The organism is Streptomyces aquilus (assembly GCF_003955715.1).
Classification (GTDB): Bacteria; Actinomycetota; Actinomycetes; order Streptomycetales; family Streptomycetaceae; genus Streptomyces; species Streptomyces aquilus.
This window is the reverse complement of the sequence record NZ_CP034463.1, coordinates 1,707,900-1,821,396: the sequence shown is the minus strand read 5'-3', so window position 1 is coordinate 1,821,396 and position 113,497 is coordinate 1,707,900. Positions and strand designations below refer to the sequence as shown.

General features: G+C 72.6%; 99 protein-coding genes and 1 pseudogene (2 of these 100 only partly in view). 45 read left to right on the top strand and 55 right to left on the bottom strand.

What is annotated here, in order from left to right:
- From EJC51_RS08355 to EJC51_RS08330, 6 genes are all read right to left on the bottom strand, one after another.
- Positions 1-882 carry the 5' portion of a fumarylacetoacetate hydrolase family protein gene (locus tag EJC51_RS08355; protein ID WP_126270475.1) on the bottom strand. Its footprint begins 90 nt before the window's first position, so 882 of the gene's 972 nt are visible here — the first part of the coding sequence; the start codon lies at positions 880-882; the stop codon falls past the left edge of the window.
- 42 nt (positions 883-924) lie between these two features.
- Positions 925-1,857: a VOC family protein gene (locus EJC51_RS08350; protein WP_126270474.1), complete on the bottom strand. Its 933-nt coding sequence runs from the start codon at positions 1,855-1,857 to the stop codon at positions 925-927.
- A gap of 4 nt (positions 1,858-1,861) precedes the next feature.
- A complete protein-coding gene (locus EJC51_RS08345; RefSeq protein WP_126270473.1) occupies positions 1,862-2,872 on the bottom strand; it encodes an amidohydrolase family protein in 1,011 nt (336 codons plus the stop codon).
- Positions 2,869-4,017, bottom strand: a complete 1,149-nt coding sequence (locus EJC51_RS08340) for an FAD-dependent oxidoreductase (protein ID WP_126270472.1) — start codon at positions 4,015-4,017, stop codon at positions 2,869-2,871. Before EJC51_RS08340 ends, EJC51_RS08345 begins: the two co-directional genes overlap by 4 nt.
- Positions 4,018-4,321: 304 nt before the next feature.
- Entirely contained in the window at positions 4,322-5,296 is a 975-nt protein-coding gene (locus tag EJC51_RS08335) for a cyclase family protein (protein WP_126270471.1), read from the bottom strand.
- Positions 5,275-6,255: a fumarylacetoacetate hydrolase family protein gene (locus EJC51_RS08330; protein ID WP_126270470.1), complete on the bottom strand. Its 981-nt coding sequence runs from the start codon at positions 6,253-6,255 to the stop codon at positions 5,275-5,277. Before EJC51_RS08330 ends, EJC51_RS08335 begins: the two co-directional genes overlap by 22 nt.
- Before the next feature lie 136 nt (positions 6,256-6,391).
- Between EJC51_RS08330 and EJC51_RS08325 the strand changes: the two genes are divergently transcribed.
- Positions 6,392-7,303, top strand: a complete 912-nt coding sequence (locus tag EJC51_RS08325) for a LysR family transcriptional regulator (RefSeq protein WP_126276878.1) — start codon at positions 6,392-6,394, stop codon at positions 7,301-7,303.
- Positions 7,304-7,432: 129 nt separating this feature from the next.
- On the opposite strand, the gene EJC51_RS08320 is transcribed toward EJC51_RS08325, so the two are convergent.
- The 3 genes and pseudogenes from EJC51_RS08320 to EJC51_RS48625 form a co-directional block, all read right to left on the bottom strand.
- On the bottom strand, positions 7,433-8,749 hold the full coding sequence (locus tag EJC51_RS08320) for an MFS transporter (protein ID WP_126270469.1): 1,317 nt from the start codon (positions 8,747-8,749) through the stop codon (positions 7,433-7,435).
- Between the two features lie 251 nt (positions 8,750-9,000).
- Positions 9,001-10,980 carry a sensor histidine kinase gene (locus tag EJC51_RS08315; RefSeq protein ID WP_126270468.1) on the bottom strand — a complete coding sequence of 660 codons (1,980 nt, stop codon included), beginning with the start codon at positions 10,978-10,980 and terminating at the stop codon, positions 9,001-9,003.
- A 244-nt stretch (positions 10,981-11,224) separates the two neighbouring features.
- A pseudogene (locus EJC51_RS48625) lies at positions 11,225-11,407 on the bottom strand (aldehyde dehydrogenase family protein); the annotation flags it as partial.
- Positions 11,408-11,493: 86 nt separating this feature from the next.
- Between EJC51_RS48625 and EJC51_RS08305 the strand changes: the two are divergent.
- The 3 genes from EJC51_RS08305 to EJC51_RS08295 all read left to right on the top strand — a co-directional run bounded on the left by EJC51_RS08305 (position 11,494) and on the right by EJC51_RS08295 (position 17,520).
- A complete protein-coding gene (locus tag EJC51_RS08305; RefSeq protein WP_126270467.1) occupies positions 11,494-12,483 on the top strand; it encodes a tetratricopeptide repeat protein in 990 nt (329 codons plus the stop codon).
- 262 nt (positions 12,484-12,745) lie between these two features.
- A complete protein-coding gene (locus EJC51_RS08300) occupies positions 12,746-14,584 on the top strand; it encodes an HSP90 family protein (protein WP_126270466.1) in 1,839 nt (612 codons plus the stop codon).
- A gap of 2 nt (positions 14,585-14,586) precedes the next feature.
- Entirely contained in the window at positions 14,587-17,520 is a 2,934-nt protein-coding gene (locus EJC51_RS08295; RefSeq protein WP_126270465.1) for a tetratricopeptide repeat protein, read from the top strand.
- A 46-nt stretch (positions 17,521-17,566) separates the two neighbouring features.
- On the opposite strand, the gene exaC is transcribed toward EJC51_RS08295, so the two are convergent.
- From exaC to xylB, 6 genes are all read right to left on the bottom strand, one after another.
- The gene (gene exaC, locus EJC51_RS08290) at positions 17,567-19,090 is read right to left on the bottom strand and encodes an acetaldehyde dehydrogenase ExaC (RefSeq protein WP_126270464.1); all 1,524 of its coding nucleotides are present in this window, start codon (positions 19,088-19,090) and stop codon (positions 17,567-17,569) included.
- A 77-nt stretch (positions 19,091-19,167) separates the two neighbouring features.
- Positions 19,168-20,430, bottom strand: a complete 1,263-nt coding sequence (locus EJC51_RS08285) for a GAF domain-containing protein (protein WP_126276877.1) — start codon at positions 20,428-20,430, stop codon at positions 19,168-19,170.
- Between the two features lie 92 nt (positions 20,431-20,522).
- Entirely contained in the window at positions 20,523-21,128 is a 606-nt protein-coding gene (locus EJC51_RS08280) for an N-acetylmuramoyl-L-alanine amidase (protein ID WP_126270463.1), read from the bottom strand.
- A 44-nt stretch (positions 21,129-21,172) separates the two neighbouring features.
- Positions 21,173-22,186, bottom strand: coding sequence for an acetamidase/formamidase family protein (locus EJC51_RS08275; RefSeq protein ID WP_126270462.1), 1,014 nt, complete (start codon positions 22,184-22,186; stop codon positions 21,173-21,175).
- Positions 22,187-22,603: 417 nt separating this feature from the next.
- Positions 22,604-23,812, bottom strand: coding sequence for an ROK family transcriptional regulator (locus EJC51_RS08270; RefSeq protein ID WP_126270461.1), 1,209 nt, complete (start codon positions 23,810-23,812; stop codon positions 22,604-22,606).
- Between the two features lie 58 nt (positions 23,813-23,870).
- The gene (xylB, locus tag EJC51_RS08265; protein ID WP_126270460.1) at positions 23,871-25,307 is read right to left on the bottom strand and encodes a xylulokinase; all 1,437 of its coding nucleotides are present in this window, start codon (positions 25,305-25,307) and stop codon (positions 23,871-23,873) included.
- A gap of 139 nt (positions 25,308-25,446) precedes the next feature.
- Between xylB and xylA the strand changes: the two genes are divergently transcribed.
- Positions 25,447-26,613, top strand: a complete 1,167-nt coding sequence (xylA, locus tag EJC51_RS08260; RefSeq protein WP_126270459.1) for a xylose isomerase — start codon at positions 25,447-25,449, stop codon at positions 26,611-26,613.
- Between the two features lie 472 nt (positions 26,614-27,085).
- Positions 27,086-27,685, top strand: a complete 600-nt coding sequence (locus EJC51_RS48620; RefSeq protein ID WP_244362564.1) for a hypothetical protein — start codon at positions 27,086-27,088, stop codon at positions 27,683-27,685.
- Here the strand turns inward: EJC51_RS48620 and EJC51_RS08250 are convergent, their stop codons facing one another.
- From EJC51_RS08250 to EJC51_RS08240, 3 genes are all read right to left on the bottom strand, one after another.
- Complete coding sequence (locus tag EJC51_RS08250) at positions 27,686-29,026, bottom strand: esterase-like activity of phytase family protein (protein ID WP_126270458.1); 1,341 nt, start codon at positions 29,024-29,026, stop codon at positions 27,686-27,688.
- A gap of 135 nt (positions 29,027-29,161) precedes the next feature.
- The gene (locus tag EJC51_RS08245; protein ID WP_126270457.1) at positions 29,162-30,439 is read right to left on the bottom strand and encodes an SWIM zinc finger family protein; all 1,278 of its coding nucleotides are present in this window, start codon (positions 30,437-30,439) and stop codon (positions 29,162-29,164) included.
- Entirely contained in the window at positions 30,436-33,309 is a 2,874-nt protein-coding gene (locus EJC51_RS08240) for a DEAD/DEAH box helicase (protein WP_126270456.1), read from the bottom strand. Before EJC51_RS08240 ends, EJC51_RS08245 begins: the two co-directional genes overlap by 4 nt.
- 306 nt (positions 33,310-33,615) lie before the next feature.
- Here EJC51_RS08240 and EJC51_RS08235 point away from each other — a divergent pair, with 306 nt between their 5' ends.
- Positions 33,616-33,798, top strand: a complete 183-nt coding sequence (locus EJC51_RS08235) for a hypothetical protein (RefSeq protein WP_059198412.1) — start codon at positions 33,616-33,618, stop codon at positions 33,796-33,798.
- A 10-nt stretch (positions 33,799-33,808) separates the two neighbouring features.
- On the opposite strand, the gene EJC51_RS08230 is transcribed toward EJC51_RS08235, so the two are convergent.
- The 3 genes from EJC51_RS08230 to EJC51_RS08220 all read right to left on the bottom strand — a co-directional run bounded on the left by EJC51_RS08230 (position 33,809) and on the right by EJC51_RS08220 (position 36,645).
- Positions 33,809-35,212: a tannase/feruloyl esterase family alpha/beta hydrolase gene (locus EJC51_RS08230; RefSeq protein ID WP_126270455.1), complete on the bottom strand. Its 1,404-nt coding sequence runs from the start codon at positions 35,210-35,212 to the stop codon at positions 33,809-33,811.
- 160 nt (positions 35,213-35,372) lie between these two features.
- Positions 35,373-36,215: a hypothetical protein gene (locus tag EJC51_RS08225; protein WP_126270454.1), complete on the bottom strand. Its 843-nt coding sequence runs from the start codon at positions 36,213-36,215 to the stop codon at positions 35,373-35,375.
- Between the two features lie 133 nt (positions 36,216-36,348).
- Complete coding sequence (locus EJC51_RS08220) at positions 36,349-36,645, bottom strand: hypothetical protein (protein WP_126270453.1); 297 nt, start codon at positions 36,643-36,645, stop codon at positions 36,349-36,351.
- Positions 36,646-36,748: 103 nt separating this feature from the next.
- Between EJC51_RS08220 and EJC51_RS08215 the strand changes: the two genes are divergently transcribed.
- Positions 36,749-37,645, top strand: a complete 897-nt coding sequence (locus EJC51_RS08215; protein ID WP_165951358.1) for an oxygenase MpaB family protein — start codon at positions 36,749-36,751, stop codon at positions 37,643-37,645.
- Here EJC51_RS08215 and EJC51_RS08210 read toward each other — a convergent pair.
- On the bottom strand, positions 37,631-38,155 hold the full coding sequence (locus EJC51_RS08210) for a PadR family transcriptional regulator (RefSeq protein WP_126270452.1): 525 nt from the start codon (positions 38,153-38,155) through the stop codon (positions 37,631-37,633). The two genes, EJC51_RS08215 and EJC51_RS08210, sit on opposite strands and share 15 nt — an antisense overlap.
- A 109-nt stretch (positions 38,156-38,264) precedes the next feature.
- On the opposite strand from EJC51_RS08210, the gene EJC51_RS08205 reads away from it, so the two are divergent.
- Positions 38,265-39,020 (top strand): alpha/beta fold hydrolase, encoded by a 756-nt coding sequence (locus tag EJC51_RS08205; protein WP_126270451.1) that lies wholly within the window; start codon positions 38,265-38,267, stop codon positions 39,018-39,020.
- A 6-nt stretch (positions 39,021-39,026) separates the two neighbouring features.
- Here EJC51_RS08205 and EJC51_RS08200 read toward each other — a convergent pair whose 3' ends face one another.
- Entirely contained in the window at positions 39,027-39,626 is a 600-nt protein-coding gene (locus EJC51_RS08200) for a class I SAM-dependent methyltransferase (protein ID WP_126270450.1), read from the bottom strand.
- A gap of 152 nt (positions 39,627-39,778) precedes the next feature.
- Here EJC51_RS08200 and EJC51_RS08195 point away from each other — a divergent pair, with 152 nt between their 5' ends.
- The 7 genes from EJC51_RS08195 (at position 39,779) to EJC51_RS08165 (ending at position 46,364) form a co-directional block, all read left to right on the top strand.
- Positions 39,779-40,555: an MHYT domain-containing protein gene (locus tag EJC51_RS08195; protein ID WP_126270449.1), complete on the top strand. Its 777-nt coding sequence runs from the start codon at positions 39,779-39,781 to the stop codon at positions 40,553-40,555.
- A gap of 43 nt (positions 40,556-40,598) precedes the next feature.
- On the top strand, positions 40,599-43,145 hold the full coding sequence (locus tag EJC51_RS08190) for a sensor histidine kinase (RefSeq protein ID WP_126270448.1): 2,547 nt from the start codon (positions 40,599-40,601) through the stop codon (positions 43,143-43,145).
- Complete coding sequence (locus tag EJC51_RS08185) at positions 43,142-43,576, top strand: roadblock/LC7 domain-containing protein (RefSeq protein ID WP_059198419.1); 435 nt, start codon at positions 43,142-43,144, stop codon at positions 43,574-43,576. Before EJC51_RS08190 ends, EJC51_RS08185 begins: the two co-directional genes overlap by 4 nt.
- Before the next feature lie 20 nt (positions 43,577-43,596).
- Positions 43,597-44,010, top strand: a complete 414-nt coding sequence (locus EJC51_RS08180) for a DUF742 domain-containing protein (protein ID WP_126270447.1) — start codon at positions 43,597-43,599, stop codon at positions 44,008-44,010.
- A gap of 147 nt (positions 44,011-44,157) precedes the next feature.
- Positions 44,158-44,763 carry a GTP-binding protein gene (locus tag EJC51_RS08175; RefSeq protein ID WP_059198421.1) on the top strand — a complete coding sequence of 202 codons (606 nt, stop codon included), beginning with the start codon at positions 44,158-44,160 and terminating at the stop codon, positions 44,761-44,763.
- A 173-nt stretch (positions 44,764-44,936) separates the two neighbouring features.
- The gene (locus EJC51_RS08170; RefSeq protein WP_126270446.1) at positions 44,937-45,350 is read left to right on the top strand and encodes a roadblock/LC7 domain-containing protein; all 414 of its coding nucleotides are present in this window, start codon (positions 44,937-44,939) and stop codon (positions 45,348-45,350) included.
- Between the two features lie 126 nt (positions 45,351-45,476).
- Positions 45,477-46,364, top strand: a complete 888-nt coding sequence (locus tag EJC51_RS08165; RefSeq protein ID WP_126270445.1) for a DUF6397 family protein — start codon at positions 45,477-45,479, stop codon at positions 46,362-46,364.
- Positions 46,365-46,404: 40 nt separating this feature from the next.
- On the opposite strand, the gene EJC51_RS08160 is transcribed toward EJC51_RS08165, so the two are convergent.
- Both EJC51_RS08160 and EJC51_RS08155 read right to left on the bottom strand, forming a co-directional pair.
- On the bottom strand, positions 46,405-47,274 hold the full coding sequence (locus EJC51_RS08160) for an acyl-CoA thioesterase (protein ID WP_126270444.1): 870 nt from the start codon (positions 47,272-47,274) through the stop codon (positions 46,405-46,407).
- A 19-nt stretch (positions 47,275-47,293) separates the two neighbouring features.
- A complete protein-coding gene (locus EJC51_RS08155) occupies positions 47,294-49,807 on the bottom strand; it encodes a DEAD/DEAH box helicase (protein WP_126270443.1) in 2,514 nt (837 codons plus the stop codon).
- A 145-nt stretch (positions 49,808-49,952) separates the two neighbouring features.
- Between EJC51_RS08155 and EJC51_RS08150 the strand changes: the two genes are divergently transcribed.
- Positions 49,953-50,747, top strand: coding sequence for a metal-dependent hydrolase (locus EJC51_RS08150; protein WP_126270442.1), 795 nt, complete (start codon positions 49,953-49,955; stop codon positions 50,745-50,747).
- Between the two features lie 35 nt (positions 50,748-50,782).
- Here the strand turns inward: EJC51_RS08150 and EJC51_RS08145 are convergent, their stop codons facing one another.
- From EJC51_RS08145 to EJC51_RS08130, 4 genes are all read right to left on the bottom strand, one after another.
- A complete protein-coding gene (locus EJC51_RS08145; protein WP_126270441.1) occupies positions 50,783-51,049 on the bottom strand; it encodes a type B 50S ribosomal protein L31 in 267 nt (88 codons plus the stop codon).
- Positions 51,050-51,063: 14 nt separating this feature from the next.
- The gene (locus EJC51_RS08140) at positions 51,064-51,534 is read right to left on the bottom strand and encodes a DUF5709 domain-containing protein (protein WP_126270440.1); all 471 of its coding nucleotides are present in this window, start codon (positions 51,532-51,534) and stop codon (positions 51,064-51,066) included.
- A gap of 108 nt (positions 51,535-51,642) precedes the next feature.
- Positions 51,643-52,323: a cupin domain-containing protein gene (locus tag EJC51_RS08135; RefSeq protein WP_126270439.1), complete on the bottom strand. Its 681-nt coding sequence runs from the start codon at positions 52,321-52,323 to the stop codon at positions 51,643-51,645.
- On the bottom strand, positions 52,313-52,912 hold the full coding sequence (locus tag EJC51_RS08130; RefSeq protein WP_126270438.1) for an RNA polymerase sigma factor: 600 nt from the start codon (positions 52,910-52,912) through the stop codon (positions 52,313-52,315). The genes EJC51_RS08135 and EJC51_RS08130 overlap by 11 nt, the downstream gene beginning before the upstream one ends.
- A 96-nt stretch (positions 52,913-53,008) precedes the next feature.
- Between EJC51_RS08130 and EJC51_RS08125 the strand changes: the two genes are divergently transcribed.
- On the top strand, positions 53,009-53,554 hold the full coding sequence (locus EJC51_RS08125) for a COG4315 family predicted lipoprotein (protein ID WP_244362562.1): 546 nt from the start codon (positions 53,009-53,011) through the stop codon (positions 53,552-53,554).
- A 57-nt stretch (positions 53,555-53,611) separates the two neighbouring features.
- Here the strand turns inward: EJC51_RS08125 and EJC51_RS08120 are convergent, their stop codons facing one another.
- Entirely contained in the window at positions 53,612-55,393 is a 1,782-nt protein-coding gene (locus EJC51_RS08120; RefSeq protein ID WP_126270437.1) for an ABC transporter ATP-binding protein, read from the bottom strand.
- On the bottom strand, positions 55,390-57,192 hold the full coding sequence (locus EJC51_RS08115; protein ID WP_126270436.1) for an ABC transporter transmembrane domain-containing protein: 1,803 nt from the start codon (positions 57,190-57,192) through the stop codon (positions 55,390-55,392). The genes EJC51_RS08120 and EJC51_RS08115 overlap by 4 nt, the downstream gene beginning before the upstream one ends.
- A gap of 170 nt (positions 57,193-57,362) precedes the next feature.
- Here EJC51_RS08115 and EJC51_RS08110 point away from each other — a divergent pair, with 170 nt between their 5' ends.
- The 3 genes from EJC51_RS08110 (at position 57,363) to EJC51_RS08100 (ending at position 61,283) form a co-directional block, all read left to right on the top strand.
- Positions 57,363-58,043: a L,D-transpeptidase family protein gene (locus EJC51_RS08110; RefSeq protein ID WP_126276874.1), complete on the top strand. Its 681-nt coding sequence runs from the start codon at positions 57,363-57,365 to the stop codon at positions 58,041-58,043.
- Positions 58,044-58,100: 57 nt separating this feature from the next.
- Positions 58,101-59,687 carry a peptide-N4-asparagine amidase gene (locus tag EJC51_RS08105; RefSeq protein ID WP_126270435.1) on the top strand — a complete coding sequence of 529 codons (1,587 nt, stop codon included), beginning with the start codon at positions 58,101-58,103 and terminating at the stop codon, positions 59,685-59,687.
- Positions 59,688-59,858: 171 nt separating this feature from the next.
- Complete coding sequence (locus EJC51_RS08100) at positions 59,859-61,283, top strand: cation:dicarboxylate symporter family transporter (protein ID WP_126270434.1); 1,425 nt, start codon at positions 59,859-59,861, stop codon at positions 61,281-61,283.
- Positions 61,284-61,336: 53 nt separating this feature from the next.
- Here EJC51_RS08100 and EJC51_RS08095 read toward each other — a convergent pair whose 3' ends face one another.
- Positions 61,337-61,795: a MarR family winged helix-turn-helix transcriptional regulator gene (locus EJC51_RS08095; protein ID WP_126276873.1), complete on the bottom strand. Its 459-nt coding sequence runs from the start codon at positions 61,793-61,795 to the stop codon at positions 61,337-61,339.
- Between the two features lie 158 nt (positions 61,796-61,953).
- Between EJC51_RS08095 and EJC51_RS08090 the strand changes: the two genes are divergently transcribed.
- Entirely contained in the window at positions 61,954-63,762 is a 1,809-nt protein-coding gene (locus EJC51_RS08090) for an ABC transporter ATP-binding protein (RefSeq protein ID WP_126276872.1), read from the top strand.
- Between the two features lie 43 nt (positions 63,763-63,805).
- A complete protein-coding gene (gene mltG, locus EJC51_RS08085) occupies positions 63,806-64,648 on the top strand; it encodes an endolytic transglycosylase MltG (protein ID WP_126270433.1) in 843 nt (280 codons plus the stop codon).
- 12 nt (positions 64,649-64,660) lie between these two features.
- Here mltG and EJC51_RS08080 read toward each other — a convergent pair whose 3' ends face one another.
- The 5 genes from EJC51_RS08080 to EJC51_RS49545 form a co-directional block, all read right to left on the bottom strand.
- Entirely contained in the window at positions 64,661-65,728 is a 1,068-nt protein-coding gene (locus tag EJC51_RS08080) for an NAD(P)-binding domain-containing protein (RefSeq protein ID WP_126270432.1), read from the bottom strand.
- 39 nt (positions 65,729-65,767) lie between these two features.
- A complete protein-coding gene (locus tag EJC51_RS08075) occupies positions 65,768-66,787 on the bottom strand; it encodes an ABC transporter substrate-binding protein (RefSeq protein WP_126270431.1) in 1,020 nt (339 codons plus the stop codon).
- 28 nt (positions 66,788-66,815) lie between these two features.
- The gene (locus tag EJC51_RS08070) at positions 66,816-67,556 is read right to left on the bottom strand and encodes an ABC transporter ATP-binding protein (RefSeq protein WP_126270430.1); all 741 of its coding nucleotides are present in this window, start codon (positions 67,554-67,556) and stop codon (positions 66,816-66,818) included.
- Entirely contained in the window at positions 67,529-68,404 is an 876-nt protein-coding gene (locus EJC51_RS08065) for an ABC transporter permease (RefSeq protein WP_126270429.1), read from the bottom strand. The genes EJC51_RS08070 and EJC51_RS08065 overlap by 28 nt, the downstream gene beginning before the upstream one ends.
- Before the next feature lie 145 nt (positions 68,405-68,549).
- Positions 68,550-68,633: a putative leader peptide gene (locus EJC51_RS49545; RefSeq protein ID WP_351373514.1), complete on the bottom strand. Its 84-nt coding sequence runs from the start codon at positions 68,631-68,633 to the stop codon at positions 68,550-68,552.
- Between the two features lie 122 nt (positions 68,634-68,755).
- Here EJC51_RS49545 and EJC51_RS08060 point away from each other — a divergent pair, with 122 nt between their 5' ends.
- The 3 genes from EJC51_RS08060 (at position 68,756) to EJC51_RS08050 (ending at position 70,863) form a co-directional block, all read left to right on the top strand.
- On the top strand, positions 68,756-69,184 hold the full coding sequence (locus EJC51_RS08060) for a YjbQ family protein (protein WP_126270428.1): 429 nt from the start codon (positions 68,756-68,758) through the stop codon (positions 69,182-69,184).
- A gap of 81 nt (positions 69,185-69,265) precedes the next feature.
- Entirely contained in the window at positions 69,266-69,871 is a 606-nt protein-coding gene (locus EJC51_RS08055) for a TetR/AcrR family transcriptional regulator (RefSeq protein ID WP_126270427.1), read from the top strand.
- A 26-nt stretch (positions 69,872-69,897) separates the two neighbouring features.
- On the top strand, positions 69,898-70,863 hold the full coding sequence (locus EJC51_RS08050; RefSeq protein ID WP_244362560.1) for a DMT family transporter: 966 nt from the start codon (positions 69,898-69,900) through the stop codon (positions 70,861-70,863).
- On the opposite strand, the gene EJC51_RS08045 is transcribed toward EJC51_RS08050, so the two are convergent.
- Complete coding sequence (locus EJC51_RS08045) at positions 70,857-71,741, bottom strand: S1 family peptidase (protein ID WP_126270426.1); 885 nt, start codon at positions 71,739-71,741, stop codon at positions 70,857-70,859. The genes EJC51_RS08050 and EJC51_RS08045 overlap by 7 nt on opposite strands.
- 202 nt (positions 71,742-71,943) lie before the next feature.
- Here EJC51_RS08045 and EJC51_RS08040 point away from each other — a divergent pair, with 202 nt between their 5' ends.
- Together EJC51_RS08040 and EJC51_RS08035 are read left to right on the top strand one after the other, a co-directional pair.
- A complete protein-coding gene (locus EJC51_RS08040; protein ID WP_126270425.1) occupies positions 71,944-73,668 on the top strand; it encodes a SulP family inorganic anion transporter in 1,725 nt (574 codons plus the stop codon).
- 135 nt (positions 73,669-73,803) lie between these two features.
- Positions 73,804-74,154, top strand: coding sequence for an ArsR/SmtB family transcription factor (locus EJC51_RS08035; RefSeq protein ID WP_126276870.1), 351 nt, complete (start codon positions 73,804-73,806; stop codon positions 74,152-74,154).
- Between the two features lie 23 nt (positions 74,155-74,177).
- On the opposite strand, the gene EJC51_RS08030 is transcribed toward EJC51_RS08035, so the two are convergent.
- Complete coding sequence (locus EJC51_RS08030; protein ID WP_425276838.1) at positions 74,178-74,924, bottom strand: DUF3152 domain-containing protein; 747 nt, start codon at positions 74,922-74,924, stop codon at positions 74,178-74,180.
- Between the two features lie 191 nt (positions 74,925-75,115).
- Between EJC51_RS08030 and EJC51_RS08025 the strand changes: the two genes are divergently transcribed.
- Genes EJC51_RS08025 through EJC51_RS08015 form a run of 3 tightly spaced genes read left to right on the top strand, consistent with a single transcriptional unit; the run spans position 75,116 to position 77,930 of the window.
- Positions 75,116-75,808: a response regulator transcription factor gene (locus tag EJC51_RS08025; protein ID WP_126270423.1), complete on the top strand. Its 693-nt coding sequence runs from the start codon at positions 75,116-75,118 to the stop codon at positions 75,806-75,808.
- Entirely contained in the window at positions 75,805-77,274 is a 1,470-nt protein-coding gene (locus EJC51_RS08020; protein WP_244362558.1) for an ATP-binding protein, read from the top strand. Before EJC51_RS08025 ends, EJC51_RS08020 begins: the two co-directional genes overlap by 4 nt.
- Entirely contained in the window at positions 77,271-77,930 is a 660-nt protein-coding gene (locus EJC51_RS08015; RefSeq protein WP_126270421.1) for a hypothetical protein, read from the top strand. Before EJC51_RS08020 ends, EJC51_RS08015 begins: the two co-directional genes overlap by 4 nt.
- 1 nt (position 77,931) lies before the next feature.
- On the opposite strand, the gene EJC51_RS08010 is transcribed toward EJC51_RS08015, so the two are convergent.
- The 3 genes from EJC51_RS08010 to EJC51_RS08000 form a co-directional block, all read right to left on the bottom strand.
- Positions 77,932-79,314 (bottom strand): alpha/beta hydrolase family protein, encoded by a 1,383-nt coding sequence (locus tag EJC51_RS08010; RefSeq protein WP_126270420.1) that lies wholly within the window; start codon positions 79,312-79,314, stop codon positions 77,932-77,934.
- Positions 79,311-80,663, bottom strand: a complete 1,353-nt coding sequence (locus tag EJC51_RS08005) for an MFS transporter (RefSeq protein ID WP_126270419.1) — start codon at positions 80,661-80,663, stop codon at positions 79,311-79,313. Before EJC51_RS08005 ends, EJC51_RS08010 begins: the two co-directional genes overlap by 4 nt.
- 178 nt (positions 80,664-80,841) lie before the next feature.
- Entirely contained in the window at positions 80,842-81,612 is a 771-nt protein-coding gene (locus EJC51_RS08000; protein ID WP_126270418.1) for an SDR family oxidoreductase, read from the bottom strand.
- 192 nt (positions 81,613-81,804) lie between these two features.
- Here EJC51_RS08000 and EJC51_RS07995 point away from each other — a divergent pair, with 192 nt between their 5' ends.
- Both EJC51_RS07995 and EJC51_RS07990 read left to right on the top strand, forming a co-directional pair.
- Positions 81,805-82,644 (top strand): helix-turn-helix transcriptional regulator, encoded by an 840-nt coding sequence (locus EJC51_RS07995; protein ID WP_126270417.1) that lies wholly within the window; start codon positions 81,805-81,807, stop codon positions 82,642-82,644.
- A gap of 63 nt (positions 82,645-82,707) precedes the next feature.
- Positions 82,708-83,157, top strand: coding sequence for a hypothetical protein (locus EJC51_RS07990; protein ID WP_244362556.1), 450 nt, complete (start codon positions 82,708-82,710; stop codon positions 83,155-83,157).
- On the opposite strand, the gene EJC51_RS07985 is transcribed toward EJC51_RS07990, so the two are convergent.
- Positions 83,154-83,600 (bottom strand): DUF6174 domain-containing protein, encoded by a 447-nt coding sequence (locus EJC51_RS07985; protein ID WP_126270416.1) that lies wholly within the window; start codon positions 83,598-83,600, stop codon positions 83,154-83,156. The two genes, EJC51_RS07990 and EJC51_RS07985, sit on opposite strands and share 4 nt — an antisense overlap.
- Before the next feature lie 156 nt (positions 83,601-83,756).
- Here EJC51_RS07985 and EJC51_RS07980 point away from each other — a divergent pair, with 156 nt between their 5' ends.
- The 5 genes from EJC51_RS07980 (at position 83,757) to EJC51_RS07960 (ending at position 91,979) form a co-directional block, all read left to right on the top strand.
- A complete protein-coding gene (locus tag EJC51_RS07980) occupies positions 83,757-84,962 on the top strand; it encodes a cysteine desulfurase-like protein (RefSeq protein WP_126270415.1) in 1,206 nt (401 codons plus the stop codon).
- Positions 84,963-84,966: 4 nt separating this feature from the next.
- Entirely contained in the window at positions 84,967-85,545 is a 579-nt protein-coding gene (locus EJC51_RS07975; protein ID WP_126270414.1) for a barstar family protein, read from the top strand.
- A gap of 37 nt (positions 85,546-85,582) precedes the next feature.
- On the top strand, positions 85,583-86,836 hold the full coding sequence (locus EJC51_RS07970) for a cytochrome P450 (protein ID WP_126270413.1): 1,254 nt from the start codon (positions 85,583-85,585) through the stop codon (positions 86,834-86,836).
- Positions 86,837-86,944: 108 nt separating this feature from the next.
- A complete protein-coding gene (locus EJC51_RS07965) occupies positions 86,945-90,319 on the top strand; it encodes a pyruvate carboxylase (RefSeq protein WP_126270412.1) in 3,375 nt (1,124 codons plus the stop codon).
- Positions 90,320-90,503: 184 nt separating this feature from the next.
- A complete protein-coding gene (locus tag EJC51_RS07960; RefSeq protein WP_126276868.1) occupies positions 90,504-91,979 on the top strand; it encodes an MFS transporter in 1,476 nt (491 codons plus the stop codon).
- Here EJC51_RS07960 and EJC51_RS07955 read toward each other — a convergent pair.
- The 4 genes from EJC51_RS07955 to EJC51_RS07940 all read right to left on the bottom strand — a co-directional run bounded on the left by EJC51_RS07955 (position 91,968) and on the right by EJC51_RS07940 (position 95,001).
- Positions 91,968-92,720 (bottom strand): helix-turn-helix transcriptional regulator, encoded by a 753-nt coding sequence (locus tag EJC51_RS07955; protein ID WP_126276867.1) that lies wholly within the window; start codon positions 92,718-92,720, stop codon positions 91,968-91,970. The genes EJC51_RS07960 and EJC51_RS07955 overlap by 12 nt on opposite strands.
- 204 nt (positions 92,721-92,924) lie before the next feature.
- Positions 92,925-93,677: an SDR family NAD(P)-dependent oxidoreductase gene (locus EJC51_RS07950; RefSeq protein WP_126270411.1), complete on the bottom strand. Its 753-nt coding sequence runs from the start codon at positions 93,675-93,677 to the stop codon at positions 92,925-92,927.
- 149 nt (positions 93,678-93,826) lie between these two features.
- Positions 93,827-94,477: a DUF4389 domain-containing protein gene (locus tag EJC51_RS07945; protein WP_126270410.1), complete on the bottom strand. Its 651-nt coding sequence runs from the start codon at positions 94,475-94,477 to the stop codon at positions 93,827-93,829.
- Positions 94,478-94,602: 125 nt separating this feature from the next.
- Positions 94,603-95,001, bottom strand: a complete 399-nt coding sequence (locus EJC51_RS07940; protein ID WP_126270409.1) for a DUF5997 family protein — start codon at positions 94,999-95,001, stop codon at positions 94,603-94,605.
- Between the two features lie 58 nt (positions 95,002-95,059).
- Between EJC51_RS07940 and EJC51_RS07935 the strand changes: the two genes are divergently transcribed.
- Complete coding sequence (locus tag EJC51_RS07935) at positions 95,060-95,836, top strand: LysR family substrate-binding domain-containing protein (RefSeq protein WP_399583432.1); 777 nt, start codon at positions 95,060-95,062, stop codon at positions 95,834-95,836.
- A 3-nt stretch (positions 95,837-95,839) separates the two neighbouring features.
- Here EJC51_RS07935 and EJC51_RS07930 read toward each other — a convergent pair whose 3' ends face one another.
- Positions 95,840-97,441 (bottom strand): outer membrane protein assembly factor BamB family protein, encoded by a 1,602-nt coding sequence (locus EJC51_RS07930; RefSeq protein WP_126270408.1) that lies wholly within the window; start codon positions 97,439-97,441, stop codon positions 95,840-95,842.
- A 54-nt stretch (positions 97,442-97,495) separates the two neighbouring features.
- Between EJC51_RS07930 and EJC51_RS07925 the strand changes: the two genes are divergently transcribed.
- The 3 genes from EJC51_RS07925 (at position 97,496) to EJC51_RS07915 (ending at position 102,539) form a co-directional block, all read left to right on the top strand.
- Positions 97,496-98,275 (top strand): SDR family NAD(P)-dependent oxidoreductase, encoded by a 780-nt coding sequence (locus tag EJC51_RS07925; RefSeq protein WP_126270407.1) that lies wholly within the window; start codon positions 97,496-97,498, stop codon positions 98,273-98,275.
- Positions 98,276-98,378: 103 nt separating this feature from the next.
- Positions 98,379-101,021, top strand: coding sequence for a helix-turn-helix transcriptional regulator (locus EJC51_RS07920; protein ID WP_126270406.1), 2,643 nt, complete (start codon positions 98,379-98,381; stop codon positions 101,019-101,021).
- 102 nt (positions 101,022-101,123) lie between these two features.
- Positions 101,124-102,539 carry an FAD-binding oxidoreductase gene (locus tag EJC51_RS07915; protein ID WP_126270405.1) on the top strand — a complete coding sequence of 472 codons (1,416 nt, stop codon included), beginning with the start codon at positions 101,124-101,126 and terminating at the stop codon, positions 102,537-102,539.
- A gap of 63 nt (positions 102,540-102,602) precedes the next feature.
- On the opposite strand, the gene EJC51_RS07910 is transcribed toward EJC51_RS07915, so the two are convergent.
- Positions 102,603-103,298, bottom strand: coding sequence for an HAD family hydrolase (locus EJC51_RS07910; protein ID WP_126270404.1), 696 nt, complete (start codon positions 103,296-103,298; stop codon positions 102,603-102,605).
- 46 nt (positions 103,299-103,344) lie between these two features.
- A complete protein-coding gene (locus EJC51_RS07905) occupies positions 103,345-103,821 on the bottom strand; it encodes an Lrp/AsnC family transcriptional regulator (protein WP_126270403.1) in 477 nt (158 codons plus the stop codon).
- Between the two features lie 207 nt (positions 103,822-104,028).
- Here EJC51_RS07905 and EJC51_RS07900 point away from each other — a divergent pair, with 207 nt between their 5' ends.
- Both EJC51_RS07900 and EJC51_RS07895 read left to right on the top strand, forming a co-directional pair.
- Positions 104,029-105,519, top strand: a complete 1,491-nt coding sequence (locus EJC51_RS07900) for an FUSC family protein (protein ID WP_126270402.1) — start codon at positions 104,029-104,031, stop codon at positions 105,517-105,519.
- A gap of 111 nt (positions 105,520-105,630) precedes the next feature.
- Positions 105,631-106,662, top strand: a complete 1,032-nt coding sequence (locus EJC51_RS07895; RefSeq protein WP_126270401.1) for a lactonase family protein — start codon at positions 105,631-105,633, stop codon at positions 106,660-106,662.
- A gap of 102 nt (positions 106,663-106,764) precedes the next feature.
- On the opposite strand, the gene EJC51_RS07890 is transcribed toward EJC51_RS07895, so the two are convergent.
- The 4 genes from EJC51_RS07890 to EJC51_RS07875 form a co-directional block, all read right to left on the bottom strand.
- The gene (locus tag EJC51_RS07890; protein ID WP_126270400.1) at positions 106,765-107,685 is read right to left on the bottom strand and encodes a sirohydrochlorin chelatase; all 921 of its coding nucleotides are present in this window, start codon (positions 107,683-107,685) and stop codon (positions 106,765-106,767) included.
- A 119-nt stretch (positions 107,686-107,804) separates the two neighbouring features.
- Positions 107,805-108,764 (bottom strand): N-acetylglucosamine kinase, encoded by a 960-nt coding sequence (locus EJC51_RS07885; RefSeq protein ID WP_126276865.1) that lies wholly within the window; start codon positions 108,762-108,764, stop codon positions 107,805-107,807.
- A 206-nt stretch (positions 108,765-108,970) separates the two neighbouring features.
- Positions 108,971-109,648 carry a uracil-DNA glycosylase gene (locus EJC51_RS07880; RefSeq protein ID WP_059198476.1) on the bottom strand — a complete coding sequence of 226 codons (678 nt, stop codon included), beginning with the start codon at positions 109,646-109,648 and terminating at the stop codon, positions 108,971-108,973.
- A 73-nt stretch (positions 109,649-109,721) separates the two neighbouring features.
- Positions 109,722-110,807: a WD40/YVTN/BNR-like repeat-containing protein gene (locus EJC51_RS07875; RefSeq protein WP_126270399.1), complete on the bottom strand. Its 1,086-nt coding sequence runs from the start codon at positions 110,805-110,807 to the stop codon at positions 109,722-109,724.
- A gap of 271 nt (positions 110,808-111,078) precedes the next feature.
- Here EJC51_RS07875 and EJC51_RS07870 point away from each other — a divergent pair, with 271 nt between their 5' ends.
- Positions 111,079-111,663 carry an Rv1733c family protein gene (locus tag EJC51_RS07870; RefSeq protein ID WP_126270398.1) on the top strand — a complete coding sequence of 195 codons (585 nt, stop codon included), beginning with the start codon at positions 111,079-111,081 and terminating at the stop codon, positions 111,661-111,663.
- 62 nt (positions 111,664-111,725) lie between these two features.
- Here the strand turns inward: EJC51_RS07870 and EJC51_RS07865 are convergent, their stop codons facing one another.
- A protein-coding gene (locus EJC51_RS07865) for a HEAT repeat domain-containing protein (RefSeq protein ID WP_126270397.1) crosses the window boundary here: on the bottom strand, positions 111,726-113,497 show its 3' portion. The gene runs 238 nt beyond the window's last position; only the last 1,772 of its 2,010 coding nucleotides appear in the window; its start codon lies off the right edge, out of view; the stop codon is at positions 111,726-111,728.

The following is a 113,497-nucleotide window of genomic DNA, read 5'->3' as shown; positions in this document are numbered from 1 at the left end:
CTCGACGGCGAGCGTGACCGTGTCACCCGGCCTCAGGGGTGGCGGGTCCTGGCGGCCGCGCACACCCCACAGCTCGGCCAGACAGCCGCCGTTGCCGCAGGTGCCCGAGCCGAGGACGTCACCTGGGCGCACCCAGGTGCCGCGCGACGCGTACGCCGTCATCTCCTCGAAGGTCCAACTCATGTTGGAGAGGAGGTCCTTGCCCACCACCTCGCCGTTCACCGAGGCGGTGAGGGCGAGACGCAGGAAGCCGTCCGGGGCGCGGTACCGCTCCATCTCGTCGGCCGTGACGAGGTACGGGCCGAGGGTGGTGGCGGTGTCCTTGCCCTTGCACGGACCGAGGTTGACCTTCATCTCGGCGGACTGAAGATCCCGGGCGGACCAGTCGTTGAAGACCGTGTAGCCGACGATGTGCTCACGGGCCTCCTCCGGGGTGAGGTCGCGCCCCTCCCGCCCGATCACGGCGGCGACCTCCAGCTCGAAGTCGAGGACGGCCGACCCGGGCGGCACCGGGATGTCGTCATAAGGGCCGTACACCGCGTACGGGTTGGCGAAGTAGAACGTCGGCGCCGCGTACCACTGCTCCGGCACGCCCGCGTTCCCGTCGACGGACCTGCGTACCCCTTCCACATGCTCCTCGAAGGTCACGAAGTCCCGCACGGTGGGCGGCTGGAGAGGCGGCAGCAGCCGTACCTCGGAGACCTGCGGGCCGGGCGGCACGTCGAGCGCGGTCGCGCCCGCGTCGAGCAGCCGGTCCAGGCCGCCCGTCTCGGCGAGCAGCCCGGTCAGGGAGCGCACGGCGGGCAGCGGGTACAGCGTGCCGTCCGCCTCGACGACGGCCACCTGCCGTCGGCCGCGGAACTCGTAGCTTGCGAAACGCATGGAAGGGGTCCTGTCGGGAGGGTCGGATCAGAACGGGTCGGCTCAGACCGGCGGGGCGACGAAGCAGCCGCGGTCGACGTCGTTGAACGACTCCTTGGCGACCAGTTCGTTCATCGGATTGGCCGTGCCCCACTGGTCGGTGACCTCGGGCTGCGAGAAGTCGTAGACGTGCGGGTGCCAGGTGTCCTCGTCGAGGTTCTCCAACTCGGTCGTGTACTCGACGGTGTTGCCGTGCGGGTCGAGGAAGTACGTGAACGTGTTGTCGCCCGCCATGTGCCGGCCCGGACCCCAGATCTTGCGGGCACCCGAGCGCATCACCCGGCCCGAGCCGCGCATGTACTCGTCGATGCCGCGCATTTCGAAGGAGACGTGGTGCAGCGCGGTGTGCGGGCCCTGCGCGATCGCCATCGAGTGGTGCTGGTTGCTGATCCGCATGAAGTGCATGACCTCGCCCATGTGGGGTGCGGAGAGGGTGTCGGAGAGCCGGAAGCCCAGATGGGTCTCGTACCACTCCCGAGTGCGGTTCAGATCGGGGGAGTTGAGCACGACGTGGGACAGCTTGACCGGGATCGACTCCTTCTCCTCGATCCTGCGGTGCTGGCGTACCTCCACGTCCGCCGAGACCTCGATGGTGCGGCCGTCGACGTCGAAGAAGCGGAAGCCGTAGCCGCCTCCGGGGGTGTCGACCTTGCCGGGCTGTGACAGCAACTGCACGCCTCCAGCCAGCAGTTGCTCGGCGAGCGTGTCCACGTCGGCGGCCGAGGCCGCCCCGTAGGACACCAGGTCGAGGCGCTTCTCCGCCGCCTTGCGCAGCCGGATCACATAGCGCTCGGGGCTGCCCTCGGCGGCCAGGAAGGAGATCCCGGAGTCCTCCTCGACCTTGGTCAGGCCCCAGACGCCGGCGTAGAAGTCGAGCTGCTTGTCGTAGTCGGGCACGGCGAGGTCGACATGCCGAAGGTGGGTGAGCAGACGCATGATGTCAGTCCTTCCGGAGGAGGGCGGCCGCGTTTCCGCCCCGTACGGCGTCGAAGTCGGTGTCGGGCAGGCCCGCCGCGCGCAGTGCGCCCAGCGGATCGTCCGTGCCCATGTCGAAGGGGAAGTCGGAGCCGAGCAGGACACGGTCGGCGCCGGCGGCGGCGACCAGCGCGCGCAGCACGGCCGGGTCGTGGACGAGGGAGTCGAAGTACAGCTGCCGCAGATAGCTGCTCGGCTCCCGTGCGCAGCGCCGGGCGTCGGGGCGGACCCGCCAGGCGTGGTCGGAGCGGCCGATGTGGGTGGGCAGGTAGCCGCCGCCGTGCGCCGCGATCAGCTTCAGGCCCGGATGGCGGTCCAGGACGCCGGAGAAGATCAGGTGCGACAGCGCGATCGCGTTCTCGGTGGGCTGGCCGACCGTGTTGGACAGGTACCACCGGTCCAGGCGTTCGTCGAGCGTGCACCCGAAGGGGTGCAGGAAGACGAGGGCGCCCGTCTCCTCCGCCCGGGACCAGAAGGGTTCGTACGCTTCGTCCGACAGTTCGCGACCGGGGGCGTGCGAGGAGATCTCGACGCCCCGGAGACCCAGGTCCAGCGCGTGGTCGAGCAACTCGACCGCGAGATCCGGGTGTTGGAGTGGGACGAGACCGAGGCCGAGGAGGCGGTCGGGGGCCTTGGCGCAGTGCTCGGCGGTGCCGGTGTTCGCCAACCTGCCCATCGTCGCGGCCAGTTCGAGGGGCGCCCAGTAGTGGTAGTGCGAGGGGGAGGGGCTGATCAGCTGGACGTCCACGCCCTGTTCGTCCATCGCCGCGAGGCGCACGGCGGCGTCCGTCAGCCTCGGTATGCGGGCGCCGACCATGGGGCCGCTGACCGCCAGGGCGGCGGGGCCGTTGCGGCGGGCGTCCAGGGCGCGGGCCTCGGCGAGCCCGGGATGACCGGCGGCCGCCTCGTCGACCTCCGGGAGCAGGAGGTGGGCGTGGACGTCGATCGTGGCGGGCCGGGGTGCGGTCGTGGTCACGGGAGTTCCTTGAGGACGGTCATGGTGCGGTGGATCAGGCCCGGCACGTCCGCGTCGCGCACCCCGTCCAGCAGCCACTGGCCGAGCTGGACCGAGGCGTCGACGACCAGACGGACGCGGGGCAGGCGCCGGGCGTGGTAGTCGGTCAGGATCCGGTCGAGGGGTGCCGAGGCCCAGTCGTCGAGGCCGGTCAGCAGGTCGGCGAGGACGAGCGCGTCCTCCAGGGACATCGCGGCGCCCTGGGCGAGGGTCGGAGGGCAGCAGTGCGCTGCGTCGCCGACCAGCACGACCCGGCCGCGGTGCCAGGGCCCCTCCACCAAGTGCCGGTCGAACCAGGTGTAGTTGACGACCGCCGGATCGGTGAGAGCCGGGCGGATCTCGTCCCAGGCCCCGCCGTAGCCCTCACTGAGCGCCCGCATCTCGTCGGCGTAGGCCGACGGGTCGATCGCGGCCCGGTCGCGGGCGGGCTCGACGAGGTACGCGTAGACCGTGTCCTCGCTGGTCGGGCAGTACCCGGCGATGAAACACCGGCCGCCGTAGACCATCTCGGTGCGGCGGACGGCGGCCGGCCGGGGCGCGGGGGCGCGCCAGATGCCCATGCCGGTGGGGCGGGGTTCCTCGGTGACGCCGATCATCCGGCGGGTGGCGGAGCCGAGGCCGTCGGCGCCGACCACCAGGTCGTAGCGGCGGCTCGTGCCGTCCGTGAAGGTGACGTCCACGCCCTCGCCGTCCTGGTCGAAGGCGGTGGCCCTGGTGCCGAGGCGGACGTCGGCGCCCGAGGCGAGGACCTCGTCGATCAGGAGCTGCTGGAGCCGGGGGCGCTGCATGCCGATGTGGGAGGGCAGGTCGTCGCCGCCGGTGCGGAACTCCTCGTGGGCGGCCAGCACGGTGCCGTCCGGGGCGAGGATGGCGACGCCCTCCGCCTTGTAGCCCTCCTTCTGGATCGCGTCGAGGACACCGACCTCGCGCAGCACGCGCAGGGCGTTGCCCTGAAGGGTGATGCCCGAGCCGGCGGCGGCCTTCCAGTCGGCACTCGCCTCGACGAGGTCGACGGCGATCCCGGCCCGGCGCAGCAGCGCGGTCAGGGCGTTTCCGGAGGTGCCTCCGCCGATGATGAGGACGGAAGGGGTGCGGCTGTCAGCCATGTCGGGGATACCTCCCGGGGTGGGGCCGCGCGACGTCGGGCGGCGGGGGTGCGGCTCGCCCGCGGGGCGCGGGCCAAGGCGGTGGGGCTGTGGGGGCGGCTGTCGTGTGCGGCTGTCGTGTGCGGCTGTCGTACGGAGCTGTCGTGTGCGGCCGTCGTACGGGGCTGTCGTGCGTGGCTGTCGTATGGGGCTCTCGTGTGCGGCCGAAGGGTGATGCGGCCCGGGGGAGCGGCTTCTCGATGGGCCCGGGGGTCGGCTGCTTGACGGGCTCAGGCCCCGGCTGCTCGGCGGGCTCAGGACCCGGCTACTTGACGGCGATCGGGTTGACCGGAGAGCCGACGGCGCCGGTGATGGGCAGCGGTGCCGCGGTGAGCCAGAACTCGTACACACCGTCGTCGGCACAGTCCGCCGCGAGCGCGTCGAGGTCCCACATCTCGCCGATCAGCAGGCCCATGTTGGGGATGACGACCTGGTGCAGCGGCTGGAAGGCGTTCTCGAACTCGTTGGGCCGGACCTCGAACCCCCAGGTGTCGGTGGCGACCGCGGCGATCTCCGTGCGGTGCAGCCAGCCGGCGCTGGTGAACGACAGCCCGGGCGCGGGTCCGCCCGCGTAGTCGCCCCAGCCGTCGCGCCGCACCCGGGCGAGCTGTCCGGTCCGTACGAGGACGATGTCGCCGCGTCCCACGGTCACCCCGTGGGCCTCGGCGGTCGCGCTGAGATGCTCCTCCGTGATGGCGAAGGCGTCCGGCAACTCGCCCCCGTCACCGCAGACTCGGCCCACGTCCAGCAGGACGCCGCGTCCGGCGACGTACGGCGCCATGTGCTCGATGCCGGTGACGAGGTCGCCGTCGGAGGTGACGACCTGCTCGGCCGCCCGTCCGTTCCAGGCCTTGCCGTGGTCGAAGATGTGCCCGAGCCCGTCCCACTGGGTCGAGCACTGCAACGGCATCGCGATCACGTCGTCGGCGCCGCCGATGCCGTGCGGGAAGCCCTGGTTGCCGAGGGCGGCGTCGGTGCCCGTGTCGAGCATGGTGTGGACGGGGTTGGTCCGCCGACGCCAGCCCTTCTGCGGGCCGTTCATGTCGAAGCGCTGCGAGAGCGAGAAGCTGACACCCCGGCGGACGAGGGCGGCGCCCTCACGCCGCTTGGCCTCGTCGAGGAAGTTGAGGGTGCCGAGGACGTCGTCCGCGCCCCAACGCCCCCAGTTCGAGAACTCTTTGGCGGCCTCGGCGATCGCGCCCTCGGGGTCGTGCCGGTTCACGCGCTCTCCCCGACACATCGCGTGCGCTGCACGCCGAGGCCGGTGATCGACCCCTCCATGACGTCGCCGTCCCGCAGCAACCGCCCCCAGTGCAGGCCGTTCCCGGCCGGGCTGCCGGTCAACACCAGGTCACCGGGCAGGAGTCGGGAGGTGTGCGAGATGTACGACACCAGCCGGGCGACGCCGAAGAGCATGTCCTTGGTGGACTCGTCCTGCATGGTGTCGCCGTTGAGCTTGAGGGTCACCCGCAGATCACCCGGGTCGGCGATCGACCCCGCCGGTACCAGCCAGGGGCCCAGCGGCGTGAACCCGGGCGCGTTCTTGCAGCGCAGCCAGTCGGTGCCGATGGCCTTCATGTCCCGGCGGAACACGGTCGCCCGGTCGGTGAGATCGTTGGCGATCGTATACCCGGCGACGTGGTCCAGTGCTTCCTCGACTGACACCCGATAGGTCGGCCTGGCGATCACGGCCGCCAACTCCAGCTCCCAGTCCGGCTGTTCGGCCCAGGCCGGGAGGACGACATCGTCGTACGGCCCCGCGATCGTGCTCGGCAGGCCGATGAAGACGTACGGCAGGTCCTCGGCGGCCCGGCGGTCCATGATCGCGGCGGTCTCCGCGCGGGCCTCCTCGACCGTGCGCGGGTCGTCGGGGGAGCGGTGGGCGACCTCCAGATCGATCACGTGCTGCCGGTAGTTCGCTCCGGACTGGAAGATCTGCCGGGGCTCCAGCGGGGCGTGCACGCGCAGCCCCTCCAGTGGCAGCCGGTCGAGGGCGTCGTCGGCCGCGAGGCCGTGCAGCAGGGGCAGCGCCTCGTCCCACCGCTCCACCACGGCCCGCACGTCGGACGGCGCCCACGGCAGGGTCCGGCTCAGGTCGAGCACCCGCTCCCGGGCCAGGAGGCCGGGGAAGGGAGCCCCGCCGGGGGTGGAGAACGTGCCGAGCGCGAAGGGGCCGGCAGGTTGCGCGAGTGTTGACATGAGATTTCCTCCTGCTGGGATGCGGTCTACTCTGACCGTGATCGGCGAATCACGGAAATAGATCCTGCGGATGAGCCACATCCACGCCATGGATAGTCCTTCCATGGACCGCCCAGAACGTCCCTGGTGGTGCCCGGTGAACCTGTCCCGACTCGACCTCAACCTCGTCGTCGCCCTGCGCGCCCTGCTGGAGGAGCGCAACGTCACCCGGGCCGGCGAGCGGGTCGGGCTCAGCCAGCCCGCGATGAGCGCCGCGCTGTCGCGGCTGCGCCGGCACTTCGGTGACGAACTGCTGGCGCGCACGGGAAACGCGTACGAGCTCACCCCGCTCGGCGTCGCCCTGCGCGACCGCAGCGCCAGCGCCTGTGACCTGCTCGAACGCCTCTTCTCCAGCCAGGCGGACTTCGACCCGGCGGCCGAGACCCGCGAGTTCACGCTGCTCGCCTCGGACTACGGCGCCGCCGTCTTCGGCGCCGCCCTGGCCCGCGCGATGCACGACGAGGCTCCCGGCGTCCGGCTCACCTTCCAGCATCCGGCGCCGTCGGTCGTCGAGAACACCGCGACCGTGCTCAGCACCGTCGACGGACTGCTGATGCCGCACGGCGTCATCGACGGCTTCCCCGCGGTCGACCTCTACCAGGACCGCTGGCTGTGCCTGCTGGCCGACGACCACCCGGACGTCGGCCACGCACTCACCCTCGACGACCTCGCGCGGCTGCCCTGGGCCGTCTACCAGCGCCCTTACGACGCTCCCGTCGCCCGGCAGCTCAGCATGCTCGGCATCAGCCCGCGAGTGGAGGTCTCCGTGCAGACCTTCCAGCTGCTCCCGCACATGGTCGAGGGCACCCGCCGGATCGCGATGATCCAGGAACGCCTGGCCCGCCGGGCGGTCCGGTCCGCGGCGGTACGGGTCCTGCCGTGCCCCTTCGAGGCCGTCCCGGTGGGCCAGGCGATGTGGTGGCACCCAGTGCACACGCAGGACGCGGCGCACATCTGGCTGCGCCGGAAGGCGGAGGAGGTGGGGGCGTCCCTGGCGCGAACGCCCTGAAGGGGCGCGGGGAACTGCGCGACCAGCCACGACGGAGCCGCAGCGGCGAGTGACACCGTCGGTGCGGGCGCCGAGTGCGGCTTGTCGTGGTGGATCGTGCCGCTCCCCGCGCCCCCAGGGCGTCCGCGGTCAGGTCCGCAGCCCGCGGGCTGCCGCCACCAACGCCGTCGCCAGGCCCAGCACCCCCACCGCGCCCGCGAGCGTGCCCGTCGCCGCCTCCAACGCCAGCAGCACCAGCGGGCAGACGAACTCGCCGCCGAAGAACGCGGCCGTCCACAGCCCCGTCCCCCGCCCGCGATCCTCGAAGGCCAACCGGGACATCGCGCTCGTCAGCAGGGCCGGCAGCAGCATCCCCGTACCCACGCAGTTGACCACCGCGCCGACCACCAGCCACGCCGGATTCCCGGCCACGGCCATCACCCCGAAGCCGACCGCGCACACCGCCAGCACCCAGGGCAGCAGAGGCCCGGGCGCGCGCTTCAGCCGCGCGAAGGTGACCGCCCCGCCCACGGTCGCCGCACTGGCGACGGCGGTGGCCAGCCCGATCACACCGGTGCTCGCCACACCGAGGTCGTCGAGGAGGTACGACATCTCGACCGGCACGGTGTAGAAGACCATCGCGCCGAAGAAGGTGAGCGCACAGATGCCGCCCAACTGCCGCCAGGGGAAGCCGCGTCGGGATTCGACACCCGCCGCCGTGACGCTGGCCGCCGTGCCGTCGACCGCTGTGCTGCCGACCGCCGTGCCGTCGACCGCTGTGCTGCCGACCGCCGTGCCGTCGACCGCTGTGCCGCCCACCCCCGTGCCGTCCGTCGTGGGTGCCGGCAACGCGGAGGCCATCAGCGGCGCCAGCACCAGGCTCACGGCGTAGACCCAGAACGGCACCCGCCAGCCCGCCGCTCCGACGGCCCCGCCGAGCACGAAGAAGACGGTGGCGGACGCGGAGGCGCACATGGTTTGCAGGGCGAGGTACTTCACGCGCTGCCGCCCGCTGTAGTAGTCGCCGATCAGCGTGGTGCAGCATGTCATGATCGCGGCCTCGGCGACCCCGACCAGCGCCCGGCTCGCGATGATCGCGCCGAGGGACTCCAGCCACAGCGGGGCCGTACCGAACACGGCGTACAGCAGGGTCGCCCCGATCAGCAGCCGTCTGCGCCCCAGCCGGTCCACGATCACCCCGGCGAACGGCGCGAGCAGCGCGAGCGCCAGCGCCGGGACGGTCAGGGCCAGCGGCACGAGCGCCTTGGCGCCGGGCACGGCCGCGAAGTGGTCCTGCATCTTCGGCAGGACCGGGGCGATGAGCACCGCCCCCAGGATCGGCAGACAGCTGCCCGCCATGAGGAGGGAGACGCGCAGCAAGTGGGCAGGGCCCGCGACGGCGACGGGGGACGCAGGCGTCTCGTCGTCGTCCGTCAGGGTGGGGGACTGGGGCACGGAAGCGGGCATGGCGACTCCAGGGACAGGTGCGGGAGGGGGCATGCCGGTCGGGGCGCCGACGGCGCACGGCATGCGAGGGACGTCCACCGGTGGCAGCTCCCGCCGGAGCGGACAGCGGGACGCGGTGGGGACGGCCAGGTGGGGACGACTATGAGCGGCCGGGCCCGGCCACCGCCATCCCTCCCACGATCCGAATCCCGTATCCGGCCCATCGACCCGGTGAATGGGCCGTCCTGCGCCGCGCCGACTGCGCCGTCGTGTCAGAGGGTGCCGTACGCGGCGGGCGCGCCCTCGTCCGCGAGCGTGGTGTACGGCAGCATGACCAGCGCGATGGCCCCCGACTCCGCCCGGGCGGGCCGCAACTGCACCCGGATGCCGTGCCGTTCGGCCAGCCTGCCGACCACGAAGAGCCCCATGCGCCGGGAGATCGCGGCGTCCACGGTCGGCGGGTCGGCGAGTTTGCGGTTGAGCTCGGCGAAGTCCTGGGGGGTCAGGCCGACTCCCTCGTCGTGGATCTCCACCATGGCGCGCCCGTCCGGGAGTTGGGCCGCGGTGACCCGTACCGGGCTGCGCGGCGAGGAGAACGTGGTCGCGTTCTCCAGGAGTTCGGCCAGCAGATGCACGAGGTCGGTCGCGGCGCGGCCGTGGACGAGCGTGTCGGGGATGCCGGAGATCTGGACCCGCTCGTACTGCTCGACCTCGGACGCGGCGGCCCGCACGGTGTCGATGAGCGGCATCGGCTGGTCCCAGCGGTGCCGGGGTTCCTCCCCGGCGAGGACGAGCAGGTTCTCGCCGTTGCGGCGCATCCGCGTCGCCAGGTGGTCCAGGCGGAAGAGGTTCTCCAGCTGGTCGGGGTCGGCCTCGTTCTTCTCCAGGTCGGTGAGCAGATGCAGCTGTCCCTCGACGAGCGCCTCCGAGCGGCGCGAGAGGCTGGTGAAGATGGCGCTGACGTTGCCGCGCAACAGGGCCTGTTCGGCGGCGAGTTGAACGGCCTCGCGGTGGACCTGGTCGAAGGCCCTGGCGACCTCGCCGATCTCGTCCCTGGTGTCGATGGGGATGGGGGCGACGCGGGTGTCCACCGGATGCGGGCGCGGCTGGGACAACTTGTCGACCAGTGCGGGCAGTTGTGTCTGGGCGATGTCCAGGGCGGCTCCGCGCAGCCGGCGCATGCTGCCGGTCATCGAGCGCGCGACCCACATGGCCAGCAGGAAGGCCAGTACGACCGCGGCCACGACGACCGCGGAGTTGACGATCGCGTCCCTCCGGGCGCCGTCGGAGATCTCCTCGGCCTTGGCGAGCGCCGTGTCCGAGAGCTGCACCTCGACACGACGGTAGGCGTCGAAGGCGAGCGTCGAGGCGGTGAAGAACGACTCCGGGGTGATGCCCTCGGCCGCCAGCTTCTTCGCCGTGGCGCCGGACGCGATCCGCTCGATCATCTTCTCCAGCGGCGGCGGGGCGACGAACGGCGTCCCGGCGTCCTCGGCCTCCTGCGCCGCCTCGGCCGCCAGCGACTCGCCCTTCTTCTGGGCGGTGTCCATGGCCCGGCCGAGGCGGTCCATGTCCGCGCCGGTGCCGGCGCCGGCGAACTCCTGGAGCGCGACCTGCTGAAGGTAGGCGTAGGAGCGGAACGTGGCGAGCTGGACGGCCAGTTCACCGTCCGCCAGGTCGTCGCGGTTCTGGACGAGGACGCGCTGGCCGATGGCTCGGGTCAGCGACTCGGCGGCCTGGGTGAGGGAGAGGGCGTAGAGGGTGCGGCCGAAGCTCGCCTGGTTGCTGCTGCCGAAGCCCAGTTCGTTGGAGAGCTCCATGAGGGGGTGCTGGATCAGGTGGTAGTTCTCCTCGGTCTGGACGCCGGGGAGTTTGGCCGTGAAGGCGTCCGCGCGCAGTTCCGTCAGCGCCTTCTCGCCGGTGCGGACCGCCGCGACGCGCTTGAGGAGGCGCGTCGAGCGCGGCATGTTCGCCACCGCCCTGTCGAAGTCCTCGCGGTCCTGGTCGGTGATCGCGCGGGCTTTGGTGATCGCGCTGTCCGACCGCTTCCCCGTCAGAAGCGGGACGACCGAGACGTCCCGCTCGTTGATGACGTCACTGGCGTATTTGTTGGCCGTCTGCACCAGTTGGGCGACCCGCACGGCGTCCTCGGCGTCCCGCACCGTGTCGATCGAGCGTTTCACCCGGAAGGCGCCCAGGGACAGCGCGACGAGCACGGGGATGAGCAGGACGACGTACAGGCGCTTGGCCATGCGCCAGTTCCGCATGGCCAAGGGGGCCCGGCTTGCTGTTCTCACGTGCTGACGGCCTTTCTCGGTCAGGTCGGGCGAACCGGCGCGGCAGCCGGTCCTTGCCGCGGTGAAGGGCGAAGAGGCCGGCCGCAGGGTGTCCGGCAGCCGCGGCTTGTCGAGTACGGCCTTGACGTGGCTGAACGTGTCGAGGGAGTACGTCCCGTGGCACCGGCCCAGCCCGCCCTCCCCGCCCCGCCGAACGGCGGTGCCGGGCCGCGGCGGCCATGACGATGCGCCCCACCGTGCCGTTGCCGGTGCAGAAAACATGGTCGAACTGCTGTTCCAGCAGGGCTGTCGTCTCTGCCACTCCCCCTTCTACGACGGGGACGGCCTCGGGGTTCAGTACCCGGGGCAGCCATTCGGCCAGGGCGGCCGACGTCGCGGGCGGCGGGTGTGAAAACCCTGTGGAACCGGTGTCGGTGGTGCCGTTTATGCTGCACCGAACGATCAGGCGGGGCCAGGGGAGGGCACGGCATGTTGGGGAAGCTGTTCGGGAGAAGCGCGGGCTCGGCGGAGCATCCGCACGCGCTTCCCGCCCCGCGCAGGCAGCGGGGCGGCGTGTACAAGCTGGAGGCGCTCGGGGACGCGCGGGTGCTCGCGCTGGTCGAGGCGGCCCGCGCGCGTGACTGGGCGGCGGTCAAGACGGCTCTGGCCCCCTTCGACCTCGGCCGCGAGCAGGCGGTCCTGGGGCAACTGTCCGTGGTGGACGGCGTGGAGGAGTGGATCCTCAAGGCCGCCGACGAGGACAAGGGCGACGACGAACTCCGGGCCACCGCCCTGCTGATATCGGGCGCGCGCCACATCTCCTGGGGCTGGGACGCCCGCACCTCCGCCCGTGCCGTCGACGTCAGCCGCGAGCAGTGGCAGACCTTCTACGAGCGGCTGAACATCGCCGAGGAGCACCTGCTGGAGGCCGCCGAGCTGCGGCCCGACTGGGTCACGCCCTGGCGCCAACTGCTCACGTCGGGACGCGGCATGTCCCTCGACGACCATGTCCAGGACGCCCGGCTCGCGGCCGGTCTGCGCCGTGACCCGCTGAACCTGGACATCCACCTGGAGTGGGTGTCGCACCTCCAGCCCCGCTGGGGCGGCAAGCCGGGCGAGGCCCTGGAGTTCGCCCAGAAGGCCTTCGCCGCGGCCCCCGACGGGCACCGGCTCGGCTGTGTCGTCGCCATGGCCCGTATCGAGGAGTGGGTGGAGTCCGACCACCGCGACTGCCTCCAGGACCCGCGGATCCGCACCGAGTTGCGAGAGGCCGCGGAGCGCAGCATCCTGCACCACGCCTACGAGCGCAGCCTGGGCTGGCAGGGCGACTACAACATCTTCGCCATGGCCCTCGCGCTGGCGGGCAGCAGCACGGCCTCCAATGTCTTCCGCGAGCTGGAGGGCGTGTACACCGAGTGGCCGTGGGTCTTCATGTCGGATCCGCAGAAGGCGTACAGCCGTCTGCGCAAGGCCTTCTGAGCCACCGGCCACGCAGGAGCCGTGCAGCCGTCTGCGCAAGGCCTTCTGGATCACCGGCCACGCAGGAGCCGTACAAGCCGCCTGCGTGAGGCCCTCTGAGCCACCGGCCACGCAGGATACGTACACCCGTCTGCGCAAGGCCTCGCAGCCACCGGCCACCCGGCCGTGCCGAAAGCGTGCACGCACCTCCGTCAGTGCCTTCCGAGCCACCGGCCACCCGGCCACCGACCACCTCCGCCGTTCCTTCACCCCGGACTGCCCCATGCCCCTGCGTCACAACGCCGCCGACCCCGCCGCCACCGACCGCACCTTCCAGGTCGACCTCCGCGGCCTGGTCGACCTCCTCTCCCACCACCTCTACTCCAGCCCCCGCGTCTACCTGCGCGAACTGATGCAGAACGCGGTCGACGCCCTCACCGCGCGGCACGCCATCGAGCCCGCCGGCTCCTTCGGCATCCGCCTGTACGCGGACGGCGTGACGGTACGCGTCGAGGACGACGGCGTCGGTCTCACCGAGGCCGACGTGCACACCTTCCTCGCCACGATCGGCCGCAGCAGCAAGCGCGCCGACCAGGTCGCCGAGCAACGCGCTGACTTCATCGGCCAGTTCGGCATCGGCCTGCTCTCCTGCTTCCTGGTCGCCGACGAGATCCACGTCGTCAGCCGCTCCGCCCGCACCCCCGACGCGCCCGCCGTGGAGTGGCGCGGCCGCGGCGACGGCAGCTACACCGTCCGCACCCTGCCCGCCTCCGCCCGCCCCCGGCCCGGTACGACCGTCACCCTGACGCCGCGCGCCGACGCGGACGAGTGGACCCGCCCGACCCAAGTCCACGCGTTGGCCCGCCACTTCGGCTCCCTGCTGCGCCACCCGGTGACCTTCCACGACGGCTCGGGCGGCCCGGCCGTACCGGTGAACCCCGAGCCCGCGCCCTGGTCGAGCACGTACCCCACGCCGGGAGCCCGCTCCCGCGCGCTGGCCGCGTACGGCGAAGAGGTCTTCGGATTCACGCCGTTGGACACCATCGAGCTGGACCTTCCGGCCGTGGGCCTCAAGGGCATCGCCTGTGTACTGCCCGAGGCGGTGCCCGCCGGGCGGCGCCACGGCCACCGCGTGCACGTCAAGGGCATGCTCCTGTCCGAACAGGCCGAGGAGATCCTGCCCGAGTGGGCGTTCTTCGTCCGCTGTGTCGTCGACGCCGAGAGCCTGCGCCCGACCGCGTCCCGCGAGGCGCTCTACGAGGACGACACCCTCGCCGCCGTCCGCGACGCGCTCGCCGAACGGCTGCGCGAGTGGATCGCCCGCGCCGCCGCCAGCGACCCCGAACTCCTGGGCCGCTTCCTCCAGGCCCACCACCTGGCCGTGAAGTCCCTCGCCGTGCACGACGACGAGATCCTGCGGATGCTGCTGCCCTGGCTGCCGTTCGAGACCACCGCCGGGCACTGCACCCTCGACGAGTTCGCCCGCACCCACCGCACCGTCCTCGTGACGTCCAGCGTCGAGGAGTTCCGGCAGGTCGCGGCCATCGCCTCGGCCGCCGGACTCGGTGTCGTCAACGGCGGTTACACCTACGACCGTCAACTGGTCCACCGGCTGCCCGAGATCAGGCCCGAGGTCACCGTCGCCGACCTCGACCCGGCCACCCTCACCGCCCACCTCGACCCCGTCGACCGGGAGACGGAACTGGCCGCCGCGGCCTACCTGGCCCAGGCCCGCGACGCCCTCGCCGTCTTCGACTGCGACGTCGCCCTGCGCACCTTCCAGCCCGCGTCCGCCCCCGCGCTGCTCGTCGACAGCCGCGAGGCCCGGCACGAACGCACCCGCTCCCAGCTCGCCCGCGAGCAGGAGGGCGGCCTGTGGGGCGACATCCTCGGCGCCCTGCGCCAGGAGGCGCCGCGCGCCCAGCTGATCCTCAACCAGCTGAACCCGCTGGTCCGCACCGCCGTCACCATCGACGAACCCGAACTGGCCCGCACCAGCGCCGAAGCCCTCTACGGCCAGGCCGCGATGCTGTCCCGGCGCCCGCTCAGGCCCGCCGAGTCGAGCCTCATCAACCGCTCCTTCCTCGACCTCCTCGCCCACGCCCTCCGCAAGGACAGCTGACGATGACGACCGCACCCCAGACCACCGATGAGCTGTACCAGGCGCTCCAGGAGAACGACCGGCGCCCCTACGGCCGCACCCGTACCGTCACCGCCGAGGAACTCGTCGACGCCGCCGAGCAGTTCGGCGAGCCCGGCCCGCTCATCGACGCGCTCCTCGAACTCCAGGAGGCGTACACCTACGGCTCCGAACCCCGTAAGTCGCCCGTCGTCTTCGCGCGCCTGCTCACCCTCTTCGACGAGCAGCCCGACGCCTTCGACGAGCGCCTGCGCCACCAGCTGTTCTGGCGGTTCAAGTGGGTGGCCCACGCCCTGCGCCAGCTGCCCGAGATACCGCTGGCCAGCCTGAACCAGTGGCTCACGGAGATGCGCGAGCGGTACGAGAAGGCCGACCTCGGCCTCCAGCCGTACTACGGACAGGCCTACCAACTCGCTGCGCACGTGGGCGAGGACACCGCCCTCGCCTACGACCTCTGGGCGGCCCGCACCCGCACCCGGCTCAGCGACTGCGAGGCCTGCGAGACCTGCCAGCGCGCCCGGTACCTGCTCCGGGCGGGCGACGACGAAGGGGCCCTGCGCGCCTTCGAGCCGGTCCTCGCCGGGAAGGAGTCCTGCAAGGAGGAGCCCGCCCGCTCCGCCTCGTACGCGCTGCTGCCACTGCTGCGCACCGGCGACACCGACCGGGCCCGCGAACTGCACCTCACCGGCTACCGCGCCTGCCGCCGCAACCCCTCGATGTCCGAAGAGGTCGGCCGGCACCTGGAGTTCTGCGCGCTCACCGGCAACGAGGCCCGCGGCCTGGAACTGCTCGCCGAGAACCGGAACCTGTTCGACGAGGTCGACTCGCCGCTGGACCAGCTCGGCTTCCTCACCGGCGTGGAGGTCCTCCTCCAGCGCGTCGAAGCCCTCGGCCACGGCGAACTGCCCGCCGCCGGATACCCCGGCCGCACCTGGACGGTGGCCGGCCTGCGCGCCGAGGTGCGCGGCCGCGCCGACGACCTCGCCGCCCGCTTCGACGCCCGCAACGGGACCACCACCCACGCCGACCGCCGCAGGACCCGCCTCGACCGGGCCCCGCTGCTGGAGCGACTCGAACTGACCCTGCGCACGCGGGAGCTGGACGAAGTGGCCCAGGCCGCCCCGGCAGCGGCGCCCACCACCCCCGCGGCGCCCGCCGTCCCCGAGTCCCTGACCGAACTCATCCTCCGGGCCCGGGAGTTGGACGAGGTGGGGCACCCGGAGGCGCAGGTCTGCTGGGCACGCCTGCGCACACTCGTCGCCGACCCCGGCTACAGCCACCCCGACGACCCGGCCGTGGGCCCGCTCGTCCGCCTGCGCGCGGACCTGCTGGCCGAAGAAGCCCACCGGGCGGGCGCCAAGGAGGAGTACGCCGACTCCGCCGCCCTCCACGAGGAGGCCGCGGCCCTGTACGACGACGCCGGCGAACCGGCCGACGCCGCCGTCTGCCGTGCCTGCGCGCTGCTCGCCACCGCCGAGATCCCCCCGCGGGGCGAGGACGCCGCCGAGGTGCGGATCGCCGGGCTGACCGACGCCCACGCCGCCATGGTCCGGCTGCACGAGGAGACGCCCGACCTCGCCCCGTACCAGGAGGCCCGGCTGCTGCGGCTGCGGGCCACCACGCTCGCCGTACGCCTGCAGACGTCCGGGAACGAGGAGCACATCGCGCCGGTCCACGCCGAGATCGAGCTGCTGCACACGTTCGCCACCCGGCACGAGCTCGCCGGGCAGGTCTCCGGAGCCCTGCTGCTGCGAGCCAGCACCTACGCCGTCTCCGGCGACCTGCCCACCGCGGTCACCGAGATCGACGCCCTCCTCGCCCGGCTGAGGGAGCACGGCCCCGCCTGGCACCTGCCGCGGACCCTCGGGCTGCGCGGACGGCTCCAGCTCGGCCTCCGGGACGCCGAGGCCGCGTACACGGACCTGAGCGAGGCCCTGCGGCTGGCCGCCGACTGGCCGGCCGACACCGTCGACACCACCCGCCTCCACGGCGACCTGGCCGAGACCTGCATGCGCCTGGGCCGCCCCGAGGAGGCCCTGCGGCACCTGACGCGCTCGGCCGAGGCGGACCTGCGCCGCGGCAGCCGGACCGACGCGTTCTGCTCCTACAGCAACGCGGCCCAACTCAGCCTCGACCTGGGCCGTGTGGAGGACTGCATCGCGCTGCTCGACTCCCTGCTGATCGAACCGGACGTGGTCTCGGGCGAGTTGGACGACCGGCTCGTCGCCCAGCTGCGGCTGACCCGCGCCCGCGCGCTGCGCACGGGCGAGGACCTCAAGGCCGCCACGGCCGAGTTCGTCGCCCTCGCGGCCGAGTCGGCGGGCTGGGACGACGACCCGGGCAGCCACGCCATGATCGCCGCGGAGACGGCCGTACTCCTCGGCGAGTCCGGCGAGTTCGAGCGGGCCCGCGCGGCCGTGGACCAGGCACTCGCCGCCCACACCAAGGAGCCGCGCTACGAGATGCTCAGCAACTGCCTGCGCGAACTGGCCCGCCTCCAGGCCCAGCAGCAGGGTCCCGACGGTCTCGCCGACGCCCGCGCCTTCCTCACCGACGCGGGCCGGATAGCCGACGAGGCCCGAGCCGCCGCGTACGAGGCCCACGGCCGGTCCCTGGACAGCGCCCTTGCCTACGAGCACGGCCGGGTCAACGCCTACGCCGGCGAGTACGAGGACGCGCTGACCGCCCTGGACAAGGCCCTCGCCCTGCTCGGCGAGCCGGGCCGGGAGGAGGACCACGCCGGGGAGTGGGCCGAGTGCGTCCGCCTCGCCGGCGCCGTGGAGGGCCTCTACCTGGAACGCCCCGCCCCGGCCCTCACCCGCCTCGACGCGGCGATCACCCGCCTGACCGCGCTGGGCCACACGGACGAGACGCAGCCCCTGACGGCCCTGGCGGCCCGCCTCCGCGACGAGGCGTGACACACCGGTGCCGGGGCCACATCCGCCCCGGCACCGGAACCCCTCTCTAGAAGAAGCCCAGCTTCCGCGGCGAGTACGACACCAGCAGGTTCTTCGTCTGCTGGTAGTGCTCCAGCATCATCTTGTGCGTCTCACGGCCGATCCCCGAGCCCTTGTAGCCGCCGAACGCCGCGTGCGCCGGGTAGGCGTGGTAGCAGTTCGTCCACACCCGGCCCGCCTGGATCGCGCGGCCCGCGCGGTACGCCGTGTTGACGTCCCGGGTCCACACGCCGGCCCCGAGGCCGTACAGCGTGTCGTTGGCGATCTTGATGGCGTCGTCGAAGTCGTCGAAGGACGTCACCGAGACGACCGGGCCGAAGATCTCCTCCTGGAAGATCCGCATACGGTTGTCGCCCTCGAAGATGGTCGGCTGGACGTAGTAGCCGCCCTTCAACTCGCCGTCGTGCTCGATGCGCTGACCACCCGTGAGGACCTTGGCGCCCTCCTGCCGGCCGATGTCCAGGTAGGAGAGGATCTTCTCCAGCTGGTCGTTGGAGGCCTGGGCGCCGATCATCGTGTCCGTGTCGAGCGGGTGGCCGGTCTTGATCTGCTCGGTGCGGGCGACCGCGGCCTCCATGAACTCGGCGTAGTGCCCGCGCTGGACCAGCGCCCGCGACGGGCACGTGCACACCTCGCCCTGGTTGAGGGCGAACATGGTGAAGCCTTCGAGCGCCTTGTCGCGGAAGTCGTCGTCGGACCTCCAGATGTCCTCGAAGAAGATGTTCGGGGACTTGCCCCCGAGTTCGAGGGTGACCGGGGTGATGTTCTCCGAGGCGTACTGCATGATCAGCCGGCCGGTCGTGGTCTCGCCGGTGAACGCCACTTTCGCCACCCGCGGACTGGACGCCAGCGGCTTGCCCGCCTCCACGCCGAACCCGTTGACGATGTTCAGCACCCCCGGCGGCAACAGGTCCGCGACCAGGCTCAGCCAGTAGTGGATGGACGCCGGGGTCTGCTCGGCCGGCTTCAGCACGACCGCGTTGCCCGCGGCGAGCGCCGGCGCCAGCTTCCAGGTCGCCATCAGGATCGGGAAGTTCCACGGGATGATCTGTGCCACGACCCCGAGCGGTTCGTGGAAGTGGTACGCCACCGTGTCGTCGTCGACCTCGCCGAGCGAGCCCTCCTGCGCGCGGATCGCACCCGCGAAGTAGCGGAAGTGGTCGATCGCCAGGGGGATGTCGGCGGCCAGCGTCTCGCGCACCGGCTTGCCGTTCTCCCAGCTCTCCGCCACGGCCAGCGGTTCGAGATACGCCTCCATACGGTCCGCGATCTTGAGCAGGATGTCGGAACGCTCGGTCACCGACGTCCGCCCCCAGGCCGGCGCCGCCGCGTGCGCCGCGTCGAGCGCCCGCTCCACGTCCTCCGCCGTGCCCCGCGCGACCTCGGTGAACGGCTGCCCGTTGACCGGCGACGGGTTCTCGAAGTACTGCCCGCGAGCCGGGGGCACGTACTCCCCGCCGATGAAGTGGTCGTAGCGCGCCTGGTAGGAGACGATCGCGCCCTCGGTGCCGGGCGCCGCGTAACGGGTCATGCTGCTCTGCCTCCCTGCGAAGCGCTGCCCGCCGTTGGGCAGCTCTCGGCGCGAGGCTAGGCAAGCGGAGGTTGCAACTACGTTGCCGCCGGCCGCCAGACGAGCTCGGACTCCAGGGCCGCGAGCCGGGCCCGCACCGCCGCGGTCGGCCGCGCCGCCGCCAGTGCCCGCCATACGTCGAAGTCGTCCTCGCCCCAGGGCGTGTGCACCCAGTCCGCCAGCAGGTCGGGGTCGCAGCGGGCGATCAGCGCCGTACGGAGCCCGTCGGCGAGCCGCTCCCGCAGCCGCACCACCGCCGGGGCCTGCGAGGAGGGCAGCAGCGGACCGGAGTACGCCGTCGCCGCGGCCGTCACCGCGCCGGTCTCCAGCCGTCGCTCCACCACGGAGACATCCGACTCGACCGGCACCGTGAGCCGGTACGGGCGTGACTCCAGCAGCCCCGGCCCGAGCACCCGGCGCAGCCGCGCCAGTTCGGCCCGGAGCGTCACCGGTGTCACCGACTCGTCCTCGTACAGCGCGCACAGCAGTTCGTCACCGGTCAGCCCCTCCGGATGGCGGGACAGCAGCACGAGGAGCTCGCTGTGCCGGCGGCTGAGCCGAACCGCGCGCCCGCCGACCACCAGCCGCGCCTCGTCACGGCCCAGCGCGCTGAGCTCCGCGAGGTCGGTGGCCGGCATCTCCGGCGCGAGCAGCGCGAGCTGGGACTCGGCGGCCCGCGCCACCGCCTGCACGAACCCCAGGCTGTGCGGATGAGCGAGCCCGTCCCCGCCGGTGATGTCGACGGCACCGAGCACCCGGCCCGTGCGCGGATCGTGCACCGGGGCCGCCGCGCAGGTCCACGGCTGCACCTGCCGGATGAAGTGCTCGGCCGCGAACACCTGCACCGGCCGGTCCACGGCGACCGCCGTACCCGGCGCGTTGGTCCCGACCGCGGTCTCCGCCCAGCGCGCACCCGGCACGAAGTTCATCCGGTCCGCCCGCCGCCGGGTCGACGCATGCCCCTCGACCCACAGCAGCCGGCCGTGCGCGTCGCACACCGCGAGCAGATGCTCGCCGTCCGCCGCGAACGTGCCCAGCAGTTCACGGAACAGCGGCATCACCCGCGCCAGGGGATGCTCGGCCCGGTAGGCACCGAGGTCGCCGTCCAGGAGCTCCACGCTCGGAGTGGCGTCCGGACCGACACCGGCCCGCGCGGAACGCCGCCACGAGTCCGCCACCACCGGACGTACCGGCCGCGGCACGGTACCCCCCTCGGTGAACGTCTCGTGCGCCCGGCGCAGCATGCGCAGGTGCTCGGCAGGGTCGGCCCCCGGCTCCAGGGCCACCCATGGATCGGTCAACTCGGCCTCCCGGAAAGGCGATGCGGCTGGTGCCATCGTCACTCCCGGTACGCGCCCGGACAACCTTTTCGACCGCAGTCACCCGTACGACGTCACCGGGCGGCCTGTTCGACCGATCTCAGGTAGCGCCCCCAGTCCCAGTACGGCCCCGGGTCGGTGTGGTCCGTGCCCGGCACCTCGTGGTGTCCGATGATGTGCGCCCGGTCGATCGGGATGCCGTGCCGGACACAGATGTCCGCCGTGAGCGCCGCCGACTGCTCGTACAGGGCGTCGGTGAAGTACGCCGGCCGGTCCACCCACCCTTCGTGCTCGATGCCGATACTGCGCGTGTTGTACTCCCAGTTCCCCGCGTGCCAGGCGATGTCGGCCTCCCTGACGCACTGCGCGATGTTCCCGTCCCGCGAGCGGACCACGTAGTGCGCGGAGACCTTCTTCGCGGGGCTCTGGAAAACGCCCAGGGTCTTGCGGTAACTGGTCTGTGTGACATGGATGATCACCAGGTCGACCGGGCGGGGCGTGAGGTGGTCCGCGGCCGTGAAGTTGGCGGAGGTCGCGGGCTGCCATTCGGCGGTGGCATGGTCGACGGCGTGGGTCTCCGCGCCCGCCGGCGGGTCGGGCAGCAGGGCGTACGGGACGGCCGCGAGGGCTGCGCCCTTGAGTAATCGGCGTCTGCTGGGCAGCGGTCTCGCCCGTTCCATGGTCGATAAGCCTTTCGGTGATGTGGTGTTGATCGAGACGCGGCTCAGGCGAGAAGGGTTGCGGCCGTCTCCCGGAGTCGCGCGTGCACACCTCGGTGGGTCTCCCGCGCGGGCAGCCACTCCTTGCGGATCTTCGCCACGCACGTGTAGTTGGTGTCGCACACGTTGGCCAGCGGCGACTCGACGGCCTGGGTGGCGAACTGGTACGCGTCCAGCTCGCTGAACCCGTAGTCCCGCACCAGCCACCGCACCAGGTCGAGCTGGGATATCCGGAACGCGTCCTCCAGCGGGCGTGCCGACCCCGTCGAGATGATGTGGGTGTCGGACTCGATGCGCGGCCAGGGTGTGGCGAGCCCCTTCAGCAACTCGACGATCACCACCGTGTTCATCGCGCACTCGACGGCGACCCCGCAGGTCTCGCCCTCGCCCTGCCGGGCGTGCCCGTCGCCGAGGCTGAGCAGCGCGCCCTCCACGTTGACCCCGAGGTAGCAGGTGACGCCGGCCCGCATCTCCGGTGTGTCCATGTTCCCGCCGTGCGCGTCGGGCACCAGCGCCGAGCGGACCTCCAGATTGGCCGGAGCCACGCCCACCGTGCCGTGCATCGGGTCCATCGGCAGCTCGATCTCGATGTCGCTGTCGTGCGCCCGGAACAAGGCGGTGCGACGTGTCCGGTCCAGCTGCCAGATCCACACGGTCTCGGGGAGCGGGGGTTGGAGGGTGGCCGTGGTCTGCGTCGAGGTGAGCGCGCCGAAGAGGGGGACCGTGGTGGACGCGGCCCAGTCCCGTGCCGGTTCGATCGACACGAAGTGCACGGCGACGGTGTCGCCCGGCTCGGCGCCCTCGATGTGGAAGGGGCCGGTCTGCGGATTCAGGAACGGGAACTCGCATACCTCGGACACCAGGTCCTTCTCGGACCGCACCCGGCCGGCGAAGCAGTCCTCGGTGTACAGGTCGAGGACCGTGCCGGGCGCGATGCGCGCCACGGGTGGGACGCCGCCGAACGTCCAGGCGTATGCGCCCGGTTCGGGTCGGACGGTCAGGATCCGGGGCTCGCTCATTGCTGCACTGCTCCGTTCGGGATGGCGTCGTATCAGTACGTCCGGCCCCGCTGTCATGGCGGTTGCGCCTCGCGTGAATCACGGTACGGCGCGGGCGGGGTGGGCAGAAGGGCGCGGTGGGTTTCGGTGGACGACGCCTGATCTGTGGATATCTCGATCACCCACAGGGGTGAAGTGGGCCTCGGTTCACGGCCGTTCGGCCAAGGGCCGTCCGTGAGATCGAGCCTGTTCGGGCAAGGGCCGTGCGTGGGGTCAGGCCTGTTCGGACAGGGACCGTGCGTGGGGTCAGGCCTGTTCGGACAGGGACCGTGCGTGGGGTCAGGCCTGTTCGGACAGGGACCGTGCGTGGGGTCAGGCCTGTTCGGACAGGGACCGTGCGTGGGGTCCGGCCCATTCGGACAGCGACCGTCCGTGGGATCAGGCCCGTTCCGCCACCGCGGCCGGGTCGTCCAGGACCGCGCGGACCACCGAGTGCGCGGCACCCAGCAGCGGTCCCTCGGGACCGAGCCGCGACACCGACACCGGGCAGGCGGGGCCGGCGGTACGCCGGTCCAGCTCGGCCTCCAGCGCGGGCAGCAGCCAGGGCGCGAGTCCGGACAGCGCGCCGCCGAGCACGACGCTCTCCGGGTCCAGCAGGTTCACCGCCCCCGTCAGCGCGACCCCGAGCGCCGCCCCCGCCTCGCGCAGCGCACGCCGTACGGCCTCGTCACCGTCGGCGGCCCGGCCCGCGAGCAGCCCGACGCGGTCCTCACCCGGTGCGAGCCCCGCGGCCCGCAGCACCGCCTCCTCACCGGCGTACTGCTCCAGACACCCACGCCCCCCGCACGGACACAGCGGACCCTCCGGCTGCACCGGCACATGCCCCAGCTCGCCCGCGAAGCCGCGGGTCCCGCGCAGCAGACCGCCGGCGACGACGAGCGCCGCACCGATACCGATCTCCGCCGACACATGCAGGAAGTCGTGCGGTGTGGCGTCCCCGAGCCAGAGCTCCGCGAGCGCGCCGAAGTTCGCCTCGTTGTCCACGGTCAGCGGGTACGCGGAGGGCAGCAGGGCGCCGAGATCGATGTCGTGCCAGTCGAGGTTCGGGGCGCGGACGACGGTGCGGGCGTCGCGGGCGACCAGGCCCGGCACGGCCACCGCTAGCCCCGCCGGCCACAGCCCCTCGCCCTGCGCCTCGGCGACGACCCGGTGCACCAGTTCGGTGAGTTCCCCGATCACGGGCCCGGGGGCACGGCCGCGGTTCGCCACGTGGCGTTCGGCCCGGGCCCGCACTTGTCCGCGCAGGTCGACCGCGCAGACCGCGAGATGGTCGACGCCGATCTCGGCGCCGATGCCGGCGGGGCCGTGCCCGCTGACGGCGAGTGCCGACCCGGGGCGGCCCACCCGGCCCGGCCGCTCGGGTCCCAGCTCCTCCAGCAGGCCGGAGCGTATGAGCTCGTCGACGAGGCTGGACACGGCGGCACGGGTCAGGCCGATCCGGGAGGCGACCGCGGCACGGGACAGCGGGCCCTCGGCGCTGACCGCGTGCAGTACCCGGGCCAGGTTGCGGCGGCGCATGCCCTGCTGGGTGTCGGGCAGCGCGCGCCCCGGACCGGCCGCGTGGGTGTCGTGCAGCGGTGCGGTCATGCCTCCCTCAGTCCCTCAGTCCCTCAGTGACTCAGTCCTCGGTCATCGGATGTGCCTCTCAATGACCGCCCGCCAGCAGCGGAGCCGCGTCGGAGAGTACCCCGGAGATCCTCGCCATCGTCGCCTCGTCCCGCTCCACGGCCTCCAGCACCGGACCGGCGGTGGTGTTCCAGCGCCGGGCGACCGCGGCTGGGTCCTCGCCGGTCAGCAGGCCGGCGGCCTGCGCGGCGGCGCCGAGCGCGACCAGCTCCTTGGCCTCCGGGATCTGCACGGGACGCCCGGACAGCCGTCGTACGGTCTCCTGCCAGGCCCGGCCTCGGGCGCCGCCGCCGATCAGCAGCAGCGGGGTCGAGCGGTCCGCGTCCTCGTCCAGAACCAGGTCGAGCGCGCCGAGGAGGGCGTGCACGGCGCCGTCGTAGGCGGCCTGGAGCAGCTGGCCGCCGGTCGTGTCGTGGCGCAGACCGTGCAGCAGGCCCGAGGCGTTCGGCAGGTTCGGGGTGCGCTCGCCGTCGAGGTACGGCAGGAGTGTGACGTCGGAGGTGGGCTCCACGGCCTCGCGGTCCAGGCCGAGGAGGGCGGCGACGCGGTCGACGGCGAGGGTGCAGTTCAGGGTGCAGGCCAATGGCAGCCAGTCGCCGTGCGCGTCGGCGAAGCCGGCCACCGTGCCGGTCGGGTCGGCGGGGCGCCGCTTGGACACCGCGTACACCGTGCCCGAGGTGCCCAGGCTCAGCACCGGGGTGCCGGGGCGCAGGCCGAGGCCCAGAGCGGCGGCCGCGTTGTCCCCGGTGCCGGGGGCGACCAGAGTGCCCTTCGAGAACGGCAGGTCGTGGCTGTCGCGCACGGTGCCCGCCACCTCGCCGGGGCGGACCACGCGCGGGAGCAGCGCCGGGTCGAGGCCCACGTGGGCGAGGATCTCGGTGTCGTACGACTCGGTCGCCGACGCCCACCAGCCCGTGCCGGAGGCGTCGCCGCGGTCGGTGGTGCCCTGGCCGGTGAGGCGCTCGGTGAGGTAGTCGTGCGGGAGGCGCACCGACTTCGTCGCGCGGATCGCCTCCGGTTCGTGCTCGGCCAGCCACGCCCACTTCGTGACGGTGAAGGACGCGCCTGGCACGCTGCCGGTGCGCTCCGCCCAGGCCTTCGGGCCGCCCAGCTCCTCGATCAGCCGCGCGGCCTGCGGCGCCGAGCGGACGTCGTTCCACAGCAGGGCCGGGCGCACCGGCTCGCCGCGCTCGTCCAGCGTGACCAGGCCGTGCTGCTGGCCGCCGATGGACACCGCCGCGGCCTCGTGCGCGGCGTCGCCGCACTGGCGCAGGGCCTCGCCCAGGGCGTCCCACCACTGACGCGGGTCGCTCTCGCGGCCGGCGCCGGACGACACGGTGTGCGGCGCCTGACCGCTCGCGACCACCCGGCCGGTCGACGCGTCGACGACCAGGGCCTTGGTGGACTGCGTGGACGTGTCCACGCCGACGACGAGCGGACCCTCGGCAGCTGACATCGGGTTTCTCCCTCATGTGCGGCGTGTCTCCCTCTGGAGACATCTTGTCTCTTCCCTGAGACGCGTGTGCATACTAATTTGTAAACCGCCATGACGAAATAGTCGTGGAGAGCAGTCGTCAGCGAGTAGGAGCCGCGGCATGAACTACCAGCCCACCCCCGAGGACAGGTTCACCTTCGGCCTGTGGACCGTCGGCTGGCAGGGAAGGGACCCGTTCGGCGACGCCACGCGGCGTGCCCTGGACCCTGTCGAGACCGTGCAGCGCCTGGCCGAGCTCGGCGCCCACGGTGTGACCTTCCACGACGACGACCTGATCCCCTTCGGGTCCTCGGACAGCGAGCGCGAGGGGCACATCAAGCGCTTCCGGGAGGCCCTCGACGCCACCGGCATGAAGGTGCCGATGGCCACCACCAACCTCTTCACGCACCCGGTCTTCAAGGACGGCGGCTTCACCGCGAACGACCGTGACGTGCGCCGTTACGCGCTGCGCAAGGTCATCCGCAACATCGACCTGGCGGTCGAGCTCGGCGCCGAGACCTACGTCGCCTGGGGCGGCCGCGAGGGTGCCGAGTCCGGCGCCGCCAAGGACGTCCGCGCGGCCCTGGACCGCATGAAGGAGGCCTTCGACCTCCTCGGCGAGTACGTGACCGAGCAGGGCTACAACCTGAAGTTCGCCATCGAGCCCAAGCCGAACGAGCCCCGCGGCGACATCCTGCTCCCGACGGTCGGCCACGCGCTGGCGTTCATCGAGCGCCTGGAGCGCCCCGAGCTCTACGGCGTCAACCCCGAGGTCGGCCACGAGCAGATGGCCGGGCTGAACTTCCCGCACGGCATCGCGCAGGCCCTGTGGGCGGGCAAGCTCTTCCACATCGACCTCAACGGCCAGTCCGGCATCAAGTACGACCAGGACCTCCGCTTCGGCGCGGGCGACCTGCGTGCCGCCTTCTGGCTGGTCGACCTCCTGGAGAGCGCCGGTTACGCGGGCCCGAAGCACTTCGACTTCAAGCCGCCGCGCACCGAGGACCTCGACGGCGTCTGGGCGTCGGCCGCGGGCTGCATGCGCAACTACCTGATCCTCAAGGAGCGTTCGGCCGCCTTCCGTGCCGACCCGGCGGTCCAGGAGGCGCTGCGTGCCGCGCGTCTGGACGAGCTGGCGCAGCCCACGGCTGCGGACGGCCTGAAGTCGCTGCTCGCCGACCGCACCGCGTTCGAGGAGTTCGACGTGGACGCGGCCGCCGCGCGCGGTATGGCCTTCGAGCAGCTCGACCAGCTGGCGATGGACCACCTGCTGGGTGCGCGCGGCTGACCCGTACGCGTGCGCACGTCATGACCGCACGCGCGCGTGGACCCGCGGCGCATCTGCCGCCCCGGGTTTTGTCAGGCACGCGCGCGTGCAGCGGTGGCCGGCCTCCGCATGGAATGCTCCGGAACCATGCCATCCATGGCATGAGTCCGTATCAACTTCCGTGCGGGGGTCGCGCCCTGCCCGCTTCGCGGCGACTCTGGACGGTATGGCCATGCCGCCCGTACCGCCTCAGCCGCCCGGGCCGCCGGGTGGCACACCGCCTTCCGGCGGCGGTTTCGGACCGCCTCCTGAGGGCTTCGGCCCCGGGTCAGGAGGGGGCTACGGGCCTCCCGGAGGGTACGGCCCTCCTCCCGGGGGCAACGGCCCGCCCTCCTACGGAGGATGGCAGCCGCCCCCGCCTCCGCCGGACCCGCCCGAGGGTCCGGGCGGGCGGCGCGGTCCGGGACGCAACCCGCTGTTCATCCTGCTCGCCGTGCTCGCGGTGGGCGCCGCCGTGGCCGCCGTCGTCCTGATGGGGGCCGGGGGCGACGACTCACCCGACGACGACAAGCCCACTGCCGGCGCGAGCAGTTCGCCCAGCCCCACGCTGAGCCTGCCGAGCGAGCTGCCCAGCAAGCTCCCCAGCGAGGTGCCTTCGCGGCTGCCGTCGCAGTTCCCCACCGAGCTGCCGAGCGAGTTCCCCAGCGGTCTGGAGTCGCTGATCCCGTCCCTGGCGGCCGACGAGATGCCGTACTACCTGCTCCAGGCGGGCGACTGCTTCGACACCGACGCCGCCCGGCCCGGACAGGCCGCCAAGCGCTCCTGCCAGGAGCCGCACGACGCCGAGGTCGTGAAAGTGACGGAACTGGAAGGCGACTACGCGACCGACAGCGCCCTGAAGAAGGCCGCCTCGGACCTGTGCGAGCAGACCCTGGACAGCAAGGCGGAAAGCCAGCCCGAGGACACCGTGCGCGGCATCCTCGTGCAGTACCCGGACACCACCGGCTACCGCGTCGGCATCGACGACGTCGCGTGCAGCCTGGCCGCCGACACGGGTGCCGGCAGCCGAAAGCTCACGCAACCCTTGAAGTGATCAGATCCCGCGCGGCAGCCGCACGTACGTCACCGTCGTCTCCACCCCGCTGTCGACCAGCCGGCCCTGCGCGTCGAACGCGCCCGCGCCGTCGGTCATCCCGAAGTCGTTGTCGTTGATCAGGGCGAGCGTGTCGTGGTCCACGCGCGCGATCCCCTCGATCTTCCCGGGCACCCCGTCGACCGTCCCCAGGTCGACGACGAGGCGCTTGCCCAGCACCGGCACCCCCGCGGCGGCCGGGTCGTCGAGCTGCTCCAGCGACGGGGACGTCGTGTCGTCGTCATAGGCGCCGCCGAGGATGTCCGCGTCCCGCCCCAGGCGCACGAGCTGAAGCCGCGCGGCCTTGTCGGTGCGCTCCTCGACCAGCAGCCGGTCGCCGCCCACGGCGACCACCGAGGAGATCTTCAGCTCCGAGGTGTCGTCCTCGCTCGGGTCGACGACGTCCACCGGGTCGAACCGGTACGCGTACTCGGCCGTGACGGCCTGCTTCCTGGGCGAGAACCGCAGCAGCCGGGTCGTGCGCGACGCCTCGCCCGCGGCGGTGTCCGGCAGGGACAGCGGGCTCTGCACCGCCATCACCAGGTCGCCGCACGGGAGTTGGGCGAGCCCCTCGAAACCGCGGTTGATCTTCCGGTGCAGCAGCACGGAGGGCAGTGCCTCGACCACCGGGTAGTCGGTGCCGGTGAGGTTCAGCCCTCGTGGCACATACCGGGTGAGTACCTTCCCGCGCGCGGAGACGTGCACGAGACTCGGCCCGTACTCGTCCACGAGCCAGAAACTCCCGTCCGCGGCCCGCACGATGCCCTCGGTGTCCAGCCCGTTCGGGTCGTACGCCAGCCGCGTCCGCGCGTCATAGGTGTACGGCGCCTCGTCGCGTCCTTCCTGGTCGGGCAACCCGGTGACGGGCTTGCCGGACGAGGTCGTGATCGGGATCGCGTCCAGCACCTCGACGGCGTCCCCGGACACTCTGATCCGCACGATCGCCGGGTCGAAGCCCGGCACGGGGAACGTGCGGCGCTTCTTGCCGTCGATCTTGATCTGGCCGTTGGGGCCGCGATCGGTGACCGTCCAGAACTCGCCTCTGCGGCCTGCCGGGTAGAGGTCGCTGCCGATGCCGCCGAGGTCCACGCCCCGGTCGTCGTCCACCGTGCCGGGCAGCAGCGTGTTGCTGAAGGTGCCCAACGGGATGTCCCCGAGGGTCGCGGTACGTGTCACGTGCGCCGCCTCGGGCGTGGCTCCTTCGGCGGGGGCGGCCGCCACGAGCGCGGCCAGCACGAGGAGGGGCACGCCCGCCGCGACGGAACGGTGGACGCGGCGCCGGCCGGTGGCGTGCGGGGACATCAGGCCTCCTGGGAACAAGTGTGCTGACAGCGGCCAGATTTGGGCCCCGCTCGGAACGCCGTACGACGGCCGGGTGAACGGCGTGTGGCGGGGGCTCGTCGAGCTCGCGTGCGGCACTTCGACGAGCCCCGGATGTCACCCCGTGGTGGCGGCCTCTTCCGCCGAAGACAGCGCCGTCGCAGGGTCGTTGGCCGACGCCCCGGCCGGCACCCAGCGTCCCCGCTCCTCCCGGTAGGGCCACCAGCGGCCGTCGCGCCCCAGGCGCAGCTGGCTCCGGCCGTCGGCGACCGTCCATCGACAGCCCCGCGCGGACAGCGACGGCCGTTCGTCCTCGTCCCATGCCGCGTCGAGGACGGCACGCGCGCGTGCGAGCTCCTCGCCCTCGACCGTGTGTTCCTCCTCCAGCACGGACAACGCGGCCACTCCGCCGTACCGCCACGCGCGCACGGCCGTCTCCAGCTCCTGCGCGTCCCGCCCCGAGCCCGCGGCCAACCGCTCGGCCACGGCCCCGCCGGGGTCGCCGAGCGCGAGCCGGACCGCGTCCTGTCCGAGCGTCAACTCCTCCTCCGCGGCTCCCTGTTCACGCAACGCCTCGATCAGCAGCCGGTGCGCCTCCGCGGCGGTCCGGGCCGCGAGGTACTCCAAGGCGGACGGGTCGACGTCGGGCGGGGCCGGTGTCCCGGTGTCCAGGGACGGCGGTATGCCCGGTTCCGCGGGGAGTTCCGGCAGCGCCGGGAGCGGCGGCAGGATGTCCCCGGCCGCGAACGCCTCCGCCGCGTCCACGCCGTCCTGCCGGGCAGGCGCTGCGACCGGCGCGGGCGCCGCGGTACGGGCCTGGAGGTCGTCCAGCACGGCCCGTTCGGAGCGTCCGCGCATCAGCAGCAGGACGAAGGGGTCCTGGTCCAGCAGGCGTGCCACCTGGTGGCAGAGCGCCGCCGTGTGCCCGCAGTGGTCCCAGGCGCCGCAGTCGCACTCCGGCTCCAGATCGCCCAGGCCCGGCAGCAGGTCGACGCCCGCGGCCGCCGCGTCCTCGACCAGGTGCGGAGGCATCTCGCGGTCCAGGAGCGCCGCGATGTGCCCGGCCCGCTCCACGGCCGTCTCCAGGAAGCGGTCCCACTGTTCGCCGGACAACTGCTCCAGCAGCACGTCCGCCCGGTGCGGGGTGCGGTCGCGGTCCTGGACGACGGCCGTGATCCTGCCCGGCCGCACCGACACCGCGCCGACGGCCCCCGCGCGCGCGAGCGCGCGTCCGGTCTTCACCTGCCGCGTGTCCAGCGCGGTGTCCTCCAGCGCCTTCAGCCAGGCCTGCCCCCACCAGGTCCGGGCGAAGCCCCGCCCCTGCGCGGGCGGGAACGCGGCGAACGTCCGCTCCGTCGTCCCGTCGTACGGGTTCGTCTCGTCGTACGTGTTCATCGCGCGCCCCCTCGCAGTGCGACCAGGTCGGCCAGCTCGGCGTCCGTCAGCTCCGTGAGCCCCGCCTCGCCCGCGCCGAGCACCGCATCGGCCAACTCCCGCTTGCGGCTGAGCATGTCGGCGATGCGGTCCTCGATCGTGCCCTCGGCGATCAGCCGGTGCACCTGCACGGGCCGGTTCTGGCCGATGCGGTACGCGCGGTCGGTGGCCTGCGCCTCGACGGCGGGGTTCCACCAGCGGTCGTAGTGCACGACATGCTCGGCCCGGGTCAGGTTCAGTCCGGTCCCGGCCGCCTTCAACGACAGCAGGAAGACCGGTACCTCACCGTCCTGGAAGCGCTGCACCATCGCCTCGCGCGCGGCGATCGGCGTCCCCCCGTGCAGGAACTGCGAGGACACTCCCCGCCCGGCGAGGTGTCGCTCGATGAGCCGGGCCATCCGCACGTACTGCGTGAAGACCAGCACGCCCGCCCCCTCGGCGAGGATCGTGTCGAGCAGCTCGTCGAGCAGCTCCAGCTTGCCGGACCGTCCGGCGATGGCCGGCTGCTCCTCCTTGAGGAACTGCGCCGGGTGGTTGCAGATCTGCTTGAGGCCGGTGAGCAGCTTCACGATGAGTCCGCGGCGCGCCATGCTGTCGGCGCCGGAGATCTCCGCCAGCGTCTCGCGCACCACGGCCTCGTACAGACCGGCCTGTTCCGCGGTGAGCGAGACGGCGCGATCGGTCTCCGTCTTCGGCGGCAGCTCCGGGGCGATCCCCGGATCCGACTTGCGGCGGCGCAGCAGGAAGGGGCGCACGAGCCGCGAGAGCCGTTCGGCGGCGGCCGGGTCCTGGCCGCCCTCCACGGCCTGCGCGTAACGGGTGCGGAAGGTGCCGAGGCGGCCCAGCAGACCGGGGGTCGTCCAGTCGAGGATGGCCCACAGCTCGGACAGGTTGTTCTCCACCGGGGTGCCGGTGAGCGCCACACGCGCGCGTGCGTCGATGGACCGCAGCTGCCGTGCCGTCGCCGAGTACGGGTTCTTCACGTGCTGGGCCTCGTCCGTCACGACCATGCCCCACGACACGGCGGCCAGCCGGCCCGCGTCGAGCCGCATCGTGCCGTAGGTGGTGAGGACGAACTCCCCGTCCGCGAGGGCGTCCAGGTCCCGGCGCGGCCCGTGGAAGCGGCGCACGGGCGTGCCGGGCGCGAACTTCTCGATCTCGCGCTGCCAGTTGCCCATCAGGGACGTCGGACACACCACGAGACTGGGACCGGCGGCCGAGGGATCGGTCTGCCGGTGCAGATGAAGGGCGATGAGGGTGATGGTCTTGCCGAGTCCCATGTCGTCGGCGAGACAGCAGCCCAGCCCCAGGGAGGTCATCCGGGCCAGCCAGTCCAGGCCCCGCCGCTGGTAGTCGCGCAGGGTCGCCGCGAGCGCCGCGGGCTGCTCGACGGGCTCCTGCGTCTCCGGGGCCGCGAGACGTTCCCGCAGGCTCGCCAGCCACCCCGTGGGCTGTACGTCGACCCGGCGGCCGTCGACCTCCGTGGAGCCGGTGAGAGCGGCGGCCAGCGCGTCGATCGGGGTGACCTTGCGGTCCTGCCGGTCGCGGGCCCGGCGCACCTCCTGGGGGTCGATGAGGACCCACTGGTCACGCAGCCGTACCACCGGGCGGTTGGCCTCGGCGAGCCGGTCCAGTTCCTCGCGCGTGAGCCGCTGCCCGCCCAGCACGAACGACCAGTTGAACGCCAGCAGCGCGTCTGCGGACAGGAACGACGGAGCGTCGGAGAAGGCCCTCCCGGGGCCCGACTCCTCGTCCGGCGGGCCGACCACCGCGCGGGCCGTCAGCTTGCGGGCCAGCTCCTTGGGCCAGTGGACGTCGACCCCGGCGGCGCCGAGCGACCGGGCGCCCTCCGTGAGGAGGTCGGTGATCTCGTCGTCGGCGAGTTCGACGGCGTCCGGCACGGGCGCCGACAGCAGGGGCGCGAGCGGAGGCCAGGCGCGTGCCGCGCGGCGCAGCGCCAGCAGCGCGTCCATCCGCGCGCGCGTGCCGAACGCTTCCTGGGCGCCGGTCCACACCGCGGCGGCGTCCGCGACCAGACCCGGATCGCTCACGCTGTGCACCTGCGGTACGGCCCGGAAGACCAGGCCCGCGTCCTCCTGCGTCGCCGACTCCAGGCCGGGCACCTCGATCCGCAGCGACAACCGCACACCGGCGTCATGGCCCGCGGCCACATCGGCGGCCCAGGGGCGCAGGCCGGGCAGGTGCCGGGGTTCCGGCACGGCGTAGGCGGGCCCGCCCGTCACGAGCGAGGCCGCGGGGGAGCGGGGCAGGGCGTCGGCCACCGCGTCCAGGAAGGCCCGCAGCAGCCGCTCGGGGTCGGGCAGGCGCAGGGCGTCGAAGTCGCCCGACGGCTCGCCGCCACCCAGAGGCACGGCGTGCGCCTCGGGCGGCATCGCGGCGGCGAGTGCGCGGATGCGCTCCACGTCCTCGGAGCGCAGCGGCCCCGCCCGCCACGCGTCGTGGTCGCCCTCGGACAGGCCGGGCAGCAGCAGCCCGCGCGCCGCCAGTTGGAGCGCGTGCACGGCGGCCGCGCCCCAGAACACGGCCGCCCGGTGGCCGTCGGCCACGGCACGCGCACGCGTGAGGACGGGTAGCGCCGACCGTACGGGCAGCAGCACCGCCGGCACGACCACCGCCGCCACGCCGCCCTCGCCGGGCACGACGACGCTCAGGTCCTCCACGGTCCCCGACGCGACACCGGGCGGCGCGTCGGCCTCGGGGTCCCAGAAGGCGACGCGGCCGGTACGAGCCGGGTCGCCGGGCACGAACACGGCACAGCAGCGGGCCAGTTGAGAGATCTCGGACGGTGTTGCCGCGGGAATCCTCGGCACAGGAATGCAGCACTCCTCAAATTTGACTACTCGATGCGCGATGGCCGAGGGTACAGCACGGCCAGGGGGAGCCCGGCATGACCCGGCTGTGAACCGGGTCACTTCGGCATGCGGATGGGTATCCCCGTCTCAGGGACGTGCGTCTCAGGGACGTGCGTCTCAGGGACGTGCGTCTCAGGGACGTGCGTCTCAGGGACGTGTAGGGGTCGCTCCTCAGGGACGTCTCAGGGTCGTGGTGCGGAACCGCGGGGAGCCCGGGCCCGTTTTCAGGACAGAGAGCGGCAGTGGCCGCGAAGGAGGCGACACATGTCGAAGAACGCGAAGATCGCCGCAGGCGGTGTGGCGGTAGGCATCATCCTGCTGTTCTGGCTGCCGTGGTGGGCCGCGCTCCTGATCGTCCTGGGAGTCCCGGCCGCCGCGTACCTCACGCTGGACCCCTCGCAGCGGCGCAGGCTGCGCCGTGTCACACGCAAGGAGCTCGGTCGCTGAGACCCGCGGGCTACCGGGCCGCCGCGGCCCGGTGGTCCAGGGCGCAGGAGTCGACCACGTCGCCGCTCGCGGGCCGGTCCACGACCTGGTCCGCGGGCGGCGGGGTGCCCCGCTCCACCCACGTCACCAGCGCGTCGAAGGCCGTCCGGTAGCACGGCAGGATCGGACGCAGCCGGTCCGGATAGGTGTCGTACAGCCCGTCGACGTGGGTGCCGCCCTGGACCGTGTAGTAGCGGTGGAGACGCCCCTTCCCGCGCGCGTCGATCATCCGGGCGTACACGTCGGAGTCCGCCGCCTTGGGCAGCAGCGCGTCCAGGTCGCCGTGGAGCGTGATCAGCGGGCGTCCGATGCGACCGGTCAGCGCGACCCTGGCCACGGCGCGCCGGACCGACTCGGGGCGCGACGCCAGGTCGTAGGCGGCGTCCGTGGCACAGGGCGCCAGGATCTGTTCCGTGGTCGTCCCGGCCGTCGGACCCGGGCAGTCGGGGTCGTAGGCCGGGTCGAACTCGGCGCGGTAGATCTTCTGCGTGACACCCCAGTAGGCCTTCTCGTGGTACGGCCACAGGAACTCGGAGCCGCGCGCGAACCCCACCGCGTACAGGTCGTCGTCCGTCGCCGAACCCGTCATGCGGGCCACGGCGGTGGGCAGCGAGGTGAGCAGGCCGGTGCCGTCCTCGGTCCACAGGGCGCCTTCCCAGTCCACGCCGCCGTCGTACAGCTCCGGGTGGTTCTCCAGCTGCCAGCGCGTCAGATAGCCGCCGTTGGAGATCCCGGTCATGTACGTCCGTCGAGGTGACCGCCCGTAGTGCTGGGCGACGGCGCGCTGGGCCGCGCGCGTGAGCTGGGTGGTGCGCGTGTTCCACTCGACGACCGCGTCACCGGGGCGGGTGCCGTCGCGGTAGAAGTCGGTGCCGTTGTTGCCCTTGTCCGTCGCGGCGTACGCGTAGCCCTGGGCGAGCACCCGGTCGGAGATCGCCTTGTCCGTCGCGTACTGCCTGCGCGTCCCCGGGGCGCCCGTGACGACCAGCCCGCCGTTCCAGTGGTCCGGCAACCGGATCACGAACTGGGCGTCGTGCCGCCAGCCGTGGGTGGCGTTGAAGCGCGACGAGTCCGGGAAGTAGCCGTCGATCTGCACGCCGGGCACCCCGGACGGTGTCCGTGTCCCCTGGGCCGTGAGCCCGGCCTGGTCGGCCGGGTCGGTGTACGGCGTACCGGCGAGCCCGGTCGTCGTCAGGTCCGCGAGGCAGGCGCTCTGCTGGAAGGCCGCGCCCGGTACGCGCGTCCGCTCCTGGTGTGCGCAGTGACCGGCCTCGACGCCCGCGCCCGCGGCGGGAGCCGGCAGGGCGAGGGCTGCCGTGAGGGCGGTCGCCACCAGGGCGGGGGCGACGACGGGAACACCTCGGGACACACGCATGACCGGCCTCCAGGACGGGACGGGGAGTCGAGAGCTGCCCCATCGTGCGAGTGCGCCGCCGGGTCATCCATGGGGTGGGACCACATGGAATGACGCCGCGGCATGGGTGTTCCGCCGCGCACCGCCGGTCAGTTGGATCAGCCGTCCCGGCCGGCCCCGCTCAGAGCGGCCGTACCGCCATCTTGTCGAGCGCCTCCAGCAGCCCCGGAAGCTCCGGGCCGCGGCCGACCGGGAGGACCTCGCCCGGTTCCTCGTCCAGCAGGACGAAGGCGATGTCGTCCGTCCTGGCCACGAGCGACCAGCCGGGGCCGTCCGCGCGCAGCGTGCGGGCGTCTCCGGGCGCGAACGACGACCGGACCCGGCCCAGGGGCGGCGGCGTGTCCACGTACCCGCGGGCCTCCGCCAGAACGCGCCGAACGCCCTGGTGGCCGCCGGTGCCCTCGGCCTTCTCCGAGTTCTCCGCCGCCGCTGCGGCCTCGGCCGCCGCCCCCGGCATCGGGAACTCCGCGTCGTCGATCTGCTCCCGCCACAGCGACCACTGGACGGCGATCTCGTCAGCGCCCAGGCGGCGCTGGGCCGGCCCCCACGTGGAGGTGTCCGGCGGCGTCAGCGGCGCGCGGTCCGCCACCTCCGGGCCGGGATCGTGCGGAGCGGGCACGCCCGGCGCGGCGACGGCCACGGCGAGCGGCCAGCCCGGCAGGGCGGCGACGACCGTGTGCTCGTCGGGAGACAGCTCGTACTCCATGCCGCAGTCCCATGACGCGATGGCGACGGCGACCAGCGAGACGTCGTCGATGACGACCGTCCAGCGGGAGCCGTCGCCGTCCTGGCCGAGCACCAGGCCGTACCCGTCGGCGAGCGGCGCGAGACCGAGCGCCGCGCAGGCCTCCGGATAGTCGTCGCCCAGCACGCTCGGGAACTTCGCCGGCGTCAGCAGCACCGCCGTGAGCACATAGAGCGCATCGTCCGCGGCGGCGACGGCGTCCTCGTCCGTCCCGGCCATCCCAGCCTCCCCATCGGTTCGTCCAACGGCGCGCACCCTAGTGCGAGCGGAAGCAGCTTGTCACGACTCCCATGCACCCCGGAGCTGCAGTTTTCCGGTCGGACGGGGCGAATCGACCGCGGTTGGCCCGCCTTCAGGCCGCCGGAAGCCCCAGCAGGGCGCGGGCCACGGTCTGCGGCGACTCGTCGCGCTCCCGCGCGAGCGCGATGACGGCCCGGCACGCCAGCTCGCTCACCCCGAAGGACAACGCTTCCGGCGACACCCAGCCCGCGGCCTCGTCGATCTGCTCCTGGTCGTCCTCCGCGCAGGCCGACACGTAGGCCGCCGCGGCCTCGAACAGGTTGTGCGTGCGCTTGTCCCGGCCGCTGTCGATGTCGGCGCGCACGGTGTTGACGAATCTGGTGACTGACTTGCGCATCCTGCCCCACATGCTGACCACCTTCCCCCTGCGTGGTGTGTCGCCTGTACTGATCGTTCATCTCCTCCTACTCAACGTAGAGTTGGAGCCTCGACGGCAGAAGGGGGACGTCGCGGTGAAGCGGTTCGAGCGGCTCCGGCGGATACGGCGGATGGACCCGTACCAGGACGCCTCGGAGATCTACCGGCTGATGGCCGCGTACGAGTTCCCCTGGGACTTCACCCGCTCCCTGGAGCTGGCCCTCTACCGCACCTACGCCGTCCCGAGCATCGGCCGGCTGCTCGCCGAGACGGCGGAGCTCACGGACCGGACGCAGAAGCGGTACGACGACACCTCGCTGCTCCTGGACGCCGTCGTCGAGCACGGCTTCGGCAGCGAGGAGAGCCGTACGGCGATCCGCCGCATCAACCAGATGCACCGCAGCTACGACATCACGAACGACGACATGCGCTACGTCCTGTGCACGTTCGTGGTGATGCCCAGACGGTGGATCGACACCTACGCGTGGCGTCGACTGTCCCGTCACGAGATCGTCGCCTCGGTCGTCCACTACCGCACCCTGGGGCGGCACATGGGCATCACGGACCTCCCCGGGAGCTACGAGGAGTTCGAGGACTGCCTCGACGCCTACGAGCAGGCCCACTTCGGCTGGGACGAGGGGGCGCGGCGCGTCTCGGACGCCACGCTCGACCTGATGGCGTCCTGGTACCCACGCCCCCTGGCGCCCCTGCTGCGGACCGCGACGCTCGCCCTCCTCGACGAACCCCTGCTGCGCGCCTTCCGCTATCCGGCTCCGGGCGCGGCGACCCGCGGGCTCGTGCGGGGCGCCGTACGCCTGCGCGGCCGCGCGGTCCGGCTGCTCCCGCCGCGCAGCGCACCGCACTTCGCCCGGCAGAACTGGGAGATCAAGGGCTACCCGGACGGCTACCGGCTGGCGGACCTGGGCACCCGCCCCGTTCCGGGGGTACGCGGATGCCCCGTACGGCATCGGGACGGTTCAGCCGTCGAGTGAGGCCAGGGTGTCCCGCAGCCAGCCGAGTTCGGCGCGGGACGTCGCGCGCGCGATCGTCAGGATCCCGCGCCGGAAGGGATCGTCCAACTCCTCGGCGCTCAGGGGCCGGTCACCCTCGTAGAAGAAGCTCGCCGGCTCCTCCAGGAACGCCAGCCTGCGCCGCAGCACGGCCGCCTGCGCGGGCGCGTCCTCCAGGTGCCGGAGGAACGCGAGCAGCGTGAACCAGCGGTTCTCGTCGGTGATGTCGCGCTGCACCGGCTCGGCGAGTCGCCGGCGCAGCTCGTGACGGCCGTCCTCGGTGAGGGTCAGCACGTGCCGTGGCGCGGCGACGGAACCGGGCTCCGTCGCGCGATCCAGCAGCCCGGCCTTCTCCAGCCGCTTGATCGCCGGGTAGAGCGTGCTCTCGGCGATCGGTTTCACGTGCCCGGTGAGCGCGGTGATGCGTTTGCGCAGCTCGTAACCGTGCAGGGGGGCGTCGTACAGGAATCCGAGGATGGCGAGCTCCAGCATGCCCGCATTCTGTCGTATCCGCGGTGTACATCGCTCAGTGGATACCTCGACTTCTCTATACCTCGTAACCGATGTATTGTCGCCGCTGACGCCGACGAGGGAGGACGCGATGCAGCAGGCCGAGTTCGACAGCAAGGGAAGCCGTATCCGCTGGACGGAGATGCCCGGCGAGGAACCCGCGCGCGTGTACGTGCACGGGCTGGGGGCGATGTCCTCCGTGTACCACGCCCACATCGCCGCCCGGCCCGAACTCGCGGGCCGGCGCAGCCTGTTCGTGGATCTGCCCGGGCACGGCCTCAGCGACCGGCCCGAGCACTTCGGCTACACGCTGGAGGAGCATGCCGACGCCCTGGCGGCGGCACTGGACGCGGCGGAGCTCACCGGCGCCGAGGTGATCGGGCACAGCATGGGCGGCGCCGTCGCGATCGTGCTCGCCCACCGGCGGCCCGAACTGGTCTCCCGCCTGGTGCTCACCGAGGCCAACCTGGACGCCTCCCCGCCGCCGGCCGCGGGCAGCAGCGGCATCGCCTCCCACGAGGAGGACGCCTTCGTCGACGGTGGCCACGCGCGCGTGCTGGAAGCGGTCGGACCGCTGTGGGCCGCGACCATGCGGCTGGCCGACCCGCGCGCCCTGCACCGCTCGGCGGTCGGGCTGCGGCGCGGTTCCGACCCCGTGATGCGCACGATCCTCGAAGGGCTCACCGTCGACCGCGTGTACCTGCAGGGCGAGTCGAGCGGCGAACTCGAGGGCAGGGAGCGGCTGGAGAAGGCGGGCGTGCGGGTGCTGACCGTGCCCGGCGCCGGCCACAACGTCATGTTCGACAACCCCGAGGCGTTCGTGGCCGCGGTCGCCGGACCGGCGTGAGGACGCTCAGTCCCCGCGCACCGCCAGTGCCAGGAACCGCGCGTCCTCGTCGACGTACGACGTCAGCCGCCACCCGGAACCGGCCAGCAGCGGCCGGAGGTTGGGCTCGGCGCGCAGGTCTTCCGGAGTGATCTGACGACCCTGCCGCGCCGCGAGCGCCGCCCTGCCGATCGGATGGAACAGCGCCAGGATGCCGCCCGGGCGCACCACGCGCGCCAACGCCCGCAGGTTCTCGGCCGGATCGGGCAGGTGGGAGATCAGCCCCGCCCCGAACACCGCGTCCAGGGACCGCGAGCGCAACGGCAGCGCGGCCACGTCGGCGAGCAGCAGCTGCCCGTCGCGGTCCCGTCCCGCTCGTACGGCGGCCTGGAGCATGGCCGGAGTCAGGTCGGCCCCGAGGACCGCTCCCGAGGGGCCCACGGCGGCACGCAGGGGCGTCAGGGCGCGTCCGGTGCCGCAGCCGGCGTCGAGCACGCGGTCCCCTTCGCGCAGCCCGAGCTCGGCGACCGCGGCCGCGTAGGAGGGACCGTCGTCGGGGAACCGGGCGTCCCAGTCGGCCGCCCGGGCGCCGAAGAACTCCTGGACATGTGTGTGGTCGTCGCTCATGTTCCGCATGATCCCTCACCGACAAGGGTGATGCTTCTGTGCGCACGTTCGAGCGGGACGCGATCGTTCAGGTACATCGCTGCGTCATATTCCAACAGCTTTCGAAATGCGCCCCCTTTGTGCACCCGTGCCCCGACTAGCGTCCCGGGGCCATGGGACACCTGGACCACGCAGCCCTCGGCTGGCTGACCCCCGTGCTGTCGTACGTGATGGCCTGCATCGGCGCCGCACTCGGCCTGCGCTGCACCATGCGCGCGCTCGGCGCCACCGGACGCTCGCGCCGCAACTGGCTCATCACCGCGGCCTCGGCGATCGGCACCGGCATCTGGACCATGCACTTCGTGGCCATGCTCGGCTTCAGCGTCAGCGGCACGGACATCCGCTACGACGTGCCGCTCACCATCGTGAGCCTGCTCGTCGCCATGATCGTCGTCTGTGCCGGCGTCTTCGCCGTCGGCTACAGCCGCGACCGCGCCCGCGCGCTCTTCCTCGGCGGGCTCACCACCGGACTCGGTGTCGCCAGCATGCACTACCTGGGCATGGCGGCCGTTCGTCTGCACGGTCAGGTGCACTACGACCCGGTGCTCGTCGGACTCTCCGTCCTGATCGCCGTGGTGGCCGCGACCGCCGCGCTGTGGGCGGCGCTCAACATCAAGTCGCCCGTCGCCGTCACCATCGCCTCCCTGATCATGGGCGCCGCGGTGAGCAGCATGCACTACACCGGGATGTTCGCGATGAGCGTGCGCGTCACACCGTCCGGCGCCGCGCTGCCCGGGGCGACGGCGATGCAGTTCATCTTCCCGCTCGCCGTCGGGCTCGGGTCCTATCTGTTCCTGACCTCGGCCTTCGTCGCGCTGTCGCCCTCCACGGGAGAGCGCGAGGCTTCCGCCTCCGCCCAGCGGCCGGTCGAGAACGTCGCCGCCCTCTGAGGGCCCTCCGGGCGAGCCGAACCACTCTCCGAGGCAGGAGGCCATGCGAACACCCCGTAGGACCCCCACGACCGGCTCCGAGCCACCGTCCGCCGGCCCGGCCCGCGGCCGCCGCGCACACGCCGGACCACCGGCCGACGAAGGGCCGGACGACCCGATGGGCGCCGTCCCCGACGACCCGCCCACACACGAGGGAGGCTGGCGGATACGCCCGCGCACCGTGCGCGCCAAGATCGTCTGCCTGCTGATGGTGCCGGTCGTCTCCCTGCTCGCCCTCTGGGCGTACGCCACCGTGACCACCGCCCAGGACGTCTCCCGGCTGCGGCAGTTGCAGCGCGTCGACTCCGAGATCCGCACCCCGGTCGCGGCGGCCGTCGCAGCCCTCCAGGCCGAGCGCGCGGCCGCGGTCCGCTACGCCACCGACCCGGCCGCGGGCCGCGCCGGCGACCTCAAGACCCTCGCGGACCGCACCGACCAGGCGGTGGCGAAACTGCGGCTCGGCGCGGGCAACACCGTCGCGGACAGCGAGGAGTTGCCCGCGGGTGTGGCCCAGCGCCTGGAGACCTTCGTCAGCGGCGCCGAGGCACTGAGCTCCCTGCGCACCGCGGTCCTCGACCGCCGCGCGGGCTGGGACGAGACGTACGGCCGCTACTCGCGCACCATCTCGACGGCCTTCTCCGTCGGCGGCGCCCTCACCGGCATCCAGGACGCCGAACTGGGCTCCGACGCGCGCGTGCTCCTCGAGTTCTCCCGCGCGGGCGAGGCCCTGGCCCAGGAGGACGTCGTGCTCTCCAGCGCACGGCTCGCCGGACGCCTCGACGGAACACGGCTGCGGCTGTTCACCGGCGCCGTCGACACCCGCCGCGCCCTCACCGAGGCCGCCGTCGCCGATCTGCGCGGCTCCGAACGCGGCGCCTGGCGGGACCTCGCCGACGGCGGTGACTACGTCGCCGTCGCGACCGTCGAGGACCGGGTCCTCACGAGCCGGGCCGGCGCCTCCGCGATCAACGCGGCACCCGAGGCGACCTGGGCGAAGGCACACGCGCGCGTGCAGGACGGCATGCGGACGATCGAGGCCGACGCGGGACGCGGGGTCGCCGACCGCGCCGACCCGTTCACCCGCGGACTGCTCACCCCGGCCGGCGCGGCCGTCCTGCTCGGTCTCGTCGCCGTCGCCGCCTCCCTGGTCATCTCCGTGCGCATCGGACGTGGGCTGGTCGTCGAGCTGGTGAGCCTGCGCAACAGCGCCCTGGAGATCGCCCGGCGCAAACTCCCCGAGGCCATGCGGAAACTGCGGGCCGGAGAGGAGATCGACATCCGCGCGGAGGCACCGTCCGGGCCGCCCTCCGAGGACGAGACGGGGCAGGTCGCCGAGGCCCTCGGCACCGTGCACCGGGCCGCGCTGCGGGCCGCCGTGGAGCGTGCCGAGCTCGCCAGCGGCATCTCCGGGGTGTTCGTCAACCTCGCCCGGCGCAGCCAGGTCCTGGTCCACCGTCAGCTGAGCCTCCTGGACAGCATGGAGCGCCGCTCCGAGGACCCGGGCGAGCTGAGCGACCTCTTCCGCCTCGACCACCTCACCACCCGGATGCGGCGGCACGCGGAGAGCCTGATCATCCTCTCCGGAGCCGCACCCGGCCGGGCCTGGCGCATGCCGGTCTCCCTGACCAACGTGGTCCGCGCGGCCGTCTCCGAGGTCGAGGACTACGCGCGCGTCGAGGTACGCCAGCTCCCCGAGGCGTCCGTGGTCGGCGGCGCCGTCGCCGACCTCACCCACCTCCTCGCGGAGATCGTCGAGAACGCCGCACAGTTCTCGCCGCCGCACACGCGCGTGCGCGTCACCGGCGAACCCGTCGGCAACGGTTATGCCATCGAGGTCGAGGACCGCGGGCTCGGCATGGGGAAGGAGACCCTCACCGAGGCCAACCGCCGCATCGAGCAGTCCGAGGCGCTCGACCTCTTCGACAGCGACCGGCTCGGCCTGTTCGTGGTCAGCCGGCTGGCGGCCCGGCACGGCATCAAGGTGCACCTGCGCACCTCGCCGTACGGCGGCACCACCGCGGTGGTCCTGCTGCCCACCGCCCTGCTGCACAGCGGCGCGGAGGAACGTTCCCCCCGCAAGGCGGCCGATACGGAACGCGAGTACGCGCGCATGCCCGGCGCGGCCCGGCTCCAGGAATCCGTCCACGCGCCGGCCGAGCGGCCCGCACTGGTACCCCCCGCACCCCCGGCCCCGGCGGAGCACAGGGCGACGGCGAGGGCGGAGTCCGCGGGCGACACCCCGCCCCCCGGAGTCGCCACCCTGCGGCTGCACCGCCCCCAGGAGGACCCCGAAGGACCGGACGCGACGGACGACCTCCCGCGCCGCGTCCGGCAGGCAAGCCTGGCTCCTCAGCTGCGTGCGCCGCGCACCGAGGAACCGGAACCGCGGCCCGACCCCCGGGGCGACGAACGGCGCACCCCCGAGCTCGTACGGGACCGGATGGCGGCCTACCGCGACGGCTGGGCACGCGGCGGCGGCCGCCGGCCCGGACACGGCGCCGCCCCGGATGCCCCCGCGCCAAGAGACAGCAGCGAAGGAGACCCCGAATGATCCAGGACCCGGCCATGAGGGCCGCTCAGCGGTCCGGCGAACTCGACTGGCTGCTGGACGACCTGGTGCTGCGCGTCAGCGAGGTACGGCACGCCGTGGTGCTGTCCAACGACGGCCTCGCCGTGGGGGCGTCGACCGACCTGCGCCGCGAGGACGCGGAGCACCTCGCCGCGGTCGCCTCCGGCTTCCACAGCCTGGCCAAGGGCGCCGGACGCCACTTCGGCGCGGGCGGAGTACGGCAGACGATGGTCGAGATGGACGACGGCTACCTGTTCGTGGCCGCCGCCGGCGACGGCTCCTGCCTCGCGCTCCTCACGGCCGTGACCGCCGACATCGGCCTCGTGGCCTACGAGATGGCCCGCCTGGTCAAACGCGTCGGCGAGCACCTGTACACGGCGCCGCGGGTAGCCGCACGGCCGCCCGCCGGATGAGACGAGAAGGCGGTCCGCCCATGACGGAGGACATGACGGGCGCCCCGCGCGAGCTGGGCAGCCAGTGGTACGACGGCGAGGCCGGGCCCCTCGTCCGCCCGTACGCCATGACGGGCGGACGGACCAAACCCGGCCCCACCGGGGTGCGCTTCGACCTCATCGCCCTCGTCACCCTGGACGCGGCGGCGCCCGGCCCCGACGAGGACACCTCGCTGGGGCCGGAACACCGGGCGCTGATCGAACTGTGCCGCCCGGAGACCCAGTCCGTCGCCGAACTCGCCGCAGGCGCGGACCTGCCCCTGGGCGTGGTCCGGGTACTGCTCGGTGACCTCCTGGAACTCGGCTGCGTCACCGTCAGCCGCCCCGTGCCGCCCGCGCAGCTTCCTGACGAACGGATTCTGCGCGAGGTCATCGAAGGACTGCGAGCTCTGTAGATGAAAGTTCGAAAGCGCATGCGCACGACTCGGTCACATCGGTCTAATAGCGGTCCAACCCCTCGAAGGGGTGCCGCAGTTGTCATCATGCTGACTTCACGCACCCGCACGGCCGACCGTTGCCGGCACTCCCGAGAGAAGTGATCGATGGTCTCCGAGACTTCCGATGCCCAGGGCGGCGAGCAGACCGCGCTGGCGTTGAAGATACTGGTCGCCGGCGGATTCGGCGTGGGCAAGACGACCCTGGTGGGCGCGGTCAGTGAGATCAGGCCGCTGCGGACCGAGGAACTGCTCAGCGAAGCCGGTCAGTTGGTCGACGACACGGACGGCGTGGACCAGAAGGTCACGACGACGGTCGCCATGGACTTCGGCCGCATCACCATCCGCTCCGGCCTCTCCCTCTATCTCTTCGGCACCCCCGGGCAGGACCGTTTCTGGTTCCTGTGGGACGAGTTGTCGCAGGGGGCGCTCGGCGCCGTGGTCCTCGCGGACACCCGACGCCTTGAGGACTGCTTCCCCGCGGTCGACTACTTCGAGCACCGGCACATCCCGTTCGTGGTCGCCGTCAACTGCTTCACGGGAGCCCGCACTTACGGCGCCCAGGACGTCTCACGCGCCCTCGACCTGGACCGCGGCACCCCGGTGGTGCTGTGCGACGCCCGGGACCGCGACTCCGGGAAGGAGGTGCTGATCCGGCTCGTCGAGTACGCCGGGCGGATGCACACCGCCCGGCTCCTCGACTCGGTGGGCTGAAGCTTGTCGCTGGTCCCCGTCACCGACGGTCGGCCCGCCGCGCCGGACTGACCGAAGGCCGCCGTTCTTACCTGTGCCATGCCCCGTTCTCCTTGCCCCTGACGCCGGTCGTCGGGAAGGGTGGCGAGGAACTCCTCCAGCCAGGGGGAGACGTCACACGGGGAGACGGAGACATGGCGCAGAACCAGGGACTCGGCTGGCTGCTGGACGATCTGACCGAGCGCGTCGACCACGTCCGGCACGCGTTGGTGCTGTCCAACGACGGCCTGGTGGCGGGGGCCAGCACGGGTCTGCGACGCGAGGACGCCGAGCACCTCGCCGCCGTCGCGTCGGGGCTGCACAGCCTGGCCAAGGGCTCCGGCCGGCACTTCGGCGCGGGCAGAGTCCGCCAGACGATGGTCGAGTTCGACGACGCGGTCCTGTTCGTCACCGCGGCGGGCACCGGCAGCTGTCTGTGCGTGCTCAGCGGCGCGCAGGCCGACATCGGTCAGATCGCCTACGAGATGACGCTGCTCGTCAACCGAGTCGGCGAGCACCTCGGCGTGGACGTCCGACAGCCCGAGCGGAGTCCGGCCGTAGACCTCTGACCTGCTGATTCATCACCCCCCGTGGAGTTATCCACAGGCTCGCTCCGCGATGCGCCCGACCGGCTACGGTTTTTGTCACGGCGCACGCACACAGCGTGAGCACCGACTCCACGGGGGAGTACGACCATGACAGGCAGCACCCTCACCAGGCCCCAGCAGCTCACCCTCACCCCGGGCCGCGCGGCGCGCGAACTGGGTCTGAAGCGCAACGAGTTCGACCTGGGTATCCATCTCGGCCATATCCGGACCGTGCCCGACGAAGGGGGAGGAGGCCGCGGGGTCCCCCGCACCGAACTGGACCGGCTCCGCGCGGACGACGACTTCCCCGAAGCGTTCCAGCAGCGGGTGCGGGTCGTGGGCACCACCGAGGGCGCGGACCTCATGGACATCCCCGCCGGCAGGTTCACCCGCCTGGCCCGCCTCGGTGTCGTGGCGCCGGTGCGCTTCTATCTCAACAGGTACCGGGCCGTCGTCTGGCTCTATCTCGCCGAGGAACTAGAGCAGTTCGCCGCCGACGAGCGGAACACCCCGCTGCTGCACGCCCGTCGCACACCCGAGGGAATGCGGGGCCTGCTGGCGGAGGGAGTGGACCTGCGTCCCCGCAACTGGCGTGCCCGGCATCGCGAGTTCCTGCTGCGGACGGCCGACGGCCCGTGGGAGAGCGCCGGGGCCCTCGCCGCCTTCCTCGACTCCGCCCAGATCGCGGAGCTCGTCCGGGACCCGTACGAGCGCTCCTTTCTGAACCGCTTCCGCCCCGTGCCGCCGAACCAGGGCACACCGGGCACGCCGGCCGCGCAGCTCACCGAGAAGATCATGACGGCCGACGACCCGGACGAGATCAGCCGACTGCGAGCCGACCTGACCCGGGCCATGGCGGACGCCCGCACCCTCCGGCCCGCACCACGCCCGGCCGCGGAGCAGCGGACGACCGCGCCACCCCCCTCGCCCGAGGAAGCCGCCTCCCGGCCGACACCCCGAGGACTCATGGGCTGGCTGCGCCGCAGAAGCGCATGACGGAAAGGCGCCCACGACACGTACCCGCCCGGCCCCGGACCTACAGCGCCCGGAACAGCCCTTCCTGGACGACGGACACCAGCAGGCGCCCCTCCCGGTCGTAGATCCGCCCGCGCGCCAGGCCTCGTCCGCCGGTCGCGATCGGGGACTCCTGGTCGTAGAGGAACCACTCGTCCGCCCGGAACGGCCGGTGGAACCACATCGCGTGGTCCAGCGAGGCGATGTCGAAGCTGCGCGGCCCCCACAGCGGTTCCACCGGGATGCGCACGGCGTCCAGGAGCGTCATGTCGCTGGCGTAGGTCAGCGCGCAGGTGTGCACGACCGGGTCGTCCCCGAGCGGCCCGACCGCGCGCATCCACACCGCGCTGCGCGGCTCGGCGTCCTTGACCTCCGCGGGCGTCCAGCGCAGCCGGTCCACATAACGGATGTCGAAGGGCTGACGGCGCGCCATCCGCTCCAACTGCTCCGGCAGCGCGCCCAGATGCTCGCGGATCTCCTCCGTGACCGTCGGCAGCGACTCGGGGTCCGGGACCTCGCGGGCCGGCGGCAACTGATGCTCGAACGACCCCTGCTCAGGCTTGTGAAAGGAGGCGGTGAGATTGAAGATCGTGCGTCCCTGCTGCACGGCGGTGACCCGACGGGTCGTGAACGACCGGCCGTCCCGCACCCGTTCGACCTGGTACACGATCGGCACGCCCGGCCGGCCCGGGCGCAGGAAGTACGCGTGCAGCGAGTGCACGGGCCGGTCGCCCTCCGTGGTGCGGGCGGCGGCGACCAGCGCCTGGCCCGCCACCTGGCCGCCGAAGACCCGCTGCAAGGATTCCTGCGGGCTGCGGCCACGGAAGATGTTGACCTCGATCTGCTCCAGGTCGAGCAGGTCGACCAGTCTCTCGGCCGGGTTCGTCGTCATGACCGCGTCTCTCCTGTGCTCACAGCTGACCGACGTCGGTGACCCGGACGACCGCGCGGCCCTCCGCGTCGGAGGCCGTCAGGTCGACCTCCGCGCTGATGCCCCAGTCGTGGTCGTCGTTCGGGTCGTCGAAGATCTGCCGGACCCGCCACAGACGGTTCTCCGGCTGCTCCTCGATGATGAGCAGCTTCGGGCCGCGGGCGTCCGGGCCGGTGCCGAGGTCGTCGTACTCGTCCCAGTACTTGTCCATCGCCTCGCCCCACGCGTCGGCGTCCCAGCCGGCGTCGGCGTCCAGCTCGCCCAGCTCCTCGACCTGGTCCAGGGCGGCGAGCTCCACGCGGCGGAACATGGCGTTGCGGACCAGGACGCGGAAGGCGCGCCCGTTGGTGGTGACGGGCTTGACCTCGTCGGCCTTCTCCTGGGCCTGCTCGGCGGTCATCTCCTCCGGGTTGGCGAGCTGCTCCCACTCGTCCAGCAGGCTGGAGTCGACCTGGCGGACCATCTCGCCGAGCCACTCGATGAGGTCCTGGAGGTCCTCGGACTTGAGGTCGTCGGGGATGTTGTGGTCCAGCGCCTTGTAGGCACTGGCGAGGTAGCGCAGGACAATGCCCTCGGTGCGCGCGAGCTCGTAGAAGGACACCAACTCCGTGAACGACATGGCCCGTTCGTACATGTCACGGATGACGGACTTCGGGGAGAGCGGGTGGTCGCCGACCCAGGGATGGCTCTTGCGGTAGGTGTTGTACGCGTGGAAGAGCAGCTCCTCCAGGGGCTTCGGGTACGAGATGTCCTGGAGGCGCTCCATGCGCTCCTCGTACTCCACGCCGTCGGCCTTCATCGCGGCGACGGCCTCCCCCTTCGCCTTGTTCAGCTGGGCGACGAGGATCTGGCGCGGGTCGTCCAGCGTCGACTCGACGACGGAGACCATGTCCAGGGCGTAGGACGGCGATTCGGGGTCGAGGAGTTCGAACGCGGCGAGGGCGAAGGTGGACAGCGGCTGGTTCAGCGCGAAGTCCTGCTGGAGGTCGACCGTGAGGCGGACGATGCGGCCCTCGGCGTCCGGCTCGTCCAGCTTCTCGACGATGCCGCCGTCCAGCAGCGAGCGGTAGATGGCGATCGCCCGGCGGATGTGCTTCAGCTGCGCCTTGCGCGGCTCGTGGTTGTCCTCCAGCAGATGCCGCATCGCCTCGAAGGCGTTGCCGGGGCGGGCGATCACCGACAGCAGCATCGTGTGCGTCACCCGGAAGCGGGACGTCAAGGGCTCCGGTTCGGAGGCGATCAGCTTCTCGAAGGTGTTCTCCGTCCAGCCGACGAAGCCCTCCGGCGCCTTCTTGCGGACCACCTTGCGCCGCTTCTTCGGGTCGTCGCCGGCCTTGGCGAGCGCCTTCTCGTTCTCGATGACGTGCTCGGGCGCCTGGGCGACGACGAAGCCCGCCGTGTCGAACCCGGCCCGCCCGGCGCGGCCGGCGATCTGGTGGAACTCGCGGTTGCGCAGGGTGCGGACGCGGTTGCCGTCGTACTTGGTCAGGGCCGTGAACAGCACCGTGCGGATCGGGACGTTGACGCCGACGCCGAGCGTGTCGGTGCCGCAGATGACCTTCAGCAGACCCGCCTGCGCGAGCTTCTCCACCAGACGCCGGTACTTGGGCAGCATGCCGGCGTGGTGGACCCCGATGCCGTGCCGTACGTAACGGGAGAGGTTGCGGCCGAACTTGGTGGTGAAGCGGAAGTTGCCGATCAGATCGGCGATCTGCTCCTTCTCCTCCTTCGAGCACATGTTGATGCTCATCAGCGCCTGCGCCCGCTCCACGGCCTGCGCCTGGGTGAAGTGCACGATGTAGACCGGCGCCTGCCGCGTCTGCAGCAGCTCGGTCAGCGTCTCGGTGAGCGGGGTGAACTTGTACTCGTAGGACAGCGGCACCGGACGGGTCGCCGAGCGGACCACCGCCGTCGGACGGCCGGTGCGCCGGGTGAGGTCCTTCTCGAACATCGAGACGTCGCCGAGCGTGGCCGACATCAGGATGAACTGCGCCTGCGGCAGCTCCAGGATCGGGATCTGCCAGGCCCAGCCGCGGTCGCCCTCCGCGTAGAAGTGGAACTCGTCCATCACGACCTGGCCGACGTCCGCCTGCTTGCCGTCGCGCAGCGCGATCGAGGCGAGCACCTCGGCGGTGCAGCAGATGACGGGGGCGTCGGAGTTGACGGAGGCGTCGCCGGTGAGCATGCCGACGTTCTCGGTGCCGAAGATCTTGCACAGCTCGAAGAACTTCTCCGAGACCAGTGCCTTGATCGGAGCCGTGTAGAAGGTGACCTCGTCACGGGCGAGCGCGGCGAAGTGGGCGGCCGCCGCGATCATGCTCTTGCCGGAGCCGGTGGGCGTCGACACGATCACGTTCGCACCGGAGACCACCTCGATCAGCGCCTCCTCCTGATGGGGGTAGAGCGTGAGCCCGCGCTCCTCGGCCCACGACTCGAAGGCTTCGTAGAGGGCGTCGGGGTCTGCGGTCGGCGGCAGCTGATCGATGAGGGTCACCCACCCATCTTGCCTGCCCTTCCCCACTACAGGGGAATCGGATGCGGGTACGAAGATCACGAGCAGTACGCTGTGTCGCCGACGAGGCGTCAGGGCATCCGGTCAACTGCGCGGCGGCACACGAGGAATGGGGCGGGCAAGGGCGATGATGGGACCAGCACACTCACTGTCGGGGGCCGCGGCCTGGCTCGGCGTCGGAGCGGCGGCCGCCGCCTCGGGGCACACGATGCCCTGGCCGGTCCTGCTGGCCGGAGCCCTGATCTGCGCGGGGGCGGCGCTCGCCCCCGACCTCGACCACAAGGCGGCCACCATCTCGCGCGCCTTCGGGCCCATCTCCCGAGGGCTCTGCGAGATCGTCGACAAGCTCTCCTACGCCGTCTACAAGGCCACCAAGAAGCAGGGCGACCCCCGTCGCTCCGGTGGGCACCGCACGCTCACCCACACGTGGCTGTGGGCCGTCCTGATCGGCGCGGGCGCCTCGGTCGCGGCGATCACCGGTGGCCGCTGGGCCGTCCTCGCGATCCTCTTCGTGCACATGGTGCTCGCCATCGAGGGCCTGCTGTGGCGGGCGACCCGCGGCTCGAGCGCCGACGTCCTGGTCTGGCTGCTGGCCGCGACCAGCGCCTGGATCATCGCCGGCGTGCTGGACAAGCCCGGCAACGGCGCGGACTGGCTGTTCACGGACCCGGGCCAGGAGTACCTGTGGCTGGGCCTGCCGATCGTGCTCGGCGCGCTGGTCCACGACATCGGGGACGCGCTGACGGTCTCGGGCTGCCCGATCCTGTGGCCGATCCCGGTGGGCCGCAAGCGCTGGTACCCGATCGGGCCGCCCAAGGCCCTGCGGTTCCGGGCCGGCAGCTGGGTCGAGCTGAAGGTGCTGATGCCGGCGTTCATGGTCCTGGGCGGGGTGGGCTGCGCGGCGGCGCTGAACTTCATCTGACCCCGGCACGGGACGCCGCCCCGCGGGCCCGCCGCTCAGCCCTCGGCGTCCGGGCCCGCCGCGCTCCCGTAGCGCCGCTCGAAGCGGGCGACGCGTCCCTCGGTGTCCACGGTGCGGGCCTTGCCGGTGTAGAAGGGGTGGCTCTCCGAGGAGATCTCGACGTCCACCACCGGGTACGTCTCGCCGTCGTCCCACTCGATGGTCTGCTCGCTGGTCGCGGTCGACCGGGTGAGAAAGGCGTAACCGGCGGAGCGGTCACGGAAGACGACCTGGTGGTAGTCGGGGTGCTTGTCCTGCTGCATGCGTGCTCCTCGGGTCAGCCGGACAGGGCGTCCTCGGCGTCCTCGTCGACGATGTGCATCGCGGCCTCCTCGGCGGAGGCGGCGGCGCCGTCGATGCCCACGTCCGTGGCGATCAGGGCGCTCTCCTCGTCCTCGTGAGTGCCCTCGTCGGGTGCGACGAGACGGCCGGAGCGGCGCGCGCCGACCTCGTTGTCGAGGAGTTCGCCGTCGGTGCCGTCGATGTCTCCGATGCCGTCGCCGTCGGGGACGGGGAGGTCCGGCACTTCTTCGGAGAGCCGCTGGTCCAGGCTCTCGCGTTCGGCCGCCGTCACACCGGTGTGCTCGACCGCCCAGGGGCGCTCCGGAGGGGACCAGCCCCGGTCGAGGGGGTCGCCGACACCGTCGTCCTCCAGGGTGTCCTCCACGTCGAGCAGCCCGGAGTCCTCCTGGATCTCGGATCCGTCGGGCTGGTAGACGTCGTCGCCCCATCCGTCGGCGCTGTTCACGGGTACCTCCAGGTGGTGGGGACGGGACACTCCCCGAGCCGGTGCCGTTATCCAGCCTTCCACCCCCTTTCGGGACTGCGCAACGGCACGGGCGCATGGCTTCCGGTGTCACAGGTCCCATCGCGCCGACGACCACACCTGCCCCCCGTCCGTCACCAGCTCCACCCGGTCCACGGACTCGGCGGCACCGTAGGCGATCCAGGTGGCCCGGCCGGAGGACGGGAGCCGCCAGTGGCCCGCGTCGCGGGTGGTGCCGTCCTTCAGCACGAGTCGGCAGGTGTAGCGCGTGCCGGGGGAGGAGCCGTCCGTGATCTGCATGACGAGGACGGGCTCGGCGCCGAGGCGGCTGGGCTCGATGGTGCCGACGGCCGCCCCCGACCCGGTGACCAGCAGCGCCCCGCGGTCGCTCACGGCGACCTGGGAGGCGGACGGCGACCCCAGGTCGACGACCACCGCACCGGCCGCCCCCAGACAGATCCCGGCCGCCGTGGCGGCGGCGACCAGCAGCGGCCGCCGGTACGACCGCCGCCGTCCCGTGCGCCCCGCCGGCGCGGGCAGCTCCAGCCGTTCGAGGACGCGCGCCTCGAACCCGGCCGGAGGCGCCACGGAGGGTGCCGCGGGCAGCACGGAGTCGACGGCCGCCGAGAGGTCGTCGTACGTCGAGCGGCAGGCCGGGCAGACGGTGAGGTGGCGCAGCAGCTCGGCCGACTCACCGGGGAGGGTGCCGAGGGCCAGGGCGAGCAGCTCGTCCTCCTCGGGGTGGGCGTCCGGCCCGGGCTCACGTGCCATCGCGGCCTCCCTCCTTCAGCGCCTCGCGCAGCCTGCGCAGGCCGGTGCGGATCCGGGTCTTGGCGGTGCCCAGCGGGATGTCCTCGTGCCGGCCCACCTCCGCCGCCGTACAGCCGCCGATCACGGCGAGGGCGACCGCGCGCGCCTGTTCCTCCGGTAGGGACCGCAGCCGGGCGAGGGCACGCTCGCTCTCCAGGGCGACCAGGGCGAGCCGCTCCGTGCCGTCGGCCTCCTCCGCGTCGGCCCGCAGGGTGACGTCGATGAGCCGTTCGAGGGTCTCGGCCAGCACGGGCGTGGGCCTGCGGGCGCGGACGGCGTCGATGGCGGCGTTGCGGGTGATGGTCAGCAGCCAGGTCAGCGCCGAGGCGCGGCGGGGGTCGTAGCTGCCGGCCGCCCGCCAGGCCCGCACGAACACCTCCTGGCTCACGTCCTCGGCGAGGCCCGGTTCGCGGGTCACCGACAGGGCGAGGCCGTACACGGCGTTCTGGAAGCGGCGGACGAAGGCGGTCGCGGCCTGCTCGTCGCCCAGCGCGAGACCGGCGACGAGCGAGGCGTCGTCGACCCGGTCCGCGCGGGGGAACAGTTCCACGCTTCTGTATACGTCCGATCCGGGCGGAGGGATTGCGCGGCAATCCCTTCGCCGACGTCAGCCGTACAACCTCCGTCGGAAGGGACGGAGAGGACCATGAGCGAAAACATGCGCCATGACCTGCGCCGAGGCATGAGCCGGAACCGGATCGCCCTGACCGGGGTCGCACTCGTGGCGGCGCTGGGGCTGGCCGGCTGCGGCGGTGGTGGTGGCTCCTACGGCGGCGGTTCCGACACACCCGCCGCGGCGGACACCGCCACCGTGAAGGTGAGCGACTCGCCGCTCGGCGACATCCTCGTCGACGGCGGCGGTCGCACGCTCTACCTGTTCACGGCGGACGGCGAGAACACCAACTCCATGAAGTGCGACACGGCGTGCCTCAAGCTGTGGCCACCCGTGGAGGGCAAGCCGAAGGCCGGTTCCGGCGCCGACGCGAGCCTCATCGGAACCACGAAGGGCGGCGCACCGCAGGCGACGTACGCCGGGCATCCGCTCTACTACTACGCGAAGGACAAGGCGCCGGGCGATCTCAAGGGACAGGGGATCGACGGGATCTGGTACGTGCTGAACGCGAAGGGCACGGCGATGAAGCAGGCCGCGCCCTCGACGGACAGCGACGGTGACAGCGGCTACGGGTACTGAGGGGGCCGTCGTACGAAGACGACGGCTCCCCTCAGGCGGGTGACCGGACAGGTCCACTCACCCGTGCCAAGACCTCCACAGCGACGCATACGCCCCGTCCGCCGCGACCAGCTCGTCGTGGCTGCCCAGTTCGCTGATGCGGCCGTTCTCGACGACGGCGATCACGTCGGCGTCATGGGCGGTGTGCAGCCGGTGGGCGATGGCGACGACGGTGCGGCCGTCGAGGACGCGGGCCAGGGACCGCTCCAGATGACGCGCCGCGCGCGGGTCGAGGAGAGACGTCGCCTCGTCCAGGACCAGCGTGTGCGGGTCGGCCAGCACCAGGCGGGCCAGCGCGATCTGCTGGGCCTGCGCCGGGGTGAGCGCGAGCCCGCCCGAGCCGACCTCGGTGTCGAGGCCGTCGTCGAGCGCCCGCGCCCAGCCGTCCGCGTCGACCGCGCCCAGCGCCGCCCACAGTTCGGCGTCCTCGGCGCCCGTGCGGGCGAGGAGGAGGTTGTCGCGCAGGGAGCCCACGAAGACGTGGTGCTCCTGGTTGACCAGGGCGACATGCGAGCGGACGCCCTCCGCCGTCATCCGGGACAGCTCCGCGCCGCCCAGGGTGATCCGGCCGTCCCGCGGCGCGTAGATGCCCGCGAGCAGCCGGCCCAGGGTCGACTTTCCCGCGCCGGACGGGCCGACGAGCGCCATCCGGGTGCCGGGGGCGACCTCCAGGGACACCTTGCGCAGCACGTCCACGCCTTCGAGGTAGCCGAAGTGCACGCGGTCGGCGTGCACATGGCGTCCCTCGGGGGCGACGGCGGCGTCACCGGCGTCCGGCTCGACCTCGCGGACGCCGACCAGCCGGGCCAGCGACACCTGGGCGACCTGCAACTCGTCGTACCAGCGCAGGATCAGCCCGACCGGGTCGACGAGCATCTGCGCGATCAGCGCACCGGTCGTCAGCTGGCCGACGTCGATCCAGCCGTGCAGCACCATCACCCCGCCGACCATCAGGACCGAGCCGAGGATCATCACATGGGTGACGTTGATGAACGGGAACAGCACCGACCGCAGCCAGAGCGTGTACCGCTCCCACGCCGTCCACTCCTTGATCCGCCGCTCCGACAGCTCGACGCGCCGCTGCCCGAGCCGGTGCGCCTCGACGGTGCGCCCGGCGTCCACGGTCTCGGCGAGCGCGGCGGCGACGGCGGCGTACCCGGCGGACTCCGACCGGTAGGCGGACGGCGCCCGCTTGAAGTACCAGCGGCAGCCGATCACCAGCAGCGGCAGGGCGAGCAGCACGGCCGCGGCCAGCGACGGCGCCGTGACGACGAGCCCGCCCAGCAGCAGCACCACCCACACCACGCCGATCGACAGCTGCGGCACGGCCTCGCGCATGGCGTTGGCCAGCCGGTCGATGTCGGTGGTGATCCGGGACAGCAGGTCACCGGTACCCGCCCGTTCCAGGACGCCCGGCGGGAGACCGACCGAGCGCACGAGGAAGTCCTCGCGCAGGTCGGCCAGCATCCGCTCGCCGAGCATCGCGCCGCGCAGCCGCACCTGCCGTACGAACACGGCCTGCACGGCGAGCGCGGCCACGAACAGGCCCGCGGTCAGCTCCAGATGAACCTCCCGGGCCCCTTCCGAGACCCGGTCCACGAGTCCGCCGAGCAGCCACGGCCCCACCATCGACGCGATCACCGACACCGTGTTGACGGCGACGAGGACGAGGAAGGCGCGGCGGTGCCGGCGGAACAGTTCGGCCACATAGGCGCGTACGGTCGCGGAGCCCCCGACGGGCAGGGTGTTCGCCGTCGTCGGGGCCGCCGGGTCGTACGCCGGTGGCGCCACGCCGATCATGCTGTCTCCTCGATCTCTTCCAGCTCTTCCAGCTCTTGCAGGTCGTGCGGTTCTTCCGGTTCGGGCTCGGTCTCGCGGGTGACGACCGCGCGGTACCGGGGTTCCTTGTGCACGAGGTCGCGGTGCACGCCCACGGCCACGACCTCGCCCTCGTGGACCAGGACGACCCTGTCCGCGCGGTCCAGCAGCAGCGGTGAGGACGTGAACACCACGGTGGTGCGGCCCGCCCGCAACTCGCGCACGCCCTCGGCGACACGGGCCTCGGTGTGCGAGTCGACGGCCGAGGTCGGCTCGTCCAGGACGAGCACCTCCGGGTCGGTGAACAGCGACCGGGCCAGCGCGAGCCGCTGGCGCTGACCGCCCGACAGGGAGCGCCCGCGTTCGGTGATCCGGGCGTCCAGCGGGTCCTCGGCGCCGAGCGAGCCCTGCACCAGGGCGGCCAGGACGTCCTCGCACTGCGCGGCCGTCAGCGCCTCGCGGGCGTCGACGTCCCCCGACGCGGGGACGTCGAGGAGTTCGCGCAGGGTGCCGGAGAGCAGGACCGGGTCCTTGTCCTGGACGAGGACGGCCGTGCGCGCCGCGGAGAGCGGCAGCTCGTCCAGCGGTACGCCGCCCAGCAGTACCGACGGCTCCTCCTCGGTCGAGGACGGGTGGCCGCCGAGCCGTTCCGCCAGCCGTCCCGCCGCGTCCGGGTCCCCGCACACCACGGCGGTGAACCGGCCGGTGGGCGCGAGCAGTCCGGTCGCGGGGTCGTACAGGTCGCCCTTGGGTGCCGTACCGGCCTGCGAGCCGTCCTCGGACGTGGCGCGCCGCAGCGACAGCACCCGCGCGGCCCGCCGGGCCGACGGACGGGAGAAGGAGTACGCCATGGCGATCTCCTCGAAGTGCCGCAGCGGATAGGTCATCACCATGACCGAGCTGTAGACGGTGACCAGTTCGCCGACGGAGATCCGGCCCTCGCGGGCGAGGCCCACGCCGTGCCAGACGACCGCGATGAGCAGCAGTCCGGGGAGCAGCACCTGGATCGCCGAGATCAGCGACCACATCCGGGCACTGCGCACGGCGGCGTGCCGCACCTCCTGGGAGGCGCTGCGGTAGCGGTCGAGGAACAGCTCCTCGCCGCCGATGCCGCGCAGCACCCGCAGCCCGGCGACGGTGTCCGAGGCCAGCTCGGTGGCGCGGCCGGCCTTCTCGCGCTGGAAGTCGGCGCGCCGGGTCGCCCGGGGCAGCAGCGGCAGCACCGCGAGCGCCAGCACGGGCAGCCCGACGGCGACGACCACCCCGAGCGAGGGCTGGTAGACGACCAGGCCCACGCAGACGAACAGGATGGTGAGCGCGGCGGCGGTGAACCGGGAGACGGCCTCCACGAACCAGCCGATCTTCTCGACGTCGCCGGTGGAGACGGCCACGACCTCACCGGCGGCGACCCGCCGGGTCAGCGCCGAGCCCAGCGTCGCCGCCTTGCGGGCGAGCAGCTGCTGGACGCGGGCGGCGGCCGTGATCCAGTTGGTGATGGCGGCGCGGTGCAGGAAGGTGTCGCCGATGGCGTTGCCGGCGCAGGCCAGCGCCAGCAGCCCGCCCGCGAGGGCGAGTCGGGTGCCGGAGCGGTCGACGACGGCCTGGACGGCGTAGCCCACACAGAACGGCAGGGCGGACACGGACAGGAAGTGCACCAGTCCCCAGGCCAGTGATCTGACCTGGCCGCCGAGTTGATTCCGGAAGAGCCACCACAGGAATCGGGGACCCGAGCGCGCGTCCGGCACACCCGGGTCGGGATAGGGAAGGTCTTGAATCTGCATGACGGATGACGTCCCAGTGGCTCGTGTCAGGGGGGTGGGCGGGACCGCGGACGGCGGTAGCAAACCGTGAAAGGTTCGCGTCATTGCGTGCTCGGGGGCAACCGGTTTTCCGCGCGACCGGGAGTTCCCGGTGCGACCATGGCGGGGTGGCGATCGATGTACGGCGTGCGATGCTCTGCGGCTTCCTGACGCTGGCCCTGGCCGGCTGCGCGGCGCCGCGCGACGCCGGCTCACCGGCGACACCGCAGACCCGGACCACGACCGCGGCCCCGACCGGCATCCCCGGCATCGGCGACCGCTTCCAGCGCCGCATCCCCGCCGACGCCCGCCAGGTCGTCGCGGTCTACGGCGACGGCGTCGACGCCCCGGACTCCACGGTCGTGCTCTACACGAAGCGGGGCGCCGGCTGGGACCGCACGCGCAGTTGGCCCGCGCACAACGGCAAGAAGGGCTGGACGGCAGACCACCACGAGGGCGACAAACGCAGCCCCGTGGGCGTGTTCACGCTCACCGACGCGGGCGGCGTGCTCAAGGACCCGGGCTCGAAACTCCCGTACACGCGGTCCGCCGCGTTCACGGCCCCGCGCTGGTGGGCGAAGTCGCACTGGCACGACTTCGACTACGTCATCGCCATCGACTACAACCGCGTCAAGGGCACCCCGCCGAACGACCCGACCCGCCCCGAGGGCGACCGCAAGGGCGGCGGGATCTGGCTGCACATGGACCACGGCAGCGGTACGTCGGCCTGCGTCAGCCTCTCCAGGCCCGCGATGGAGTACCTGCTGCGCACGCTCGACCCGGACCGGCATCCTGTGGTGGTGATGGGGGACAGGGCCGCCCTGGCGAGCTAGTCCTCACGCCGGAGGCGTCATTGCGCAGGGCGCCCGAGTCGCCGTAGAACACCGGCCATGAAGAGACGGCTCATCATGTCCATGCTCGCCGGAGCGACCCTCCTCGCGAGCACCCTTCTGGGAGCGGCACCGGCCCAATCCGCTGATGTACCGGCGGAGTTCGGCAGTGACTGGCACGATCCGATCACCGCCGCCCCGCCCGTCACCAAGCCCTCCGGAAAGTCCTGCCAAGTCACGCTCGCGGAAGCCCGGTTCCGCGACTTCACCCCGTACCAGGGCAGTTACGCGCCCCCGACCGGCTGCGGCGGCCGCTGGAGCAAGGTGGTCCTGCGGATGGACGGAAAGGTGAAGGGCCGTCAGTACGACCGGCTCGGTTATCTGCGGGTCGGCGGGGTCGAGATCTTCCGTACGTCGACTCCGGAGCCGTCGCCGGACGGGATCGCGTGGTCGGTCGAGAAGGACGTCACGCGCTACAGCGACACCCTCCGCTCCGGCCAGGACGTCGAGATGCTCATCGGCAACGTCGTCGACGACACGTACACCGGCGTCATCGACGTGAAGGTCACGCTGACGTTCTACGCGGGCCGGCCGGACGCCGCGAAGACCCCCGACCGGGTCCTGCCCCTCACCCCCGACGGCACCGTCACCACCCCGCGCAACAGCGAACGGATCGTCGCCGAGGTGTACGCGACCGGCTCCGGCGGCGGGTGCGAGGAGTACTGGTATCTGACGGTGCCCGACGCGGCGCCGTACTCCTGCAAGGCCGAAGGCGGCCCCTACCGCGAGGTGCAGATCAAGGTGGACGGCCAACTCGCCGGAATCGCGGCGCCGTTCCCGCACGTGTGGACCGGCGGCTGGTCCAATCCCTTCCTCTGGTACGTCATTCCGGGACCGCGCGCCTTCGACGTCAAGCCGATCGAATACGACCTGACCCCGTTCGCCGGTCTCCTCAACGACGGCGAGCCGCACCGCGTACAGGTCGACGTCGTCGGCGTCCCCGAGGGGCAGAGCGGCTGGAGCGCGCCCGTGAACGTCGCCGTCTGGCAGGACGCGAAGCGCGCCCACGTCACCGGAAAGCTCACCACGCACACCGTCGGCGACCTCACCAACTCCTCGGTGCACACCCCGGGTTCGGAGCACCGCCTGGACACCGAGGGCGCCCACCGGCTCACCGTCGCCGGATACGTCGACACCTCGCACGGCCGTGTGACCACCACCGTCCGCCGGTCGCTGACGAACACCTCCACGCACCGCTGGACCGAGGGCGAGAACCTCGACGGACTCGACGCGACCTGGACGGACGCGGAGGCGGTCACCGTCGACGGACGCGGCCCGGCGCACACGACGCGCACACAGCGGACGTACACGATGAACGGCACCACGACGATCGGCACGGACGACCGGCTGCGGACGGTGCTGACGCTCGGCGACCGAGCCTCTGTCGTCGCCGACGGGCGCCTGTGGCAGCGCCTCGACGACACCTACACCGGCGACGCCACCTGGACCCTCAACGTGCCGCGCGACCAGCGGCACGCGGTCGGCACGACGAGTGAGCGCTACCGGCTTCAGGGCCCGGGCCGCTGCCACGACCGTTCGCTGACCACCGTCCAGGGGGTGCTCACCGAGGATCGCGCGGGCTGCTGACGCCAGTTGTGTGCGATGCGTCACTCACGGCGTGATTTACGGGGCTGAAACACGACGGTCTCGTGGGTGATCAACGGCGCGGTCAAAGTGATCGCCACGGAAGCCGCTTTCCGTATCGCAGAAGTTCTCCCCCTGGACTTCCGCGCGCCAACGTCCCCACAAGGAGTGCCCGTGCCGCCGTCCGTCCCGTCCCTGCCGCGACGCGTCGCACACATACTGCGTACCTCTCTGTTCGCACAGGTCCTCTGTGCGCTCGTCCTCGGCATCGTTGTCGGCAAGCTCTGGCCCGACTTCGCCTCCGACCTCCAGCCGCTCGGCGACGGCTTCACCCGGCTCATCAAGACGATCATCTCCCCGCTCGTGTTCTGCGTGGTCGTCGTCGGGATCGCCAAGGCCGGTGACCTCAAGGCGTTCGGCCGGATCGGGCTCAAGGCCCTGATCTGGTTCGAGGTCGCGAGCACGCTCGCGCTGGTCATCGGCCTGCTCGCCGCCAACGTCGTCCAGCCGGGCTCCGGCATGCACGTCGACCCGTCGACGCTGGACGCCTCCGCGGTCGACGCGAAGACCGGCGGGGGCTCGCTGCCCTCGACGACCGAGTTCATCGTCAACGCCATCCCGACCAGTTTCATCGGGGCCTTCGCGGAGAACAGCCTCCTCCAGGTCCTCATCCTGGCCTGCCTCGTGGGCGCCGCGCTGCTCCACCTCGGCCACACCAAGGTGCCGCAGGTGCTGCCCGCCGTCGAGCAGGCCCAGGAGATCATCTTCGCGGTCGTCGGCTTCATCATGCGGCTCGCCCCGATCGCGGTGTTCGGCGCGATGGCCGTCCTCATCGGGCAGTACGGGCTCGGCGTCATCGAGACCTACGCCAAGCTGATCGTCCTGTGCTACGCGGCCGCGGCGTTCTTCATCGCGCTCCTCGCCGTCGCCCTGCGCCTGGTCACCGGGCTCAGCCTCTGGAAGTTCCTGCGCTACATCCGCGCCGAGATGCTGCTCGCGCTCGGCACCGCGTCCACCGAGTCGGTCATGCCGCGGGTCATGCAGAAGCTGCGCAAGGCGGGCGCCCGTGACGACGCCGTGGGCCTGGTGCTGCCGACCGGCTACTCCTTCAACCTCGACGGCGCCTCGCTCTACCTGTCCATCGGCACGCTGTTCATCGCCCAGGCGGTCGGCGTCGACCTCAGCCTCGGCCAGCAGATCACCGTGATCCTCGTGCTGATGCTCACCAGCAAGGGCATGGCCGGTATCCCCGGCTCGGCCTTCCTCGCCCTGTCCGCGACCGCGTCCTCGCTGGGCGCGATCCCGGCCGGCGCGGTGGCGCTGCTGCTGGGCGTGGACCGGATCATGGACTCGATGCGCGTCGTGACGAACCTGCTCGGCAACTGCGTCGCCGTGTTCGCGGTGTCCCGGTGGGAGGGGGCGCTGGACCTGGAGAAGGCGAAGAAGGTGCTCGACGGCGAGACCGAGGAGGCCACCGCGGAGGTCCTGGACGGCGAGACCGAGGAGGCCACCGCGGAGGTGCTGGAGGGCGAGACCGAGGAGGCCACCGCGGAGGTGCCTGCCCGGCAAACCAAGGAGACGGTGACCGAGGCCAGTTGACCCCGGCCATCGGAAAGGGCCGCGGCGATCAGCCGCGGCCCTTCTTCATGCCCTCAACAGCGTTTCCCCGCCTCGGGAACATCTCCGTCCACCAGCGTGTCCAGCAGCCCGCCCAGCACCCGCCGCTGCTCCTCCGTCAACGGCGCCAGGATCTCCGCCGCCGCCGACCGCCGTGCCCCGCGCAGCTTGCTCAGCGCCTGTCGTCCGTCGTCCGTGAGCTCGATCCGGATGACCCGCCGGTTCGTCGGATCGGGCACCCGCCGCACCTTGCCGCCCGCCTCCAGCCCGTCGACCAGCGTGGTCACCGCGCGCGGGACGACCTCCAGCCGCTCGGCGAGATCGGCCATGCGCGGCGGCGAGCCGTAGTGCGCGAGGGTGCGCAGCAGCCGTGACTGCGCGGGCGTGACGCCCAGGCCGCTCTGCTCGATGTGCCGCTTCTGGATGCGGTGCACACGCCGCGTGAACCGGAGCAGCTGCTCGGCGAGCAGGCCGTCGGAATCGGGGGTGGGCACCGGCGCGGGGGCGGTCACGGAAGCGGGGTCGCTCATACGGGAACAATAACAGGACTATGTGCATTGTGAGCATAGGTAACAATGAGCTATGGTCCGTAAGTCCCTCATGACGAGCCTCCGGAAGGAGGTCCCTCATGACAAGCCTCCTGAAGGAGCCCATGCACCCCGACAACGCCCCCAAGTGGACGCCGCTCGGCGACTCCGAATCAAAGGAGCAGCCCCGCCAGGTCCGCCGCATCCTGAAACTCTTCCGCCCCTACCGCAGCCGCCTCGCCGTCGTCGGCCTCCTGGTCGGCGCCGCCTCGCTGGTCTCCGTCGCCACCCCCTTCATGCTGAAGGAGGTGCTGGACGTCGCGATCCCCGAGGGCCGTACCGGGCTGCTCAGCCTCCTGGCCCTCGGCATGATCCTCAGCGCCGTCCTGACCAGCGTCTTCGGCGTTTTGCAGACCCTGATCTCCACCACGGTCGGTCAGCGCGTCATGCACGACCTGCGCACCGCCGTCTACGACCGTCTCCAGCGCATGTCGCTCGCGTTCTTCACACGCACGCGCACCGGCGAGGTCCAGTCCCGCATCGCCAACGACATCGGCGGCATGCAGGCCACCGTCACCTCCACCGCGACCTCCCTGGTCTCCAACGCCACCAGCGTCGTCGCCACGATCGTCGCGATGGTCGCCCTCGACTGGCGCCTGACCGTCGTCTCGCTGCTCCTGCTCCCCGTCTTCGTGTGGATCAGCCGCCGGGTCGGCAACGAACGCAAGAAGATCACCACCCAGCGCCAGAAGCAGATGGCCGCGATGGCCGCCACGGTCACCGAGTCCCTCTCGGTCAGCGGCATCCTCCTCGGCCGCACCATGGGACGCTCCGACTCGCTGACCCAGTCCTTCTCGGAGGAGTCCGAGCGCCTGGTCGACCTCGAAGTGCGGTCGAACATGGCGGGCCGCTGGCGCATGGCCGTCATCACGATCGTCATGGCCGCCATGCCCGCCGTCATCTACTGGACCGCGGGACTCGCCCTCCAGATGGGTGGCCCGGACGTCTCGATCGGCACCATCGTCGCCTTCGTCTCGCTCCAGCAGGGCCTGTTCCGCCCGGCGGTCAGCCTGCTCGGCACCGGTGTCCAGATACAGGCCTCCCTCGCCCTGTTCCAGCGCATCTTCGAGTACCTCGACCTGCCGATCGACATCACCGAGCGCGAGAACCCCGTCCACCTGGACACCGTCAAGGGCGAGGTCCGGTTCGAGAACGTCGAGTTCCGCTACGACGAGAAGAGCGCCCCCACTCTCACCGGTGTCGACATCACCGTCCCCGCGGGCGGCAGTCTCGCGGTCGTCGGCCCGACCGGCGCCGGCAAGTCCACACTGGGCCACCTGGTGCCGCGGCTGTACGACGTGACCGGCGGCCGGGTCACCCTGGACGGCGTCGACGTCCGCGACCTCGACTTCGACACGCTCGCCCGCGCGGTCGGCGTCGTCTCCCAGGAGACGTACCTCTTCCACGCCTCGGTCGCCGACAACCTGCGCTTCGCCAAGCCGGACGCCACCGACGAGGAACTGCACGCGGCGGCGAAGGCGGCCCAGATCCACGACCACATCGCGGGCCTGCCCGACGGCTACGACACGATCGTGGGCGAGCGCGGCCACCGCTTCTCGGGCGGCGAGAAGCAGCGGCTGGCCATCGCCCGGACGATCCTGCGCGATCCGCCGGTGCTGATCCTCGACGAGGCGACCAGCGCCCTGGACAACCGCACCGAACGCGCCGTCCAGGAGGCCATCGACGCCCTGTCCGCCAACCGCACCACGCTCACCATCGCGCACCGGCTGTCCACGGTCCGGGGTGCCGACCAGATCGTGGTCCTGGACTCCGGCCGCACCGCCGAGCGCGGCACGCACGAGGAGCTGCTGGAACTGGACGGGCGGTACGCGGCGCTCGTACGCCGGGATGCTCAACTGGAACCGACAAGCTGAAGATATGCCGGGTTTGTAACGATATGGGGGTTACCGTGCCCGCATGTACCAGAACACTCCGTCACGGAGCACGATTCGACTGACGCGCCGGGGCCGACTCGTCCTCATCGCGACCGGGGCCGTCGTGGCCGGCACCGCCGTGGCGGTGCCGCTGCTGAGCCTGGACAGCGACCAGGACACCAGGCCCACCGCGCTGGTGATCCCGGAGGGCTGGCGCTCCGGCCAGGTGTACGACGCCATCGACAAGGCCCTCGCCCGCCCGGCCGGCACCGCCAAGAAGGCGCTGGCCAGGGCCGCGCTGAAGCTGCCGACCGACGCCGAGGGCAACCCGGAGGGCTACCTCTTCCCGGCGACGTACCCGCTGAACGACAAGACGACGCCCGAGTCGCTGCTGTCGTTCATGGTCAACACCGCGAACCAGAAGTTCAACGGGGCGCCGATCGCCGCCGGCGCCCAGCGCAACGCGATGAACGTCTACCAGGCCGTCACCATCGCGAGCATCGTCCAGGCGGAGGCCGCCGCCAAGGCCGACATGGGCAAGGTGGCCCGGGTCATCTTCAACCGCCTGGAACGCGGGATGCCGCTCCAGATGGACTCCACCATCAACTACGTGCTCAACCGCTCCACGCTGAAGACCTCCGACGCCGACACCCGGATCGACAGCCCCTACAACTCGTACCAGCGCATGGGCCTGCCGCCGACCCCGATCGACAACCCGGGCGAGGAGGCGATGCGCGCCGCGATCACCCCGACGCCGGGCGACTGGCTGTACTTCGTCACGGTGAAGCCGGGGGACACCCGCTTCACGGCCAATTACGAGGAACACCTGCGCAATGTGGCCGAGTTCAACGCCAACCAGAAGAAGAGCGCGCAGCCCGCGAAGTGACGTGCCGGGACTTCAGGCGGCGACCGGCTCCCCGGCCAGCAGCCGCCTGATGTCCCGTACGGCCGCCCGCCCCGCGCGGTTGGCGCCGATGGTGCTGGCCGAGGGGCCGTAGCCGACGAGGTGGATCCGCGCGTCGGCGACCGCGCGCGTGCCCTCGACGCGGATCCCGCCACCCGGCTCGCGCAGCTTCAGCGGTGCCAGATGGTCGATGGAGGCACGGAAGCCGGTCGCCCACAGGATCACGTCGGCGTCGACATGCCGGCCGTCGTTCCAGGCCACCCCGTCCGGGGTGATCCGGTCGAACATCGGCTGCCGGTCCAGGACGCCGTCGGCGATGGCCTGCCGGATCGCGTCGTTGAGCGGCAGCCCGGTCACCGACACCACGCTCTTCGGCGGCAGCCCCTGCCGCACCCGCTCCTCCACCATCGCCACGGCCTCCCGGCCGACGTCCTCGGTGAAGGGGCCCTCACGGAAGACGGGCGGCCGCCGGGTCACCCAGGTGGTGGCGGCCGCGTACGGGGCGATCTCCATCAGGTGCTGGGTGCCGGACGCGCCGCCGCCCACCACCACGACCCGCAGCCCCGCGAACTCCCCGGGCCCCGGGTACTGCGCGGTGTGCAACTGCCGCCCCCGGAAGGTCTCCTGGCCCGGATAGCGCGGCCAGAAGGGCCGGTCCCAGGTCCCGGTCGCGTTGATCAGCGCCCGTGTCGCCCAGGTGCCGGCCGAGGTCTCGACGAGCAGCCGCCCGCCCTCGCCCTCCCGGACCGCGTGCACGTCCACGGGCCGCCGCACCCGCAGGTCGAACGTCCGCTCGTAGGCGTCGAAGTACTCGCCGATCACCTCGGAGGACGGCCGCGCGGGATCGGCGTCCGTCAGCTCCATCCCCGGCAGCGAGTGCATCCCGTGCACCTTGCCGTACGTCAGCGAGGGCCACCGGAACTGCCAGGCGCCGCCCGGACCGGGGGAGTGGTCCAGCACGACGAAGTCGCGCTCGGGCCGGAAACCGGTCCGGCGCAGGTGATAGGCGCTGGACAGGCCGGCCTGACCAGCGCCTATGACGACGACCTCAGTGTTGTTCACCTTTCCACTAACCGTGCGGGAGCCCTGGATCTTCCCTGACTAGCCCTCGCCGCGCGCCGGTGTGGTCGACGGCGGCAGGTCGGCGTTGAACCGCGTGTCCACGAAGTCGGCGAAGTCGACCTTCTTCGGGATCAGCTTCAGCTCGGTGAAGGTGTCGGCGATCTCCTGCTCGGAGGCGATCAGCGGCTTGTCGACGGCGACCGAGATCCGGGTGGCGTTGGTCCGCTTCACCGAGGCCAGCGCGACCTCGTAGGGCAGCCCGGTGTCCTTCGCCCAGCCCTTCGCCCACTCCTCCTGGTGGTCGTGCACCCAGGTCGTGGCCCGCCGCAGCCGCTCCAGGTAGTCCTTGATGGCGGCGGCCTTCTTCTTGTCCTTGAGCGCGGAGGGCGCCGCCACCTGGAAGGTGAGCCCGTTGGTGACGCCGTCGCCGGTCGTCAGGATCCGCCCCTGCTTCGCCTGGAGCACCTGCGAGGTGTACGGGTCCCACACCGCCCACGCGTCGACCTTGCCGGACGTGAACGCGGCGAGCGCGTCGGCCGGCTGAAGGTACTTGACCTTCACGTCGTTCAGGCTCAGCCCTGCCGCCTTCAGGGAGGCGACCAGCTGGTAGTTGGCGGACGAACCCTGCGCCACGGCAACGGACCTGCCCTTGAGCTGCTCGGGCTGCGTCAGCTTCGAGTCGTTCGGTACGAGGATGGCGTCGCCCTTGGACGTGCCGTGGAAGGCGGACACCACCGTGATCTTCGAGCCCGCGCCCGCGGCGAACACCGGCGGGGTGTTGCCGACCCCGCCGATGTCGACGGCCTTGGCGTTGACGGCCTCCAGCAGCGGCGGGCCCGAGGTGAACGTGGACCACTTGATCTTGTAGTCGAGGCCCTTGAGCTCCCCGGCGGCCCGCAGGATCGCCTCCGAACCGCCCTTCTGGTCACCGACGTTGAGGGTGAGCGACCCCTGGCCGTCGGTGTCGGAGCCGGTGCCTGCGGTGGCGCTGCCGCCGCAGGCGGTGAGCAGGAGGGCGAGCGGGAGGAGCAGGGCGGCGGGGGCGAGGCGTCGTCGCATGATGGTTCCGTTCTGGGGTGGGGGTGGTTCAGGCGGCTTCGGCGGCGGTGTCGACGCCGAGCCGTTCCAGCAGGCCGGCGCGCAGCTCGGCGAAGCGCGGGTCGGTGAGATCGCGGGGCCGGTCGAGGTCGATGTGCTGCTCGTGGGCGATGACCCCGTCGTCCATCACCAGGACGCGGTCGGCGAGCAGGACGGCCTCCTCGACGTCGTGCGTGACGAGCAGGACCGCGCAGCCGCGCCGCTGCCACAACTCGCCCACCAGCCGCTGGGCCTTGATACGGGTGAGGGCGTCGAGCGCCCCGAACGGCTCGTCGAGCAGCAGGAGATCGGGCTCCCGCACCAACGCCCGCGCCAGGGAGGCGCGTTGGGCCTCGCCGCCGGAGAGGGTCTTGGGCCAGGCGTCCGCGCGGTGACCGAGGCCGACCTCCTCCAGCGCCTGGTCGGCGACGCCGCGTCCCGGCTTGCCGGGCAGGCCCAGCAGGACGTTGCGCCACACCTTCTTCCACGGCATCAGCCGGGGCGACTGGAACGCCACGGCCTTGCGGCGCGGCACCAGCACGGTGCCCTCGATGTCCCGGTCGAGACCGGCCAGGATGCGCAGCAGGGTGGACTTGCCGCAGCCGCTGCGTCCGAGGAGGGCCACGAACTCGCCCTGCCGGACGTCGAGTCGGAGATCGTCGATGACGGCGCGGCCGTCGAAGGAGCGGGTCAGCCCCTCGACGCGCACCGCCGCGTGTCCGGTCACCGGCCGGTGAACGTCGGTCGCCATTGCAGCAGCAGCCTTTCGAGGGAGCGGACGACGAAGTCGGCCAGCAGGCCGAGGAAGGCATAGACGATCAGGCAGACCACGATGACGTCGGTCCGCAGGAAGTCCCGCGCCTGCACCATGAGGAACCCGATCCCGGAGTCCGCGTTGACCTGCTCGGCGAAGACCAGCGCGAGCCAGGCGATGCCGAGGGAGTAACGCAGCCCGGTCAGGGCACCGGGCAGGGCGCCCGGCAGCACGACGTGCCGTACCAGCCCCCACCTGGACAGCCCCAACGACTCACCGGCCTCGATGAGTTGGGAGTCCACACCGCGGATGCCGGCGTAGACGTTGAGGTAGAGCGGGAAGGTCACGCCGAGCGTGATGATGGCGATCTTCGGCGCCTCGCCGATGCCGAACCAGATGATGAACAGCGGGATGAGACCGACGAACGGCACGGTCCGCAGCATCTGGACGGGCGCGTCCACCAGATCCTCGCCGATCCTGAACAGGCCCGAGACCAGGGCGAGTCCGGTGCCGACGAGCGTGCCGAGGAGCAGCCCCGCCGCTACCCGCTGGAGCGAGGTGCCCATGGCCGAGGTCAGCGAGCCGTCGGCGATCAGATCGCGCCCGACCTGGGCGATCCGCCCCGGGGAGGCCAGCACGTCGGAGGCCAGCACGCCGGTGGCGCTGAGGACCTGCCACAGCAGGACCAGGACCACGGGACCGGTCGTGCGACGCAACCAGCGGGGGACGCGGGTACGGCGGGAGGAGGTGGGGACGAGGGGTTCGAGCTCCAACGAGCCGTCCTTGCCGGGTATATCGGAAATATCCGGCTCGGGAGCGCTGGGTGGGGCATGGCTGATGCTCATGAGTGCTCCACGGAGGGGGAGAGCGGGGTGCGCCGGGGCGTCGTCGCGTCAGAAACGCGGTGCACCGGGGTGCCGCCACGTCAGAAACGCGGACGGACAGGGGGTGGCGCGGATGCCAGAAGCGGGGAAGAGGTGGTGAAAGGCGTCAGTGGCCGCGGCGACACGCGGCGGAGGCCACCCGCAGCAGGTCGATGTGACCGCGCGTGGTGAGCAGGACTGAACGCAACATGCCGTCGAACGTAGCCAGATGGCGTGGCCATGGTCAATGGCGTCTCGCGGAATGGACCCGCCGTATCGCGAGGCGGGCGGCGGATCGTCCTCGCGGCCTGACGGATGGGTGACGATGGCGGTATGTCAGACACGTTCACCACCCGAGTACTGAACATCACCTCCGGATCGACCGAGCGCGTGGTCGACCTCACCGGCGACTGCGCGGCCTTCCTGCGCGAGGCCGCCGCCGGACGGGACGGCCTCCTCAACCTCTTCGTCCCGCACGCCACCGCGGGGATCGCGATCATCGAGACGGGCGCCGGCAGCGACGACGACCTGCTCTCCGCCCTGCACACCCTCCTGCCCGCCGACGACCGCTGGCAGCACCGGCACGGCAGCCCCGGCCACGGCCGTGACCACGTCCTCCCGGCCTTCGTGCCGCCGCACGCGACACTGCCGGTGATCGACGGGCGGCTGGAACTCGGGACGTGGCAGTCGGTGTGCCTGGTCGACACCAACAGGGACAACCCGCAGCGCAAGGTGCGCCTCACGTTCCTCGCGGGCTCCTGAGGCGGTCGACACCAGGGCCCCGGCGGCGGCGCCGTCCGCTACAGTCTAGGTAGACCTACCTACCTAGTTTGGAGCCCTGCGATGAGTGAGACCGACGCGGGCGCCGCCGGGAAGCCGCGGCGGCGTCCCGCCCGGGAACGGCTGCTGGCGGCCGCGGCCCGCCGGTTCTACGCCGACGGCGTGGCCGCGACCGGCATCGACACGATCACCGCCGACGCCGGTGTGGCCAAGATGAGCCTGTACAACAACTTCTCCTCCAAGGCCGAACTCGTCCGCGCCTACCTGGACGCCCGGCACGAGGAATGGCTCGGGCTGTACCGGGCGCGTCTGGAGCGGGCCGCCGGGCCGCGCGACGGCGTGCTGGCGGTCTTCGACGCCTACGCCGACCACGCCGCGTTCGCCTACGAGCGCGGCTTCCGCGGCTGCGGTCTGCTCAACGCCGCCGCCGAACTCCCGGCGGGGGACGAGGGCCGAGCCGTGGTCCGTGCCCACAAGGAGCAGGTCGAGCAGCTGATCGCCGGGCACCTGGAGCAGCTGCTGCCCGGTCGCCCCGACACAACCCGCGCCACGGCCGAGCACCTCTCCTTCCTGCTGGAGGGTGCGATGGCCCGGGCCGGCCTGGAAGGCGACGGCGCGCGCCTCCAACACGCCCGCGCCCTCGCGGCGGCCCTGCTGGACCGACTGTGAAGGGCACCGCACCCGGCGGTTCCGCCATGACGGGAGCCCTGTGCGTGCTGGCGGCCTCCGTGCTGTGGGGGACCACCGGCACGGCCGCCACCCTGGCCCCGCAGGTCGGCCCGCTCGCCATCGGCGCCGTCGCGATGGGCCTCGGCGGACTCCTCCAGGCCCTCGTCGCCGCACCGCGGATCGCCCGTGACGCCGGCCGGCTGCGTGCGCGGCGCGGCACGGTCCTGCTCGGCGCCGCCTCGGTGGCGATCTATCCCCTTGCCTTCTACACCTCGATGCACCTGGCCGGAGTCGCCGTCGGCACCGTCGTCTCCATCGGCACCGCCCCGCTGGCCTCGGCCGTCATCGAACGCGCCCTGGACCGCCGCCGGCTCACCCGGCGCTGGCTGCTCGCCGCCGCCCTCGGCCTGCTCGGCACCGCCCTGCTGTGCGTCGCCGAGGCCGCCCATGCCGACGGCGACACGGGCGCGGGGTCCATGGCGGCCACCCTGCTCGGCGTCGGCCTGGGCCTGGTCGCCGCCACGACGTACGCCCTCTACTCCTGGGCCGCGCACCGGCTGATCACCGGTGGCATCCCCTCCCGCGCGGCGATGGGCGCCGTGTTCGGGCTCGGCGGGCTGCTCCTCGTACCCGTCCTGTTGGCGACCGGTGGCGCGCTCGTCGGCTCCTGGTCCAATGCCGCGGTCGGCGGCTACATGGCCGTCGTCCCCATGTTCGCCGGGTACGTGCTGTTCGGTTGGGGGCTGGCGCATGTCCCGGCGAGCACCGCCACGACCCTGTCCCTGCTCGAACCGGCGGTCGCGGCCGTGCTCGCCGTCCTGGTCGTCGGCGAACGCCTCCCGGCCGCCGGCTGGGCCGGGATCGCGTTCGTCATCGCGTGCCTCGCCGTCCTCACCACCCCGGCGCGGACCGTCCGCCGCCGACGTGGCGAGGAAGGGGACGTCGCCCCCGCGCCCGTCGTGGCTCCGCTCGGCGACCGGGGAGCTCAGTAGACCGACAACCCGTAAGCGTTCAGGGCCTCTTGGATCGGCTGGTAATAAGTGGTCCCGCCCGAGGTGCAGTTGCCGGAGCCGCCCGAGAGGATGCCGATGACCTTGTCGCCGGCATAGAGCGGGCCGCCGCTGTCGCCGGGTTCCGCGCAGATGTTGGTCTGGATCAACCCGTAGACCACGTCCCCGCCGCCGTAGTTGACGGTCGCGTTCACTGCCGTGACCCGGCCGCAGTGGACGCCGGTGGTCGCTCCCCGGCGGCAGACGGCCTGGCCGACGTAGGCGGTGGCGGTCCCGGTGATGTCGACGGTGCCGATGGTGCCGGGGTGCGGCACGGCCGCGTTGGTGTAGCGGACGATGCCGAAGTCGTCGCCGGGGAAGCTGGTGGCGGTGGTCGCGCCGATCGCCGTCGTCATGGCGGAGCTGGTGAACCAGGTGCCCGCGCCGTCGGTGCAATGGCCGGCGGTGACGAAGTAATACGTGCTGCCGCTCTGGACGTTGACGCCGGCCGAGCAGCGCCAGGCGGCCGCGTAGATGCCGTCACCGCCCGACACCAGGGTGCGCAGCCGGCCGTCGAGCCGGGTGAGGGTCGCGGCGCCGGTGAAGCGTCCGGTGGTCTGCCGCAGTCTGGCCAGGTCCGTGTCCGAGACCGTGGAGTCGGTGAACACCCGTAACCGTCCGGTGCGTTCGTCCACGGCCCAGCTCGTACCGGCGACCTCCAGGGATGCGACGGCGGCGGCCGCGCCGGTCACCGAGGCGCCGGGCACGGGCGCCGCGGCGGCGCCCGTGCCGGATCCCGTGACGGCGGCGAGGACCAACAGGCCCAGGACCGTGGTGGATAAGCGCGAGCGTCTGAGGGTGGTGCGTCGAGTTCTGAACACCGATGCCTCCGATGAGGACGATGGGGTGGGTGGCTACCCGGACGGGGTGATCGAGAATCCTCCCCCTGCTCGAAGCGCGGGGTGACGTAGCTGGATACGCAATTGCATAATTTCGCAATTCACTAGATGCTGTGCCTTTCGCGTCCACCACCGGGGTGGGGCGCGCGGGAGAAGCCGAGGCATCGTGCACCAGCCACATCTGATGAGGGCGACGGCCCGGGCCGTCCGGGCCCGGATCGGCGCGCTGCTGCCCCGTCGCGACGACTTCGCCGAGATGCGCCGCGATCCGCGGCGGGACCTGCTGGCCGGGTTGACCGTGGCGATCGTGGCGCTGCCGCTGGCCCTCGGTTTCGGGGTCTCCTCGGGCCTGGGCGCGGCGGCGGGGCTGGCGACCGCGGTGGTCGCGGGCGCGCTCGCCGCGGTCTTCGGCGGATCGAATCTGCAGGTGTCGGGTCCGACCGGGGCCATGACCGTGGTCCTCGTCCCGATCGTGGGAGAGTACGGTCCGACGGGAGTCCTCACGGTCGGCGTGATGGCCGGCGTCATGCTGGTCGCCCTGGCCGCGCTGCGGGCCGGCCGGTACATGCAGTACGTGCCCGCCCCCGTCGTCGAGGGCTTCACGCTCGGCATCGCCTGCGTCATCGGCCTCCAGCAGATCCCCAACGCGCTCGGCGTGCCCAAGCCCGAGGGCGACCGGGTGCTGGTGGTGGCCTGGCGGGCGGTCGAGGCGTTCGCGACGTCCCCGAACTGGACCGCGGTCGGATTCGCCGGCGCCGTCGCGGTGGTCATGCTCGTCGGTGCCAGGTGGCGACCCACCGTCCCCTTCTCCCTCCTCGCGGTCGCCGCCGCCACGGTGGTCGCCCAGGCCGCGGGCCTGGACGCGGCGCGGCCGATCGGCGACCTGCCGTCCGGGCTGCCCGCTCCCTCGCTGTCCTTCCTGGAGCTCGGCTCGCTCGGCACGCTGCTCGCCCCGGCCGTGGCGGTCGCGGCGCTGGCGGCCCTGGAGTCCCTGCTGTCCGCCTCGGTGGCGGACGGGATGACGGTGGGTCAGAAGCACGACCCGGACCGGGAACTGTTCGGCCAGGGCCTGGCGAACATCGCCGCCCCGCTGTTCGGAGGCGTCCCGGCGACCGGCGCCATCGCCCGCACCGCCGTCAACGTCCGCACCGGCGCGAGCTCCCGGCTGGCCGCCCTCACCCACGCCGCGATCCTCGCCGTCATCGTCTTCGCGGCGGCACCCCTCGTGTCGAGGATCCCGCTCGCCGCGCTCGCCGGCGTGCTGCTGGCCACCGCGGTCCGCATGGTCGAGACCGGCTCACTGCGGGCCATGGCGAAGGCCACCCGCTCCGACGCGCTGATCCTCGTCCTGACCGCCGCGGCGACCCTGGTCCTGGACCTGGTCTACGCCGTGATCATCGGCCTCGCCGCGGCGGGCGCCCTCGCCCTGCGGGCCGTGGCCAAGCAGGCCCGCTTCGACCAGGTGCCCCTCGACCGGGGCGACCACAGCGCCGAGGAGCACGCCCTGCTGGCCGAGCACATCGTGGCGTACCGCATCGACGGCCCCCTGTTCTTCGCCGCCGCCCACCGCTTCCTGCTGGAGCTGACCGACGTGGCCGACGTCCGGGTCGTCGTCCTGCGCATGTCCCGGGTGTCGACCATGGACGCCACCGGCGCCCTGCTCCTGAAGGACGCGGTGGAGAGGCTGCACCGGCGCGGCATCCTCGTCCTCGCCTCCGGGGTACGCGCCGGCCAGCGCCAGGTCCTCGACTCCACGGGCGCGCTGGCACTGCTGCGGCACGAGGGCCGGGAGTACGCCACGACACCCGAGGCGATCCGCGCCGCCCGCGACCACCTGGAGACGGCCGGACTGCTGCCGGCCCGCGCCGAGGCCCCGTCCCGAACGTCCAGCGAGGAAGCCGCCCGATGAGCACACCGATTCGGTGCTGTCGGGCGTACAGGCGAGGATGGGACGCATGGACGTGACGCGTGGATGGACGCGAGGGGCGGCCGGGGGCCCGCCGAGTTCCGGGCCGTGCTGCCGCACCCGGGAGGCGACGGCAGGGTGAGTACGCCGCTGTACCAACTGAAGGCCGAGTTCTTCAAGACGCTCGGCCACCCGGCCCGCATCCGGGTCCTGGAGCTGCTGAGCGAGCGCGAGCACGCCGTCGCCGAGATGCTGCCCGAGGTGGGCATCGAGCCCGCCCACCTCTCCCAGCAGCTGGCCGTGCTGCGGCGGGCCAACCTGGTCGTCACGCGCAAGGAGGGCTCGACCGTCTACTACTCGCTGACCAGCCCGCACGTCGCGGAGCTCCTCCGCGTGGCCCGCACCATCCTCTCCGGCGTCCTGGCCGGCCAGGCCGAGCTGCTCGCCGACCTGCGGGCGACGCAGGGGGAGGCGAAGCCGCAGGCGTAGAGGGGACCTTGGCGGGCGTGGTGTCACGGAGCGGCGGGGCCGGTGAGGAGCCGGCCCTCGGCGTCGTACGGCCAGACGTTGGGGACGCAGCCGTGCATGCCCTTGATCTGCTGCATCATCGCGGGGGCCGGCTTGCCCTTGCCGGGGCAGGTGACATGGCCGTGGTGGAGGAAGTGGCCCACCTCGTGGTTGATGATCAGCGCACGGTAGGCGGTGACGTCCTTCGCGTAGACGGGGGTCGCCAGGACCCAGCGGTCGAGGTTGACCATGACCTGGTCGTTCGCTGAGCAGTTGTACTTGCCGCCCGTGTCGAGGCCGCTCCGGCCGCAGACCTCGTCGACGGTCGCGGGGGTGGCCAGGCGGACCACGAAGTCGGTGGGGCCGTCGGCGACCCGCTGGAACGCCGAGTGCCCGTCGGCGGTCCAGCCGCGCGGGTCGCCGAGGATGCGGTCCACCGCCTCGGCGACCCCCGCCGCGGACAGGTCGATGTTCTCCTCCACCTCGACCCGGTAGCGATACGGCGTTCCCTTGCCCGCCTTCGCGCTCCCGCCCGGTGCCGTGACGTACGTGCCGGGGCCCTGCCGGGGGAGGGCGGGGGGCTTCGTGGCGCTCGGAGTCGTTCGAGGGCGGGGCGAACCGCTCGGAGTCGGCGTCGGCCTCGGTGACGTGCTTGTGGTCGGTTCCGACAGGGAGTTGTCCGACGACCGCAGGGGAGGGTTCGAGGGCGGCCACGCCACCACCGTGCAGCCGACGGCCCCGAGGACGGTCAACGCGGCCAGGCCGAAGGTCAGTTGGCCTTTACGGCGCCGCCCGGAGGCCCTCCGGCGATGACTGCTGACGGGTTTTCGCTTGTGCTTGGTCACGTCAATCACGTTGTGATCGAAATGTGATCGGACCTGGCCCGGCGGATAACGAAAGGGTAACTCCCGTGGCTGGTGGTGCTCTTGTGGATACTGACCCCATGCCACGTGTGCTGTTGATCGAAGACGACCGTGCCGTCCGTGAGGGCGTCGCCCTGGCGCTGCGCCGCCAGAACCACGATGTCGCCGCCGCTTCGACAGGGGAGGAGGGGCTGGAGCAACTGCGGTCGTTCCGGCCGGACATCGTGGTCCTCGATCTGATGCTGCCCGGCATGACCGGACTCGACGTCTGCCGCGCGATACGCGCCGTCGACCAGGCGCTCCCGATCATCATGGCCACCGCCCGCGGCGACGAGGTGGACATCGTCATCGGTCTTGAGGCGGGGGCCGACGACTACGTCGTCAAACCCGTGACCGCCCGGGTGCTCGACGCCCGTATCCGCGCCGTCCTGCGCCGCTCCGGCGGTGTGCCCGCCGGCGAAGGGCTGCCGAAGATCGACAGCTACGGTGAACTGACCGTCGACCGCGCCGGGTTGACCGTCAGGCTGGGCGGTGAGCCGATCGCGCTCGCCCCCTCCGAACTGCGGCTGCTGCTCACGCTCTCCGCGTCTCCGGGCCAGGTGTTCAGCCGGCAGCAACTGCTGGAGGCGGTCTGGGAGCACGACTACCACGGAGACGCCCGTCTGGTGGACGCCTGCGTCAAGCGGCTGCGCACGAAGATGTCCGAACCGCCCCGCGCACCCCGGTACATCCACACCGTCCGCGGTTTCGGCTACCGCTTCGCAGCCCCGTGAAGCGCCGCCGACTGCGCGGGCTGCGGCCGCGTCTCGTCGTCGCCTTCGGGCTGGTCGCCGGTGTCGCCGCCGCCACGACCGGTGCGCTGACCTTCCGGGAGGCCCGCATCGGGGTCCTCCAGCAGAGCCAGGACGCGGTCATCGGGCAGTTGCGGGCGCAGTTGAACGAGCGCGCCCCCGAACTCCCCTACCCTCCGGGCGAGTCCGCGCTGCAACAGATCGCCACGGACGTCGCCGACGCCGACGCGTCGGGTAGCTGGCGGGTGCTGGTGACCTACCGGGAGCTGCGCGCCTCCTCCGTGCCCGGTGACCGCTTCCCCGAGCTGACGCCCGCCGTCCGTGCGGCCGTCGCCTCCAGCCGGGCCACCGTCTTCCAGCGGGTGGACGAAGGCGGCCGCCCCTCCCTGGTCGTCGGCATGTCGGTCACCTTCGGCGACCCGGACGGGTCCCGGCTGGCCTCCGGGGTGCGGGTGTTCCTGGTCGTGCCGCAGACCACGGAACAGGCCTACGTCGACGCGCTGGTCAGCGCCGTCGAGCGGGCCATGGTGCCGGCCCTGGGCCTCGCCGTGGTGCTCGCGCTGTTCGCCGCCCGGGGCGTGCTCGTGCCGGTACGGGCGCTCCGGCAGGCCACCCGGAGGATGGCCGAGGGACGCCTCGACACCCGGCTCGACGTGCACGGTTCCGACGAACTCGCCGAGCTGTCCCACGCGTTCAACGAGACGGCCGCCGCGCTGGAGACATCGGTGGCGGAGCTGCGTGAGATGGAGGCGCGGGCCCGGCGCTTCGCCGCGGACGTCTCGCACGAGCTGCGCACGCCGCTCGCCGCGATGTCGGCTGTCACGGACGTCCTGGACGAGGACGCCGCCCGGCTGGACTCCGACACGGCCACCGCGGTCCGGCTGATCAGCGAGGAGACCGTCAAACTCACCCGTCTCGTCGACGACTTGATGGAGATATCCAGGTTCGACGCGGGAGCGGCGGTGCTGCACCTCGACGAGATCGACCTCGCCGAGTCGATCCGGCGCACGCTGGCCGCCCGCGGCTGGTCGGACACGGTGGACACACGGTTGCCGCCTCCCGACGCGGCCCGTGGCCGCGTGGACCCGCGCCGCCTCGACGTGGTCGTCGCCAACCTGGTCGGCAACGCGCTCAAGCACGGCGGCGCACCGGTGCGGGTGCGCCTGGACGTGCACGGCTCCGACGGACGCGGCGCGGTCATCGAGGTGCGCGACAGCGGTCCCGGCATCCCGGACGACGTCCTGCCGCATGTCTTCGAGCGGTTCTACAAGTCCGACACCGCCCGCAGCCGCTCCGAGGGCAGCGGCCTCGGTCTGGCGATCACCGCCGAGAACGTCCGCATCCACGGCGGCACCGTCCGCGCGGCGAACCATCCGGCGGGCGGCGCCGTCTTCACCGTGGAACTCCCTTTGCAGCGCGACGAGTCGTCCGAGGAGCACCCGTCATGAACGCCCCACGCCGCCTCGCGCTGCTCGCGCTGCCGGCGCTTCTCGCGCTCGCCTCCTGCGACATCCCCACGACCGGCGTGGTGGAGGCCGGAGAGCCCGCGAGCGGGATCCGGCCGATCACGCCGGTCTACTTCGTGCACGACGGCACGCTCGTCGCGCTCCCGCGCACGACCGCGTGGCCGGGGAACGCCGGGGACGCGGTGCGGCTGCTGCTGCGGGGGCCGACGCCCGGGGAGGCGGGGAAGCGGCTGACCACGGAGATCCGGCGACGCCGGACGACTCCGGCGTCGCCGGCACCGACCGCCGTCGAGCCGGGAGGGCAGCCCGCCGCCGGCGATCCGCCCCAGCCGTCACCGACGGACGCGCCCACCGGTCCGCAAGAGCAGTTGCCGACGGACGTGCCCACCGGCCTGCTGGGGCAGGCGCCGACGGACGAACCCACCGCAGACGTGCGCGGTGACCGGATCACCCTCCGACTGCCGCTCGGCACGGGCCCGTTGAACCGCATCGCGACCCGGCAGGTGATCTGCACGGCGGCGGGCGCCCACCGGGTCACCGCCCCGTCCACCGCCCGGGTCACCGTCGAGATGACCGACGGCAGCGGCTGGCGTGCCACCGGGACCGACGAGGACTGCCCCTCCCTCACCGGCGACTGACCTAGCGACCGTCGCCCGGGTGCGCGAGGTCGTACGGCCGCAGGTACGGCGTCGGGCGGTACGTCACATAGCGGGCCGGAGTCGTGGAATCGGCGGCTGTGGACCGGGAGTTGAGGGAGGCGGCATCCATGGCGGGCCACTTGCCGGCCCCGATGCGGTCCTCCAGCGTGTGCAGGGCGCCGAGTTGCTCGGCCGGGCTGAACGTGCAGTGCCCGGCGTTGTCGACGTAGGCCTGCCGCAGCAGGGCGGACGTTCCGGCGGCGGTGACCGTGCGCTTGAGGGCGCTCTCCGTCTGGACCGGGACGAGGGCGTCGCCGATGGTGTGGATGTCCAGCTGCGGCTTGGTCAGCTTGCCGGTGAAGGCGCTCGTGCCCCGCATCCAGGCGACTGCGGACGGATCGGCGGAGATCCGCGGAGCCTTGTTGAGGGCGGCGAGGTCCTTCCGCAGCGACAGACCGGCCTTCTTGTACAGCTCGGTGACCTCTTTGCGGACGGAGGACTGTCCGAGGAGCCGAGCGTAGTCCACCCCGGTGTTCCAGGACATGTTGCCACCCGCCCGGGTCTCGGCCTCCAGCCGCCAGCTGAACGCGGGGACCTGCACCAGGCCCTTGAGAGCGCTGTACTGGTTGGCCTGCTGGCTGTCCCAGTCGGTGGCGGCGGGCCGGGTCTGGGAGGGGTCGTTCCAGACGGGGATGTTGTGCAGGGCGGCGGCCAGCGCGATCCGGGCCCGCCCCGCGGCCGTGGTCTGCGCCGAATCCACCGCGGCTGTCAGCGTGTTGGCGGCGTTGGTCGCCGCGGCCTGGTCCGGGATGTCGACGAGCGGGATGCCGGAGCCGGGCGCGAGGAGCGTCTTGAGGGCGAAGACCGGGTCGAGGGTGTTGTTCCAGTTGGCGACGCCGCCGTGGACGAGGCCGCACATCGACAGGGAACCGTCGATGCGCCGCGGGGCGCGCTCGGCGAGGGCGGTGGTGACGAGCCCGCCGTACGACTGCCCCCACGCGATGGTCCGGCGGGCCGCTCCGAAGCGGTCGTTGAAGGCGGCGAGGGTGGCGAGCTGGTCCGGCACCGCGTCCGTCACCGCCCAGCCGGTGCTCGCGTAGGAGGAGCCGACGAGGGCGTAACCCTGCCGTAGCAGAAGGGACTTGGTCGGGTCGTTCGGCGCGTTCTGGGCGGGGTTGGGGCCGCCCTTGGCGCGGTAGCCGTGGCTGAAGAGCAGGACGGTGCCGTTCCAGTCGGCGGGCACGTCCATCATGTACGCCGCGCCGGAGGGGAGTTGGCCCTCGATGTGGCTGGTCTCCGTGGTGGCCGCCGCTGCCGTGGCGGGCAGGGCGGCGACGGCGAGCAGGAGTGCCAGTGCGGACGCCGTGCGGGTACGGGTCGTCATGCGGAGATCTCCTCCGTGTGGGGGGTGGTGGGCTGTGCGACGGGCTCGGTGAGGGTCGTGCGGTGGGTCTCGCGGACGAAGCACACGGTCAGCGCGGTGATCGCGGCGCCGCCGCACAGCAGCCAGGCGACCGGCGTGCCGCTGTCGCTGCCCGCCACCAGGCTCCCGGCGATCATGGGGGAGAAGCCGGCGCCGATGAGGGTCGCGCCCTGGTAGCCGAGCGAGGCGCCGGTGTAGCGGACCTTGGTGCCGAACATCTCGGTGAGCAGGGCGCCCAGCGGGCCGTACATCGTGGACTGGGCGATGCCGTGACCGAGGACGACCGCCAGGATCAGCAGCCCCGGCGACTTCGAGTCGACCAGCGAGAGCACGGGGAAGGCGAGCGCGGCCGAGGCGACGGCTCCGGCGAGCACGACCGGGCGGCGGCCGATGCGGTCCGAGAGCGCGGAGGCGCACGGCAGCACCACGAGGGCGACACAGGCGGAGACGGTGAGGGCGTCCAGCACCTGCGGACGGGCGTATCCGATGCCCGTGGCGTACGCGATCAGGTAACTGGTCAGCAGGGACTGGGCGGTGAAGGCGCCGATGCCGACGCAGCAGGCCAGCAGCACCGGGCGCGGGTTGCGCAGCACGTCGAGGATCGGCAGCCGCGACTCGGCGCTGTCCTTCTTCACCTCGGCGAACAGCGGGCTCTCCACCACCTTCAGCCGGACGAACATGCCGACGCCGAGCAGGACGACGCTCAGCAGGAACGGCAGCCGCCAGCCCCAGGCCGCGAACTCGTCCTTCGGCAGCGTCACGACGTACGCCACGACGGCCGTGGAGAGCAGGGAGCCGAGCGGGGCTCCCATCTGCGTGAAGCTGGACCACAGGCCGCGGCGCCGCTCCCCGGCGTGCTCCACGACCATCAGGGTGGCGCCGCCCCACTCGCCGCCGATCGCGACGCCCTGGACGACGCGCAGGGCGATCAGCAGGACCGGCGCCCACACGCCGATCGTGTCGTACGTGGGCAGCAGCCCGATGAGGAAGCTGGCGCCGCCCATCAGGCCCATCGTGAGCAGCAGCATCGACTTGCGGCCGAGCCGGTCGCCGAAGTGGCCGAAGAGGACGCCGCCGAGCGGGCGGGCGACATAACCGGCGGCGAAGGTGCCGAAGGCGGCGATCGTGCCCACGGCCGGGTCGGCGCCCGGGAAGAACAGTTCGCCGAAGACGAGCGCGGCGACGGTGCCGTAGACGAGGAAGTCGTAGAACTCCACAGCCGTGCCGAGCAGCCCGGAGAGGGCCACTCGGCGCAGCTGGCGGGTCCGTTCGGAGGCCGTGGGCGGTGCGGCGACGGGGGACGAGGGCATCGCGGTCTCCCTTGAGAGCGGTCTGCCATGAGAGGGGGTGACCGCTTGGGAGCGGTGACCCTTGAGAGCGGTCTCTCATGAGCGGGGAAGGACACCGCGAAATTAGGCCCTCAGTTAACTGCCGTCAATAAAGTGCACAACATTAGCTCGATGCCTCGCGCGGCCCGCGTCGTGGCGGTCAGTTCGCCTGGCCGGTCGGCATGACCGTGACCTGCTGGACGTTCACCCGCGGCGGCAGCGACGCGATGAACCCGACGGTCTCGGCGATGTCCTGCGGGACGAGCCACTCCATCGACTCGCGGGCCCCGTCCAGCCAGGCGCGGGCGCCCTCGTCGGTGACATGGCCCTGGAGTTCGGTGCCGACGATGCCGGGCTCCAGCGCCGAGACGCGGACGTTCTTCGGGCCCAGCTCGACCCGGAGGTGCCGGGAGAGATGGCTGACGTACGCCTTCGTCGCGGAGTAGACGGCGAAGGTCGGGAAGACGTTCTGGGCCGCGATCGACGAGGTGTTGATCAGGTCGGCCACACCGCGCTCGGCGGCGGACGCCACCAACTGCGGTGTGAAGGCCGCGATGGCGTTCATCAGACCGTTGACGTTGAGGTCGATCTGCTGCCGCCACTGCTCCGTCGCCAACTCCTCGACGGGGGCGGGGAGCATGACGCCGGCGTTGTTGAACAGCAGGTCGGCGCCCCCGAGTTCGGCCGCCACCCGGTCGGCGGCCGCCTGGACCGCCGCCGCGTCGGTGACGTCCACGGAGAGGGCGAGGGCCTGGCCGCCGTTCTTCTCGATCCGGGCGACCAGATCGTCCAGCCGCCCGGCGCGACGCGCCAGCACGGCGACCCGGGCGCCCAGCGCGGCCAGGTGCTCGGCGGTGGCCTCGCCGAGACCGCTGGAAGCGCCGGTGACGACCGCGACACGGCCGGAGAGGGGGAGTGCGGAGGTGGTCATGAGGGATGCCTTCCGGAGTGCGGAACAAGGAGTGGAGAAGCGGGCCGCTGCGGCCCTCATCCAGACAACCGCCCGCCGAGCCCTCGCGGGGCGCCGGAAAGTGCCCTGACCGGGCAGGTATCCGCGAGGCAGGTACCGGCAGGACCACCCACGCCGGGGCAGGTCACCTCCGCCTTCGGCAGACTGGACGGCATGGACGACCGTGGCAGAGAACTCGCCGACTTCCTGCGCTCCCGCAGGGCCCGCCTCACCCCCGACCGGGCCGGGCTGCCCGAGGACGGCCGCGCCCGCCGGGTCCCCGGACTGCGCCGCGACGAGGCGGCCCGCCTGGCCGGGGTGAGCACCGAGTACTACACCCGCCTCGAACAGGGCCGCGCCCAGAACCCCTCACCCGAGGTCGTCGAGGCCCTCGCCCGGGCCCTCCAGCTCGACCTCTCCGAACGCGAGCACCTCACCGACCTGCTGGCCCGCCCGTCCGCACCGCGCCGCGCCCCGGTCGCCCCGCAGCGGGTCCGGCCGGGCCTGCACCTGATGCTCCAGACCCTCGACCACGTGCCCGCGTTCGTCCTGGGCCGCCGCACCGACGTCCTGGCCGCCAACCGCCTCGCCCGCGAGGTCCTCACCGACTTCGAGGCGCTCCCCGCCAACCGCCGCAACCTGGCCCGCTACTACCTCCTCGATCCCGAGGCCCGCACCCGCGTCGGCGACTGGGAGCAGATCGCCACCGACACGGTCGCCGTGCTCCGCCTGGAGGCCGGACGGTACCCGCAGGACCGGCAGTTGGCCGACCTCGTCGGCGAACTCACCCTGAAGTGCCCCGAGTTCAGCGGCTGGTGGAACGACCACCGGGTGCTCCACCGCACCCACGGCACCAAGCACTACCACCACCCCCTCGTCGGCGAACTCCACTTCTCCTACGAGTCCTTCGAACCGCCCGGCGACACCGACCAGACCCTGTGCGTCTACAACGTCGAGCCGGGTTCGGAGACGGCCGCCTCGCTCCGGCTGCTCAGCGCCATGAGCGTGAGCTGAACGGCCCCGGCGGCTCTCCCGTACCTCTGGGCGTCAGGATCCCCCTGCCGAACGGAGAGGTACGTGCCCCGGTCCACCCCACACCCGCTGCGCACGGCGGCGGCGGTCGGAAGCCTGGCCCTCCTCCCCCTGACCGCGGGCTGCGGCGGGGGCGAGAAGGAAGACGCCCGGAAGGCCGCCGCCGACACCGTCGTCACCTCGGCCCCCTCCGCCGGGGTCGTCGCCCCGGCGAAGGTAGAGGTCATCGCCGGACTGATCGGCTGCGAGGCCGAGATCCGCACGGAGGCGGACGAACTGCGGGAAGGCACCTGCCACGGCGCCAAGGGCGACTACCTCATCACGACCTTCCCCGAGGAGCGCCTCAAACTGACCTGGCTGGACGCGGCCTCCCTCTACGGCGGCACCTACCTCGTCGGCACACGCTGGGCCGTCAGCGCCGAGGAGAACCTCCTGGAGGAGGCCCGCCCCAGGATCGGCGGAACCGTCCAGCGGTTGCGGGGCACGAGCCGTTAGGCGGGTTCGTACGACTCGACGACGTACCGTTCCTCGTCGTCGACCGCGTTCTCGTCCCAGTCCAGGAAGATCCGCTCCGGGTGCCCGTCAGCCGCGTACTCGGCCTCCGCGGTGTCCGCGCCGTCGCTCCGGGCCTGTTTCAGCGCTCCCAACAGGGCTCCCAGCGTGGGCACTTGGTCCGGCGCCCGCTCGACGACCCGGCGTGCGCTGTCGTCCAGACCGACCGCCTCCGTGACCTTGCCGTCCCTGACGGTGACCCGGAACCTGCCGATGAGGGACCGCTCCCCCTCGCTGGACGTCAGGGTGTAGGTGTACGCGGCGGGCTCCTCCCACGTCACCTCCTTCGGAGCCGAGGCCGAGGAGGTCTCCGCGCCGCAGCCGGCCACCGTGCAGATCAGTCCGGCCACGGCGAGCAGCCCGGCACCCATGCGTACGACCGTCATCGTGGTCCCTTCGTTCGTCGCCCCCCGCGGAGCACGTCACTCCTGGGACGCCGATCACCCCTCGGACGTTCAGGCTCCGTCACGCGGGGGGCGAGGTCACCCGCGCCCGCGTGATGAGGTTGACTCGTGCACCGGCCACCCTCGAAGGAGCTGCACGTGACGTACGACATCGCCGCCCTCCGCTCCCGGTTCCCCGCCCTCGCGGCCGGCACGGCCCACTTCGACGGCCCCGGCGGCACCCAGACACCCCGCCCCGTCATCGACGCCATCGCCGACGCCCTGGCCCACCCCCTGTCGAACCGCGGCCACGGCGTACCGGGGGAGCGCAACGCCGAGACGATCGTCACCGAGACCCGCGCCGCCCTCGCCGACCTGCTGGGCGCGGAGGCGTCCGGCATCGTCTTCGGCCGCAGCGCCACCCAGCTCACCTACGATTTCTCCCGCACCCTCGCCAAGGCGTGGTCGCCCGGCGACGAGGTGGTCGTCACCCGGCTCGACCACGACGCGAACATCCGCCCGTGGGTGCAGGCCGCCGACCGCGTCGGAGCCGTCGTGCGCTGGGCCGACTTCGACCCGGCCACCGGCGAGTTGACCGTCGACGACATCCGTGCCGTGCTCTCCGAGCGGACCCGGCTGGTCGCCGTGACCGCCGCCTCCAACCTCATCGGCACCCGCCCCGACATCCCCGCGATCTCCCGACTGGCCCACGAGGCAGGGGCGTTGGTCCACGTCGACGGCGTCCACCACACCGCGCACGCCCTGCTCGACCTGTCACGGCTCGGCGCCGACTTCTACGTCTGCTCCGCGTACAAGTTCCTCGGCCCGCACCACGGAGTCCTCGCCGCCCGCCCGGAGTTGCTGGAGACCCTGCACCCCGACAAGCTCCTGCCGTCCACCGACGTCGTGCCGGAACGCTTCGAACTGGGCACGCTGCCCTACGAGTTCCTGGCCGGCACCCGGGCGGCCGTCGACTTCCTCGCGGGCATGGACACCGAGGCCACGGGACCGCGACGACAGCGCCTGGAGGCGTCGTTCACGGCACTCGAAGCCCACGAGCAGGTCCTGCGCACGCAGTTGGACAAGGGGCTGGCCGCGCTCGACGGGATCACGATCCACTCCCGGGCGGCCGACCGCACGCCCACCCTGCTGCTGACCTTCGAGGAACACGGCACGGTGGACGCCTACCGCTTCCTCGCCGACCGCGGCGTCCACGCGCCGTCCGGCTCCTTCTACGCGATCGAGGCCTCCCGGCGGCTCGGCCTCGGCGACACCGGCGGACTGCGCATCGGCCTCGCGCCCTACAACGACACGGACGACGTCGACCGGCTCCTGACGGGCCTGGCCGACTTCCTGGCGCGCTGAGGCCATGCACGCCTGGCTCACCGAACGCCGCCCGCCGTGGGTCGTGGTCGCCGGCTGTGACGACCCGTGGCCGGCGGCCGAGACCGCCGAGCTGCGGGCCCGGGGCGGCGAGGTGTTCCGCCTCGACGGACGGCACCTCACCGACCCCGCTGCCGTGTTCGCCGCCTTCGCCGACGTGCTGTCCTTCCCCGGCTGTTTCGGCCGCAACTGGGACGCGCTCGTGGACTGTCTGCACGACCGGCATGTCCACAGCGGCGGCGTACGAGGGACGGTGGTCCGGGTCGAGCACGCCGACGCGCTGCTGGGCGCCGACTTCCTCGGGCTGTTCGTCTCGGTCCTGTGTCAGGCCGCCTGGCAGGCCAACCTGCGGCTGGACACCGACGGACTCCCGCAGGACCTGCCGGCCCGCGCCCTGCACTTCCTTCTCCTCCTCGACGACACCCCGCCCGCCGCCTTCGCCCCGGCCGTGGCGAGCGGCACGGACGTGCGCGTGGCCCTCGACGCGGGACGTCTGACGGCGACCCTCAGCGGCGAGGACTGGCCCGCGCCGCCCGACCCGCCGCGCCCGGAGCGTCGGCTGTGACCGCCCCCGAACTCCCCGAACCCCGACCGGAAGTGTGATGAGCGTTCTCGAACCGTTCCCGTTGGGCGCCGCGACGACGCTCGCCGAGCTCGCCGACGACCCCCACCCCCGCCTCGCGCTGCTCCGCGCCCACGAGCCCGTGTCCTGGCTGCCCGAACTCGACGGCTGGCTGGTGACCCGCCGGGATCTGGCCCTGACGGTGATGCGGGACGCCAGGACCTTCACCGTCGACGACCCCCGCTTCTCCACCGCCCAGGTCGTCGGCCCGAGCATGCTGTCCCTCGACGGCCCCGAGCACGCCCGGCACCGCGAACCCTTCGCCGCCCCCTTCCGGCCACGGCAGACCCACGACCGGTTCGCCGCGTTCGTCGAGCAGGAGACCGACCGGCTCGTCACCGCCCTCGAACCGGCCGGCGCCGCCGAACTGCGCCGCTCCTTCGCCGGCCCGCTCGCGGTCGCCGTCGTCACCGAGGCACTCGGCCTCTCCGGCGTCAGCACCGACACCGTCCTGTCCTGGTACGAGGCGATCGTGGCGTCGGTCTCCGACATCACCGCCGGACACGCCCCCAGCCCGGCCGGCACCGCCGCCTACGCACAGCTGAGGGCCGCCGTGGCCACCACCCACGGCACGTCCTCCCTGCTCGGCGCCGCCGCCGACCGGCTGGCCCTGCCCGAGGTCGCCTCCAACGCCGCGGTCCTGATGTTCGGCGGCATCGAGACCACCGAGGCGATGATCACCAACGCCGTCCTCCACCTCCTGCGCCACCCCGATCAACTCGCCCTCGTCCAGGCCGAGTCCGACCTCCTCGACGGTGCGATCGAGGAGTCCCTGCGCCTCGAACCCGGCGCCGCCGTCGTCGACCGCTACGCCACCCGGGACACGGACCTGGGCCCGGCGACGATCCGGCGCGGCGACCTGGTCACCGTCTCCCTCGCCGGCGCCAACCGCGACCCGGCCGTCTTCCCCGACCCCGACCGCTTCGACGTCCGCCGCGAGAACGCCCGCCTCCAACTGGCCTTCGCCCACGGCCCCCACCACTGCATCGCCGCCCACCTCGCCCGCCTGGAGACCCGCGTCGCCCTGCGCACGCTGCTCGCCCGCCTCCCGGACCTGCGCCTGGACGAGAAGCACGCGGCGGCACCGTACGGTCTGGTCTTCCGGAAGCCGGCCGCGCTCCACGTCCGCTGGGGGCTTAGGGCCTGTCCGGCGGATCACGCCGCAGACGCGGGGCACCCGCGTCAAAGAGGTACCGCCGATCCCCTGCGACCTGATCCGCCGGACAGACCCTAACGGGCAAACAGGTTAAATCTCCGTTTCCGAGTGACCTGCCTCTCATGGCACCCGGGGGCCGTAGCCGCGACCATGGTGTCCGTCACCGGCAGGCCGAAGGGATCGGGAATGCTCCGCAAGGTACTGGTAGCCAACCGAGGCGAGATCGCGATTCGCGCCTTCCGCGCCGGCTATGAACTGGGCGCGAGGACCGTCGCCGTCTTCCCGCACGAGGACCGCAACTCACTGCACCGGCTCAAGGCCGACGAGGCGTACGAGATCGGCGAGCCGGGGCACCCGGTGCGGGCCTACCTCTCCGTGGAGGAGATCGTCCGCGCCGCCCAGCAGGCCGGTGCCGACGCCGTCTACCCGGGCTACGGGTTCCTCTCCGAGAACCCCGAGCTGGCCCGCGCCTGCGAGGAAGCCGGGATCACCTTCGTCGGACCCAGCGCGGAGATCCTCGAACTCACCGGCAACAAGGCGAGGGCGGTCGCCGCGGCCCGAGCGGCCGGCGTGCCCGTCCTCGGCTCCTCCGAGCCCTCCAGCGACGTCGACGAGCTGGTCCGGGCCGCCGAGGACATCGGCTTCCCCGTGTTCGTGAAGGCCGTCGCCGGTGGCGGCGGGCGCGGTATGCGCCGCGTCGAGGACCCGGCGCAGCTGCGGGAGTCCATCGAGGCGGCGGCCCGCGAGGCGGCGTCCGCGTTCGGCGACCCGACCGTCTTCCTGGAGAAGGCCGTCGTCGACCCCCGCCACATCGAGGTGCAGATCCTCGCCGACGGCCAGGGCAACGTCATCCACCTCTTCGAGCGCGACTGTTCCGTCCAGCGCCGCCACCAGAAGGTCATCGAGCTGGCCCCGGCGCCGAACCTCGACCCGGAGCTGCGCGACCGCATCTGCGCCGACGCCGTCCGCTTCGCCCGCGAGATCGGCTACCGCAACGCCGGCACCGTGGAGTTCCTCCTCGACCCGGCGGGCAACCACGTCTTCATCGAGATGAACCCGCGCATCCAGGTCGAGCACACGGTCACCGAGGAGGTCACCGACGTCGACCTGGTCCAGTCCCAGCTCCGCATCGCCGCCGGTGAGACCCTCGCCGACCTGGGGCTCTCCCAGGAGACGGTCACCCTGCACGGCGCCGCCCTCCAGTGCCGGATCACCACCGAGGACCCCGCCAACGGCTTCCGCCCGGACACCGGCCGCATCAGCGCCTACCGCTCGCCCGGCGGCTCCGGCATCCGCCTCGACGGCGGAACCACCCACGCCGGTACGGAGATCAGCGCCCACTTCGACTCGATGCTGGTGAAGCTCACCTGCCGGGGCCGGGACTTCTCCACCGCCGTCAAGCGTGCCCGGCGCGCGGTCGCCGAGTTCCGCATCCGCGGCGTGGCCACCAACATCCCGTTCCTCCAGGCCGTGTTGGACGACCCGGACTTCCAGGCGGGCCGCGTCACCACGTCGTTCATCGAGCAGCGCCCCCACCTGCTGACCTCCCGCACCTCCGCGGACCGCGGCACCAAGCTGCTCACCTACCTCGCGGACGTGACGGTCAACAAGCCGCACGGCGAGCGCCCCCAGCTCATCGACCCCAGCAGCAAGCTCCCGCGGCTCACCGGTGAGGTGCCGCCCGCCGGTTCGAAGCAGAAGCTCACCGAGCTCGGCCCGGAGGGCTTCGCCCGGTGGCTGCGCGAGTCCCCGACCATCGGCGTCACCGACACCACCTTCCGCGACGCCCACCAATCGCTGCTCGCCACCCGCGTGCGCACCAAGGACCTCCTCGCCGTCGCCCCGGTCGTCGCCCGCACCCTGCCCGAACTCCTCTCCCTGGAGTGCTGGGGCGGCGCCACCTACGACGTGGCGCTGCGCTTCCTCGCCGAGGACCCGTGGGAGCGGCTCGCCGCCCTGCGCGAGGCCGTCCCCAACATCTGCCTCCAGATGCTGCTGCGCGGCCGCAACACCGTCGGCTACACCCCGTACCCGACCGAGGTGACCGACGCCTTCGTGCAGGAGGCCGCCGCCACCGGCATCGACATCTTCCGCATCTTCGACGCGCTCAACGACGTCGGCCAGATGCGCCCCGCCATCGAGGCCGTCCGCGAGACCGGCACCGCGATCGCCGAGGTCGCCCTCTGCTACACGAGCGACCTGTCCGACCCGAACGAGCGGCTCTACACCCTCGACTACTACCTGCGGCTCGCCGAGCAGATCGTCGAGGCCGGCGCGCACGTCCTGGCCGTCAAGGACATGGCCGGTCTGCTGCGGGCGCCGGCCGCCGCCACCCTCGTATCGGCGCTGCGGCGGGAGTTCGACCTGCCGGTGCACATCCACACCCACGACACCGCGGGCGGCCAGCTCGCCACCTACCTGGCCGCGATCCAGGCCGGCGCCGACGCCGTGGACGGGGCGGTGGCCTCCATGGCCGGTACGACGTCCCAGCCGTCGCTGTCGGCGATCGTCGCCGCCACCGACCACTCGGCCCGGCCCACCGGCCTCGACCTGCTCGCGGTCGGCGACCTGGAGCCGTACTGGGAGAGCGTCCGCCGGATCTACGCCCCCTTCGAGGCGGGCCTCGCCTCGCCGACCGGGCGGGTCTACGACCACGAGATCCCCGGCGGACAGCTCTCCAACCTGCGCACCCAGGCCGTCGCGCTCGGGCTCGGCGACCGGTTCGAGGACATCGAGGCGATGTACGCCGCCGCCGACAAGATCCTCGGCCATCTGGTGAAGGTCACCCCGTCGTCCAAGGTGGTCGGCGACCTCGCCCTGCACCTGGTCGGTGCCGGGGTGGCACCGGAGGAGTTCGAGGCGACCCCGGAGCGGTTCGACATCCCCGACTCGGTCATCGGCTTCCTCCGCGGCGAGCTGGGCACCCCGCCCGGCGGCTGGCCCGAGCCGTTCCGCACCCGGGCCCTGGAGGGCCGCGCCGCCGCCAAGCCCGCGCCGGAGTTGACGGCGGAGGACCGCGACGGCCTGGAGAAGGACCGCCGCGCCACCCTCAACCGGCTCCTCTTCCCCGGCCCCACGCGGGAGTTCGAGACGCACCGCCAGACCTACGGCGACACCAGCGTCCTCGACAGCAAGGACTTCTTCTACGGGCTGCGCCCGGGCCAGGAGTACGCCGTCGACCTGGAGCCCGGCGTCCGGCTGCTGATGGGTCTGGAGGCCGTGGGCGAGGCCGACGAGCGCGGCATGCGGACCGTGATGTCCACGCTCAACGGCCAGTTGCGGCCCATCCAGGTCCGCGACGTCGCCGCCTCCTCCGACATCCCCGTCACCGAGAAGGCCGACCGCGCCAACCCCGGCCATGTCGCGGCCCCGTTCGCGGGTGTGGTGACCCTCGCGGTCGCCGAGGGCGACGAGGTCGCGGCCGGCGGCACGGTCGCCACCATCGAGGCGATGAAGATGGAGGCCGCGATCACCGCGCCCAAGGCGGGCAAGGTCTCCCGGCTGGCCATCAACAAGATCCAGCAGGTGGAGGGCGGCGATCTGCTGTTCGTGATCGGCTGATCCGCCGGGGCGGATGTCCCGATCGAGTGGTGACGGGCGTCACACCGGCGTACGGTCGTCTAGTGGACGGCACCGTTCACTGACCCGTGGTGACGGTGCCACTCCCGAGAGTGCGACGCCCATGACCAGCTCCCGTTCCGCCGCGAAGACGGCCACCCCCGGCACCGGGGGTGGCGGAAACGCCATGGCGCTGCTGGTCATCGCCTCGTGTCAGCTGATGGTGGTCCTCGACATCACCATCGTGAACATCGCCCTCCCGGACATCCAGCGCTCGCTGGACTTCTCCACCACCAGCCTGTCCTGGGTGGTCAACGCCTACACGCTCACCTTCGGCGGGCTGCTGCTGCTCGGCGGCCGGACCGGCGACATCCTCGGCCGCCGGCGCATGTTCATCATCGGTGTGCTGCTCTTCGTGCTCGCCTCCCTGCTCGGCGGGCTCTCCCAGAACGAGGCCCAACTCCTCGCCGCACGCGCCTTCCAGGGCGTCGGCGGCGCCATCGCCTCCCCGACCGCGCTCGCCCTGATCAGCACCACGTTCCGCGAAGGACCCGAACGCAACCGGGCGTTCGGCGTGTTCGCCGCGGTCTCGGCGGGCGGCGGCGCGATCGGACTGCTGGCCGGCGGCATCCTCGTCGAGTACCTCAACTGGCGCTGGGTGCTGTTCGTCAACGTCCCCATCGGACTGCTCATCGCGGTCGCCGCACCCCGCTGGATCAAGGAGTCCGAGCGCCATCCCGGCCACTTCGACATCGCCGGCGCCCTGACCTCCACCGTCGGCATGGTCCTGCTGGTGTACGGGTTCATCAGAGCCGCCCAGGAGGGCTGGCGGGACCCGTACACCCTGGCCTCGTTCGGCGCGGCGATCGTCGTCCTCACCGCGTTCGTCCTCATCGAGCGCCGGTCCCGGCAGCCGATCACGCCGCTGCACATGTTCGCCGACCGCAACCGGGCGGGGACGTACGGCATCATGCTCTGCCTCGCCGCGGCGATCTTCGGGATGTTCTTCTTCCTCACGCTCTTCGTGCAGAACGTCCTGGACTTCAGCCCGTTGCAGGCCGGGTTCGCGTTCCTGCCGGTCAGCGCGGTCATCGCGGTCGGCGCCGGACTGGCCTCGCGGTTCCTGCCCGTCTACGGGCCCAAGCCCTTCATGGTGGTGGGCGCGATCCTCGCCGCGGCGGGCCTCGCCTGGCTGACGCTGACCGACATCCACTCCACCTACGCGGGCAGTGTCCTCGGCCCGATGCTGGTGTTCAGCCTCGGCATGGGCATGGAGTTCGTGTCGCTGACCCTGATGGCGCTCTCCAACGTGCCCGTGCAGGAGACCGGCGCGGCCTCCGGGCTGCTCAACGCCACCCAGCAGGTGGGCGGTTCGCTGGGGCTGTCCATCCTGGTGACGACGTTCGGCACGGCCAGCAGCAACGAGACCGAGAAGTTCTTCGCGCAGGCCACCCCGGCCGAGCAGCTCTTCTTCAAGCGCACCGGACAGCTGCCCGGCAAGTGGGCCGACCAGGTCCTCACCGCCGGCGTCTCGGCCGCGTTCATCGTCGCGGCGATCTTCACCGCGGTCGCCGCGCTGATCGCCGTACTCGCCATTCAGGTACGGCCGTCCGACCTGGAGCGGCTCCAGGGCAACGGCGGCGGGATGCCCTCAGCGCAGTGAGGCGGGCGTCGGGACCAGCCCCAACTGCTGGGCGCGCAGGACGGTCCCGAGCCGGTCGTGGGTGCCGAGCTTGCGGTAGATGTTCGCGACGTGCTTGTGCACCGTCCGCTCCGAGATGCCGAGCCTGCGGCCCATGGCGGCGGCGGTCAGCGCGTCGGTGAGCAGGAGCAGCACGGTCGTCTCCCGGGGCGTCAGCCCCGCCTCGGGCGTTTCCGCGTCCGGCGCGACCGTCCGCCGCCAGCGTTCCAGGAGCTGCCGCTGCTGCTCGATCCCGGAGAGGAGGGGCTGGAGCCGCCCGGCGACCCGCACCTCGTCCTCGGTGAAGTCCCGGCCCGAGCGGTAGACGAGACAGCCGGTGATGGGCGAACCGGACTCCGGAAGCGGAATCCCCAGCACATGGTCGACATCCAGGAGTTCGTCGAGCAGCCGCGCGGTCCGGCTGGCGCCCCAGGCCCGCCCCGCCGCCGTCCGCGCCGTCACCGGCACCCGGTCCGGCGCGGCCGCGTAGTGCCCGGCGAAGGGGTAGCCCTGGCGCAGCAGCCCCATCGCCTCCTCCCCGAGCCCGCCGAACTCCGGGGCGACGTCGGAGGACAGGCCCAGCGTGCCGCCGTCCTCGCTCCAGTCGTCCAGCTTGTAGATGAGCGCCTCGCCGCCGCACAGCTCCGGCAGCGCGGCCGCCACCAGCGGCCAGAGCAGGTCGGGGTCCCGTTCGTGGAGTGCCGCCACGGCCACCGACAGCATCCGCTCGTAGGCCCCGCCCAGCCCCTGTGCCACGTTCCCGCTCCGCCCGCTCACGTACGCAGTTCTACCCATACCTGCGGGTGATTCCGCCGTTCCAGAATGCAACAGCGGGGGAGAACAGGCCCGGAGGGGGTGCCTGGTTCTCTCCCTCTTCCGTGCGGGCCCGCCGGAACGGGGGACCGGCGGCCCGCACGGCAGCCTCGCCTACGAGACGTCCGGACGCATCGCGTCCGAGATGGACTTGACGCCCCCGTGCGCCGTGAGACCCCCGTCCACCGGAATGTCCGTACCGGTGATGAACGACGACTCGTCGGAGATCAGGAACACCACGAGCGGAGCGATGTCGTCGACGGTGCCGCTGCGCCCCAGCGGCGTCTCCCGCAGGGTCGTCTCGCGGAAGGCCTCCGTGGCGGCGGCGGTCATGTCCGTCTCGATGTAGCCCGGATGGATCGTGTTGACGCGGATGCCGCGCGGCCCCAGCTCCATCGCCGCGATCCTCGACACCCCGCGCAGCGCCCACTTGCTGGCCGTGTAGGCGACCGGGTAGTAGCCGGTCAGGGCGGCGGACGAACCGACGTTGACGATGGACGAGCCCGGCGGCATCAGCGGGGCGAGGTACTGGATGCCGAGCAGCGGACCGGTGGTGTTCACCGCCTGCACCCGCGCCATGTCCTCGGCGCTCACGTCCCCGAGCCGGCCGCGCTGGATGATCCCGGCGTTGTTGACCAGACCGTGGACCTGTCCGTACGACTCCTCGAGCTCGGCGGCCAGCTCGGCCCAGTCGGTCTCCTTGCTCACGTCGAGACGACGGCAGCCGTCGCCCTCGGGACGTACGTCGGTGACGACCACCCGGGCCCCGGCCCGGGCCAGGGCGGCCGCCTCCGCGGCACCCTGACCACGCGCAGCGCCCGTGACGACAACGACCTTCCCGGCCAGCCGGGCCGTGCTCTCGCTCATGCCGCACAACCTACTGGCCGGGCCCGTCCAGACCTGGCCCGCAGGACGGCTCGGGGTTGAACACCGGGTATCGACTCTCGGGCGCGGCCAGGTGGTCTGGCCCGCGCGGCCTTCGCGTAGAGGACATCAGGCGGCGTCCGCGTGAGGAATCAGGCGGCCACCGGCTCCGCCCCGCCCTGGTCGAGCCGGAACGGCGGATACACGTCGGTCAGCAGGGACGCGTAGACGGCCACCCGCAGCGCCCACCGGTTGAGGCCGATGACCAGGTCGAAGATGCCGCGCGGATAGACACCGGTGAACGCCAGCGCGATCCCGGCGTACAGGGTGAGCAGCCCGGTCACCGCACGCAGCCCGCCGCCGAAGGCGGTCAGCAGCAGATAGTGCGGGACGGCCAGCAGCCACCACTTCACCAGGACGAGGCCGCGCGAGAGGTGCTCGGGGTAGGCCACGTCCAGGTGGGCCGGGTAATCGGGGACGTCGGCCAGGGAGAACGGCGGGTAGCGGTCGGTGCCGAGGGCGTTGTAGCCGTAGTAGTCCACCCGCCAGGTCCAGCGGAGCACCCCGGCGGTGAAGCCGAACAGGGCCCGCGGATAGCGGCCGGTGAAGAGGACCGCGAAGAAGGCCACCACGCTCACCGGCACCACGGCGAGCCACAGGAAGGCCAGTACCAGGTAGTGGGGGAGGGCGAGCAGCCACTTCACCAGCCACAGCCAGCGGGACAGCCCCGGATCCAGCCGGGCGGAGAGCCGGGCCGGATGGGGCAGGAGTAAGGCTTCGGTGCTCTTGGCGTCCGTGGTCATGCCTTCGGTCCCTTCAGAGCGAGAGGGATCAGCCGTCACGGTCCGACAGGGGTGACGGTCGATGACCTCAGTCTCGGGCGTACAGGGAGGCTGTCCCAGCCCTGGAGGGGACCAAGAGCCCTACGTCAGGATCGGTCGGCGCGGGCCGCCTTCTCGGCGTGCAGCTTCTTGACCCGGGCGCCTTCCTTGCGGACCTCGGCCTGGGTGGCGCGCTCCTTGACCAGCCACTCGGGCTGCTCCTGCTTCAGCGCCTCGATCTGCTCCGTGGTGAGCGGCTCGGTCACGCCGCCGCGCGCCAGACCGGCGATGGACACGCCGAGCTTGGCCGCGACCACCGGACGGGGGTGCGGGCCGTTGGCGCGCAGGTCCTGGAGCCACTGGGGCGGATCGGCCTGGAGCTGGTTGAGCTCGGCCCGCGAGACCACACCCTCACGGAACTCGGCGGGGGTGGCCTCGAGGTACACACCCAGCTTCTTCGCCGCGGTCGCGGGCTTCATCGTCTGGGTGCTCTGGTGCTGCGTCATGGTGTCCAGGGTATCGACTGGGTGAACCCCCGCCGACCACGGCGGGTAACCTGGCCAGGTGACAGGCGTGGACGAACCCCCGAAGACAGGCCCGGCGGCACCTCTGGCGTTCCGGCTCGCCTACGTCCCGGGAGCGACGCCCGCGAAGTGGGTGCGGATCTGGCAGGAGCGGTTGCCGGACATCCCGCTGACCCTCCTCCAGCTCTCCGGCACCGAGGCGGTCGCCGCCCTGCGGGACGGCTCCGCGGACGCCGGCCTGGTCCGGCTGCCGGTCGACCGTACGGTCTTCAGCGCCATCCCCCTCTACACCGAGACCACGGTCGTCGTCGTCCCCAAGGACCACGTCATCGCCGCCGTCGAGCAGGTGACCCTGGAGGATCTGGCCGACGAGACCGTGCTGCACCCCCTCGACGACGTCTTCGACTGGGAGCGGCCGCCGGGGGAGCCCGCCTTCGAGCGGCCCGCGACGACCGAGGACGCGATCGAGCTGGTCGCGGCCGGTATCGGGGTGCTCGTCGTCCCGCAGTCCCTGGCCCGTCTGCACCACCGCAGGGACCTCACCTACCGGCCGGTCACGGACGCCCCCGAGTCCTCCGTTGCCCTGTCCTGGCCGGAGGAGGCGACCACGGACCTGGTCGAGGACTTCATCGGCATCGTCCGCGGGCGCACGGTCAACAGCACGCGGGGCCGGGCCAAGGAGCAGGCCGAGGCGAAGCCCGCGAAGGCCAAGGCGTCCGGTCAGCCCAGGAAGCCCCAGCAGAAGCGGGCGGCTCCGGCAGGCGGACGGCGCAAGCCGCCCGCGGCCAAGCGGGGCAAGCCCAAACGCAGGTCCTGAGACCTACGGCGTGATCGAACAGTCGAGGATGCGGCCGTCGACCGTGCCGACCAACAGCCGGTCGGCGTCGGTGAGTTCGAGGGACAGGGGGACGACGGGCTGACCGTCGACCTTCAGGTGGTGCCGCCAGCGGACGCTCCCGTCGACGGCGTTGAGGGCCACGAGCTCACCCGAGTTGTACGCGACGTACACCGTGTCCTCGTCGCCGTCCACCGCGGTCGCGGGATGGTCGGCGGTGAACTCCCAGCGCGCTGCCCCGTCCTTGAGACTCCGCCGTACGACGAAGGCGTTGCCCGGCAGCAGTCCGACACCGTCGTGCACGGTCCCCGCGTGCACCAGGTCCCCGCCGACCTCGACGCCCGGCCCGCCGAACAGGTGCCTGGCGGGCGTCCGCCAGTCGAGCGGGAACAGCCGACGCGGCCCGTCGGTGCCGTACGGATCGATCTCGACCACCCACTTGTCCCGCCACGGCTCGCGCCCGTCTCCCTGGAGGAAGAGCAGCCGACTGCTGTGCCGGACCGGGAAGGAGTGGTTGAAGAGGTCGTAGCCGCTCAACGTCACGGTCGCCTCCGGGGTGTCCCCGGCGGGCGGGACCAGGCCGACCGGCTGGGCGTCGCGCCGCCTGTGCACGTCCGTGGGCCGGAGCGCCAGCCAGCCGTCCCGACGTGTGGTGAACACGGCAGGGAAGCCGAGCGCGAGGGCGCCGAGCGACGTCCCGTCCGCGGGCGACAGCCGGGCGATGAGCGGCGAGGGCGTGACCCACTCCCGTCCCACCCGGCGCACACGTCGTCGCTCCGCGTTGACCCAGACCTCGTGCTCGCGGACGACGAGCTGCCGTCCGCCCTCCTCGTCCGGCACACACCAGTCCAGCCGCCCGTCGGGCAGCCACGCCTCGGCCAGCACCTCCTCCAGGCAGGCCAGCACCCGCCCGTCCGCGAGCCGACGGACGTCCCAGACCTGGCGGCGCGGCTCCCACCCCGGCTCCCCGGTCAGCGCGGCCACGGCCCCGACGGCGTCCTCGTGCGCCGGTCGCTCCCACGTGACCTGCTGCCCGCCCAGTTCCTCCTGCCGCACCGAGCCCTGCGGGACGGCACTCCAGTCGGGCCGCTCGACGACCACGTCGAAGCCTTGCGTGTGCGCTTCCTCGTCGAACTCGCCCTCGTCCGGAGGGGCCAGGACCAGCCGCAGCGCCCACGCGCTCCTCCACTCCAGCTTCAGCACCTCGCGCGCCCCGCGCATGACCGATCGCGCCCGCCCCGACTCCAGGTCGAGCAGCAGCAGCTCACCCTCGAAGAAATACCCCCCGTCGTACGACCCCGTGCCGACGGCGACGAGCGGAAGCGTGGGATGGAAGGCAAGGCACTGCACGGGCCAACGGGAGGAGACGACCGCTCGGCAGCGCAGATCGTCCGCGCCGTAGACGCCCACCCGGTGCTGCCGCCAGCGGCTGCCGGCCGTGCCGTCCCCGGACCACTGCAGAGAGCCGAGATCACCGCCCACCACGACGAGCCCGCGCTCCTCACCCACGGCTACGGCCGTGGGCCTGCCGATCTCGGCGAAAGGCCGGTCGCCGAGGACGCGGTGGACGGTCAGGGGTGCGGTCATGCCGTCATCATCGGTGATCAAGGAAGCCCGACGGTACTGAAATAAGGTGCGGGCATGATCTCGCAGGCCTACCTCTCGCAACTGTTCTCCCTCGAAAACCGCGTCGCCCTCGTCACCGGCGGCAGCTCGGGCATCGGCCGGGCCGTCGCGGGTGCCCTGGCCCGCGCCGGAGCGAGTGTCGTCGTCGTGGCCCGCAAGGAGACGGAACTGGCGGCGACCGTGGACGAGCTGACCGCCGGCGGCTGCCGCGCCGCATGGGTCAGCGCCGACCTCGGCACCCGCGACGGCGTGCGCGCCGCCGCCGAGGAGGCGGTGCGGGCCTTCGGCGAGCCCGACATCCTCGTCAACTCCGCCGGCATCAACCTGCGGCCCCCGATGGGCGAGCTGACCGAGGACGTGTGGGACACCACCCTGGCCGTCAACCTGGAGGCGCCCTTCCTGCTGGGCCAGCGCTTCGGCCCCGGCATGGCCGAGCGCGGCTTCGGACGGATCATCCACATCACCTCCCAGCAGGCCCACCGCGCCTTCGTGCAGAGCGGTGCCTACGGCGTCTCCAAGGGCGGCCTCGAATCGCTCGCCCGGTCACAGGCGGAGGCCTGGTCGCCGTACGGCGTCACCTGCAACACGCTGGTGCCGGGCTTCGTGATGACCCCGCTCAACGCCCGTCTCGCGAACGACCCGGAGAAGGTCGAGGCGCTCGCCGCCCGCACGATGACCGGCCGCAACGGCCTCGCCGAGGACTTCGAAGGCGCGGCGGTCTTCCTCGCGAGCCGCGCCTCCGCGTACGTCACCGGCCAGTCGATCTTCGTCGACGGCGGCCTCTCCGTGCACTGACCCCCGCGCGACCAGTCCCGACGGCGCCGGGCCCGGGAGAATGGCCGCATCCGGTACCTTCCTGACCCGGCTCCCCAGCGGAGCGCTCTGGCAGAATCGGCCCGTGGATCGGTGGATCCTCGAACGCGAGCGCGAGCTGACGCGACTGGCCGCGGCCGCCCGGGAGGCGGCAGCCGGTGCCGGTTCGGTGGCGCTCGTCTTCGGTGAGGCCGGCATCGGCAAGTCCAGCCTGGTGAGGGCCATGCCGGAGCGGCTGCCCGGGCAGGCGCGCGTCCTCGTCGGCCAGTGCGACGACCTCGCCACCCGCCGCCCCCTCGGCCCGTTCCGCGACCTCGTCGGCAGCGTCGGCGCCGACCTCGCACGCGCCGTCATGGAGGGCGGCGACCGCCACCGCGTCTACGAGGCCCTGCACGCCGAACTCGCCGCCGCCCCGCACCCGGCGGTCCTCGTCGTCGAGGACGTCCACTGGGCCGACGAGGCCTCCCTGGACGCCCTGCGCTTCCTGGTCCGCCGGATGGAAGGGCTGCCCGCGCTGCTCGTCCTCACCTACCGCGACGACGAGCTGAGCCGCGAACACCCCCTGCGCCATCTGCTGGGCCAGGTCTCCCGCACGTCCCGGGTGCACCGGCTGCCCCTCGCCCGGCTCTCCCTCGACGCGGTGCGGGCGCTCAGCGCCTCCCGCCGGCTCGATGCCGCCCAGGTGTACGAGGTGACGTCCGGCAACCCGTTCTTCGTCGCCGAGATCGTGGCCGCGGGCGGCACCGGGGGAGTGCCCCCGACGGTCGTGGACGCCGTCCTGGCCCGGCTGCGGGGCCTGGACCCGGCGGCGGTGGACGCGCTGGAGCAGCTCGCCGTCGTGCCCTCGGCCGTCGAACGGCCCCTGGTGGACGCCCTGTTCACGGACGGCGTGGCCGTGCTGGCCACCGCCGAGCAGCGCGGCCTGCTCACGGTGGAGCCGGACCGGGTGGCGTTCCGGCACGAGCTGATCCGGCGGGCCGTCGCCGACTCCCTGCCCGCCGCCCGCCGCATCGGCCTCAACCGCAACATCCTCGCCGCGCTCGTCGCCCGGCCCGGCTCCGACGCCGCCCGTATCGTCCACCACGCCGATCAGGCCGGTGACCAGGACGCCATCGCCCGTTACGGACCCGACGCAGCCAAGGACGCCGCCTGCGCCGGCGCCCACCGCGAGGCCGCCGCCCAACTCCGGCTCGTCCTGCGCCAACGGCACCGCTACGGGCCGGCCGACCTCGCCGACCTGCTCGAACGCTACGCGGTGGAGAGCTACACCATCGCCGACTCGGCCGCCGCCGTCACCGCCGAGCGCGAGGCCGTCGCCCTGCGCCGCTCCCTCGGCGACACCCTCGGGCTCGGCGCCGACCTGCGCTGGCTGTCCCGCATCCACTGGTGGGCCGGCGACGCCGACCAGGCCCAGGAGGCCGCCCGCGAAGCCGTCGCCGTCCTCGAACACGCCGGCGACGACCGGCTCCTCGCCCTCGCCGTCAGCAACACCGCCCAACTGCGCATGCTCTCCGACCGCTACGCCGAGGCCGTCGAACACGGCGAACGCGCCATCACCCTGGCCCGCAAGGCCGACGACGCGGCGATCCTCTCGCACGCCCTCAACAACGTCGGCACGGCCCGCTGGCGCGGCGGCGACCCCGGCGGGCGGCTCCAGCTGGAGGAGAGCCTGGAGGTGGCGCTCGCCGCCGGCGAGGTCGAACACGCCTGCCGCGCCTACGCCAACCTCATCTGGACCCTCCTCGACAACCTCCGGTACGCCGAGGCCGACCTGTTCCTGCCCCCGGCGATGGACCTCGCCGACCGTGCCGAACACCTCGGCTTCCTCAACTACCTCCATGTGGAGCTGGCGGTACGGCGTCTCGCCGCCGCCGACTGGGAGGCCGCCGAGAAGCACGCCGAGTACGGCATGCACGACTTCGTCCCCGCCCGCTGCCCCGCGCTCACCGTCCTCGCCCGGGTCCGTGTCCGCTGCGGCCGCCCCGGCGCCGGTGAACTCCTCGCCGAGGCCCGCCAGATCGCCGTACGCACCAGGGAACTCCAGCGCACCGGGCCCGTCGCGGCGGCCCTCGCCGAGGCGGCCTGGCTGCGCGGCGACCTCGCCGCCGTCACCGCCGCCGCGGGACCCGTCCACGCCCAGGCCGACCGGCTGCCCGGCGTCCCCTACCGCGCCGAGCTCGGCTACTGGCTCACCAAGGCCGGCCACCCCGTCCGGCTCGACGACTCGGACCACCCCTACGCCCTCCAGGCCCGCGGCCTCTGGCGGCAGGCCGCCACCCGCTGGCTGGAAGCGGGCTGCCCCTACGAACACGCCGCCGCCCTCGCCGAGAGCCCCGACCCCGCGGACAAGCTCACCGCGCTCACCACCCTCGACGCCCTCGGCGCCGAACCACGGGCCCGGCTGCTCCGCGCCGAGCTGCGCCGGATCGGCGTACAGCACATCCCGCGCGGCCCGGTCGCCGCGACCCGGGAGAACCCCGCGGGCCTCACCCGGCGCCAGCTCCAGGTCATGCGGCTGCTCGCGGACGGACTGACCAACGCGGAGATCGCCGCCCGGCTCGTGGTGTCGGTACGGACGGTCGACAACCACGTACGGGCCGTCCTCGACAAGCTGGACGCCCCCACCCGACGGCACGCAGCCGACCGTGCGGCACGGCTCGGGCTGCTGGCGGACGGCGAAGGCGCGCCCCCGGAGCCCGAGGCGCCGCTTCCGCACGCCGAAACGTAGGTACCCGGCGGCCCCGAGCTGGGTGGCGCACACGGATGTCCGGTCGATGGCGACGCGAGTAGAACGGGCGAATCGACACGAATTTCCGAAACGGGGGACCGCATGTCCAGCACCATCGCCCACGCGGCGCGCACGGAACTCACCGCCTTCAACGGAGAGTTGATCGGCCCCGACGACACCGCCTACCAGCAGGCCCGAGACGTCTACAACGCCATGATCGACCGGCACCCCGCCCTCGTCGCCCGCTGCGCCGACGCGGACGCCGTCGTCCGCGTCATCGCCTTCGCCCGCGCCCATGACCTGCCCCTCGCCGTGCGGGGCGGCGGCCACCACGGCGCCGGCCTCGGCACCGTCGACGACGGCGTCGTCCTCGACCTGTCCCCGCTGAAGGACATCGAGGTCGACCCCGACTCCCACACCGTCCGGGTCGGCGGCGGCTGCGTCTGGGGCGAGGTCGACCGCGCCACCAACGCCCACGGCCTCGCCACGCCCAGCGGCATCATCTCCACCACCGGCGTCGGCGGCCTCGCCACCGGCGGCGGGCTCGGCCATCTGACCCGCAAGTGCGGGCTGACCATCGACAACCTGCTGGAGGCCGAGGTCGTCCTCGCCGACGGCCGGAAGGTGATCGCCAGCGGCTACGAGAACAGCGACCTGTTCTGGGCGTTGCGGGGCGGCGGCGGCAACTTCGGGGTCGTCACCTCATTCCTGTTCCGGCTGCACGAGATCAGCACGGTCGTCGCCGGCCCCACCTTCTGGCCGGTGGAGGACAGCGCCGAAGTCCTCGCCGCCTACCGGGACTTCATCCTCAACGCGCCCCGCGAGCTCAACGGCTTCTTCCTGCACGGCACCGTGCCGCCCGCCCCGCCGTTCCCGGAGGAGATCCAGCTCCGCAAGACCGCCGGGATCGTCTGGTGCTGGACCGGCGCCGACCCGGACGCCGCCGCCCGCGAGATGGCCCCGCTGCTCGACGCGCTGCCCGCACCGCTGCTGCACGCGCCCATGGTGCTGCGACACCCCGAACTCCAGACGATGTTCGACGGGCTCTACCCGCCCGGCCACCAGTGGTACTGGCGTGCCGACTTCGTGGAGACCATCCCCGACGACGCCGTCGCCCTGCACGCCAAGTTCGGCGCCGAGGTCCCCACCATGCAGTCGACCATGCACCTCTACCCGATCGACGGCGCCGCCCACGACGTCGGCCAGGACGCCACGCCCTGGGCCTACCGGCACGCCAACTGGGCGTCCGTGTACGCCGGGGTCGACCCCGACCCCGCCAACGCCGAGCTGGTCAAACGCTGGACGGTCGACTACTTCGACGCCCTGCACCCGTACTCGGCGGGCGGCGCCTACGTGAACATGATGATGGACGAGGGGCAGGAACGGGTCCGGGCCAGCTACCGCGACAACTACGCCCGCCTGGCCCGCATCAAGGCCGACCGCGACCCGGGGAACGTCTTCCGCCTCAACCAGAACATCCAGCCGGCCTCGAAGCCGACGCACGGGTCACGACCGTAGACCGCGCGTCGGGCGAGCGGTGCCCCGGCTGCGGGGCGGGGCACCGCGCCGGTCGCCGGCCGGTCAGGACGGCCGGGCCGAGGCCGTCAGCCATTCGTACGCGGCCCGGGCCGTGAACTCCTCCTGACCGCCGCGCAGCAGCAGGTCGGCGGTGGCGAACTCCGGGGCGTCGGCCTGGGCGGCCACGTACGGGATCGCGACGCAGCGCATCCCGGCCGCGTACGCGGCGGCGGCGCCCGGGGCCGCGTCCTCCAGGACCACGCAGTCGGCCGGGGCCGCGCCGAGCCGGCGGGCCGCCTCCAGGAAGACGTCCGGGGCGGGCTTGCCGCGCTCGACCTCGTCGGCGGAGACGACGGTGTGCAGGAAGGCGTCCAGACCGGTGCCCGCCAGGATCGCCGCGATGGCCTCCGGCGACGAACCCGAGGCCACGGCCAGGGGGACGCCCTCGGTCGCCAGCAACTCGACGAACTTGCGCATCTCGGGATATGCGGGTGTGTCCACCCGGGCGAGCTCCAGATAACGCCGGTTGAGCTCGCCGAGGAGTTCGGCGCGCGGCACGGTGAGCCCGTAACGCTCCCGCCACAGGCCGAGCGTCTCCCAGGTGCTGATGCCCACGTACCGGGAGTTGTCCTCCCAGGTGAAGTCCCGGACCCCATGGACGGCGAGCAGGGCGCGCGATGCCTCGTAGTAGTTCGGCTCGCTGTCCACGAGCGTTCCGTCGAGATCGAAGATGACCGAGGTCGGGCCGAGATTGCTCATGGCGTCCAGGATGTCAAAGGCCAGTCGGCGTGCAGGACGGCAGCGGTCAGTTCCGGGCCGCGCGGCCGATCGACTCCACCAGCGGCAGCAGCCGGTGCGGCACCCGCTCGCGCAGCGCCACCTCGGTGCGCGTGCGGACCACTCCCGGCAGGCTGATCACCTTCTGGATCACGTCCTCCAGATGCGCGTTGTCCCGCGCCACCACCCGCGTCAGCAGGTCACCGCCGCCCGCGATCGAGAACGCCTCGACGATCTCCGGCACGGCTGCCAGCGCGTCGCCCACGTCGTCGAGCCGCCCCTGGGTGACCTCGATGTGCACGAACGCCAGCACCGGGTGGCCCAGGGCGGCGGGGGAGAGCGAGGGCCCCGTGCCGGTGATCACCCCGTCCCGTTCCAGCCGGTCGAGACGGGCCTGGAGGGTGCCGCGGGCGACCCCGAGGATGCGGGCGTACTCGCGCACGCTCGTGCGCGGCTGCTCCAGCAGCAGCCGCAGGATGCGGGTGTCGAGCTCGTCCACGGCCATCGCGCCCGGCCTCCTCGTTCATGGTCCGTTGGCCCGCCGGTGGACGGGCAGGGTCCCTTTTGTCTGTGCCAATGGACCAGCCTATTCGACGCCACTTGAGCCAGTCGCGGGGCTGGTGCTGCAATGAAGCCGTCGATGGCGCTGCGGACCTCCGCGGCGCCTTTTTCATGCCGGTGTACCCATTGACGACGCAGGGGGCGGGAAGCAGTGCTGAAGAGGGTGTTCGTTGCTCCGGACCCGGGCCGGGTGCGGCTGCGCTTCGCGGCGCGGGCCGTCGTCGGCATCGGGCTCGCGGTCGTGGTGTGCGGGCTCGCCGGGCACTCCCTCGTCGGCGCCGTCACCGGCGGGCTCGCCGCACTGCTCGCCCTGTTCACCGTCACCGACGCCACCGTCCGCGGCCAGGCGGTCACCACCGCGCTGCTGCCCGCCGTGGGCCTGCCCGTGCTGGCCGCCGCGGCCGAGCTGCACGCCCACCCCGTCGCCCGCGACCTCACGTTCCTCGCCGTCATCGGCGCGGGCGTGTACGCGCGACGCTGGGGCCCGCGCGGGCACAGCCTCGGCGTGTTCGCGTTCATGACCTTCTTCGTGGCGCAGTTCCTGCACGCCACGAGCGACCGGCTGCCCGAGCTCTACGCCGCCGTCCTGCTCTCCGTGGCCACCGCCGCGGCCGTGCGCTTCGGCCTGTGGTGCTACGAGCGCCGCCTGCCGCCCGCTCCGGTGCCCGCCCCGCCCGCCGGCAGCGGCCTCGCCCGGGTGACCACCCGCCAGGCCGTCCAGGCCACCGTCGGCGCGGCCTTCGCGCTCGTCGTGGGCCAGCTGCTGTCCGGCGACCGCTGGTACTGGGCCGTCGGCGCCACCTGGTGGGTCTTCGTCAACACCACCTCGCGCGGCGAGACCCTGGTGCGCGGCTTCCGCCGGGTCCTCGGCACCGTGATCGGCATCGGCCTCGGCCTGCTCGTCGCCGTCCCGCTGCACGGCGCCGGGCTCCCCACGGCCGTGCTCCTCACCGCCTGCGTCTTCGGGATCTTCTACACGGCCGCGGTGTCGTACACCTGGATGATGCTCTGCGTCACCGTGCTCGCCGAGCTGCTCTACGGCCTCCTCGGCGTCCTCACTCCGGGCCTGCTCGCGCTGCGCCTGGCGGAGACCGGCATCGGCGCGCTCGGCGCGGTCCTGGCGGTGCTGTTCGTCCTGCCGGTCACCACCCACACCACGACCGACGCCTGGATCCAGCGCGCCCTGCGCTGCGTCCACGCCTGCACCGCCGAGGCCGCCGCACGCCTCGCCGGGGCGGACGCCGACCCGGCCCCGCGCGTGGCCGAACTGGAGCAGCTGCTGGCCCGGGTACGGCTCTCCGTGGCCCCGCTCGTGCACCCGCTGAACCCGATGCTCGGCCGCAAGCGGCGCGCCCGCCGGGTCCTCACGCTCCTCGACGACTGCGCCCGCGAGATCCGCGGCCTGGTCGCCGTCGCCGCCGACCCCGAGGCGTCCCACGACGCCCGCCTGGCCGCCGCCTGCTGGCGCGTGGAGGCGGCGGTCGAGGCCCTCACGGGCGGCACGCACGGCGACCTGACGGTCACGGACCACCCGCCCGCCGAGGGCCCCGCCCTGGCCCACCTGCACGGCCTGGAACGAGCGCTCGCCGCTCTGGCGACACCTCTGCGCACACCGCCGGGTTCACCCTTGGTCGGAGCCTGAGGGACCCGGGGGCTGCACTGACGTCCGCCGCGGCGGGGCGAAACCATCGCCGCATGGTCTAGACCGCTGCTACCGTCAGCCCCAACGGTTCATGACCGAGAGGGGACAGCGGTGGCAGACGGTGGCGAGCGGCAGCGGAAGGCCTACATCGGGTCGTTCACGGCGGCCGGAGGCCCCGGCATCGTGACGGCGGCCGTCACCCCGGACACCGGCGCGCTCACGCTCCTGAGCAGCCACGACGGCCTGCCCGACCCCTCCTACCTGGCCCTGGCGCCGGACGGCGGCACGCTCTACGCGGTCAGCGAGACCGCCGAGGGCGCGGTGGCCGCCTTCCGCGTCACCGGCGACCGCCCCGAGCCCGCCGGACGCCCGGTGCCGGTCGGCGGCGGACCGACCCACCTCGGCCTGTACGACGGCCACGTCCTGACCGCCGACTACGGCTCCGGCAGCGTCACCGCCGTACCGCTCCGCCCCGACGGCACCCTCGCCGGCCCGGCCTCCGGCACCCTGCGCCACACCGGCTCGGGCCCGCACACCCGGCGCCAGCAGGCCCCGCACGCCCACCAGGTGCAGGCCGACCCGAGCGGACGCTGGGCCGTCAGCGTGGACCTCGGCACGGACTCCGTACGCGTGTGCACGCTGACCGGCGGCACGCCCGACCCGCACCGCGAGATCGCCCTGCGCCCCGGCTCGGGACCGCGCCACCTGGCCTTCCACCCGGACGGCACGTACGCCTACGTCCTCAACGAACTCGCCCCCACCCTCACCGTCTGCCGCTGGGACGCCACGGAAGGCCTGCTGAAGCCGCTGACGGAGGTCCAGGTGCTCACGGACGCCCCGGCCGGGGACGCCTACCCCTCCGGCGTCGTCGTCTCGCCCGACGGCCGTTTCGTGTGGACCGCCACCCGCGGCGAGGACGTCCTGTCCGCGTTCGCCGTCAACGGTGACGAACTGCGGCTCGTCGCCACCGTCCCGTGCGGCGGCCACTGGCCCCGGGCGATCGCCGAGTCGGACGGGTTCCTGTACGTCGCCAACGAACGCTCCGGCGACGTCACCTGGTTCGCGCTCGACCCCGAGACGGGGCTGCCGACCCGCTCCGGCGCGGTGAAGGTGCCGGCGGCGTCCTGCGTGGTCCTCGACTGAGAGGCCCAAGGCCGACGGTGCCGTACGCCGAAGGGCCCGCCTCCCGTAGTGGGAGCGGGCCCTTCGGCGGTGCTCACGTCGTGCTCGTCCCGGACGCGCGACTCAGCGCGTCGGAGCGCCCTGCGGCTGCTGCGGGGCGATGCCCAGCGCCGTCGTGTACTTCGCCAGCGCCAGCTTGCCGATCGCCGGGTACGGGCCGAGCGCCTCGGCCGCGGAGCAGCCCACCTCCTTGGCCGCCTCCTCGACCAGACCCGGGTCGATCTCCGGCCCTATCAGGTACGGCGCCAGCGCCAGCTGCTGCGAACCCGACGCCCGCAGCTGCTCGGCCACGGACGCGATCGAACCCTCCTGGTCGAGCGCGGCCGCCATCACCGGCACGGCGAGGCGCGCGGCGAGCAGCATGCCGGTGATCCCTGCCGCCTGCACGGCCTCCTCGCCGCCCACGGAGGCCAGGATGATGCCGTCCGCCGCGGTCGCCACGGTGAACAGCCGGGCGCGGTCGGCACGGGCCAGACCGGCCTCGGACAGCCGCACGTGCAGCGCCTCGGCGAGCAGCGGGTGCGGACCGAGCACATCGGTGAGGTCGGCCGCGACACGGCTGTCCATCACGGCCTGGCGGACCACCCGCAGCAGCGCGCTGTCCGGACCGGCCAGCAGCGGCACGACGACGGCGACGGGCCCCTCGGGCTCCTTGACGTCGACTCCCGCAGCCCTGGCCTGCTCGTAGCGGGCGGTGCGTTCCTCGCCGGCGTGCGCGAGCACGGACTGGAGTGTGGGGAACTCCGCGTCGTCCCCGTCGAGGTAGCCGATCCGCGCGTCGAGGCCGGGGAGCTCGGAGCGGGCGATGCTCACGACCTCCTCGGCGAGGCTGCGGGTGGCAGCGCTCGGCGTGCCCGGCACCGCGAGGACGAGCGCGGGCGCGCCCTCGGGAGCCGCCAGCGGCTCGGGACGGCGGTGCCGTCCGGGCTGGCGGGGGCGCGGCATTCGTACTGGCAGGCCGGCGGGCCCAGTGGGGGAGCTCATGGCGCCGCATGTTACTGGCTTACTGGGCTTCCCTGTTCGGGGAGGGTGCAGGTGAGCGGTATCCGTCCGGTTTTGTCTGATGAGTTACGTACGGATCGGAAGCGGGTGCCCTGTCGGGATCAGTCGCCCGTTCCGGTCATCACGTGCACCATCGACGCATCACCCGGCAGAGTGAGCACCCCTGTCGCCAGGTCCGCCGCGATCCGCACCGCCCCCCGCAACGGATCCCCGGCGGCCTCGACCCGGCGCGCGTGCGGCAGCCGTTTCGCCAACTCCTCTTCCAGCGGTACGAGGAGCGGGGCGCCCATCTTGAACAGCCCGCCGGTGACGGCCACATGCGGTTCGCCGGCGGTCGGGCAGACCGCGGCCGCCGACTCGGCGATGTGCTTCGCCGCCGTGTGCAGGATGCCGGTGGCCACCGGGTCGCCGTCGGCGCAGGCGGCGACGTGCGGGGCGAAGGAGGCGAGGACGGCGGGCCGGTCCGGGCGCGGATAGAGCAGGCCGGGCAGACCGGACAGCGGCCCGAACTCGCCCTCGGCACGGGCCAGCAGCCCGGCGGAGCCGCCCGGCCGCCCGTCGTACGCCCGCAGGGCCGCTTCCAGCCCCGCCCGGCCGATCCAGGCGCCGCTGCCGCAGTCGCCCAGCAGATGCCCCCAGCCGTCCGCCCGGCGCCAGCCGGTCAGGTCCGTGCCGACGGCGATGAGACCCGTACCGCCCGCGACCACGGCACCCGGCCGCGGCCCGAGGGCGCCCACGTAGGCGGTGACGGCATCGGCGACGAGCGCGACCGGCCCGACCCCGAACTCCCGCCGCAGGGCGCCCGGGAGTTCGGCGCGCAGGGCGTCGCCGAGCGTGGTCAGTCCGGCGGCCCCCACGACGGCCGTGCCAGGCCGGGCCACACCCGTCTCGGCGGCCAACTCGCGCACCATCGGCACCAGTTGCTCCATCAGATGCGCGGCGTCGATGCCCCGCGCACCGGTACGCACCGGCACCCGCGACTCCCGCAGCCCCAGCGCACCGCGCTCCGCCGTACCGAGGGCGACCCGCAGGCCGGAGCCGCCGGAGTCGACCGCGAGGATTCCCGTGCCGGCCGACGCCGGGACACCCCTGTTCCCACCCGGGCCGGTCGCGAGCCCCGGGCCGCCCGAGCCGGTCGCGGTCGCCGCAAGGGTGAGTCCCGGGTCGCCCGAGCCTGTCGTGGTCGCCGCAACGGTCAGTCCCCGGTTGCCCGAGTCCGTCGCGGTCGCCGCAGACGTTCGCTCCCCGTCGCCCGTGCCCGTCGCGGTCACGGCAGGCGCCAGTCCACCGGTTGTCCTCCCTGGCGGACCAGCAGGTCGTTGGCCCGGCTGAACGGACGGGAGCCGAAGAAGCCGCGGTCCGCCGACATGGGGGAGGGATGCGCCGACTCCACGGACGGCAGGTCGCCGAGGAGCGGACGCAGATTGCGGGCGTCGCGCCCCCAGAGGATCGACACGAGCGGCTTGCCGCGCGCCGCGAGCGCCCGTATCGCCTGCTCGGTGACCTCTTCCCAGCCCTTGCCCCGGTGCGCGGCCGGCTTGCGCGGGGCCGTGGTGAGCGCCCTGTTGAGCAGCAGTACGCCCTGCTGGGTCCATGGCGTCAGGTCACCGTTGGAGGGCTGCGGCAGCCCCAGGTCGGTGTTCAGCTCGCGGTAGATGTTGATCAGACTGCCGGGCAGCGGACGCACCTCCGGCGCGACCGAGAACGACAGTCCCACCGCGTGCCCGGGCGTCGGGTAGGGATCCTGACCGACGATCAGGACGCGGACGTCGTCGAAGGGCTGCTGGAAGGCCCGCAGGACGTTGGGTCCGGCCGGGAGATAGGTGCGTCCCGCGGCGATCTCCGCCCGCAGGAAGTCGCCCATCTCGGCGATCCGTCCGGCGACGGGTTCGAGGGCCTTCGCCCAGCCCGGTTCGACGATCTCATGCAAGGGTCGTGGTGCCACGGGCGTCACCCTACTGCCGTACAGGCAACGGCGATCAACCGGTGGCCAGGGCCCGGTGGTCCCCCCTCGTCGCTCATCCCACCACCGCGGCCCGCACACACAGCACGTCCGGCAGATGCGAGGCGAGCTGCTGCCAGCTGTCGCCGTCGTCGGCCGAGGCGAACACCTCGCCGTTGCGGTTGCCGAAGTACACCCCGGCCGGGTCCGCGTCGTCGGTGCACAGCGCGTCGCGCAGCACCGTGCCGTAGTGGTCGCCCTGCGGCAGACCGGCGGACAAGGGTTCCCAGCTCTTGCCCGCGTCCGTCGTACGGAACACCCGGCAGCGGTGGTCGGCGGGCACCCGGTCCGCGTCGGCGTTGATCGGGAACACGTACGCGGTGTCGCCGCGGTGCGGGTGGACGGCCATCGCGAAACCGAACGTGGATGGCAGCCCCTCGCCGATGTCGGTCCAGTGCGCGCCCGCGTCGTCGCTGCGGTAGACGCCCCAGTGGTTCTGCAGATACAGCCGGTCGGGGGTCACCGGGTCCTGGGCGACCTTGTGCACGCACTGGCCGAACTCCGGGTTGGGATCGGGCAGGAACACCGCGGAGACACCGGAGTTGGAGGGCACCCAACTCGCCCCGCCGTCAGACGTCCTGAACACCCCGGCGGTCGACACGGCGACCGTCACCGAGCGCGGGTCACGCTTGTCCGTGACGACCGTGTGCAGCCCCTCCCCGCCGCCGCCCGGAACCCATTTCGACCGGGTCGGGTGCTCCCACAGCGGGCGGACCAGCGTGAAGGTCTCGCCGCGGTCCTCCGAGCGGTAGAGCGCCGCCGGTTCGGTGCCCGCGTAGACCACGTCCGGCTCCGCGGCCGCCGGATGCAGCTGCCACACCCGCTCCAGCGAAGCGCCGGTGTCCTTCGGGAACTTGACGGCGGGCTGGGCCGGTTCGGTCCAGGTGCGGCCGAGGTCGTCGGAGTGGAACACCGACGGTCCCCAGTGTGCGCTGTCGCCTCCCGCCAGCAGTCGCGGCCGCTCGCCCCGGGTGTCGATCGCGACCGAGTACACGGCCTGCGCGTTGAAATACGGACTCTCGTCGAACTCCCAGGTCCCACCCCGCCTGCGCCCGATGAACAGGCCCTTGCGGGTCCCCACGGCGAGCAGTACCTCGGTCATGCCGATCACCTCCGCGACGTCCTTGTCTCAGATATCGGCCAGTCTGCACCCAGCCACTGACAGTCACCCCCGGAAAGGGCTCCGCCGCAGGTCAGAGCGGTGATGGTAACGCGTGTCGGCGATCTGTGCGTCGCTTTCACGAAGACCGGGCGGGACCGCGACGCCTGTGCGACGGTCGAGTCGGGGGAACTCGCCGTGAGCACCTCGGCGACGTCCCCCGTATGGAAGGGCGGCCCGGCATGTTCATGCGCACATGAGGAGGAAGCCTTCGATGGCGTTCCGTGGTTCGAAGGTGTGGTTGTGGCGTTGGCGGCGCAATCCGCTCCGGCGCCGCGCCGACAAGGTGGAGGCCTGGGTCGTGCTCGGCGCCTGGCTGCTCACCGCCCTCGCGGGAGTGTTCGCCGGCCTGGCGACGAGCCGGTCCGTCGAGGGCACCCTCGCCCGGGAGCGCGTCGAGTGGCGGCAGGTCGAGGCCCGGCTCGTGGCGAAGGCGCCCGGCACCTTCGCCGGGCAGACCGGCACCGCGAGCAGCGACCAGGTGTGGGCGAAGGTCCGCTGGGCGGCCCCCGACGGCTCCTCGCACACCGGCCAGGTCCGCGTCCGCCCCGGCAGCGCCACCGGCACCCCGGTCTCCGTCTGGACCGACGCGGAGGGCCGCCTGGTCACCCGCCCCACGACCCCGGCACAGGCCCACCTCCGCGCCGCCCTGATCGGCGCTCTCGTGGGCGCGAGCGCCGCGATCGTGCCGTTCGTCGGCGGCCGCACCCTCTGCGCCCGCCTGGAACGCCGCCGGATCGACCAATGGGACGCGGACTGGGCCCGCTTCGGACAACAACGGGGCCGGACGGCTGGTTGAGCAACCAGCGCCGCCGAAGACCAGCCGACCCACGCCCCCACACCCGCTGCACCCGTCCCCGCTCACCCCACCCCCAACACCCCCCGGCAGATCCCCAGCAACCGCTCGTCCGACAGGACCGCCATGGGGCCGAACCCCCCGGAGGGGGCCGTGTGCCGCTGTGGAGCCGCCAGCTCCGTGCGCAGCAGGTCATGCAGCGGTGCTCCCGCCGGTCCCAGGTCCGCGACGCACTCCGCGATGGGCTGACGCAGGGGCGCCGTCTCCGTCCACGTCCTGCGCAGCAGCGGAAGCACTCGCGCGGCCTCCGGCTCGCCGCCGATCCGCCACAGCGCGCACGCGACCGCGGTCCGCTGCCACTCGTGCGGCGAGTCGAGCATCCGCCGGAGCCCGTCCAGGGCGGGTGCGGCCGCCGGCCCCATGCGGCCCAGCACCTCGGGTGCGTCCCGGTGCGCGACCACGCCCCCGTCCCGTGTGGTCAGAACGGCCAGTACGGCGTCGGCGTCCCCCGCGAGCGCCCACAGCGCGTCCGCCGCCTCGACCGCGCTGTCCCCTTCCAGCAGCCCGCGCACCACGGGTATCGCCTCATGTGCCGCCGCTCCGAACCCGCGGAGCGTGCGCAGCGCCGCGTGGACGACGATCGACCGCAGCCGGTGTTCCGGGAGATCGGTCAGCAGCCGCAGCACCAGCGGCACGCTCTCCGTGTCGCCGAGCGCCCCGAGCGCCGACAGCGAAGCCGCCGCACGGTCGTGGGTGTCCGGGGCGTCCAGGGGAATGCGGGCGAGACTCTCCCGCAGGGCGGGGGCGAGGCGGCCGGCGCTCGCGCCCAGATGGCCGACGACATGCCCCAGGTCGGAAGGAGCGCCGGGGGTGTCGAGGAGTTCCGCCAGTACCGGCACCGCGCGCGGATCCCCGCTCCTGGCCAGCGCCTTGAGCGGCCCGCCCAGCGCCGGCCCGCCGTACTGCCGGTGCTGCACCCACAGGTCGGGGCGGGACATCACCAGCCGGTGGAGGTCGTCCGCGGCGGGTGCGGCCAGGTGATGGAGGTCATCCAGGACGGAAAGCGCCGCATAACGCAACTGGTCTTCCTCGGCGGCCAGTTGGGCGCCGATCAGGGCGACGGGTGTGCTGTAGTCGGCGCGCCAGTCCAGGAACAGCCCCAGGGACATCCATATCGCGTTGCACCGGACGGTCGGGTCCGCGCTGGTCAACTGCCCGTTCAGCAGGGCGATCCGGTCGGCCACCCGCCCGTCGAGCGCGGTGTGCAGGGTGCGCAGCAGCTGGGAGCCCTCCTCGTCCGAAGGGCGCAGCCGCCGCAGTCGGCCGACCAGCGTGTTGGTGTCCGGGCGATCGGGTTCGCACGACGGGCGGGCGCGTTGCTCGGACCGCTGCCGGAGCAGGCCGAGGACCGTGGGCACCAGGTCGGCCGGGAGCCGGTCGGGGGCGCAGCCCGCCAACTGCCCCAGCGCGGCCAGCCGTTGACCGGGGCCGTAGGGCGCCATGCCCAGGGTGGCGAGGAGATCCACGGCCTCGGTCGCGTGCCCGCGGTGCCGGCGGGCCAGCAGGCCCAGGCTCTCGGTGAGCGCGATCAGGACCCGGTCGTCCCGCTCCACGGTGATCCGCTCGCGGAGCAGACCGAGCACCCGCCCCGGCTCGTCGAGGAACCGCACCACGGCGTTCGCGGCGGTCCGGCGCACCCCCGGGTCCGGGTCCCCGGTGAGCCCGGCGAAGACCTCGGCGCCGGCCCGGACCGCCACGCGGGCCATGGCACGGGCCTCGTCCCCGTCCTCGGGCGTCTCCCCGTCGCCGCCGATGCTGACGAGGAGTTCCACGATCC

What these genes read in the sequence shown, in the direction of transcription:
- EJC51_RS07995 (WP_126270417.1), top strand. Translation starts at nt 81,805, where the DNA reads ATGGACGACCGTGGCAGAGAACTCGCCGACTTCCTGCGCTCCCGCAGG.
- EJC51_RS07970 (WP_126270413.1), top strand. Translation starts at nt 85,583, where the DNA reads ATGAGCGTTCTCGAACCGTTCCCGTTGGGCGCCGCGACGACGCTCGCC.
- EJC51_RS08075 (WP_126270431.1), bottom strand. Translation starts at nt 66,787, where the DNA reads ATGCGACGACGCCTCGCCCCCGCCGCCCTGCTCCTCCCGCTCGCCCTC.
- EJC51_RS08125 (WP_244362562.1), top strand. Translation starts at nt 53,009, where the DNA reads ATGAGCGAAAACATGCGCCATGACCTGCGCCGAGGCATGAGCCGGAAC.
- EJC51_RS08330 (WP_126270470.1), bottom strand. Translation starts at nt 6,255, where the DNA reads ATGTCAACACTCGCGCAACCTGCCGGCCCCTTCGCGCTCGGCACGTTC.
- EJC51_RS08315 (WP_126270468.1), bottom strand. Translation starts at nt 10,980, where the DNA reads ATGGCCAAGCGCCTGTACGTCGTCCTGCTCATCCCCGTGCTCGTCGCG.
- mltG (WP_126270433.1), top strand. Translation starts at nt 63,806, where the DNA reads ATGTACCAGAACACTCCGTCACGGAGCACGATTCGACTGACGCGCCGG.
- EJC51_RS08015 (WP_126270421.1), top strand. Translation starts at nt 77,271, where the DNA reads ATGAACGCCCCACGCCGCCTCGCGCTGCTCGCGCTGCCGGCGCTTCTC.
- EJC51_RS08200 (WP_126270450.1), bottom strand. Translation starts at nt 39,626, where the DNA reads ATGAGCGACGACCACACACATGTCCAGGAGTTCTTCGGCGCCCGGGCG.
- EJC51_RS08060 (WP_126270428.1), top strand. Translation starts at nt 68,756, where the DNA reads ATGTCAGACACGTTCACCACCCGAGTACTGAACATCACCTCCGGATCG.
- EJC51_RS07985 (WP_126270416.1), bottom strand. Translation starts at nt 83,600, where the DNA reads ATGACGGTCGTACGCATGGGTGCCGGGCTGCTCGCCGTGGCCGGACTG.
- xylB (WP_126270460.1), bottom strand. Translation starts at nt 25,307, where the DNA reads ATGTCAGCTGCCGAGGGTCCGCTCGTCGTCGGCGTGGACACGTCCACG.
- EJC51_RS08145 (WP_126270441.1), bottom strand. Translation starts at nt 51,049, where the DNA reads ATGCAGCAGGACAAGCACCCCGACTACCACCAGGTCGTCTTCCGTGAC.
- EJC51_RS08220 (WP_126270453.1), bottom strand. Translation starts at nt 36,645, where the DNA reads ATGTGGGGCAGGATGCGCAAGTCAGTCACCAGATTCGTCAACACCGTG.
- EJC51_RS08320 (WP_126270469.1), bottom strand. Translation starts at nt 8,749, where the DNA reads ATGCCCGCTTCCGTGCCCCAGTCCCCCACCCTGACGGACGACGACGAG.
- EJC51_RS08275 (WP_126270462.1), bottom strand. Translation starts at nt 22,186, where the DNA reads ATGAGCGAGCCCCGGATCCTGACCGTCCGACCCGAACCGGGCGCATAC.
- EJC51_RS08005 (WP_126270419.1), bottom strand. Translation starts at nt 80,663, where the DNA reads ATGCCCTCGTCCCCCGTCGCCGCACCGCCCACGGCCTCCGAACGGACC.
- EJC51_RS08300 (WP_126270466.1), top strand. Translation starts at nt 12,746, where the DNA reads ATGCCCCTGCGTCACAACGCCGCCGACCCCGCCGCCACCGACCGCACC.
- EJC51_RS08280 (WP_126270463.1), bottom strand. Translation starts at nt 21,128, where the DNA reads ATGGAACGGGCGAGACCGCTGCCCAGCAGACGCCGATTACTCAAGGGC.
- EJC51_RS07955 (WP_126276867.1), bottom strand. Translation starts at nt 92,720, where the DNA reads ATGCTGTCGGTGGCCGTGGCGGCACTCCACGAACGGGACCCCGACCTG.
- EJC51_RS08180 (WP_126270447.1), top strand. Translation starts at nt 43,597, where the DNA reads ATGACGGAGGACATGACGGGCGCCCCGCGCGAGCTGGGCAGCCAGTGG.
- EJC51_RS08210 (WP_126270452.1), bottom strand. Translation starts at nt 38,155, where the DNA reads ATGCTGGAGCTCGCCATCCTCGGATTCCTGTACGACGCCCCCCTGCAC.
- EJC51_RS08055 (WP_126270427.1), top strand. Translation starts at nt 69,266, where the DNA reads ATGAGTGAGACCGACGCGGGCGCCGCCGGGAAGCCGCGGCGGCGTCCC.
- EJC51_RS07950 (WP_126270411.1), bottom strand. Translation starts at nt 93,677, where the DNA reads ATGAGCGAGAGCACGGCCCGGCTGGCCGGGAAGGTCGTTGTCGTCACG.
- EJC51_RS08185 (WP_059198419.1), top strand. Translation starts at nt 43,142, where the DNA reads ATGATCCAGGACCCGGCCATGAGGGCCGCTCAGCGGTCCGGCGAACTC.
- EJC51_RS07915 (WP_126270405.1), top strand. Translation starts at nt 101,124, where the DNA reads ATGTCCAGCACCATCGCCCACGCGGCGCGCACGGAACTCACCGCCTTC.
- EJC51_RS07965 (WP_126270412.1), top strand. Translation starts at nt 86,945, where the DNA reads ATGCTCCGCAAGGTACTGGTAGCCAACCGAGGCGAGATCGCGATTCGC.
- EJC51_RS08340 (WP_126270472.1), bottom strand. Translation starts at nt 4,017, where the DNA reads ATGGCTGACAGCCGCACCCCTTCCGTCCTCATCATCGGCGGAGGCACC.
- EJC51_RS08245 (WP_126270457.1), bottom strand. Translation starts at nt 30,439, where the DNA reads ATGAACACGTACGACGAGACGAACCCGTACGACGGGACGACGGAGCGG.
- EJC51_RS07905 (WP_126270403.1), bottom strand. Translation starts at nt 103,821, where the DNA reads ATGGCCGTGGACGAGCTCGACACCCGCATCCTGCGGCTGCTGCTGGAG.
- EJC51_RS08205 (WP_126270451.1), top strand. Translation starts at nt 38,265, where the DNA reads ATGCAGCAGGCCGAGTTCGACAGCAAGGGAAGCCGTATCCGCTGGACG.
- EJC51_RS08165 (WP_126270445.1), top strand. Translation starts at nt 45,477, where the DNA reads ATGACAGGCAGCACCCTCACCAGGCCCCAGCAGCTCACCCTCACCCCG.
- EJC51_RS08135 (WP_126270439.1), bottom strand. Translation starts at nt 52,323, where the DNA reads ATGGCACGTGAGCCCGGGCCGGACGCCCACCCCGAGGAGGACGAGCTG.
- EJC51_RS08010 (WP_126270420.1), bottom strand. Translation starts at nt 79,314, where the DNA reads ATGACGACCCGTACCCGCACGGCGTCCGCACTGGCACTCCTGCTCGCC.
- EJC51_RS08000 (WP_126270418.1), bottom strand. Translation starts at nt 81,612, where the DNA reads ATGACCACCTCCGCACTCCCCCTCTCCGGCCGTGTCGCGGTCGTCACC.
- EJC51_RS08120 (WP_126270437.1), bottom strand. Translation starts at nt 55,393, where the DNA reads ATGATCGGCGTGGCGCCACCGGCGTACGACCCGGCGGCCCCGACGACG.
- EJC51_RS08190 (WP_126270448.1), top strand. Translation starts at nt 40,599, where the DNA reads ATGCGAACACCCCGTAGGACCCCCACGACCGGCTCCGAGCCACCGTCC.
- EJC51_RS08050 (WP_244362560.1), top strand. Translation starts at nt 69,898, where the DNA reads ATGACGGGAGCCCTGTGCGTGCTGGCGGCCTCCGTGCTGTGGGGGACC.
- EJC51_RS08090 (WP_126276872.1), top strand. Translation starts at nt 61,954, where the DNA reads ATGCACCCCGACAACGCCCCCAAGTGGACGCCGCTCGGCGACTCCGAA.
- EJC51_RS08070 (WP_126270430.1), bottom strand. Translation starts at nt 67,556, where the DNA reads ATGGCGACCGACGTTCACCGGCCGGTGACCGGACACGCGGCGGTGCGC.
- EJC51_RS07890 (WP_126270400.1), bottom strand. Translation starts at nt 107,685, where the DNA reads ATGAGCTCCCCCACTGGGCCCGCCGGCCTGCCAGTACGAATGCCGCGC.
- EJC51_RS07870 (WP_126270398.1), top strand. Translation starts at nt 111,079, where the DNA reads ATGGCGTTCCGTGGTTCGAAGGTGTGGTTGTGGCGTTGGCGGCGCAAT.
- EJC51_RS07975 (WP_126270414.1), top strand. Translation starts at nt 84,967, where the DNA reads ATGCACGCCTGGCTCACCGAACGCCGCCCGCCGTGGGTCGTGGTCGCC.
- EJC51_RS08225 (WP_126270454.1), bottom strand. Translation starts at nt 36,215, where the DNA reads ATGGCCGGGACGGACGAGGACGCCGTCGCCGCCGCGGACGATGCGCTC.
- EJC51_RS08040 (WP_126270425.1), top strand. Translation starts at nt 71,944, where the DNA reads ATGAGGGCGACGGCCCGGGCCGTCCGGGCCCGGATCGGCGCGCTGCTG.
- EJC51_RS07940 (WP_126270409.1), bottom strand. Translation starts at nt 95,001, where the DNA reads ATGACGCAGCACCAGAGCACCCAGACGATGAAGCCCGCGACCGCGGCG.
- EJC51_RS08230 (WP_126270455.1), bottom strand. Translation starts at nt 35,212, where the DNA reads ATGCGTGTGTCCCGAGGTGTTCCCGTCGTCGCCCCCGCCCTGGTGGCG.
- EJC51_RS08065 (WP_126270429.1), bottom strand. Translation starts at nt 68,404, where the DNA reads ATGAGCATCAGCCATGCCCCACCCAGCGCTCCCGAGCCGGATATTTCC.
- EJC51_RS08305 (WP_126270467.1), top strand. Translation starts at nt 11,494, where the DNA reads ATGTTGGGGAAGCTGTTCGGGAGAAGCGCGGGCTCGGCGGAGCATCCG.
- EJC51_RS07925 (WP_126270407.1), top strand. Translation starts at nt 97,496, where the DNA reads ATGATCTCGCAGGCCTACCTCTCGCAACTGTTCTCCCTCGAAAACCGC.
- EJC51_RS08350 (WP_126270474.1), bottom strand. Translation starts at nt 1,857, where the DNA reads ATGCGTCTGCTCACCCACCTTCGGCATGTCGACCTCGCCGTGCCCGAC.
- EJC51_RS08170 (WP_126270446.1), top strand. Translation starts at nt 44,937, where the DNA reads ATGGCGCAGAACCAGGGACTCGGCTGGCTGCTGGACGATCTGACCGAG.
- EJC51_RS08295 (WP_126270465.1), top strand. Translation starts at nt 14,587, where the DNA reads ATGACGACCGCACCCCAGACCACCGATGAGCTGTACCAGGCGCTCCAG.
- EJC51_RS07875 (WP_126270399.1), bottom strand. Translation starts at nt 110,807, where the DNA reads ATGACCGAGGTACTGCTCGCCGTGGGGACCCGCAAGGGCCTGTTCATC.
- EJC51_RS08025 (WP_126270423.1), top strand. Translation starts at nt 75,116, where the DNA reads ATGCCACGTGTGCTGTTGATCGAAGACGACCGTGCCGTCCGTGAGGGC.
- EJC51_RS08105 (WP_126270435.1), top strand. Translation starts at nt 58,101, where the DNA reads ATGAAGAGACGGCTCATCATGTCCATGCTCGCCGGAGCGACCCTCCTC.
- exaC (WP_126270464.1), bottom strand. Translation starts at nt 19,090, where the DNA reads ATGACCCGTTACGCGGCGCCCGGCACCGAGGGCGCGATCGTCTCCTAC.
- EJC51_RS07930 (WP_126270408.1), bottom strand. Translation starts at nt 97,441, where the DNA reads ATGACCGCACCCCTGACCGTCCACCGCGTCCTCGGCGACCGGCCTTTC.
- EJC51_RS07910 (WP_126270404.1), bottom strand. Translation starts at nt 103,298, where the DNA reads ATGAGCAATCTCGGCCCGACCTCGGTCATCTTCGATCTCGACGGAACG.
- EJC51_RS08115 (WP_126270436.1), bottom strand. Translation starts at nt 57,192, where the DNA reads ATGCAGATTCAAGACCTTCCCTATCCCGACCCGGGTGTGCCGGACGCG.
- EJC51_RS08235 (WP_059198412.1), top strand. Translation starts at nt 33,616, where the DNA reads ATGTCGAAGAACGCGAAGATCGCCGCAGGCGGTGTGGCGGTAGGCATC.
- EJC51_RS08335 (WP_126270471.1), bottom strand. Translation starts at nt 5,296, where the DNA reads ATGTGTCGGGGAGAGCGCGTGAACCGGCACGACCCCGAGGGCGCGATC.
- EJC51_RS49545 (WP_351373514.1), bottom strand. Translation starts at nt 68,633, where the DNA reads ATGTTGCGTTCAGTCCTGCTCACCACGCGCGGTCACATCGACCTGCTG.
- EJC51_RS08250 (WP_126270458.1), bottom strand. Translation starts at nt 29,026, where the DNA reads ATGTCCCCGCACGCCACCGGCCGGCGCCGCGTCCACCGTTCCGTCGCG.
- EJC51_RS08195 (WP_126270449.1), top strand. Translation starts at nt 39,779, where the DNA reads ATGGGACACCTGGACCACGCAGCCCTCGGCTGGCTGACCCCCGTGCTG.
- EJC51_RS08110 (WP_126276874.1), top strand. Translation starts at nt 57,363, where the DNA reads ATGCTCTGCGGCTTCCTGACGCTGGCCCTGGCCGGCTGCGCGGCGCCG.
- EJC51_RS08175 (WP_059198421.1), top strand. Translation starts at nt 44,158, where the DNA reads ATGGTCTCCGAGACTTCCGATGCCCAGGGCGGCGAGCAGACCGCGCTG.
- EJC51_RS07960 (WP_126276868.1), top strand. Translation starts at nt 90,504, where the DNA reads ATGGCGCTGCTGGTCATCGCCTCGTGTCAGCTGATGGTGGTCCTCGAC.
- EJC51_RS08270 (WP_126270461.1), bottom strand. Translation starts at nt 23,812, where the DNA reads ATGACCGCACCGCTGCACGACACCCACGCGGCCGGTCCGGGGCGCGCG.
- EJC51_RS07945 (WP_126270410.1), bottom strand. Translation starts at nt 94,477, where the DNA reads ATGACCACGGACGCCAAGAGCACCGAAGCCTTACTCCTGCCCCATCCG.
- xylA (WP_126270459.1), top strand. Translation starts at nt 25,447, where the DNA reads ATGAACTACCAGCCCACCCCCGAGGACAGGTTCACCTTCGGCCTGTGG.
- EJC51_RS08160 (WP_126270444.1), bottom strand. Translation starts at nt 47,274, where the DNA reads ATGACGACGAACCCGGCCGAGAGACTGGTCGACCTGCTCGACCTGGAG.
- EJC51_RS08150 (WP_126270442.1), top strand. Translation starts at nt 49,953, where the DNA reads ATGATGGGACCAGCACACTCACTGTCGGGGGCCGCGGCCTGGCTCGGC.